This is a genomic window from Enterobacter cloacae complex sp. XAL002 (assembly GCF_049236805.1).
GTDB classification, from domain to species: domain Bacteria; phylum Pseudomonadota; class Gammaproteobacteria; order Enterobacterales; family Enterobacteriaceae; genus Enterobacter; species Enterobacter intestinihominis.
Map to the genome: position 1 here is coordinate 1 of NZ_JBMKJN010000012.1, position 115,343 is coordinate 115,343.

Consider the following 115,343-nt stretch of genomic DNA (forward strand, 5'->3'; position numbering starts at 1 on the left):
TTGGGGAGAGGGCCAGGGTGAGGGGTAGGTTTTGTATTACGCCAGCAGCAGCGCATTCACACGTTTAATGAACAGGTTAGGATCTTCCAGGGTGCCGCGCTCGGCCAGCAGGGACTGATCCAGCAGCAGTTCAACCCACTCCGCAAAGCGGGCGTCGTCCTGGGTATCCGCCGCGCGTTTCACCAGCGGATGATCCGGATTAAGCTCAAAGATATATTTCACTTCCGGCACGGCCTGGCCCGCCGCAGCGAACAGTTTCGCCATCTGGGTGCTCATTTCGTCCGCATCGGTGGTGACAATGGCTGGCGTATCGGTCAGACGGTGCGTGAAGCGCACCTCTTTCACGCGATCGCCCAGCAGGGTTTTCACGCGCTCAACGAACGGCTCCAGCGCCTTCTCGGCTTCCTTCGCGCTGTCGTCCACTTCATCCGCCAGCTTATCGATAGACTCGTCGGCTTTAGCAACGGACTGGAAGGATTTACCGTCGAACTCGGTCAGGTAGTTCATCATCCACTCGTCGATGCGGTCAGACAGCAGCAGCACTTCGATGCCTTTCTTACGCAGCAGCTCCAGATGCGGGCTGCTCTTCGCTGCCGCATAGCTGTCGGCGGTGATGTAGTAGATCTTCTCCTGCCCTTCTTTCATTCGGGAGACGTACTCTTCCAGCGATACGGTCTGGGCGGAGGAGTCGTTGTGCGTAGAGGCGAAGCGCAGCAGTTTAGCGATAGCTTCCACGTTCGCGGTGTCTTCCGCCGGGCCTTCTTTCAGCACCAGGCCGAACTGTTTCCAGAAGGTCTGGTATTTTTCCGCATCGTCTTTCGCCAGTTTTTCCAGCATCTGCAACGCTCGCTTGGTCAGGGCGTTACGCAGGTTACGGGTGACGGTGCTGTCCTGGAGAATTTCACGGGAGACGTTCAGCGGCAGATCGTTGGAATCTATCAGGCCACGCACAAAGCGCAGGTAGTTCGGCATGAACTGCTCGGCGTCGTCCATGATGAAGACGCGCTGCACGTACAGCTTCAGGCCGTGCTTGTGATCGCGGTTCCACATGTCCCACGGCGCCTGCGCCGGAATGTACAGCAGGCTGGTGTACTCCTGCTTCCCTTCCACACGGTTGTGGCTCCAGGTCAGCGGGTCGGTAAAGTCGTGGGCGATGTGCTTGTAAAACTCGTTGTACTCGTCGTCTTTAATTTCAGCTTTGTTGCGCGTCCACAGCGCCTGCGCCTTGTTGATTTTCTCCCAGGAAACCACGGTTTCGCCGTCTTTCTCTTCCTGTTTTTCAATCTCAACCGGCAGCGCGATGTGGTCAGAATATTTGCTGATGATGGAGCGTACGCGCCAGTCGTTCAGGAAATCGTCTTCGCCTTCGCGCAGGTGCAGAGTGATTTCGGTGCCGCGATCCGCTTTGGTGATATCATCAACGGTGTATTCGCCTTCCCCTTTGGATTCCCACAGCACGCCGTTTTCGGCGCTGTCGCCCGCGGCGCGGGTGCGCACGGTGACTTTATCCGCCACGATGAATGCCGAGTAGAAGCCTACGCCGAACTGACCGATCAGCTGGCTGTCTTTCGCCTGGTCAGAGCCCATGGACTCGAGGAACGCTTTGGTGCCGGATTTAGCGATGGTGCCAAGGTGGTCGATCACCTCGTCGCGGTTCATCCCGATGCCATTATCGGCAATCGTCAGGGTGCGGTTCTCTTTATTAAAAGAGACGCGCACGCGCAGTTCGCCATCGCCTTCGTACAGATCCGGGTTGGACAGCGCGCGGAAGCGCAACTTGTCCGCCGCATCGGAGGCGTTGGAAATCAGCTCACGCAGGAAGATTTCTTTGTTGGAATACAGGGAATGGATCATCAGGTGCAGAAGCTGTTTTACTTCTGACTGGAAACCACGGGTTTCTTGTCCTTTCATCTAAGTCGACCTCAACAATGCCATTTAATGGGGTTGTAAAACGTTGAGTGAGAGATGGGGATAAGGGGGGGAATTTTCAAGCGGAGGCCGCGCACGCAGCCTCCGTTTGGTCAGAAAATAATCTTGTGTCGTCCGGCCAGCGAGTGCGACAGCGTGGTGCCGTCGACCATCTCCAGCTCACCGCCGACCGGCACGCCGTGGGCGATGCGGCTGGCGTCAACGCCGTACTGCGCGCACAGCTCGGCGATGTAGTTGGCGGTTGCCTCCCCTTCCACCGTCGGGTTGGTGGCGAGGATCACCTCTTTGATCGTCTCGGACTCAAGACGCTGTTCAAGACGATCGAGACCGATATCATCCGGGCCGATGCCGTCCAGCGGGGAGAGATGCCCCATCAGCACGAAATAGCGGCCGGAAAACTGCCCGGTTTGTTCGATGGCGTAGATGTCCGCCGGACTCTCCACCACGCAAATCTGACCGTTTTCCTGACGACGCGGGTTCGTGCAGATGTTACAGACGTCCTGCTCGGTAAAGGTCCGGCAATCCGCACAGTGACCAATTTCTGACATGGCGCGGGTCAGAGCCTGCGCCAGGCGCATCCCGCCGCTGCGGTCGCGCTGCAATAGCGTAAACGCCATACGCTGCGCCGACTTCGGGCCAACGCCCGGCAGGCAGCGCAGTGCTTCCATTAACTGCGTGAGCAGCGGACTGGTTTGCATCAGAATGGCATCTTAAAGCCCGGCGGCAGTTGCATACCGCTGGAAACAGAGGCCATTTTCTCTTTCTGGGTTTCGTCGATACGGCGAGCGGCATCGTTAAACGCGGCTGCAACCAGATCTTCCAGCATCTCTTTGTCGTCTTCGAGCAGGCTCGGGTCGATTTCAACGCGACGGCAGTTGTGCGCACCGTTGATGGTCACCTTGACCAGACCGGCACCGGATTCACCCGTGACTTCCAGCTGAGCGATCTCTTCCTGCATCTTCTGCATTTTTTCCTGCATCTGCTGAGCCTGCTTCATCAGGCCACCCAGACCGCCTTTTCCACCAAACATAGGCTTCTCTCTTCTTTCACGTTAAGGATTACAACCGTAAGTCAGACTCACGATCAAAGGGGGCGAATACTCTCTTCATCCAGATCGGCGTCGAAGAACCGGCGCAGGGTCTGGATGTTGTTATCCGCGATAATCGACTCGCGCGCCTGCGCGAGCTTCTCTTCATAAATCGCCTGTCGCCACTCGAGCGGCGTTTTCACCGCCGGATTATCATCTTCAATGATAGTCAATTCAACCGGCACACCCTGTAAGGCGGTAAGCGCCTCGGCCAGCGCCTTTTGCGCGCCTGGGGAGTTGAGGTGCCGCTGGCCAGGGCGCAGGTGCAGACGCACCTGATTGCCTTCCTGCTCTTTCCAGGCATTCAGCGCGACCTGCTCCACCAGCTTCGGCAGCTGAAGTTTGCTGACCTCAGCGGCCCAGGCGTCGCGCTCGATGGACTCTTCCGCGAGCTTCGCGGACAGCTCCGGCGTTTTTTCATGCTCAAGCGCCTTTTTCAGCGCTTTTGGCGTGGCGACCACTTCCTTGACCGTTTCAACAACGGTAGTCGCCTTCCAGCGGTATGCCTCTTCTTTCGCCGGGGCTTTTTGCTCGAGCGCGGACGGTGCCGGACGCGACTGCACGCGCTCCGTTACCGAGGCCAGTCGTTCAAGCGCGGCGTTGTTCACCGGCCGCGCTCTTGCAGGCGCTGCCGGTTCACTCTTTTTTGGTTTGGTTGCTCCCTGCGCACGTTGCAACTGGCTTCGCGCGGCAAGCACCGAACTGGTGGCATCCGACAGCGGCACGTTCTGCGGCGGCGGCGATGCCGGTTGCGGTGGCACCTGCTGCGGTGACATTACCGCGGTCGGCGCAACCGGCGCAAAGGACTGCCGGGGCGTTTCCGGCTCCGGCAATGGCTTGCGCGGATGGAAGGCCAGCGCGCGCAGCAGCGTCATTTCAACGCCCATCCGGCGATCCGGTGCAAACGGCAGCTCTTTGCGGCCAATCAGCAGCGTCTGATAATAAAGCTGAACATCAGCCGGCGGCACGGTGCGCGCAAGTTCACGCATCCGCTGTTCAATGGTCGCCATGTCCGCGCCAATGGCCGACGGAGATAATTGCAGCATCGCCACGCGATGCAGCAGGCTGAGCATCTCGACCAGCAGCGCTTCCCATTCAATACCACGGGCGGCGGCATCGTTGACGAGGGTCATTACCCGCTCACCGTTGGCGGCAATCATCGCTTCGATAAGCGACAGCGCCTGATCGTCATCCAGCGTGCCGAGCATGGTGCTGACCGCGTCAGTGGAAAGCTTACCGTCACCGCTGGCAATTGCCTGGTCAGTCAGGCTCAGCGCATCACGCAGGCTGCCGTCCGCCGCGCGGGCCAGCAGCTGCAGGGCGCGCGGCTCGTGAACGATCTTCTCTTCATCAAGAATGTGTTCAAGCTGTGCGCGGATCTGCTCAACGTCCAGCGCCTTCAGATGGAATTGCAGGCAGCGCGACAGGATCGTGACCGGCAGCTTTTGCGGATCGGTGGTCGCCAGCAGGAATTTGACATGCGCAGGCGGCTCTTCCAGCGTTTTCAGCAGGGCGTTGAAGCTGTGGCGCGACAGCATGTGCACTTCATCGATCAGATAGACCTTGAAGCGGCCGCGCGCCGGGGCGTACTGCACGTTGTCGAGCAGATCGCGGGTGTCTTCCACCTTGGTGCGCGAGGCGGCGTCGATCTCGATCAGATCGACAAAACGCCCCTGCTCGATCTCCCGGCAGTTGTCACATACGCCGCACGGGGTGGCGGTGATCCCGGTTTCGCAGTTCAGACCTTTTGCCAGCAGACGGGCAATAGAGGTTTTACCGACGCCGCGGGTGCCGGAGAAAAGATAGGCGTGATGGATGCGACCTAGCGACAAGCCGTTCGCCAGGGCCGTCAGCACATGTTCCTGACCGACAACGTCAGCAAAGGTTTGTGGTCGCCATTTACGGGCTAACACCTGATAACTCATGGGCAGGCTCTGCAACGCTGGAAGGTGAATTAATGGAGGGGAATGCTATCACAACCTCACCCATTGAGCGAGGTTGTGAGATACGGGATTAATGTCCCGGGAAAGGCACCAGGCTGTAGCTGGTAATACCCTGTTTTTCCAGGCGCTGCTCGCCGCCGAGATCGAACAGGTTGATGATGAAGGCCGCGTCGGTCACTTCCCCGCCCAGACGACGGATCAGCTTCACGGTCGCTTCGATGGTGCCGCCGGTTGCCAGCAGATCGTCCACCACCAGCACTTTGTCGCCTGGCTTGATGGCATCAACGTGAATTTCCAGCTGATCGGTGCCGTATTCCAGCTCATAGCTCTCAGCAATGGTTTCACGCGGCAGTTTGCGCGGCTTACGCACCGGCACAAAACCCACGCCCATCGCCAGCGCAACCGGTGCGCCGAACAGGAAGCCACGGGCTTCGGTACCTACTACTTTGGTGATCCCGGCGTTTTTATAACGCTCAACCAGCAGTTCAATGCTGAGGGCGTACGCTTTCGGGTCTTCCAGCAAGCTGGTGACATCACGGAAAAGAATGCCAGGCTTTGGATAATCCTGGATACTTTTGATGCTATTTTTCAGATATTCAAGCTGCTGTGCAGTTGCGGTCATCGGTTTGTGCCTAAATGAAACAGTGTTACTCACGGCGCGCGACGAGTCGGTCAAAGTAACAGTTGTTTAACCTTTGACCAGGCGCACCTGTGCTCGAAAACGGTCGAATTTACTGGCTGTGCGCCATAATTGCAACCGCCATGATGAGGCTTCAGTGCTTTTGTTGCTTTTCATCAACCACGGGGATCCGCCACATGAAGATCAGCAGGCAGGCCAGGATCGCCAGCAGCAGAATGCGCACCCACATCATTTTCACCAGCCATAACGAGACGGCGAAGGTGATCAGGATGAAGGCAATGGCGCGCGGCTTGGCCCCGGGCGGCATGGCCCGGTGTTTTTGCCAGTGCCGCAGGTAGCCACCAAACCACGAACGGTACAGTAGCCAGTGGTGAAAACGCGGCGACGAGCGGGCGAAGCACCAGGCGGCCAACAGGATGAACGGGGTGGTCGGCAGCAAGGGCAATACGATGCCCAGCGTACCCAGCACTACCGCGAGCCAGCCAATGATGATTAAAATAGTACGCTGCATAATGCGAATCGTTATCAAACTGAACGGCTACTTTACCACTGGAGAGCGCATTGAAAACAGCACTGCTTCTTGAGAGGCTGCAAAATCAGCTGATCGCGCTGCGGGCGCAGGCCACACCGCTGATGGGACATGCTACGCTGAAACCGCGCTTTGACCGGCAGCTCTTCCGCACCCGCAGTACCGTCATTCAGGATTACCTTGCTGAGATGCAGACCAAACTCGACGATCTTCGCCACGCGGTTGAGAGTGAACAGCAGGAACAGGTGGTGTGGCTTGCGGAGCATCTTACCGAGCAGATCACCGCCCTGCACCGCGAAATCGCCGCCTGGCCGCTACGGGCGTGGGACAGCGCCTCGCCTGGGCTCGGAAAATGGCAGCGCAAGCGGCTGGAGAACCAGGAGTTTGAGCGGCGTCTGTTTGAGATGAAGTGTGAGCGCGAAGCCCGCCTGACCACCAGCGAAACGCTGCAACAGCAGCAGTTAGTAATGCGTGAAATCAGCGCGCTGGAAGGCCGCATCGTCCGCTGCCGTCAGGCGCTGGATGAGATTGAACGCGTCATTGAACGCCTGACCCGTTAACAGGAGCCACTAATGTCACTGGAAAATGCCCCCGACGAGGTCAAGCTGGCCGTCGATTTAATTATGCTGCTGGAGAATCACGAGATCCCGGCGGAGACGGTGCTGAAAGCGCTGGAGATTGTGCGGCGGGATTTTGAGGGAAAGGTGAAGGCCGGTTGCCCTCACCCTCACCCTAGCCCTCTCCCTGGAGGGAGAGGGGACCGTTAGGTGCGGTTTGAAAGATCTGCACTGATTCGCTTTTTACCCTCTCCCCTCTGGGGAGAGGGCAGGGTGAGGGGCGGAGTTTTCGTCCCCCTTAATCTCACGCTTCACTTCCGTATGTTCGTCACCTTTCTCGTTACGCAGGTGAACTTCAAGCTGGTTGAAGGCGATATTAATGTTGTTTTCACGGCACAGACGGTCAATGGTGCGGTTCAGCTCATCGACGGTGTAGCTGCGATCGCGTAGTTCGCGTACGTACAGGCGCAGCTCATGATCCAGCGTGCTTGGCCCGAAGGTGGTGAAGAACACGTCAGGCGCAGGATCGTGCATCACTTTAGGATGTGATTTCGCGGCTTCCAGCAGGACCTCTTTCACTTTATCCAGATCTGAACCATAGGCCACCCCGAGTCGGACCACCACGCGCGTCGTAGTATCCGAAAGCGACCAGTTGATCAGTCGCTCGGTCACGAAGGCTTTGTTCGGGATGATCACCTCTTTACGATCGAAGTCAGTGATGGTGGTCGCACGAATACGGATCTTGCTGACGGTCCCGGAGAAGGTGCCGATGGTGACGGTATCGCCGATACGCACCGGACGTTCGAACAGGATTATCAGGCCAGAAACAAAGTTACCGAAGATCTCCTGCAAGCCGAAGCCCAGACCTACCGACAGCGCCGCCGCCAGCCACTGGAGTTTATCCCACGAGACGCCCAGCGAGCCGAATACCGTCATCGCCCCGACAATAATAATGACGTAGTTCAGGATGGTGGTAATGGCATACGACGCCCCCTGACGCAGGTTCAGCCTTGAGAGCACCAGCACTTCCAGCAGACCAGGCAGGTTGCGGATCAACGCCCAGGCCACCACCGACGACACCAGCGCAAAGAGCAGGCTGCCCATGGTGACGCTTTTCATTACCGCAGCGCCCGCTTCGGTACCGTTGTATTGCCAGAGGGTGATACTGTCGAGGTAGGCGAAGACGGTAATTAAATCAGACCAGATGGCCCAGAACATCACCGCAAACAGCGCAATCATCACCAGCATGGTAATACGCATCGTTTGCTGGTTTACCTGCTCCAGGGCAATGGTCGGCTCTTCCTGCGGCTCAGCCCCTTCAGCCCCCTCTTTAACCTGATGCTGTCGACGGGCAACAGCGCGACGATACGCAATGCGGCGCGCCGCCACGCTCAAACCGCGCAGCACGGTCTGGAACAGCAGGTTCCACAGGATCACCAGATACACGGTTTCAATCCAGCGGCCTGACAGACGAAGCGTGGTATAGAAGTAACCCGTTGCCGTCAGCACCATCAGCGCCAGCGGAATGATCGCCAGCACCGTTACGGTAACCAGACGAAGATTGTGGGACTCTTTATCACGCCAGCTGTCGCGGCACATCGGCCACATCAGGACGGCTATCAGCAGCAGGTTCAGCATAATTACCAGCTGTCCCAGCACGTCATCCATCAGATGCAGCGGCGAAAGCTCGGCCACAACGGACCAGAAGTGCAGCGGCAACAGCGCGAGGCTGATACGTACAATCTGGCGACGCCAGTGGCTGGTGAGTTTCTCCGGCATGTTGAAGTGTCGGACCGCGACGCCATCTTTTTCCAGCACTTTCCAGCACAGGCCAAACACCAGCCAGAACAGCGCCAGCTTTTTGCTGAACGCCCACAGCAGGTCGCTGATATTGAGCTGCATGGTCAACAGGATCAGGCCGACGGCGAGGATCAGCAGGCAGACCGGCAGAGCACGGATCAGATCGATCAGGATCGCTTTCGGGGTGTGCAGCTGGCTGTCGTTACGCAGTTGCCCCACTTCCGAGGCCAGCTTCGCCTGGTACTGCTTCAGCCATTTCAAACGCCAGCGTATTACTCCGGCGATAAGCAGCAAAGGCAGACCCGCAAGGAAGGCAATCATCACCGCAGGCCAGGCTTTCTCCCAGTTCACGGTAATTTTCATGCTTTTGATCTGGGATTTCAGCGTTTCAGGGAAAGATTTAAACCAGTCCCAGTCCATGGGTTTGTTGCTGTTCACCCAGAAAATCTGCTGGGTCAGGATCTCCTGGAGGCTTTTAGACACGCTCACCAGCTGCTGCTGGTTGATTTGCAGGTTAATCGCCATCATCAGCTGGTTGCCCAGCTGCTTATTAAGCTGATCGAGCAGCTCGCGGCGCATATCCACAACCTGCAACAGCGCGTCGTGAACTTCACCGTTTACTTCACTTGAATGGCCTTCTTCCACTTTGGCAACAAACGTATCGCTCTGGAACAGGGCATCGCGCTGCTGGTTAACGTCAAACTGTTCAAGACGCAAATCCGCAATGCGGTTGGTCATGTCTTCCAACTCGTCGGCGGACGGCAGCGTCTGCTGCTGCTGGTAAAGAATGCGCGACAGCAGCAGGCTTCCCTTCAGGACGGCAATCTGCTCTTTGACATTGCGCTCAGCCTGCAAAGCGCGATCCAGCCAGTTTTTGACTTTAATATTCTGCTGCACCAGCGCGCTGCCGCTTTCAGTCGCCTGAATCAGGCGCTCGCTCAGCTGATGGTTAATTTCCAGCTCCTGCTTCACCAGCGGATTGGCCTGGATACGCGCCGTTTCGTCTGGCGAGACCGCTTCCTGCGCCGTTTTTTCGGTCAGCGTCAGGCGCTTGCTGTTCACCGCCTCCTGCAACAGCTGAAGCTGATGCTCGAGCCGGTTGATATTCGCGTTCACGTAGTCACGCTGTTTTTGCAGCGCATCCTGCAACACCGTGTTGCCTTCCAGACTCTTACGCTGCTGTTCAATCTCCGCGTTCAGCAGCGTCTGCTGGATGTTCAGCAGCGTTTGCTGGGTCGGTCGAAGCGCCCCTTCCCCCACGGTAATGCCATTCAGACGGTTACGTATCTGCTGTAGCTGTTGCGATGCAGAATACATGGCGTTCTGCACGCGCTCAGGCTGGGTTTGCAGCGAAACCAGCTGGCTGTTATAGGTCGAGAGATCGGACTGCGCCGTTTGCAGATCGTCCAGCAGCTGCGCCACGCGCGACTCGAGCTGGCGCAACGAAAGCGTGGCAAGCGTTTTTCGGGTTTCATCGTCGTTATCAACGTCGCTAAGCGCGTTCAGGGCCTCCGTTGCTTTACGCATGTTCTCCGGCGCCTGAGCGACCTTCTGCCGCAGCTGGGCCGTTTCGGCTTTGATGCGATCGATCTTATCCAGCGTATCCAGGGTTTCCGTCAGGTCCTGCTGAACGAGCTTTTCCTGGGCGGAGAGATCTTTTTGTTTATTCAGGGTGTCGAGTTGCGACTGAACCTCGGCACGCGTCGGGACGTCACTGCCGTTGTCTGCACGGGCCCAGGAATGCGGTGCGGCTGCAAAGAAAAACAGCAGGATCAAAAAAACGGCCAGAACAGAATGTGTCGAGCGATAGGTGTGCAGCATAGTCGTGAATGTGATCTGAGAAATGACCGAAAATAGTCGGGCGTGAAGAATATCACGCCCGGCTAAAGCAGAATAGCGGGAAGGTAATCCTCTAAGACATTTCCTGGAAAGATTCAGGCAGTAAGCGGCGCTCCCTCGCTGTGGAGGGTCGGGCAAAGCTGGCACATCTCCAGGAAAATCGCGACGTAGCTGCGCGCCTCTGATTTCAGATCGAACGATTGCGGGGCGAAAAGCCAGTTTTCCATCAGGCCGGAAATATAGCTGCGCATCAGGATCGCCGCCCGGCGCGTTAACAGCGTAGCGGGAAGCATGTCGGCCTGCATACATTCCTTAAGAACTTGCTCGATGCGATCGTAGCTTTCCAGACACAGGTCGCGCTGCGCCTGCTGAACCACCGCCATTTCGCCAACAAACTCACATTTATGGAAGATGATTTCCATCATCAGACGTCGGCGTTCTTCCACAACAGTCGCTTCAAGGATATATACTAATATTTCTCTTAATACTGAGAGTGGATCGTGAGGGAATTTTGCCCGATACTCACTCTCAAGATCGCTGATGCTGGACTCTGAAAGCTCCCAGATTTCACCAAACAGATCTGACTTGTCTTTAAAATGCCAGTAAATCGCTCCCCGCGTGACGCCCGCGGCCTGAGCAATCTGCGCCAGCGAGGTTGCCGAAACACCCTGCTGTGAGAACAAACGCATTGCCACATCCAGAATGTGTTGTCGGGTTTCCAGCGCTTGTTGTTTGGTTTTTCGTGCCATACGTTGATGAATTTACAGGAGTCAGATTTACATACATTTATGAATGTATGTACCATAGCATGACGATAATATAAACGCAGCAATGGGTTTTTAGACTCAGGACCCTTGATCAATTTGAAATCGGACACTCGAGGTTTACATATGAACAAAAACAGAGGGTTAACGCCTCTGGCGGTCGTTCTGATGCTCTCAGGCAGCTTAGCGCTTACAGGATGTGACGACAAAGAGGCTCAACAAGGAGCTCAGCAGGTGCCAGAAGTTGGCGTCGTGACGCTCAAATCCGAACCTCTCCAGATGACAACAGAACTACCGGGCCGCACCAGCGCCTATCGCATTGCAGAAGTACGTCCGCAGGTGAGCGGTATCATCCTGAAACGTAACTTCACCGAAGGCGGTGATGTGAAAGCAGGTGAGTCTCTTTATCAGATTGATCCAGCAACCTATCAGGCGTCTTATGAGAGCGCTAAAGGCGATCTGGCGAAAGCAGAAGCGGCAGCCAAAATTTCGCAACTGACGTTGAATCGTTACAAGAAACTGCTCGGCACGCAGTACATCAGCCAACAGGATTACGATTCTGCCCTGGCCGATGCACAGCAAGCCAATGCAGCCGTTGTGGCGGCGAAAGCGGCGGTAGAAACCGCGCGTATTAACCTCGCCTACACCAAAGTGACCTCCCCTATCAGCGGTCGCATTGGTAAATCAGCCGTCACCGAAGGTGCGCTGGTGCAGAACGGTCAAACCAACGCGCTGGCCACCGTGCAGCAGCTTGACCCGATCTACGTTGACGTTACACAGTCCAGCAACGATTTCCTGCGTCTCAAACAGGAGCTTGCCAGCGGACAACTGAAACAGGAAAACGGTAAAGCCAAAGTTGAACTGGTTACCAACGACGGTATCAAGTTCTCACAGACAGGCACACTGGAATTTTCTGATGTGACCGTCGATCAGACCACCGGCTCTATCACCATCCGGGCTATTTTCCCGAATCCGGATAAAACCCTGCTGCCGGGTATGTTCGTACGCGCCCGTCTTGAAGAAGGGACTAACCCAAGCGCCATTCTGGTTCCGCAGCAAGGTGTGACCCGTACGCCACGCGGCGATGCGAGCGCGCTGGTTGTGGGTGCCGATAACAAAGTCGAAACACGCAATATCACTGCAACGCAGGCGATTGGCGACAAGTGGCTGGTAACGGAAGGTCTGAAAGATGGCGATCGCGTGATTATTACTGGTTTGCAAAAAGTTCGTCCTGGCGCGCAGGTCAAAGCTCAGGAAGTGAAATCTGACGACAAACAACAAGCATCGGCCGCTGGCCAGTCAGAACAAACCAAGTCTTAACTTAAACAGGAGCCGTTAAGACATGCCTAATTTCTTTATCGATCGCCCCATATTTGCGTGGGTGATCGCCATTATCATCATGCTGGCCGGGGGACTTGCGATCCTGAAGCTGCCTGTTGCGCAATATCCAACGATTGCGCCGCCGGCAGTGACGATCTCCGCAACCTACCCGGGCGCTGATGCCAAAACGGTGCAGGACACCGTTACGCAGGTTATCGAACAGAACATGAACGGTATCGATAACCTGATGTACATGTCCTCAAACAGTGACTCAACCGGTACAGTTCAGATTACCCTGACCTTTGAATCCGGTACGGATGCGGACATTGCGCAGGTTCAGGTGCAGAACAAACTGCAGCTGGCGATGCCCCTGCTGCCGCAGGAAGTGCAACAACAGGGTGTGAGCGTCGAGAAATCGTCCAGTAGCTTCCTGATGGTTGTCGGCGTGATTAACACCGATGGCACCATGACGCAGGAAGATATTTCCGACTACGTGGGCGCCAACATGAAGGACGCCATCAGCCGTACGTCTGGTGTGGGTGACGTTCAGCTGTTCGGTTCACAGTACGCGATGCGTATCTGGATGGATCCGAATAAGCTGAACAACTTCCAGCTGACCCCGGTTGACGTGATCAGCGCAATTAAAGCGCAAAACGCCCAGGTTGCAGCCGGTCAGTTAGGCGGCACGCCGCCGGTGAAAGGTCAGCAGCTTAATGCGTCTATCATCGCGCAAACGCGTCTGACCTCGGCGGATGAGTTCAGTAAAATTCTGCTGAAGGTGAATCAGGACGGTTCGCAGGTTCGCCTGCGTGACGTGGCGAAAGTGGAGCTGGGTGGCGAGAACTACGACGTTATTGCGAAGTTCAACGGTAAACCGGCTTCCGGTTTAGGTATCAAACTGGCGACTGGGGCGAACGCCCTGGACACCGCGACGGCTATCCGTGCAGAACTGAAGAAGATGGAACCTTTCTTCCCGTCAGGTCTGAAAATTGTTTACCCGTATGACACCACGCCGTTCGTTAAAATTTCGATTCACGAAGTGGTAAAAACCCTGGTTGAGGCGATCATCCTCGTCTTCCTGGTAATGTACCTGTTCCTGCAAAACTTCCGCGCAACGCTGATCCCAACCATCGCCGTGCCGGTTGTACTGCTCGGCACCTTCGCGGTTCTGGCGATATTTGGCTATTCGATAAACACCCTGACGATGTTCGGGATGGTGCTCGCCATCGGCCTGCTGGTGGATGACGCCATCGTAGTGGTCGAAAACGTTGAGCGTGTGATGGCGGAAGAAGGCCTGCCGCCGAAGGAAGCAACCCGTAAATCAATGGGCCAGATCCAGGGCGCGCTGGTCGGTATCGCGATGGTTCTGTCTGCGGTATTTATCCCGATGGCCTTCTTCGGGGGTTCAACCGGTGCGATTTACCGTCAGTTCTCTATTACCATCGTTTCCGCGATGGCGCTGTCGGTGCTGGTAGCCCTGATCCTGACGCCAGCCCTGTGTGCGACCATGCTGAAGCCGATTAAGAAAGGTGGCCACGGCGAGCACAAAGGGTTCTTCGGCTGGTTTAACCGCATGTTTGATAAGAGTACGCATCACTACACCGACAGCGTGGGGAACATCCTGCGCAGCACCGGTCGTTATCTGCTGCTCTATATCATCATCGTGGTGGGCATGGCTTTCCTGTTTGTTCGTCTGCCAAGCTCGTTCCTGCCAGATGAAGACCAGGGCGTGTTCCTGAGCATGGCTCAGCTTCCGGCGGGTGCGACGCAAGAACGTACGCAAAAAGTGCTGGATGAGATGACCGACTACTTCCTGACCAAAGAGAAAGACAACGTCGAATCCGTGTTTGCGGTTAACGGCTTTGGCTTCGCGGGTCGTGGTCAGAACACCGGTATTGCCTTCGTTTCTCTGAAAGACTGGTCCGAACGCCCGGGTGATGAGAACAAAGTTGAAGCCATTACCAACCGGGCCATGGGTACCTTCTCACAGATTAAAGATGCGATGGTCTTCGCCTTTAACCTGCCAGCGATTGTTGAACTGGGTACGGCGACCGGCTTCGACTTCCAGCTGATTGACCAGGGCGGTCTGGGCCACGAAAAACTGACTCAGGCGCGTAACCAGCTATTTGGCGAGGTGGCTAAACACCCTGACCTGCTGGTGGGCGTGCGTCCTAACGGTCTGGAAGATACGCCGCAGTACAAGATCGATATCGACCAGGAAAAAGCACAGGCGCTGGGTGTGTCCATCAGTGACATCAATACCACGCTGGGTGCAGCCTGGGGTGGCAGCTACGTCAACGACTTCATCGACCGTGGTCGCGTGAAGAAAGTGTACGTCATGTCCGAAGCGCAATACCGTATGCTGCCGAACGATATCAACAACTGGTACGTTCGCGGCAGCGATGGCCAGATGGTGCCGTTCTCCGCCTTCTCAACTTCGCGCTGGGAATACGGTTCGCCGCGTCTGGAGCGTTATAACGGCTTGCCATCGATGGAGATCCTCGGTCAGGCGGCGCCGGGCCGAAGCACCGGTGAAGCCATGAACCTGATGGAAGAGTTGGCCAGCAAACTGCCTGCGGGTATTGGCTACGACTGGACCGGTATGTCCTATCAGGAACGTCTGTCCGGTAACCAGGCCCCTGCCCTGTACGCCATTTCACTGATTGTGGTGTTCCTGTGTCTGGCGGCATTGTATGAGAGCTGGTCGATTCCGTTCTCCGTTATGCTCGTGGTTCCGCTGGGGGTTATCGGTGCGCTGCTTGCCGCAACCTTCCGTGGGCTGACTAACGACGTTTACTTCCAGGTGGGCCTGCTGACAACCATTGGCTTGTCGGCGAAGAACGCGATACTTATCGTCGAATTCGCCAAAGATCTGATGGAGAAAGAAGGTAAAGGCCTGATTGAAGCAACGCTTGAAGCCGTTCGTATGCGTCTGCGTCCAATCCTGATGACGTCCCTGGCGTTTATCCTCGGCGTTATGCCGCTGGTTATCAGCTCAGGCGCAGGCTCCGGCGCACAGAACGCGGTAGGTACCGGTGTAATGGGTGGTATGGTCACTGCGACCGTTCTCGCCATCTTCTTTGTACCGGTGTTCTTCGTGGTGGTACGTCGCCGCTTTAGCCGCAAAAATGAAGATGTGGAGCACAATCATTCGGTAGAACATCACTGATACCGGTTTCACATGATAAAAAGGCCGCATTTGCGGCCTTTTTCATTTTCAGAAAAATTCATAAAATAGTCTTATTGTCGTTTTATTTATTTTCACCCGTCCTGATAAGACTTATCATAATAATCCGATAAGCTAATCGTAGAATTCAGCATTCTTTTAATATCAATACATCGCCTAAAATATTCGGACAAATCCTAAATCATCGTAAATGCCGAAGACATCTGAATCCGGACTTCAAATGAAACATTGCGCTAACTCAATGAATCTTAAGGAACGGATTAAAAAAAGGGTTTCTCTCGATAAAAGTGTTCGCGTCTGAGGTCACATTTGCGTAAGCGCTCGCAAGGAAACGTTTTAATTGTAATTTTTCGTAATAGCGCGGTGAAATCCTGATCAGAGTGGCTTATAGTTAGTGTTATCAGGAACACAGCTCCCGTGTGGCTAAGCAAGTTGTATCCATCCCGACATGATGTTCGGTGAGTAAAAAATCACTCAGAAGGGGATGCGCTATGGACGAGTACTCGCCAAAAAGGCATGATATCGCGCAGTTGAAATTTCTCTGCGAATCCTTGTACCATGACTGCCTTGCCAATCTTGAAGAAAGTAACCATGGCTGGGTGAACGATCCAACGTCTGCTATCAATTTACAGCTTAATGAGCTGATCGAGCATATCGCAACCTTCGCACTTAATTATAAAATTAAGTACAATGAAGATAATAAGTTGATAGAGCAAATTGATGAATACCTGGACGACACCTTTATGTTGTTCAGCAGCTACGGCATTAACGCACAGGATTTGCAGAAATGGCGTAAATCAGGAAACCGTCTATTTCGCTGCTTCACGAATGTCAGCAGAGCTAATCCGGTTAGTCTTTCCTGTTAAAATTATTACAAATACTAAGGTGAATTTTATGTCTGATAAACCATTAACTAAAGTCGATTATTTGATGCGCCTGCGACGCTGTCAGTCAATTGACACGCTCGAACGTGTTATTGAGAAAAATAAATACGAGCTGTCTGATAATGAACTGGCGGTATTTTATTCAGCTGCCGACCATCGTCTTGCTGAACTGACCATGAATAAACTCTATGACAAGATCCCCTCTTCGGTATGGAAATTTGTTCGTTAGTCGTTGAAGAGAGACTTAAAGGCACTACGCCCGTTGTTAAGCTGAATTTACCTTTCGTATTACGCTTCAAGTGCAAACGCCAGGTCCCCGTATAAAACGTATTTATACGCAAGAATGTTGTGACTCCTGTCACAGTCACTTTTAGGGAACGTTCCCTTTCTGGCTAATCCTCTTTACGCTACGTAAAACGATTCCAGAGAGGTTCCCATGAGTGAAGAAAAACAGAAGATGATTGCCGGTGAATATTATCGCCCCGGCGATGACACGCTGAGGGCTGACCGTTTACGCGCTCGTCATATTGTTCACCGCTATAACCATACCGCACCCGATGAGAAGGCCGAACGTCGCGCCTTATTAGCTGACCTGCTGGGTCAAAGCGAAGGCGCTTATATTGAGCCGAGCTTCCGCTGCGACTACGGCTATAACATCTATCTGGGCAACAATTTTTACGCCAACTTCGACTGCGTCATGCTGGACGTCTGCCCTATCCGCATTGGCGATAACTGTATGCTCGCACCGGGGGTGCACATTTATACAGCCACGCATCCTCTGGACGCGACCGAACGTAACAGCGGGCTGTAGTACGGTAAATCGGTCACCATAGGCCATAACGTCTGGATCGGCGGACGCGCGGTGATTAATCCGGGCGTGACCATTGGCGATAATGCGGTTATCGCTTCCGGCGCGGTAGTGACCAAAGACGTGCCGGCCAATGCGGTAGTGGGCGGGAATCCGGCGAAAATCATTAAAATGATCTAAGCGCATCCTGAGTAACTGTTATGCTTTTTCCTGGCATAACTGTTACTTTCATCGCATAAACCCCTCTCATAAAATAGGCAGATCACCTGTATTTTTAACAATCATAAAGGCAAAAAATGACAGAGATACAGCGCCTGCTTACCGCCACCATCGACGAGCTCAATACCCGCGAAAAGCGCGACAATCGTCCGCGCTTTAGCATCAGCTTTATTCGCAAACATCCCGGATTGTTCGTCGCCATGTACGCCGCCTGGCTGGCAACGCTTATCGTCATGCTGAAGTCTGAAACGCTGGTCGATTCCGTCTGGCTGCTGGTTGTGCTGTTCGTGGTGTTTAACGCGTTTTTCTTTTTCGACGTCAATCCGCGTTACCGGTATGAAGATATCGACGTACTCGATTTCCGCGTCTGCTACAACGGGGAGTGGTACAACACGCGTTACGTGCCGAAGGAGCTGATCGACAGCATCCTGCACTCGCCGGCTGTCGAAGCCGGGCAAAAAGAGAAGTTGCAGAAAATGGTCATCACCAAGGGCCAGCTCTCTTTTTATGATGTCTTTACCCTTTCCCGCCCCGCTGCTGTGTAATGAGCGCCTGAAGACGTCGAATACCCGGCGCAAACTGCGAAGCAGAGGTATTGCCGTAACCTAAAACCAGACCGGTTTGCCCCTGCGTCGTCTCAAGGTAGTACCCGCTCAGTGCAGCGGGTGCCAGCTGAAACGCTCTTGCCTGCTCCACCAGCCGCTGGTCGTCGATACCGTCAATCGCCAGCGCCAGGTGCATCCCTCCTTCTCCGGCAAGAACACGGTGCGGCGTATGAAGCTCTGCGCTTAGCACCTCCCGCAGCTGGCGGTATCGCTTACGATAAAGTCGGCGCATGGCGGCAAGATGTCGCGCATAGTGGCCTTCCTCAATAAATAGCGCCAGGGTGCGCTGTTCAGCGCGATGCCCGCCGCGCAGCAGCGAGCCGATGGCCGGACGCGCCGCCTTCGCCAGCGCTGGCGGTAATACCATGAACCCCATTCTGAGCGACGGAAACAGCGTTTTACTGAACGTCCCCAGATACACAACGGGCGCATTGTTGACCATTCCCAGCATCGCCGGTACGGGCTCACCGGCATAACGGAATTCGCTGTCGTAATCGTCCTCAATGATCCACGCGCTGTGCTGCCGGGCCAGTTCCAGCAGCGCCAGACGCCGCCGCGCGCTGAGCACGCTTCCGTAAGGGAACTGATGCGATGGCGAGGTAAAAATCAGCGTGGGTGAAGGCGCGCACAACCCTTCCCAGCACATCCCCTCGTCATCAACCGGTATGCCGCTCATCGCCAGGCCGGTTTTGACGAAAGCGCTTTTAGCGCCGCTATAGCCGGGATTTTCAACCCAGGCGACATCCCCCGGCTCGCTTAACAGCATCGTGCACAGATTGACGCCCTCCAGTGCCCCTTCGGTTATCACAATCTGGCTGGCATCGCAGTCAATGCCGCGGGAGAGCGCAAGATGGCGGGCAATGGCGGCCCGTAGCGTCGGCTCGCCGGCCGGGTCACCATACCCTAACAGGGCGCTCCCCTCCTCGCGCAGGACGCGATCGTATAACCGCCGCCACAGCGGCAAGGGGAAATAGTTGATGGCAGGCGTTCCTGGCGTAAATGCCATCACCGGAGTGTCGCGCGGCACAGGCGCGGGCAGCAGGGCAACACGTTTTGTCAGCCTGACGTCCGGGTCCGGTAATGTCCGGGCAATCGTACGATGAGCGAATTGCCCCACCCGCGTACCCTGGCGGCTACGCAGCAAATAACCTTCGAGCGTGAGCTGGTCCAGCGCCGCATTAACGGTGTTTCGGGACACCGAGATCTGCTGCGCCAGCGTTCGCGAGCCGGGCAAATGACTGCCGGACCGAAGCCTTCCGCACAGTATGGCCTCCCGCAAAGCAAGGTAGAGCGCGCGCTGGAGCGTTTCTTCCCCACGTTTTTTCAGCGCAGCATGGAGCAGGGTGTATAGCTCATCACCCGGTATATTCATCTTTACCTCCTCGTGGTACCAGCAAAACATAGCCTGGTGGTTCTTTTTAAGGAACCAGTAATTCACTAATCTGGAGATCTTTTCAACATCGTGGAAATAAAGATGAGTATATTCAATGAGTTTGGACAACCTGTAGGGGAAAGCCTTACCGACTGGCAGCCTCGCCCGCACCCGTCCCGGGTGGTACTTCAGGGTCGCTATTGTCGGCTTGAGCCGCTGCGCGTGGAGCATGCCCACGCGTTGTTCTCTGCGTATTCCCTGGCCGGAGATACCCGAAGCTGGACGTGGCTGCTGCGTGAACCCGATGCCACCGCAGAGGAGTTTGCCGAATGGGTGGCGAGCGTGAGCAAATTATCCGATCCCATCCACTTTAGCGTTATCGATAACCAGACCCAATCTCCTGTCGGGACGCTGTCCCTTATGCGGATCGATCCTAAAAACGGCGTTGTAGAAGTGGGACATGTTCACTTCTCGTCACTGTTAAGCCGCACGCCCATGTCGACAGAAGCGCAGTATCTGCTGATGCGGTACGTGTTCGATACCCTGGGCTACCGACGTTATGAATGGAAGTGCAACAGCCTGAACGAACCCTCCCGCAAAGCGGCCCTGCGTCTTGGGTTTCAGTTTGAAGGGCGTTTTCGCCAGGCGCTGGTCATTAAAGGCCGAAACCGGGACACCGACTGGTTTTCAGTTCTCGACAAAGAGTGGTCAGCGCTGGCGAGCGCGTTTGAAAGCTGGCTTGCCACCGACAATTTTACCGTCGATGGCAAACAGAAAAGATCCCTGGAAAGCTGGCGAGAAACGCGCCTCTAGCGTCTTTTTTTACGCCCCTGCACCGCCTTAAAGCGCGGGTTAGATTTGCAAATCACGTATAAGCGTCCCTTGCGTTTGACTATCTGGCAATCCGGGTGACGCTGTTTTGCACTGCGCAATGAGTTAAGCACCTGCATGATTAGCCTCGCTTCGCATCAAGAAAGCCACCAAAACGCTTGCGGAAGCGTGCCGCGCTGCCATCCGTCGAGAAGGTCTTCTGCTTCCCGGTATAAAACGGATGTGATTTAGAGGAGACATCAAGAGTAACGTAGGGATACGTTTTCCCCTCAAGCTCAATTTCACGGTCTGTCTTAATCGTTGAGCCAACTTTAAAATATTCATTAGCCGTGGTGTCGTGAAACACAACGGTGCGATAGGTTGGATGGATATTCGGTTTCATCTCTGGCCTTCATGTATTGTTATAACATAACAAAATACTATCTGAGCTTTGCTGCAAAAACAACCCCTGTGATGCACAGCCTGTTTTTGAAAGGTTTTCAAATACTGCCAGAGACTGTTACATGCTATAACTATATCATTTAGCGATAAAAAATTTTTCATCTGGCGCGCAAACTCCATGCCCTGGTCGGGCATATGGAAAGGATACAGCAGCATGCGAACCCGACATCTGGTCAGCCTGGTGACAGGCGTACTGATCTTCTCTGTGCTGGTCCCTGTGTGCCTCAGTATCTGGCTGGCGCATCGTCAGGCAGAGGCGAAATTTGTGGATGCACTGGACAGATATGCCTCGCGCGTCCTGATCCGTACCGACAGAGTCGTTGCGCAGGCAAAACAGGCGCTCACGCACCTACAGTTGTTCAACGCCCCGCCCTGCACTCCTCCGCACTTACGCGAAATGCGTCGTGTCGCGTTCTCATGGCGCTATATTCAGGAAGTGATGTATATCGATAACCTGAAGCCGCTCTGCTCCTCTCTGGAACAATCCAGTAATACGGCGATATTACCGCTCCCGATGCGGATCACCGCAGACGGATATAGCGCGTGGCTCACCTCGCAAAACGACCTCGGCATTCACCGTTATATGGCCGTTCTGGGGAAAGGACATTATCTGGTAATGGTCGATCCGGCGTCGCTTGTGGATGTTGTCCCGTTCGGTGACATTTCGATGGATGCCGCCCTGGTGGGCAGCGAAACCCATCGGATATTTGCCAGAAGCAATATTCTCGACCCGTATATTCTTTCTGTCGTTAAGGAGCAGCAGGACGTTAAGCGCGTGCAATACAACGGCTCGATGTACGTGTTGAAACCGGTGCCAGAACTGGGGCTTACGGTTATTGCCTGGGCATCGTTAAAACCGCTCGCGGCATCCTGGCATCAGCAGCTGATCATCTGGCTACCGGCAGGCATACTGATAAGCCTGGTTGCAGCCCTTATTGTGCTTCGCATCCTCCGCCGTTTGCTTTCCCCGCGTAACCGGCTGATCGACGCGATCAACAACCGGGAGATCGAGGTTTACTATCAGCCCATTGTGGCGCTATGCAGTGGAAAACTGGTGGGTGCAGAAGCGCTGATGCGCTGGCCGCAGCCAGATGGCAGTGACCTGTCGCCTAATCTCTTTGTTCCCCTGGCGGAGCAGACGGGGCTTATTTCAACGCTGACACAGCTGGTGGTGAATAAGGTGTTTGAGGATTTAGGTGCCTGGCTGCATCATCACCCGGAACTGCACATTTCTGTCAACCTTGCACCATCCGATTTAACGTCCCCCGAGCTGCCTCGCCTGCTGAGTCAATTGCTCAACAAATGGGGCGTCCACCCGCGCCAGATCGCCCTTGAATTGACCGAGCGCGGCTTTGCCGATCCTGCCGTCAGCGCCCCTGCCATCGCTGCGTTTCGGCGCTCCGGGCATGCCATCTACATTGATGATTTTGGTACGGGTTACTCCAGCCTGAGCTATTTGCAGGATCTTGATGTCGATACCCTGAAGATTGATAAATCCTTTGTGGACGCGCTGGAGTATAAGAACGTGACTCCCCACATCATCGAAATGGCCAAATCGCTTAAGCTGGCGATGGTCGCAGAAGGCATTGAAACTGAAGGGCAGCTCGAATGGTTGCATCGCCACGGCGTGCAGTACGGACAGGGCTGGTATTTCAGCAAGGCGCTGCCTAAAGAAGATTTCATTCGCTGGGCCGAGCACAACCTCAGGAAATAAACCCATTACGCGGTGTTACGTGCGGCCACGGCAGTGGCCGCACGTATCGGCTCAGCCGTTCTGCTGCCAGCAAAACGTGTAGCGCAGCCGACGGTTTTGCAGAATGAAGGCGGGAGCTACGCTCGGGCTCCATGAGTCGTCCCCCCCCACGCCCATGTGGAAGGCATCAAGATTCAACCAGCAGCCAGCCTCTTCCCGCAGCAAGTGCTGATGCGTTGTCGTATGCAGTTGCTGCTGGCTGTAACGGCTCAGGGAGAAATGGAACTGTCCCTGGAATTGATGTGAGCCAAACGTCAGCTCACGGGTGTCGCAGCGTAAACCGTTCTCCGTCGGGAAGATATACGGCGTCTGCATGGCGTCCAGCGGTAACGCCCAGCGCCCCTGCTGCGCCGCCAGTTTTCTGTCCGGATAATTCTCCAGCGGGCCCAGCCCCAGCCAGCGCACCGTTTGCGGGATATCCGCCAGCATAACGCTCAGGCCCACGCGAGCGGGTTCAGGAATGTCAGACGCCACCGTCACCTGCACATCACCGTGCAGTAACCCGTGGTCATCAATCCGCCAGACCTTGTAGCTGATAAACAGCGCTTTACCCTGATGCTCCCAGACGTGCTGCGTGGTCACCACCACCTCACGGGTATGCTGTTCCGCTTCACACTGGATAAGGCGCGAGGATATCTCATACATCCCTGCCGCTTTCCAGCGTTCCACCCACGCGTTCGGATCGATGCGGGTCGCCTCGCTGATGCCAATGTCATTATCCAGCGGCGCGCGGGTAAAGTTATCCGTTAGCGGGGAACGGAGCGTTTCAGCGCCCGCGTTCCACCACTGGGTCAGGTTGCCGGTGAGACGGCTAAACTGCCAGCGCTGCTGCTGATGAGTGATGTCCAGCACCTCTTCCTGCACCGTTAACTGTGGTGGGGTTCCGTCTGCTTTCGGTGGCGTAAGGTACAGCGGAGCCGGGAGCGGCCACTGATCCCAGGCACAACGGTGGCCGGACGGCGACCACGGCGTGGCCTGCGGCTGAACGATCTCCACGTTGAGCCAGACCTCGCCCGGTTCAGCGCCGAATTCAGTCTGCGGGATCTCAACGCGCTGTGTCCCCTGGGGCGCAACAGAAAGGGTTATTTCGCCGGAAGACAATACCGCACCGTCACGCGCCACCGACCATCGCAGACTCTCGTTGTCAGTATGACGGAACAGATAATCGCTCTGGATATCAACGAGCAGCGGAGCGGTGCTCACCAGCGTAAAGGTAAAGAACTGCTGGGCACGCTGTGCCTCGTAAAGGGCGGGATGCGGGGTGCGATCGGGAAACACCAGCCCGTTGAGGCAGAACTGACGATCGTTGGGCTTATCGCCAAAATCGCCGCCGTAGGCCCAGAATGCCGTGCCGTCTTCCGCTTTTTTCGTCAGCGCCTGATCGACCCAGTCCCAGACAAAGCCGCCCTGCAACCGGGGATGGCTGCGGAATGCCTGCCAGTAGCTGGCAAAGCCGCCAAAGCTGTTACCCATCGCGTGGGCATACTCGCACAGGATCAGCGGACGGGTTTCGTCCGGCATACCAATCCACTTTTTAATCGACCACTTTGGCACCGCCGGGAACGGCTGATCCTGATCGACGCGGGCATACATCGGGCAAATAATATCAGTTGCCGCCGTACTGGCCCCCCCGCCTTCGTACTGCACCGGCCGCGTGGGATCGGTGGTTTTCAGCCAGCGGTACAGCGCATCGTGATTCGCCCCATGCCCGGACTCATTCCCCAGGGACCAGATGATGATGGACGGATGATTCCGGTCCCGCTGCACCATACGCGTTACGCGTTCGCTCATGGCAGGCAGCCAGCGCGGATCGTCCGCCAGGCGGCTCATCGGCACCATGCCATGGGTTTCAATATTCGCCTCATCGACCACGTACAGGCCGTAGCGATCGCAAAGCGTGTACCACAGAGGGTGATTCGGATAATGCGAGCAGCGCACGGCATTGAAGTTATGCTGCTTCATCAGTTCGATGTCGCGGCGCATGGTCGCCTCATCCATCACCTGCCCCTTCTCAGGATGATGTTCATGACGGTTCACGCCGCGGATCAGCAGCGGTTTGCCGTTAAGCTTCAGCAGGCCGTTGCTGATTTCGACGCGTCTGAAACCGACATCGCAGGCTTCAGTCTCCAGCATGTTGCCCTGCACATCCCGAAGCGACATGGTCAAACGATAGCGTTCCGGTGTTTCAGCGCTCCACAGCGCGGGATTGTTCACGGGTATCGCCACCGTGAGCCGCTCCGCCCAACTGCCGCGTTCGTCCACGATGGCCGATCCGGGCTGTTGCGTGATTTGCGCGCAGGCTTCGCCGTTACGCCACAGGGTAAACGCCACCTCGCATTCGGCATAGCGTAAGCCTTCCAGCGCAACGTCAACCCGGAGCAGCGCCCGATCGCATTCGGCATTCAGATCGGTCACGATCTGATAATCGGCAATCTGCGTTTCCGGCTTGTGCAGCAGCGAGACGTCACGGAAAATGCCGCTCATCCGCCACATGTCCTGATCTTCCAGGTAGCTTCCGTCGCACCAGCGTAACACCATCACCGCCAGGCGGTTCTGCCCCGGTCGCAGCACCGCGCTGAGGTCGAACTCCGCAGGCAGACGGCTGTCCTGGGAATAGCCCATCCACTGGCCGTTACACCACAGATGAAAAGCTGAATTCACCCCATCAAAGATAATGCGGGTTTGCCCGCTGAGCAGCCAGGCATCATCCATCTCAAATGTGAGCGAGTAACAACCGGTTGGGTTTTCAGCCGGTACATAGGGCGGGTTCACATTTATCGGATAGGTGACGTTGGTGTAGATGGGGGTATCGAATCCCTCCATCTGCCAGTTCGACGGCACGGGCATCTCAACGGCATCAGACAGATCGTCCGTTACCCATGCCTCGGGCACTTGCTCTGGTGCCGGGAAAAAGCTGAATCGCCAGATGCCGTTAAGCAGACGCTCGCTCAGCGAAGGCTTATCCTCCCGGGCGAGGGTTTCATCGCGCCAGCTATGAAAAGGCGCGTGTGCGGCCAGACGATTCCACTGCATCACGCCCGGGTTTTCCCAGTCACGACGAGCCAGAATTGCGCTGAGGGTCAGCGGCAATGTGGAAGACATATCAACCTCTTTACGAAGCGCTCACAATTTTAGTCAACATGCCCTGGTAAACGGTGGCGGTAAAGACTTTGATCGTCACCAGGCGAGCACGATCACAAAAGTGCTAGCTGCGCGCCAGTTTCTCCGCCAGCAGCGCCAGCGTTCTTAGCTGTTGCGCCAGCTCTTCACGATCGGCCTGTTGTACGGCGCGCGGCGCGGTGGAATGACGAACGATCAACGTAACAGGAAGTTGTTGTTGCCAGGGTTCGGCGTGACGGGCAGTTGCCAGGAGCCACTCCACGCTGCGTTCACCGGCCTCGCGGAACGCCTGCCGAACGGTGGTCAGCGGAGGGGAAAACCACGCGCTGTCAGCCGTATCATCAAACCCAGCAACCGAGATCTGCCCCGGTACCGCAACGCCTTTTTCCGCACAGGCGCGTAAAACGCCAAGCGCCATCTGATCGTTCGCCACAAGGATCGCCTCCGGCAGCTGCGCGCCCGCCAGGAGCTGATGCCCTTTCTCGTAGCCTGAAGCCGCGCTCCAGTCGCCCTGCGCCACCGCAAACGCCTCCACGCCAGCCTGAGCCAGCGTAGTTTTCCATCCCGCCAGGCGAGCCCGGGCAGAGACAGAACTTTCCGGCCCGGCGAGCAGCGCAATTCGCCGGTGCCCCAGCGAAAGCAGATGCTCCGCCCCCAGGCCAGCGCCCTGTTCAGCATTGAAAACGAGGCTGTTAACCCGAGCTGTGGGGGAAACATCAAGAAAAAGAACCGGGGTCGGCGAGGCCATTTCCTGAAGCATTTCTGCCTGAGCATCTTCCAGCGGAACGTTCACCAGCAGCGCCTCCACGCGCTGCGCCAGTAACTCCTGCAAAGCAGCCTGACACTGCGCGGGCTGCTCCACCATAGAGATGAGCACGCCAGCCCCCTGCTCCACTGCCCGGGATTTTACAGCTGAGGCGATTTGCGACGGCGCATGCAGCGCCAGATCGCTGGTCATCAGCCCCAGCGTGCGGGTGCGTTTTCCGGCCAGCTGCTGCGCGCCACGGTTAGGTACATAGTGTAGCGCCGCCATGGCCTGTCGGACCTTTTCCCGCGTACTGGCAGAAACGTGTTCCGCGTCGTTAATCACCCGGGAAACGGTCTGATAAGAAACGCCCGCTACGCGGGCAACGTCATAAAGAGTGATCGCTTTCATAGATTCTGGCGTCGTAAAAGGTAGTCACTATTCTGACACAGTTACGCCATTATAGCCTGTGAGCGCTTCGCAAAATTAAGCAATCCGCTCCGGCTGCGCGGCTTTCTGCATGCGCGGTCTCTGGCGAAACCACGGCAAACAAAGCTGGATCAGCGGGCCGATGGTTAACGCATATAGCACGGTTCCGACGCCAAACGCTCCCCCGAGGAGATAGCCGACGATCAACACGGTCACCTCGATTGCGGTACGCACGCTGCGGATCGACCAGCCCAGCCGGGCGTGTATGCCGGTCATCAGACCGTCGCGCGGGCCTGCGCCAAAACCCGCGCCGATATACATTCCGGTGGCAAGGGCGTTAACCACAATGCCGGAAACCAGCAGGGTGATGCGCACGGGCAGCGAGGTGAGTTCCGGGATCAATGCCATTGACGCATCTGCCGCCAGGCCAATACAAATCACGTTACTGACCGTACCCAGCCCCGGAAGCTGACGCAGCGGGATCCATAGCAGCAGCACCGCAGCCCCGGTTAAAATCATCACCGTGCCGATGCTCATTCCGGCCTGGATGGCGACGCCAAGGTGAAAAACATTCCAGGGATCAACACCCAGATCCGAACGAATAAACATCGCGGTTGAAAGTCCGTAAAGGGCTAAACCGACATAAAGTTGTACCAGACGACGCACCATTTTCTCTTCTCCGAAGAACCAGCTTCCATCTTCGCTGAAAATGGCACTATGATTAATGTCCAGTTTTCAAATAGTGGACTGCACATGTCATCACGTCGTTTTGGAAGCCAGTCTCTGGTTCGCCTGTTAGGGCACTGGCAACAAACCTCTTCCCGCACCCCGCGGTGGCGCCAGCTGGCTGACGCGTTACGCCTGTTAATTCTGGATGGCAGGCTGGCGCTAAACACGCGCCTGCCCGGAGAGCGGGAACTGGCCGCCGCACTGGACGTCAGCCGCACCACCATCAGCAGCGCGCTGGCGCATCTGCGTGAAGAGGGTTTTCTGGAGAGCCGTCACGGCAGCGGTTCCCGGGCGATCCTGCCAGACAGCCGGGCCGTGCCCACGCTTTCCACTGCCAGCGCGGCGCTGGATCTCTCAACCGCCGCGCTCAACGCAGGGCCAGAGATCCATCAGGCCTACACCCACGCGCTGACGACCATTACGCCGAATCTGGCGCTGACCGGGTACGATCAGCTTGGGCTTCCAGCGCTGCGTGAAGCTATCGCCGCCCGCTACACCGCACGCGGTCTGCCCACCCGGGCAGACGAAGTGATGGTGGTGAACGGTGCCGTCAGCGGCTTCGCCCTGATCTTAAGAATGATGACCGGGCCCGGGGATCGCGTGGTGGTGGATCATCCCACCTACCCGCTGGCGATAGCCGCGATTCAGGGGGCGCAATGTCGGCCCGTGGGCGTCTCGCTGCCAGAAACGGGCTGGGATACCGATGGTTTTGCCGCAACGCTTGCCCAGACAGCCCCGCGTCTGGCCTATCTAATGCCGGATTTTCATAATCCGACCGGGCGCTGCATGGATGCCGCGACGCGTCAGACCATAACCGACATCGCCGCGCAAACCCGCACCACGCTGGTGGTGGATGAAACCATGGTCGATCTCTGGTTCGATGCTCCCCCGCCGCCGCCGCTGGCCGCCTTTAACCCGGAGGCCGCGGTGATTACGCTGGGTTCCGCAGGCAAAAGCTTCTGGGGTGGGCTTCGTCTCGGCTGGATCCGCGCCTCGTCCCGCACTATCGCCACGCTCGCACAGACGCGCGATACGCTGGATCTGGGCTCTCCGGTGCTGGAACAGCTGGCCACGCTGTGGCTTATCGAAAACAGTGAAACCTTCCTGCCTGCCCGGCGGCAAATGCTGGCAGAACGGCGTGACCGCTGCGGCCAGATGTTACGGGAGCATTTCCCCGAATGGCGGTTTCAGGAAGCGGAGGGAGGACTTTCATACTGGATTGAACTACCCGGCATGCTGGCGACTCAACTGGCGGCACGTGCGGAAACGACAGGCATCATTATGGGCACCGGCACGCGCTTTGGGCTTTCAGGCGCGTTTGACCGCTACCTGCGTATGCCCTTCTCACTCAATTCGCCAGAACTTGAAGAGGCATTACTGCGTATCAAACCGCTGTGGCTTGCCTTAAATAAAAGTACACCGCCAGTAAAACGGAGCCTGGTGTAAATTATTCGCCAGAAACAATAAAAACTGCTGACTGTAACGCATGCAGTCAGCAGTTTTCATGAAGAACAACTTAATGTTGAGGAGGAATCGGGAAGCCTTTCAGCGAAATAATGAAATTTTCACCTTCTTTCTTTATTTTTGCACCGGTATCACACCAGTCAGACGCAATTCGAAAGAACTCATCACTTCCTACATTCCAGCCAAGACGAACATGTTTCACATAGCCCGAACGTAACAGATTGCAGGCCTCGTTGTAATCGCTGGCAGTCGATAGTTGTTGTTTCATTTTCTCTTCTTCAGAAGTTTACGTAGTGCTTTGATTTCTTTAGGAGTAAATGGATTTACGCTCTCTTCTTCCGTATGCTGATTATCAACATCCTCTTCCGATACTCCCGCCTCTTCTACTGCTTCAAATGCCAGCAGCAGCAGTTTCTCTGTGGTCACGCTTAAATTCTCATTATTGTCTTCCGCATAGTGGCGGAGTCTTTCTTTTAGCGCTTCATCAATTTTAACGTTTAAAACCGCAGTTACCATGATTGTCACATCCTTTCGGAACACGTGTTTAATTTAATACACGAAGATAAGTTTGTTATCCAGATATATATTTTTTTACTTATGACAACAAAAAGACGCCCGATAATAAAATGACAGTCTATTATTACAGGTTTATGACATTATTATTTCAGTTCAATGAAGGATATATTGCACGAACAAAATAGGCACATAATTGAGAAGGTTTATATAGGGGGGAAACTTCAGAGAAGAACACAAATGGGTGGGGGCCCTGCCAGCTACATCCCGGCACCCACGTCGTCTGCCCTGGCTGCTTCCTTCCGGACCTGACCTGGTGAACAGAGTAGCGTTGCGGGAGAACCAACAGAGCCCCCATTGAGAGCGTTGATAACCAACGCGCTGGCGCATTATCCCTGTGGAGCACCTCAATTGCAAGCCGCTGGCAACTGGATGCTGGATTATTGCGCAAACTGACCCGACAATCTTCTTTATCTTCGTATAACATTACCCTTCGCTGATTTCCCGCTGGAGAAACAATGGACGAACATGACACTTTCCCACAGCGAGTGTGGCAAATCGTGGCCTCGATTCCGGAAGGCTGTGTCACGACCTATGGGGATGTCGCCCGACTGGCGGGCTCACCGCGCGCAGCGCGTCAGGTTGGCGGCGTGCTAAGAAGGCTTCCGGAGGGAAGTACGTTACCATGGCACCGGGTCGTTAATCGCCATGGTGCCATTTCCCTCACCGGGCCAGACTTGCAGCGCCAGCGTCAGGCATTACTCTCAGAAGGGGTGCAGGTGTCCGGGACGGGACAGATAGATATGCAGAAGTATCGCTGGGAATACTGACGCCCTCTCCCGTCAAGATGAAGAGGGCGAAAGAAAGTTACAACTGTGTTGGCGGTGTAGGCAAGGTCGGCTGATTGGTCTGCGTTGCCACAGGCACTTCAGTCTGCTGCACCGGGACCAGGGTCAGGTCGATTTTGGTGCCCCCTTTGTTGACCGCTTCCTGCACGGTATCGGTGATAAAGACCAGCTTATCGTTGATCGTTACCGCCGCGCTCAGGAGGATACGCGCGTTAGGCTGAACGTCAGACGGGTTGTACGGCAGCACGAAGCTGAACGGCGCCTGTTTACCCTCTGTACGAACTGCACGCTGTGCAAGGACTTTAGACGGTGCATCCGCCAGAGACGCATCGGATAACGTGACCGTTAAAACCGCGTCCGGCGGCAGAGCGACTTTCTGTTTGATCCAGATGGTACCGGACACGTTAGGCTGTCGAATAGCTTGCTGTGAAAGGGTGTTAATCCCGTTTGGGGTCGCCGTTGGTACCGCTACATCGGCACTCTTATCCGCACAGGCGGACAACGCCACCGCCATTGCAACACCGCTTAACATAGGCACGAGTTTCATTGAAGTCTCCTTATCATCAATGCACCGGCGGGATCGATCCCATCCGATGTCGTTTTATTCACATAACGTAAACAAGTGTGGCACAAATCACGGATTTATGCCTAATTTTGCCCAGGTATTAAGATAATTCTACCCATCGGACCACTATCGTTTCTGCGTTATACTCAGCGTATCTTTCGCCACGGCGTTTATTGAGGACCACTATGAGTCAGGCACTGAACAATTTGCTGACATTGCTGAACCTGGAAAAAATAGAAGAAGGGCTTTTTCGCGGACAGAGCGAAGATTTAGGCTTACGCCAGGTTTTTGGGGGCCAGGTCGTGGGGCAAGCGCTATATGCCGCTAAGGAAACCGTTCCGGCAGACCGTCTGGTGCACTCATTCCACAGCTACTTTTTACGCCCCGGTGACAGCGCTAAACCGATTGTGTACGACGTGGAAGTTCTGCGTGACGGCCAAAGCTTCAGCGCTCGCCGTGTGGCGGCCATCCAGCATGGGAAACCCATCTTCTACATGACCGCCTCCTTTCAGGCGCCAGAGCCGGGCTATGAGCATCAAAAACAGATGCCGTCTGCCCCATCGCCGGACGATCTGAAATCGGAAACCGAAATTGCCCGTACACTCGCACATCTGCTGCCGCCGCAGGTAAAAGAGAAGTTTCTGTGCGATAAACCGCTGGAGATCCGCCCGGTCGAATTTCATAACCCAATGAAGGGGCATACTGCTGAGCCCACCCGCCAGGTGTGGATCCGCGCCAACGGCAGCGTACCGGCAGACTTGCGCGTGCATCAGTATCTGCTGGGTTATGCGTCGGATTTCAACTTCCTGCCGGTTGCGCTACAGCCGCACGGCGTGGGATTCCTGGAAAAAGGGATGCAGGTCGCCACGATTGACCATTCCATGTGGTTCCATCGTCCTTTCGATATGAACGAGTGGCTGCTTTACAGCGTAGAAAGTACCTCTGCGTCCAGCGCACGCGGTTTTGTTCGCGGGGAGTTTTACACCCAGGATGGTGTGCTGGTGGCTTCTACCGTGCAGGAAGGTGTGATGCGTAATCGCGGGTGAGGTAAAAAGCCCGGTCGCTACGCTTACCGGGCCTGCAAATTTCACTTTTTCAGGCCGGGTAAGGCGAAGCCACCACCCGGCAAGGCACTCAAATTATGCGTTGTACGCATTCTCGCCGTGGCTGTTGACGTCCAGACCTTCGCGCTCCTGCTCTTCCGGTACGCGCAGCCCCACGGTCATATCGGCCAGCTTGTAGCCGATAAAGGCCACAACGCCCGACCAGACAACCGTAATCGCGATACTTTCAAGCTGGACCAGCACCTGATGCATCATGGTCACGCCTTCAGCATAACCCACGCCGCCCAAAGATTGTGCAGCAAAGATACCGGTCATGATACAGCCGATAATGCCGCACACACCGTGTACGCCGAATACATCACACGGATCGTCAACGCGCAGAATACGTTTCAGTGCGGTAACGCCCCACAGCCCCGCCAGACCCGCGACGATACCGATCAGCAATGCGCCGCCCACGCCCACGTAACCGCATGCTGGCGTAATACCTACCAGACCGGCAATCGCCCCAGAACAGGCACCCAGCAGGGATGGCTTGCCGCGAACGGCCCACTCGCCAAATACCCATGAGAGGATGGCCCCGGCAGTTGCCACCACGGTATTCACGAAGGCCAGCGCGGCGATTTCGTTAGCGGCGCTGGCTGAACCTGCGTTGAAGCCGAACCAGCCAAAGTAGAGGATGGCGGTGCCGGTAAAGACCATCGGCAGGTTGTGCGGCTTAAATGCTTCTTTCCCAAAGCCCACGCGCTTGCCAATCAGGTATGCGCCTACCAGGCCGGCTACGGCGGCGTTGATGTGAACAACGGTGCCGCCCGCAAAGTCCAGAGCGCCATGGGAAGCCAACAGACCACCGCCCCAGACCATATGCGCAATCGGGACATAGGAGAGCGTCAGCCAGACCACCACGAAAATCAGTACCGCAGAGAAGCGGATACGCTCAGCCAGCGCGCCCACAATCAGCCCCACGGTGATGCAGGCGAATGAGCCCTGAAACGCGACATGAATATACTGATAGAAGCTGCCCATTACCGCGGTCAGTTCGATATTTTTCAGCATCGCCCAGTTAACGTTGCCGAAGAAGGCGTTGCCCTCCCCGAAGGCCAGCGAGTAACCGTAAACCACCCACAGCACGCACACCAGCGCAAACGTGACGGCAACCTGCGTCAGCATGGAGAGTACGTTCTTGCCGCGGATCAGGCCGCCGTAAAACAGCGCGATCCCCGGAATCGTCATGAACAGCACTAGCGCGGTGCAAATCATCATAAAGGCGTTATCGGCTTTGTCTGCCACAGCAGGTGCGGCCATTGCCAGGCCCGGCAGCAGTGCCAGCGAACCCAGACCTGTTTTCATTGTTGCTTTCTTCATTTTCTCGATCCCTATCACTGTGTGCCAGGAGTTACTTACAACGCCGCTTCGTCAGATTCGCCGGTACGGATGCGAATGACGCGCTGTAGTTCAGCAACGAAAATTTTGCCGTCGCCAATTTTTCCGGTGTAGGCCGCTTTGCTGACGACATCAATCACCTCATCAAGCTGATCGTCGGCAATCGCCACATCAATCTTCACTTTTGGCAGGAAGTTAACGCTGTATTCCGCCCCGCGATAAAGCTCGGCATGACCTTTCTGACGCCCAAAGCCTTTCACTTCGGTGACAGTCAGTCCCTGAATACCCATGGAAGACAGCGCTTCACGCACGTCTTCGAGTTTGAATGGTTTGATTACCACCGTAACCAGCTTCATATATCCCCTCCAGTCAGAATTCGGTAATGGCCGCAGCTAACACGACAGTGATATTGCAAAGGGTGTGCCAGAAGTGAAAGGTGAGGAGGAAAGCGCCGCGGCGCGCATGCGCCGGGAAAAAGTGAAAAAAAAACGCACCATGGCAGTGCAGGGTGCGTTTCAGTTTTGCACCAACGGTTAAGTCTGTTAGCGCATTGCCTTGTTATGGTGCATCAGGCGCTGAGTGACTCTTCCTCGCGCACGCTGGCGGCCAGTTCGTCGCCTGCCAGCTGCAACTGATACATCTGCCAGTAGCGTCCTTTTGCCTCAAGCAGCGCTCTGTGCGTACCCCGTTCAACGGCCTGGCCACGGTGCAGCACCAGAATGGTATCGGCATCGACGATCGTTGACAGGCGGTGGGCGATCACCACCAGCGTAGTGTGATCCCGCACGGCAGCCAGCGCCTGCTGGATCGCCTGCTCGGTACCGGAGTCAATGCTTGCTGTCGCTTCATCCAGAATTAACACCTGCGGCGTCTCAATCAGCACGCGCGCCAGCGCCAGAAGTTGCTTTTGCCCGACGGAGAGGTTGTTGCCCTGCTCACCCAGCCGGGTATTGATCCCCTCGCTTAACCCGCGCGCCAGATCCGCCAGCTGCACCGTTTCCAGCACCTCCCATACCTGCTCAGAGGTGAAAGGACGTCCCAGCGTCACGTTGGCATAAAAGGTATCCGCCAGCACCACCGGATCCTGCTGCACCATCGCGACGCCCTTACGCAACGCGTTGTGGCTAAGCGAGGCAAGCGGCCGTCCGTCCAGACGGATCTCCCCCTGCGTCAACGGATAGTAGCCCATCAGCAAACTGGCGAGCGTGCTTTTGCCGCTGCCGGTATGCCCAACCAGGGCGACAAAACCACGCGACGGTACCTCGAGGTTGATATCCTGCAAGACAAGCTGGTCGTCGCGGTAGGCAAACGAGACATGATCAAACGCTATGGATCCACTTTCCAGCGGGCGTTCGTCATCGCCATAGGTCTGACGCGGCCTGTCCATTAGCTCGAATACACGTTCGCCCGCGACCACTGCCTGTTGCAGCATCGACTGCTGCGTGGTGAGTTCAATCAGCGGTTCGTTAAGACGGCCAAGGTAACTGATAAACGCGTACAGCACTCCCACCTCAATGGTTCCGCGCGTCGTCAGGCCAAACAGCATCAACAGTCCGCACAGCACCAGCGCCGAGAAGAGGCTCAGCAGCGGACGTAACAGGAAACCGTCCAGGCGTAACGTCTGCATCCGCGCCATATAATGCGAGCGGCTGGCTTCCCCCATTCGCTCACCAAAACGCGCCTGCTGGCGAAACTGCTGAATAACGCTCATGCCGTTGATCACTTCGTTGAAGCCATCATTGATATCTGCAAGGTAAGCGCGCACGCGGCGCACGATCGGCGTGCTGTAGCGCTGGTAAATCACCATCACGATCAGCACCGCCGGGAAAATGGTGATTGCCACCAGCGCCATCCGCCAGTCCAGGCTGAACATCGCCACCAGCATCGCGCCAATTAGCGCGGCACTGCGCAGAACCGTTGCAACAACGGTTACATAGAGGTCGCGGATCACCTCGGTGTCATTGGTGACGCGCGAAATAACCTGCCCGACCGGCTGGGTATCAAACTCGCTCAGCGGCTGGCGCAGCGCGGCATCCATCACATCCGTGCGTAGCTGCTGGACCACGCCCACGGCGGCCCGGTTAAAGAGCAGTGACTGCGCGTAATGCAGCCCTGCCGCCGTCAGCTGTAGCCCGACGTACGCCACACCCAGCCCCGCCACCAGCCCCAGCGGCAGATAGCTTTTCGCCACCATGTTATCGATAAAATAGCTGATAAGCAGCGGACCGGTCACCTCCGCAATCGCGGCGATCCACAGCAACAGCACGGCGATGGAAAGCGGTTTGCGCCACGGTGAGCCATAGGCCAGCAGCCGTTTTAACGTCGGCCACATCTGTCCAAACTTACGCATCGGCCACCTCCTCATCCAGCGCGGCTTCAAGCTGTTGATAGCGGTACATATCCCGATACCAGCCGGTCTGCCCGGCGAGCTGCTCATGCTGACCACGCTGGGCAATATGTCCGTGCTGAAGCACCAGAATTTCACTGGCTTCGGTAAGCGCCGACAGACGGTGCGCGCTGATGATGACCGTGCGCCCCTCTCCCCACTGGCGAAGGTTATGCAGAATTTGATGCTCGGTACGCCCGTCAACCGCGGACAGCGCATCATCCAGAATCAGGATCTCAGCGTCCAGCAGTAGCGCGCGGGCAATAGAGATACGCTGTTTTTGTCCGCCGGAGAGCATAACGCCCCGCTCACCCACTTCCGTGTCGTAGCCCTGCGGCAGGCGCAGAATATCCTCGTGGACGCTGGCCAGACGCGCCACGTGCTCGATCTGGTCCTGTGTCGCGGTCGGACACCCGAGCGCGATATTGTTGGCTATGGTGTCTGAAAACAAAAACGGCGTCTGGCTGACGACCGCCAGGCGGCTGCGCCAGTCATCCAGCAGCAGACGTGGCAGGGGGACGTCATGGAAACGGATATCGCCTTCGCTCACGTCAAAATGGCGCTGAATCAGTGACAGAATGGTGCTTTTACCGGAGCCCGTCGGGCCGCAGATGCCCAGCATCTGACCAGGACGCAGCGTGAAACTGACGTTTTCAAGCACCGGATGTTCCGTTTGCGGGTAGATAAAGACGCGGATATCAGCCTTCAGAACACCCGGACCTTCCGGTACCGGCTCGCTGCCATCGTTCACTACCGGCACTTCCGCCAGCATGGCGCGGATACGGCTGTAGGCGGCGCTCCCACGTTCAACGATGTTAAACATCCAGGCCAGCGCCAGCATCGGCCAAATCATCAGCCCGAGGTACATCGCAAAGCTGGTTAACTGCCCGAGGGTCATGGTGCCTCGCACCACCATCCAGCTGCCGCCGCCCACCGCCAGCAGGTTCGCCATGCCAATCGCAATATAAATTGTCGGATCAAAGCGGGCGTCTATACGCGCCACGCGCATGTTTTTCGCACCGGTATCGGCGGCGTCGGCCGCAAACAGCGCGGACTGCCTGTCTTCCAGACCAAACGCTTTGATCATGCGGATGCTGGTCATGCTCTCCTGGGTGCGATCGTTTAACGACGAGAACGCCGCCTGCGCCAGCTTAAAGCGTTCATGGAGCTGCTCGCCGTAGCGGTTAATCGCCAGCGCCATCAGCGGCATCGGCAGCAGCGCCAGCAGCGTGAGCTCCCAGCTAATTTGCGTAGACATCACAATCAGTACCGCACAGCCCATCACCAGGGAATCCACCAGCGTTAACACCCCTTCACCGGCGGCAAACACCACACGGTCCACATCGTTAGTGGCGCGGGCGATGAGATCCCCGGTACGGTGACGCAGATAAAACTCAGGGTGCTGGCGGCTCAGCTGGCGGTAAAAGTCCTCGCGCAGCTCAACGGCAAGCTGATAGGACGCGCCGAACAGCAGCACGCGCCAGACATAACGCAGCAGGTAAACCACCACGGCCGTCAACACCAGCGTACCGACCCACATCATCACCCGTGCGGCGGTGTAATGTTGTTCCGTAACACCATCCACGACGTATCCCACCACTTTGGGCGGGATCAGTTGCAAAATGGCAATGATAATAAGCAGGGCCACCGCGCCGAGGTAGCGTTGCCACTCCCGACGAAAGTACCAGCTTAATTGGGCAAATAATCGCACGCGGTCTTTTCCTGAAGATATTTTATGAAGTTATTCAATGGGTAACGCTGTGGTGTATTTAATCTGTTCCATGGCGAAACTGGAGGTGACATCGGACAAGCCCGGTACGCTATTGACCAGCCGCTTGTAAAAATCATCGTAGCGCTTCATGTCTGCCACCTGAACACGCATCAGATAGTCGTATTCCCCCGCCATGCGCCAGAAGCCGAGCACCTCGGGCATGTCGGAAACCTGGGTGACGAAGCGGCTGTACCATTCGCTGCTGTGATGCTGCGTTTTTATCAGGACGAAGGCGGTCAGTCCAAGCCCCAGTTTTTCGGGGTCCAGCAGCGCCACACGTCCCAGCAGAATGCCATCGTCTTCCAGCTTCTTGAGGCGCTTCCAGCACGGTGTGGTGGTCAGATTAACGGCATCTGCCAGCGCCTGCAAAGAGAGGGTGCAGTCGCTTTGCAGCAAAGAAAGCAGCTTGCGGTCAATTTTATCTAGCATATCCACCTCCCAGAGAAAATTATTCTCCTTACATTCTATTTTAAAGGCCAGATAGCAACAATTTTTTCTGTGCTTTTCGCTATGCTGGGCACAAAATGACAAACGGATAACTACGATGAATAGCACCTGGGTTAAACATGCCATCAGCGAAATAAATGCCGACTATCAGCGCTCGGCAGACACCCATTTGATCCGCCTGCCTTTGCCTGGATTTCCCGGCATTCAGCTTTACCTGAAGGATGAAAGTACCCATCCTACCGGCAGCCTGAAGCATCGCCTGGCGCGTTCACTCTTTTTATACGGTTTATGTAACGGCTGGATTAAAGAAGGCACCACGATTATTGAATCGTCGTCCGGATCAACTGCCGTCTCAGAGGCCTACTTTGCCCGCCTGCTGGGCCTGCCGTTTATCGCTGTGATGCCCTCCTGCACGGCGAAACGTAAAGTTGAACAGATCGAATTTTACGGCGGACGCTGCCACTTTGTGGAAAGCGCCTGCGAAATCTATGCGGCCTCCGAAATGCTGGCCCGCGAACTAAATGGTCACTATATGGACCAGTTCACCTTCGCCGAGCGCGCCACCGACTGGCGCGGCAATAATAACATTGCGGACAGCATTTTCCGCCAGATGACCCACGAGCCACATCCCGTCCCCTCTTACATTGTCATGAGCGCGGGCACGGGCGGAACCTCCGCCACCATCGGACGTTATATCCGCTGTCAGGGTTATGATACGCAGCTGATGGTGGTTGACCCTCAGAACTCGGTGTTCCTTGATTACTGGCAATCTCGCGATGCCAGCCTGCGCAGCCCTGTGGGGAGCAAGATCGAAGGAATTGGTCGCCCGCGCGTCGAACCCTCGTTCATTCCGGACGTTGTGGATAAGATGCTCCGCGTGCCGGACGCCGCCAGCGTCGCGACGGCGCACTGGCTGGAGACACAGCTTGGCCGTAAGGTCGGAGCCTCTACCGGCACCAATATGTGGGGGGCGCTACAACTGGCCGCGAGAATGCGTGAAGAAGGCCTTAGCGGCTCTGTCGTCACGCTGCTGTGCGACAGCGGGGAACGCTACCTGGACACCTATTACAACGCAGAATGGGTACAGGCCAATATTGGCGATGTTGAACCGTGGAAAGCGCAGATTTCGCATCTGGTGAAATAAAAAAAAGCCAGGCTTTAGCCTGGCTTGCTGGAAGGATCTCGCTATTCGGGGGAATATGGGAGGTTATTTTTGTCCAGCCAATGCGTCAAAAAATGGGACACCGCTTCGTTACGACAGTGTCCGATAACCGGTAAATGCGGGAGCGCGGCGATAAGTTGCGGCATCGCGTTCCCCATAATCAGACCACGGCCTACGCTGCTCAGCATCTCGTGGTCGTTCATGGCGTCACCAAAGGCCATACAGTCCTGCATCGTCAGCCCCAGACGATCGCTCAGCACCGCCAGCGCAGATCCTTTGTTACAGCCCACCGGCAGCACTTCAAGACAGTCCACCGCCGAGAAGGTCAGGTGCGCCCGGTCGCCCAGCGCCTCGTTAAGCTGAATACGCAGGCGGCAGAGATCGTCGTGATCGCCGCAGAAGCAGATCTTGGTTACCTTGTGTGCCGGAATGCGGCGCAAATCGATGAGCTGATATTTAAAGCCACTGTAAACGTGAGCGTGCAGCAAGGCCGGGATCTCACGCCCGGTAAACCAGCCTTCATCGTTAAAAACATGCACGCTGGCCTGCGTATCCCAGGTGCTGTGCAGGACGATGTCCGCCACTTCCGGATCCAGATCCTGACGGTGCAGCACATCGCCCTCGACGGAGTGAATGCGCGTCCCGTTGCCGGTGATCAGGAACGCATCGAGGGCAAATGTTCCCAGCAGATGGCGCATCTCCAGCACATGACGACCAGTGGCAAACGTCAGGGTGACTTCACGCTCGCGCAGGCGCTTAAGTGTGTTCAGGGTTTTCTCCCCTAAACGGTGATCCGGCATTAACAGCGTGCCGTCCATATCAAATGCAGCGAGCCGAGCCATAATTACTCCCGAAATGTGATGCGGTTAACTTGTGCATCAGTATTACGTGAGATATACGGAAGTAATAGTGAATAGATGATAATTATTGTTCCGGGTTTTTCATGCGCCAGCTTAACCGTCTTAACCAGTATCAGCGTCTGTGGCACCCCTCCGCCGGCGCAACGCAGCAGGTGACCATCAGTGAACTTGCCAGCCGCTGCTTTTGCAGCGAGCGACATGTACGCACCCTGCTGCGCCAGGCGCAGGAGGCGGGCTGGCTAAGCTGGAACGCCCGCTCCGGACGAGGAAAGCGTGGGGAATTACGCTTTCACGTCACCCCGGATTCGTTGCGTAATACGATGATGGAAGAGGCCCTGAAAAGTGGACAGCAGCACAACGCGCTGGAGCTGGCCCAGCTCGCGCCTGAAGATTTGCGATCGCTGCTGCATCCGTTTATGGGCGGGCAATGGCAGAACGATACGCCGACGCTGCGTATTCCCTACTATCGCTCGCTGGAGCCGCTTCAGCCGGGGTTTCTCCCTGGCCGGGCGGAGCAGCATCTGGCGGGACAGGTATTCTCTGGTTTGATGCGTTTTAATGGTAACAGCAGTGAACCCACGGGCGATCTGGCGCATCACTGGGAAGTCTCTGCTGACGGCCTGCGTTGGCATTTCTACATACGCTCCACCCTGCACTGGCATAACGGCGATAAAATAGAGACGGCACAGCTCAGGCAAAGCCTGACGGCGCTGCTATCGCAGCCCGGCATGGACACGCTTTTCCGCAGCGTCTTACGTATCGAAACCACGCATCCGCAAAGCCTGACGTTTATTCTGCATCAACCTGACTATTGGCTGGCGCACAGGCTGGCAACCTACTGTAGCCGTCTGGCGCATCCTGATTACCCCGTGGTGGGCAGCGGTCCCTTTCGGCTGAGCGTTTTTGAGCCTGAACTGGTGCGTCTGGAAAGCCACGAGCAGTATCACCTTGGCCATCCGTTGCTTAAGGCTATCGAGTACTGGATCACGCCCCAGCTTTTTGACTACAGTCTGGGCACCAGCTGTCGCCACCCGGTGCAAATCGCCATTGGCGAGGCCGACGAGCTGACCAGCCTGCGGCTGGTGAGTAACAGCACCAGTCTGGGCTTCTGCTACCTCACGCTGAAACAAAGTCCGCGTCTGAGCGAACTTCAGGCAAAGCGGCTGATTAATATCATTCATCTCTCAACGCTGCTGCACACGCTTCCCCTGAACGAAGGGCTCATCACTCCTACCGAAGAACTGCTTCCCGGCTGGGCGATCCCCCAGTGGACTGATTTAACCGACGTTGTGCTGCCAGAGGCATTGACGCTTGTCTACCACCTGCCGGTTGAGCTTCACACCATGGCCAGCCAGTTAAAAGCATACCTTGCGCGGCAAGGTTGTGAACTGACCGTCATCTTTCACGACGCCAAGACGTGGGACGGTTGCCAGCAGCTTGCCGATGCAGACATCATGATGGGAGACAGACTGATTGGCGAAGCGCCAGCGTATACCCTTGAGCAGTGGCTCCGCTGCGATGCGCTCTGGCCGCATCTGCTGAGCGCACCGGCATACGCCCATTTGCAGGCCACACTGGATGCGGTGCAGACGCAGGCCGACGAACGTGACCGACACGCAGGACTTCAGGCTATCTTCAGCCGATTAATGGAGACAGCCGTCCTGACACCGCTCTTTAACTACCAGTATCAAATCAGCGCGCCTCCGGGGGTCAACGGCATACGCCTTAACACTCGCGGCTGGTTTGACTTCACCGAAGCCTGGCTTCCTCCACCAAACGCGTGAAGAAGCTGGTCGCCGCTTTAGCCAGGCGTTAACATGACGCTTTTACCGTAACTGTCGAGATGATCTATGAAACGTGCCGTCGTCGTGTTCAGCGGAGGACAAGATTCCACAACCTGCCTGATTCAGGCACTTCACCAGTATGATGAAGTGCATTGCGTCACTTTTGATTATGGTCAGCGTCATCGCGCTGAAATCGATGTCGCTCGTGAACTGGCCCTCAAACTGGGCGCCCGCGCTCATAAAGTGCTGGACGTGACGCTGTTAAATGAACTGGCCGTCAGCAGCCTCACCCGCGACAGCATTCCGGTTCCTGATTACGAACCGGATGCCAGCGGCATTCCGAATACCTTCGTACCTGGGCGTAATATTCTCTTCCTGACCCTGACGGCAATCTATGCCTACCAGGTGAAAGCCGAAGCGGTGATCACGGGCGTGTGTGAGACCGACTTCTCTGGCTACCCGGACTGTCGGGATGAATTCGTGAAAGCACTCAATCACGCCGTCGATCTGGGTATGGCAAAAGAGACCCGCTTCGAAACGCCGCTGATGTGGCTGGATAAAGCCGAAACCTGGGCGCTGGCCGACTACTGGGGCAAGCTGGATATCGTTCGCAACGAGACCCTGACCTGCTACAACGGCATTAAAGGGGACGGCTGCGGGCAGTGTGCCGCCTGTAACCTGCGCGCGAACGGTCTGAATCATTATCTTGCGGATAAAGCGGGCGTGATGGCCGCGATGCAGAAAAAGACCGGTCTGAAATAAGGGCGACCTGACCGTACTGTCGAACGGTAAGTGGCGACAGCACGGTTATCCCTGAACATTTTTTACGCGATCATCAGCTCCAGCTTTTCGCGCAACTCCCCTTCCAGCGGCAACGCTTTCTGGGTTTTGAGATCGATACAGACAAAGGTGATCAGCGCATCGGCCACCACCTGCCCTTCTGGCTCAAGCGTGACGACCTGGCTCAATACACCACTTTTGCCATTCAGTTGTTGGACCTCACTGGTCACGGTGAGCACATCCCCCAGCACAGCCGGGCGGCGGTAGTTAATGTTGATGTTGACGACCACAAACGCGATGTTGTGTGCGGTCAGCCACTGGAAGCTTTCGCTGTTCTCCAGGCCATCCCAGCGCGCCTCTTCAAGAAATTCAAGGTAGCGGGCGTTATTGACGTGCTGGTAAACATCGAGGTGATAACCACGGACTTTGATTTGTGTCTGCATAGCGCAATAGCCTTTCGTTGTTATAGGTTCAGAGGTCATAACTGGTATGACCTCTTTATCCTGGCAAATTTTTGCCGCAGTGCAAGTGATTACGCGATTACAGCGTCAGGTGTGCGAGATTGCGCTCAACCAGCGCGCTGCCCATACCCGGCACCTGCTTGAGATCGTCAAGGGTTTTAAAAGGACCGTACTCCTCGCGGTAGCTAACAATGGCCTGGGCTTTTTTAAGTCCCACACCGTTCATCACGCGCGCGAGCTCTTCTGCCGATGCCGAATTGATGCTGACTCGCGTACCGTCATCCTCTGCACTTTTACCGGCCTCAGTCGCTTTTGATTGCGTATGAGCCTGCGCAGCTGAGTCTGTTTTGGTCTGTGCAGCCTGCGCTTTAGCCGAGGGCGACGCCGCCAGCGCGCCCGCACTCATCCCGGAAGTGGCAATAGCCAGTGTAATTAACAGTGCTTTGATTCCACATTTCATGCTGTTTTCTCCTTGTTTGTTGACAGCCACGCCACGATAGCCGTACGAGAAAACAGGGACAAACAGCAGATTGCAGAAATGGAAAAGGCCGCGAAAGCGGCCTTTAGTTTTTGCAGAGCGTTACGAAAATCTGCGAGCAGGTACGTAATTATTGCTCCTGGGTCACCACATCACCCAGCTTGATTTTGGCTTCTTTACGCAGGTTGCTCATCATCGCTTCGAAAGCAATCTGGGCATTATTCTGGGTAATTCCCTGAACCATGGCCTTCTTCTGCGCGTCTGGCAGCGTGCCGGCTTTGACTTCATCCAGCGCCAGAATCACCACGTTACCCTGCATATCGGTCGTGGTGCCAAAGACAGGTTTGTCTTTCGCCGGCAGGCTCAGACCAAACGCCGCCTGGCTGACAGGATCCTGACCGGTACGGCTCAGCGTTTTGGCTTCGCCAAAGTTCAGGCCAGCCGCTTTCAGTGCATCGTTCTTACCGGCTTTCAGATCGGCCAGAATTTTCTCTGCATCCAGTTTTGCCTGCTGTGCCGCTTTGTTGTGTTTGACCAGCGCCACCACCTGATCTTTCACTTCCGCCAGGGGCTTCACTGCCTCGGCTTTGTGCTCGCTGACGCGCAGTACGAACGCACGGTCACCGTCAACGGTAATGATGTCTGAGTTGCTGCCCGGCGTACCGTTCTCACCTACCAGACCACCATTGAAAATGGCATCTGAAACCGGTTTGAAGTTCAGTTCTTCCGGCAGATTTTCATGGCTGAACCAGCCCGTCTCAACCGCTTTCACGCCAGCAGCCTGCTCAGCGCCCGCCAGTGATTCGTTGTCGTTGCTTGCGGCATCGCTCACTTTCTGTTGCAGAGCATAGAAGGCGTCCAGCGCTTTCTCCTGCTTCACTTTCGCAGCGATATCATCACGAACGTCAGCCAGCGGCTTGGTTTTCGCCGCCACGACATCGTCCAGACGCGCCACCAGGAAGCCAACGGAGGATTTGATTACACCAGACAGTTGGCCTTTCTCTTTAAGACCCGCATTTTTCAGCTCGTCCGGGGTAGTGGAATCTTCCAGCCAGCCCATATCACCGCCGTTTTTGGCAGAAATAATGTCGGTGGATTTTGCTTTCGCCACGGTCGCGAAATCAGCGCCTTTGTTCAGCTCGTCCAGCACGGCTTTTGCTTCTGCTTCCGTTTTGGTCTGGATCACGCTGTAACGGTTACGCTGCGGCTGAGTGAACTGATCCTGATGCTGGTCGTAATAAGACTGGATCTCGGCGTCAGTCGCGTTTTTCTGCATCGCGGCAGCATCCAGCTTGATATAGCTTACGCGGAACTGTTCAGGAGAGATGAAGTTGTTCTTGTTTTGCTCGTAGTAAGCGTTAACTTCAGCGTCGCTAACCTGCTGTTTCGCCGCCAGTGCATTGACATCAATCGTCGCTTCACGCACCACGCGTTGCTGCGCTACCAGTGCTGCCAGCGCTTCAGTTTCGCCTTTCAGCATGAAATCGGTGCCCACCACCGCGTTGATCAGCTGTTGCGTGGTCAACTGGTTACGCAGCGCCTGTGCGTACTGGTCAGCCGTCATCCCCATCTGGTTAACAATGCTGTTGTAACGCGCGTTGTCGAACTTCCCATTAGACTGGAAAGCCTGCGTCGAGAAGATGGCTTTTTTAACCTGCTCATCGCTGATGCCCAGACCGAGGCTTTTCGCGTACTGGTCCAGCAGCGCTTCGTCGATAAGGCGGTTCAGCGTCTGCTGACGCAGGTTTTTCATATAGCCTTCGTTGGCTGCAAGTTCAGAGTATTGGTCGCCCAGCTGTTGCTGCATGCGGTTACGTTCACCAGCAAAAGCGTTCTCGAACTGCCCACGGCTAATTTCCTGGCCATTCACTTTTGCGGCGTAGTTCGCGCCACCGCCGATGAGGTAACTACTCACACCGGTCAATATGAACGACACGATAATGATACCGAAAATAATCTTGAGCACGAGACTGTTAGCAGCCGTGCGTAAGCTGTCCATCATGGTGTAACAACACTCCGCTGTAGGTGACTGGTTACCTGACGCTGACGGAAAATCCTGACCGTCGCGCGTAAAGGCGTATTGTGACAAGAAAACAGGGCAATTGTCAGCCCACAACTCGCATAAACTCGCACAAATCAGGTCTGGACAAACAAAAAAGGCACATCAAACGATGCGCCCTTGTACTTTTCAGCTTCCCTGGAGCGGGAAAGCAATCAATTTACTGCGTCTTTCAGCGCCTTACCTGCACGGAAACCCGGCACTTTAGCGGCAGCAATGGTGATCTCTTTACCGGTCTGCGGGTTGCGGCCAGTACGGGCAGCACGCTCTTTAACCGCAAAAGTACCGAAGCCTACCAGTGCAACGTCGTCCCCAGCTTGCAGAGATTCAGTAACAGAAGCAATTAAAGCATCTAAAGCACGTCCAGCTGCAGCTTTAGAAATATCAGCACCCGCAGCAATTTTGTCAATCAGTTGAGATTTATTCACTGTTCTCTTCCTCTCTTTATAATTTATATCGCACCTGAATCCTTCACAGCGCGACCGCGCAGCAGTTATATCAGTCCTGCTATGACCTTACAACACCCGTTGTTGATGGCTAACCCAATCAGCAATCTAAATTAGCTATACAAAAAAAGGCTGGCAAGTACGAAATGACTTACCAGCCTTGTTTTTATTAGCGCTCTTTGCGCGAGGTCACTATTTTGCGGTTACAACCTGCATTCCGGACGGTTCATTTTGCAGTGCGAGAGTCAGAACTTCCTCAATGCGTTTCACCGGATGGATCTGCAAATCGGCAATAACGTTGTCCGGAATCTCTTCCAGATCGCGTTTATTCTCGTAAGGAATCAATACGGCTTTGATCCCACCACGGTGTGCCGCCAGCAGTTTTTCTTTTAACCCACCGATGGGCAGTACCTGACCACGCAGCGTAATTTCACCAGTCATGGCCACATCAGCACGGACCGGGTTCCCCGTCAGGCAGGAAACCAGCGCCGTACACATAGCAATACCCGCGCTTGGGCCATCTTTCGGCGTCGCCCCTTCCGGAACGTGAACGTGAATGTCGCGTTTTTCGTAGAAATCCGGGTTGATACCCAGTTTTTCCGCGCGCGCACGCACCACGGTCAACGCTGCCTGGATGGACTCCTGCATCACTTCACCGAGCGAGCCAGTGTAGGTCAGCTTGCCTTTACCCGGTACACAGGCGGTTTCAATGGTCAGCAGATCGCCACCCACTTCCGTCCACGCCAGTCCAGTCACCTGACCAACGCGGTTTTCGTTGTCCGCACGGCCATAGTCGAAGCGCTGAACGCCGAGGTAAGCATGCAGATTGTCGCCGTTAATCACGATGTGCTTCAGGCTCTTATCCAGCAGCAGCTGCTTAACCGCCTTACGGCACAGTTTAGAGATCTCACGCTCAAGGCTACGCACGCCCGCTTCACGGGTGTAGTAACGAATAATGCCGACAATAGCGCTGTCCTCAACGGTCAGCTCGTTAGCTTTCAGCGCGTTACGCTCAATCTGCTTCGGCAGCAGGTGCTGCTTAGCAATGTTCAGCTTCTCGTCTTCGGTATAACCGGACAGACGGATCACTTCCATACGGTCCAGCAGCGGTGCCGGAATGTTCATGGAATTCGACGTCGCCACGAACATCACATCGCTCAGGTCGTAATCGACTTCCAGGTAGTGATCGCTGAACGCCACGTTCTGCTCTGGATCAAGCACTTCCAGCAGCGCCGACGCCGGATCGCCACGCATGTCCGAAGACATTTTGTCGATCTCGTCGAGGAGGAACAGCGGGTTTTTGACGCCCACTTTCGCCATCTTCTGGATCAGCTTGCCCGGCATAGAACCGATATAGGTACGGCGGTGACCGCGGATTTCCGCTTCATCACGCACGCCGCCCAGCGCCATACGGATGTACTTACGTCCGGTCGCTTTGGCGATGGACTGGCCCAGAGAGGTTTTACCCACCCCTGGAGGCCCTACCAGGCACAAGATTGGACCTTTGATTTTGTTCACCCGGCTCTGTACCGCGAGGTACTCAAGAATGCGGTCTTTCACACGTTCCAGGCCATAGTGGTCGGTATCGAGGATTTCCTGTGCCTGACGCAGGTCTTTTTTGACCTTGCTGCGGGCATTCCATGGAACCTGAACCATCCACTCAATGTAGCCGCGTACAACGGTCGCTTCCGCCGACATCGGAGACATCATTTTCAGCTTCTGCAACTCAGCTTCGGCTTTCTCTTTCGCCTCTTTCGGCATCTTCGCCGCGTCGATCTTACGCTTCAGCGCTTCGTTTTCATCCGGCGCATCGTCCATCTCGCCGAGCTCTTTCTGAATGGCTTTCATTTGCTCGTTCAGATAGTACTCACGCTGCGATTTTTCCATCTGCTTTTTGACGCGGTTGCGAATGCGCTTCTCAACCTGGAGCAGATCGATCTCAGACTCCATCATCGCCATCAGGTATTCCAGACGTTCGTTAACGTCGGACATTTCCAGCACGGACTGTTTGTCAGCCAGCTTCAGCGGCATGTGCGCAGCGATGGTATCCGCCAGACGTGCAGGATCGTCGATGCTGTTCAGCGACGTCAGCACTTCAGGTGGGATTTTCTTGTTCAGCTTGATGTAGCCTTCAAACTGGCTGATCGCGGTGCGTACCAGCACTTCCTGCTCGCGCTCATCAAGTTCCGGTGAATCAAGGTACTCTGCCTTCGCAGAGAAGTGCTCGCCATCGTCTGACAGAGTGGTAATACGCGCGCGCTGTAAGCCTTCCACCAGCACCTTCACGGTGCCGTCTGGCAGCTTCAGCATCTGCAAAATAGAGGCCACGGTCCCGACGGTGAAAAGATCGTTTACACCCGGCTCATCCGTTGATGCTTCCTTCTGCGCAACCAACATGATTTTTTTATCATGATCCATGGCGGCTTCGAGGCAACGGATAGATTTTTCCCGCCCTACAAATAAGGGTATGACCATGTGCGGATAAACCACCACATCGCGCAACGGCAATACGGGGATTTCAATGCGTTCAGAACGCTCAGGATTCATAGAGCTCTCTCTTAGTTTAGTGTCCGCCAGGTAAACTGGTCATGTAACTGTGCTTCACACAACCATTAACATGTAATCCAGTATATGGGGATGTTTCCCATACATTCAACGCCATGAATACGGAAAAAGTAAAGGGGAGATAAAATCCCCCCTTTTTGATTAACTGATTGTATGAAATGGTGAATTATTCGCCAGATGCCTGCTGCGCTTCCGGTTTACCGTAAATCAGTAACGGCTTGGTCTGGCCACCAATGACGGACTCGTCGATCACGACTTTTTCGACATCTTCCATAGAAGGAAGATCGTACATCGTGTCGAGCAATGCTGCTTCCACGATAGAACGCAGGCCACGGGCACCGGTTTTACGCGCCATCGCTTTCTTGGCAATCGCGTCCAGTGCTTCGTCACGGAATTCCAGCTCAACGCCTTCCAGATTAAACAGCGCCTGATACTGCTTGGTCAGCGCGTTTTTCGGCTCTTTCAGGATCTGAATCAGCGCGTCTTCGCTCAGTTCGTTCAGGGTCGCCACAACCGGCAGACGGCCGATAAATTCCGGAATCAAACCAAATTTGATCAGATCCTCCGGTTCAACCTGCGCCAGCAGCTGGCCTTCGTTTGGTTTTTCAGACGTAGCTTTCACCGTTGCGCCAAAACCAATGCCGGAGCCGGTTTCCACACGGTGAGAGATCACTTTATCCAGGCCTGCAAACGCACCACCACAGATAAACAGGATCTTGGAGGTATCAACCTGCAAGAATTCCTGCTGCGGATGTTTACGCCCACCCTGCGGTGGAACAGCCGCAACCGTACCTTCAATCAGCTTCAGGAGCGCCTGCTGCACGCCTTCGCCCGAGACGTCACGGGTGATGGATGGGTTGTCTGATTTACGGGAGATTTTGTCAATCTCATCGATATAGACGATCCCGCGCTGGGCTTTCTGTACGTCGTAATCGCACTTCTGGAGCAGCTTCTGGATAATATTTTCAACGTCTTCACCCACATAACCGGCTTCGGTCAGGGTGGTGGCATCCGCCATGGTGAACGGAACATCCAGCAGGCGCGCCAGCGTTTCCGCCAGCAACGTTTTACCGGAACCCGTAGGCCCGATCAGCAGAATGTTACTTTTGCCCAGTTCCACGCCATTGCTGGTATCGCCGTTACGCAGACGCTTGTAGTGGTTGTATACCGCCACCGCCAGCACTTTTTTCGCCTGCTCCTGACCAATGACATAGTCGTCCAGGTGGTGGCGAATCTCGTGTGGCGTTGGTAACGCGCTGCGCTCACGGTGCGGCGCGACTTCTTTAATCTCTTCGCGAATGATGTCGTTACATAAATCGACGCATTCGTCGCAGATATACACGGACGGCCCGGCAATCAGTTTACGCACTTCATGCTGGCTTTTGCCGCAAAAAGAGCAGTACAGCAGTTTGCCCGAACCATCTTTGCGTTTATCTGTCATGAGTCCAAACCTCTTTTTAAGTTCTATGTGCCGCACATGACGACGCAAATGCCATACTCAGACGCAAGCTGCTTACAGGCAACGTGCCGCCCTAAATTAGTATAGCGGCACACTCGCGTCGCGGGCATCAATTACGATGGGTCAAAATGGAGTCGACTAAGCCGTACTCAACTGCCTCTGGTGCAGACAGGAAGCGATCGCGCTCGGTATCGCGCTCGATCTGCTCGAGTGGTTGACCCGTATGCTGCGCCATAAGTTCATTCATGCGCGCTTTTACTTTCAGAATTTCTCGGGCGTGGATTTCAATATCCGTCGCCTGGCCCTGGTAACCACCCAGCGGCTGGTGAATCATCACGCGGGAGTTAGGCAGGCAGAAACGCTTACCTTTCGCCCCTGCGGTTAACAGGAAAGCCCCCATGGACGCTGCCTGTCCCATACAGATGGTGCTGACATCCGGCTTGATGAATTGCATGGTGTCATAAATAGACATGCCCGCCGTAATCACACCGCCCGGCGAGTTGATGTACAGGTAAATGTCTTTTTCCGGGTTTTCCGCTTCCAGGAACAGCATCTGCGCCACGATCAGGTTAGCCATATGGTCTTCCACCTGGCCGGTCAGAAAGATAACGCGTTCCTTGAGCAGACGGGAATAGATATCGAAAGATCGCTCACCGCGTGAGGTCTGTTCAATAACCATTGGCACCAGCGCCATATGGGGTGCAAAGTTATCTCGTTCGCCACTGTATGACATTTCCGTCTCCTGGTTCAAAATTGAAAACACCTGCTGTACTGATTGTAACCTTATGGACGGATTATCAGCCAGTCTCAATCATCGTGATTACATACTAATGGGGGTCGCCATGCCCTATTTCAAGCATAACAACGTTTTGTTGTAACGCTAACACTGAAAGGGCGTTTTAGCACCCTTCCAGGACTAAAGCTGTGATAAAAAAAACCCGTCGCCGGAGGGCAACGGGTTTTTTGTTCAAACTTTAAACCGTTGGGGCGAAATTACGCCTGCTGGTTCATCAGTTCGGTGAAAGAGGTCTCTTTTTCGGTTACTTTCGCTTTCGCCAGTACCGCTTCAACAGCCTGCTCTTCCAGTGCAACGTTGCGCATGTTGTCCATCAGCTCTTTGTTCTTACCGTAGAACTCGATCACTTCTGATGGATCTTCGTATGCAGAAGCCATCTCTTCGATCAGGCCTTTCACACGCTCTTCGTCAGCTTTCAGCTCGTGGGTACGAATCACTTCGCCCAGCAGCAGGCCAACAACAACGCGACGTTTCGCTTGCTCTTCGAACAGCTCGCGTGGCAGTTCCATCGCTTGCTGCTGGTTGCCACCGAAGCGCTGTGCAGCCTGACGGCGCAGAACGTCGATTTCGCTGTCGATCAGGGCAGCAGGAACGTCGATGTCGTTCGCTTTCACCAGACCTTCAATCGCCTGAGACTTCACGCGGTTACGTACAGCGCCGTTCAGCTCGCGCTCCATGTTTTTACGCACTTCAGCACGCAGACCCGCAACAGAACCATCTTCCACGCCGAAACGCTTGATGAATTCTTCAGTCAGTTCTGGCAGTTCGCGCTCTTCAACTTTCTTCAGGTTGATGACGAACTTCGCTGCTTTACCTTTCAGGTTTTCAGCGTGGTATTCTTCAGGGAAGGTCACGTCGATGGTGAACTCTTCGCCTGCTTTGTGGCCTTTGATACCGTCTTCGAAGCCTGGGATCATACGACCCTGGCCCATCGCCAGTACGAAATCAGACGCTTTACCGCCTTCGAACTCTTCGCCGTCTACTGAACCGGTGAAGTCGATGGTTACGCGGTCTTCCGCGTCAACAGCGCCTTCTTTCTCTTTCCAGTTCGCCTGCTGCTTACGCAGGGTATCCAGCATGCCGTCAACGTCTTCGTCAGTCACGGAAACGATCGGTTTTTCAACTTCGATTGATTCCAGACCTTTCAGCTCAACTTCCGGGTACACTTCGAACTCTACGGAATAGGTGAAGTCTTCGCCCTGCTTGTATTCACCTGGAACGTAGTTTGGCGCGCCGGCTGGATTGATTTTTTCTTTGATGATCGCGTCGATAAAGTTGCGGCTCATCAGTTCACCCAGCACATCCTGACGCACGGAAGCGCCATAACGCTGAGCAACAACATTCATTGGTACTTTGCCCTTGCGGAAGCCGTCAATACGTACTTTTTTTGCTACGTTGACCAGCTCGCTTTTCACAGCAGTTTCGATGCTGTCAGCAGCGATAGTAATCGTTACACGGCGGCCAAGGCCTTGAGTGGTTTCAACTGAAACTTGCATCTTGTTACCTCAAAAAAATCACAGTGCTCGGTCAACTCTGAATCTGTCTGTTATACCGGGATGCTCTCTTATGTGCAGATTCACATTCCCTGTCGCCAGAATCATCCCGAAGACATTCAATAAGACGCGGCATTATAGCGGCATCACTTAGGTGAGTCGAGAACGGTTGGAGCATGTTGCTGCGGCTTTTTTCACACTTTAAGGCTATTTTTAGCCTTAAAAACGCGCCATCCGCTCAAAACTCAGACAAAACAAAACGGCCCGAAGGCCGTTTTGACGAAATCTGTAAGCAACATACTGGAAAAACTCCGGCGGTTGCAAATCCGATTTATCAGGCGATTGTGCCTGCACCCCGACAAGGCGGTGATGCGAATACCGTATCCTGCAGCCCTTCCCATTCCTTAATGGTGTAGGTATGCAGCGCCAGCGCATGTACGGTTGTGGAGAGTTCTTCCGTCAAGGTGCTGTAGATCAAGCGGTGTCGGTTCAGGAAACGTTCTCCCGTGAAGCGATCGCTGACCAGAACCACTTTGAAGTGGCTTTCAGAACCTGCCGGCACGTTATGACGATAGCTTTCGTCGACAACTTCGAGAAACACAGGGTTGAACGCTGCCCTTAATTTTTCTTCTATCTGTTCACGTATCATCATGAAATCACTCCTCCGACAACGCTAAGATGTCACCCATCCCTTTAAATATTAGCCGCTTTTACCGGTTCCATTACACCGTGACAACAAATATTTAGCTTTCGTCTGATTTTCTCATCCAAACGGATGAAGTTCACTATGAGGTTCATACGTTTTGTCATTTACAGGTAGAGAAAAGCGGAAAGGTGGTCAGTTTTCGGACAAGGCGATGAATTTACATGCGTTGACCACTTCCCCTGGCCGTTGGCGATGTTATGATGGCGGCAATTTTTCTCTCTTTGCTTACGATTCGTTGAGAACCCGAAAATGTTAAAAAAAATCTTCTTTCCGTTGGTAGCACTCTTTATGCTCGCCGGTTGCGCAACCCCGCCGACGACCATTGACGTTTCACCAAAAATTACCCTGCCTCAGCAGGATCCAAGCCTGATGGGCGTGACGGTCAGCATTAATGGCGCCGATCAGCGTCAGGACCAGGCGCTGGCGAAAGTGACTCGCGACAACCAGCAGGTTACGCTGACCGCTTCCCGCGACCTGCGCTTCCTGTTGCAGGAAGTACTGGAAAAACAGATGACCTCCCGTGGCTACATGATTGGCCCAAGCGGCGCGGTTGATCTGCAAATCATCGTGAACAACCTGTACGCTGACGTCTCTCAGGGTAACGTTCGCTACAACATTGCGACCAAAGCCGATATCTCCATCATCGCTACCGCGAAGAACGGCAACAAGATGAACAAAAACTACCGTGCAAGCTATTCCGTTGAAGGCGCATTCCAGGCCTCCAACAAAAATATCGCTAACGCGGTTAACAGCGTGCTGACTGACACCATTGCCGACATGGCACAGGACACCAGCATTCACGACTTCATCAAGCAGAACGCACGTTAATCCTGCTGACTGACCCGGTGCTTCACCGGGTCAGTTCATAAGAACATGTCCAGTCACTACTTACGCATTTTCCAGCAACCGAAATCAGCTATTCTGCTGATCCTGGGTTTCGCCTCCGGTTTACCCCTTGCGCTCACCTCCGGCACGTTACAGGCGTGGATGACGGTTGAGAACATCGATCTTAAAACCATTGGTTTCTTCTCGCTCGTCGGCCAGGCTTACGTCTTTAAGTTCCTGTGGTCGCCAGTGATGGATCGCTATACCCCACCGTTCCTCGGGCGCCGTCGCGGCTGGTTAGTAATGACGCAGGTGCTGCTGTTGCTCGCCATTGCCGCAATGGGTTTCCTTGAACCGTCAACGCAGCTGCGCTGGATGGCCGCGCTTGCGGTGGTCATCGCCTTCTGCTCCGCCTCGCAGGACATTGTTTTTGACGCCTGGAAAACGGACGTCCTGCCAGCGGAAGAGCGTGGCGCCGGTGCGGCAATCAGCGTGCTCGGCTACCGCCTGGGTATGCTGGTTTCCGGCGGACTCGCACTGTGGCTTGCTGACCGCTATCTCGGCTGGCAGGGCATGTACTGGCTGATGGCCGCACTGCTGATCCCCTGCATTATTGCCACTCTGTTCGCGCCTGAACCGAGCGATGTGATCCCGGTTCCACGCTCGCTGGAGCAGGCCGTCGCCGCACCGCTGCGCGACTTCTTTGGTCGCAATAATGCCTGGCTGATCCTGCTGCTTATTGTCCTTTATAAGCTTGGCGACGCTTTCGCCATGAGTCTGACCACTACCTTCCTGATCCGCGGCGTCGGGTTTGATGCGGGCGAGGTCGGCGTGGTGAACAAAACCCTGGGTCTGTTTGCCACGATTGTCGGCGCGCTGTACGGCGGCGTATTGATGCAGCGCCTGACGCTGTTCCGCGCTCTGCTGATATTTGGCATACTTCAGGGCGCATCGAATGCCGGTTACTGGCTGCTGTCGATCACCGACAAGAATATGATCAGTATGGGGACGGCGGTATTCTTTGAGAACCTGTGCGGCGGTATGGGCACTGCGGCATTTGTCGCCCTGCTGATGACGCTGTGCAATAAGTCATTTTCCGCTACCCAGTTTGCGCTGCTCTCTGCCCTTTCCGCCGTCGGGCGCGTATACGTTGGCCCCGTCGCGGGCTGGTTTGTTGAAGCCTACGGTTGGCCGACCTTTTATCTCTTCTCGGTGGTGGCGGCCGTGCCGGGGATTTTATTGCTGCTGGTCTGTCGCCAGACGCTGGAATATACCCAGCGGACGGAACACTTCATGCCGCGCACGGAATATCACGCTGCCTATCGGTTTGCCCTGCGTCTGCTAATGGCAGGTTGTCTTGCCCTGGTAGGGTGGCTCACGGTGCTCATCATGAATGCGACTACCGACTTGTCACTTCCTTTTGAAACCCTTCTGCTTGATGCAGGTGTGTTTCTCGCCCTGGCGGGGATCCTGACGGGTGGGATGCTGGATTTCATGTCATTACGAAAGACGCAGATGACATGAAGTAAAAAGCGAAAGGTTATTTCCCGTTGTAATAACAGCCCGAAATTATAACGGTGAAATAACCGCCATCGACAAAAAAAATATTTGTTGTTTTGTGCGGGATAGCATTCGGAAATTATTGGAGCTTATTTCGCTACGCTATTTTTCATTAAACGATTCAGCATTCGAAACATTGAATTTTCGTTTTTTAGTTGTCTTTTTATTGATAATTAATTGTTAACTAATTGTGTGTTTTTCGCAATGGTTATACCAATTGTCCCTTTTGCGATATGCTGGGGCACCCTTTCGTTATAACGCCCACTCCGTGCGGCTTCCGTCTGGAAACGCGACATAATTTGCAACACTTGTGACATGTGCGGCAGAACCCAGTAACACCTTCCTGACACAGGGCTAATGATGTTTACAGTAATGTAACCTTCCCGTAAAATGCCCCCACACTTTAAACGCCACCAGACTCCCGTGGAATTGAGGTCGTTAAATGAGACTCAGGAAATACAATAAAAGTTTGGGATGGTTGTCATTATTCGCAGGCACTGTATTACTCAGTGGCTGCGATTCTGCACTACTAGACCCCAAAGGACAGATTGGACTGGAACAACGTTCATTGATACTGACGGCTTTTGGCCTGATGTTGATTGTGGTTATTCCTGCCATCTTGATGGCTGTTGGTTTCGCCTGGAAGTATCGTGCGAGCAATAAAGATGCGAAGTATAGCCCTAACTGGTCACACTCCAATAAAGTGGAAGCTGTGGTCTGGACGGTACCTATTCTGATCATCCTGTTCCTTGCTGTACTGACCTGGAAAACCACTCACGCACTTGAGCCGAGCAAACCGCTGGTTCACGATGAAAAACCCATTACCATTGAAGTGGTCTCCATGGACTGGAAATGGTTCTTCATCTATCCAGAACAGGGCATTGCTACCGTGAATGAAATCGCCTTCCCGGCGAACACTCCGGTTCAGTTCAAAGTGACCTCCAACTCCGTAATGAACTCCTTCTTCATCCCACGTCTGGGCAGCCAGATTTACGCGATGGCCGGTATGCAGACTAACCTGCATCTGATTGCGAATGAAGCAGGCACCTACGACGGTATCTCCGCCAGCTATAGTGGCCCGGGCTTCTCGGGTATGAAGTTCAAAGCTATCGCTACGCCAGACCGCGCGACTTTCGACCAGTGGGTTGCAAAAGCGAAGCAGTCTCCAAACACCATGTCTGACATGGCGGCGTTCGAAAAAGTGGCTGCACCTAGCGAATACAACAAGGTGGAGTACTTCTCTAACGTGAAACCGAATCTGTTCAAAGATGTTATTGGCAAATTTATGGATCACGGCATGAGCATGGACATGACCCAGCCTGAAGGCGAGCACAACACGCACCAGGGTATGGAAGGCATGGACATGAGCCACGCGGAAACCGCTCACTAAGGGGCCGAGGAAGAAAATGTTCGGAAAATTGACATTGGATGCGGTGCCGTACCATGAACCCATTATCATGGTTACGATTGCTGCAATTATCATTGGTGGCGCGGCCTTAGTTGGCCTGATCACTTACTTCGGTAAGTGGAGCTACCTGTGGAACGAGTGGCTGACTTCGGTTGACCACAAAAAACTCGGCATCATGTACTGCATCGTCGGTATCGTCATGTTAATTCGTGGCTTTGCGGATGCAATCATGATGCGTAGCCAGCAGGCGCTTGCGTCTGCGGGCGAAGCCGGATTCCTGCCACCGCACCACTACGATCAGATCTTTACCGCTCACGGCGTTATCATGATCTTCTTCGTGGCGATGCCGCTGGTAATCGGTCTGATGAACGTTGTCGTTCCGCTGCAAATCGGCGCGCGCGACGTTGCGTTCCCGTTCCTGAACAACCTGAGCTTCTGGTTCACCGTTGTCGGCGTTATCCTGGTTAACCTGTCACTGGGTGTGGGCGAATTTGCTCAGACCGGCTGGCTGGCCTACCCGCCACTTTCGGGAATTGAGTACAGTCCGGGCGTGGGCGTTGACTACTGGATTTGGGCGCTTCAGCTCTCCGGTGTCGGTACCACCCTGACCGGTATTAACTTCTTCGTGACCATCCTGAAGATGCGTGCACCAGGTATGACGATGTTCAAGATGCCAGTATTTACCTGGGCATCTCTGTGCGCCAACGTCCTGATTATCGCGTCGTTCCCAATTCTGACCGTCACCATCGCGCTGCTGACCCTGGATCGCTATCTGGGTACCCATTTCTTCACGAATGATATGGGTGGCAACATGATGATGTACATCAACCTGATTTGGGCCTGGGGTCACCCGGAAGTGTACATCCTGGTTCTGCCGGTGTTCGGTGTGTTCTCCGAAATCGCGGCAACCTTCTCGCGTAAACGTCTGTTTGGTTACACCTCTCTGGTGTGGGCAACCGTGTGTATTACCGTCCTGTCGTTCATCGTCTGGCTGCACCACTTCTTCACCATGGGTGCGGGCGCCAACGTAAACGCCTTCTTCGGTATTACCACTATGATTATCGCGATCCCGACCGGGGTTAAGATCTTCAACTGGCTGTTCACCATGTACCAGGGCCGTATCCAGTTCCACTCAGCGATGCTGTGGACCATCGGCTTCATCGTGACCTTCTCCGTAGGTGGGATGACCGGCGTACTGCTGGCGGTTCCGGGCGCTGACTTTGTCCTGCACAACAGTCTGTTCCTGATTGCGCACTTCCATAACGTTATCATCGGCGGCGTCGTCTTCGGCTGCTTCGCAGGTGTGACCTACTGGTGGCCAAAAGCGTTCGGTTTCACCCTGAACGAAAAATGGGGCAAACGCGCGTTCTGGTTCTGGATCATCGGCTTCTTCGTGGCGTTTATGCCGCTTTACGTGCTGGGCTTCATGGGGATGACCCGTCGTCTGAGCCAGCAGATCGATCCGCAGTTCCATCCAATGCTGATGATTGCAGCGGGCGGCGCCGCGCTGATTGCCTGCGGTATCCTGTGCCAGCTGATTCAGTACTACGTGTCTATCCGTGACCGTAACCTGAACCGCGACCTGACCGGTGACCCGTGGGGTGGCCGTACGCTGGAGTGGTCTACCTCTTCTCCACCTCCGTTCTATAACTTTGCCGTAGTGCCGCACATTCATGAGCGTGACGCATTCTGGGAAATGAAAGAAAAAGGTGAAGCGTACAAGCAACCTGAACATTACGAAGAGATCCATATGCCGAAAAACAGCGGTGCGGGCATCGTGATTGCCGCCTTCGCAACGGTATTTGGTTTCGCAATGATCTGGCACATCTGGTGGATGGCGATTGTTGGCTTCGCTGGCATCGTAATCAGCTGGATTGTGAAGAGCTTTGACGAGGACGTGGACTACTACGTACCAGTCCGTGAAGTTGAAAAGCTGGAAAACCAGCATTTTGACGAGATTTCTAAAGCGGGGCTGAAAAATGGCAACTGATACTCTGGCGCACTCGACTGCCCACGCGCATGAACATGCGCACCATGATACAGGACCGACGAAAGTCTTCGGTTTCTGGATCTACCTGATGAGCGACTGCATCCTGTTCTGCTGTCTGTTCGCAACCTATGCCGTTCTGGTGAACGGCACAGCGGGCGGCCCGACCGGTAAGGACATCTTTGAACTGCCGTTCGTTCTGGTTGAAACCGCACTGCTGTTATTCAGCTCCATCACCTACGGCATGGCGGCTATCGCCATGTACAAAAACAACAAAAGCCAGGTTGTTTCCTGGCTGGCGTTGACCTGGTTGTTTGGTGCTGGCTTTATCGGGATGGAAATCTATGAATTCCATCACCTGATTGCGGAAGGCTTTGGTCCGGATCGCAGTGGCTTCCTGTCAGCGTTCTTCGCGCTGGTCGGCACCCACGGTCTGCACGTGACCTCGGGTCTGATCTGGATGGCAGTGCTGATGTTCCAGATCTCCCGTCGCGGCCTGACCAGTACTAACCGTACCCGTATCATGTGCCTGAGCCTGTTCTGGCACTTCCTGGACGTGGTATGGATCTGTGTGTTCTCTGTTGTCTATCTGATGGGGGCGATGTAATGAGTCATTCTAACGATCATGGCGCTTCCCACGGCAGCGTAAAAACCTACATGACAGGTTTCATCCTGTCGATCATCCTGACGGTGATCCCGTTCTGGATGGTGATGAACGGTTCTGCATCTAAGCCGGTTATCCTGGGCGCAATCCTTGTGACCGCGGTGATTCAGATTCTGGTGCATCTGGTTTGCTTCCTGCACATGAACACCAAGTCCGATGAAGGCTGGAACATGACGGCCTTTATCTTTACCGTGATTATCATCGCTATCCTGGTAGTCGGTTCCATCTGGATTATGTGGAACCTTAACTACAACATGATGGTTCACTAAGAGCGGCGAGTATGTTTAAGCAATACCTGCAAGTCACGAAACCAGGCATCATCTTTGGCAACCTGATCTCCGTAATCGGAGGGTTCCTGCTGGCCTCTAAAGGCAGCATTGATTACACCCTCTTTATTTACACGCTGGTCGGTGTGTCACTGGTGGTTGCGTCCGGTTGTGTATTTAACAACTACATCGACATGGATATCGACAAGAAGATGGAAAGGACCAAAAATCGGGTGCTGGTTAAAGGCCTGATTGCTCCTTCTGTCTCGCTGGTGTACGCCACCTTGCTGGGTATTGCTGGCTTTATGCTGCTGTGGTTTGGTGCTAACCCGCTGGCCTGCTGGCTGGGGGTGATGGGGTTCGTGGTGTATGTAGGCGTCTACAGCCTGTATATGAAACGCCACTCCGTCTACGGCACGCTGATTGGTTCTCTCTCCGGCGCTGCGCCGCCGGTGATTGGCTACTGCGCCGTCACGAACGAGTTCGACAGCGGTGCGCTGATCCTGCTGGCTATCTTTAGCCTGTGGCAGATGCCGCACTCCTACGCCATCGCGATTTTCCGCTTTAAGGATTATCAGGCAGCGAACATTCCGGTTCTGCCGGTCGTGAAAGGCATCTCAGTTGCCAAAAACCACATCACGCTGTACATCATCGCTTTTGCCGTGGCAACGCTGATGCTCTCTCTGGGCGGTTACGCCGGATATAAATATCTGGTGGTAGCAGCTGCGGTGAGCGTCTGGTGGCTCGGCATGGCTCTGCGCGGTTACAAAGTGGAAGATGACAAGGTCTGGGCACGCAAGCTGTTTGTGTTCTCGATTGTCGCCATCACCTCCCTGTCCGTGATGATGTCCGTAGACTTCATGGTGCCAGATTCACAAAGCCTGCTGACGTACGTCTGGTAAGAAGACTGAAGTAAAAACGCCGGGTTAAACCCGGCGTTTTTTATTGGTACGGCGTAACCCCTTTCTTTAACAGTATATTGCCGTATTTCGCTGTCTCGCCTGTCACCACAATGGCGTACGCTTTCTGTGCCCGCGCATAAAACGCATAACGGTCAATACGCGTAATCCCCTCCCCTTCCGCCTCACCAAAGAGTGCGTTGCGATAGCGTGCTTCTACCTGTATATCGAGCGTATCCCCGTCGACAGGGGCCATCATCACCAGCGGTGGCGCATAGCTGTCGAGTTCAAACAGCGGTATCACCGCGGCCAGCAAATCGCTGATGAGCAGGCCATCTGCGCGGATCGTCTTTGGCCCCAGGCTGTGCGCGGGAAAGTGAGCGTCTGCAAAAATAATCTCGTCACCATGGCCCATCTCTGCCAGCGTTTTCAGCAGCTCGGGTGAAATCAGTGGGGATATCGTTTTAAGCACGGCTTTGCTCCTCAGGATAGAAATAACGGTAACGATAGTGGACCCGATCGCGAGCAGCCTCAGCGCTGGCCGTTTCTCCGACGCCCCACCATCCGTACAAAGATGCTCCCAGCACGGTCGTATCTGCATCTTCAAGAACCTTCACCGGGATCCCAAGCGCATTGGACTTGAGCTGATTCCACAGCATATTGCGGCTACCTCCCCCCACCAGCAGGAGTTCACGCGCCTTAAATTGCGCGATCGCCTCCAGCGCCTGGAGTTTTTCTTGCAGATGCACCGTGAGTCCTTCCAGGGCTGCGCGGTAAAAATGGGCTGGCGTGGTGGTGAGCGTAACGCCCTGCCAGCCGGCGAGCGGAGAATCGAGCAACTGGGTATTCATCGTGACGCCATCCGCCCCGTACGGAATTGCCGCCGCCTGATCCAGAATAGTGTCCCAGTTGACATCAGGCGACCAGAACAGCGCGCGGATCCACTCCAGTACGCCAGACGCCAGATATTGCATTCCCGGATTATAGAGCCCCGTCCGGCTATCCAGTTCGCAGGTCGCGCCCGGGTATTGCCCCAGTAAAGCGGTATCAACCTGCGAGGTGCGCGCCATTAAAATCTCCCAGGTTCCCGAAGAGAGAACCGGCTCATTAATTCCCGCACCGGCGCCAAAAAGGGCAAACTGCGTATCGTGCCCGGCGGAGATCACCGGCACACCGCAAGGCAATCCGAGTCTGGATGCAGCGTCGGGCTGCAGTTCACCCATCATCTCTCCGGGGGAAACCAGCGGCGGGAAAAGGGAATGAGGCACGCCGATCTTGCTTAAGATCGTTTCGCTGAAGCACCGCTGATGCAGATCGAACATCTGACTGGTACCGGCCATCGTGAGATCGGTCGTCATTTTTCCGGTCAGGCGATGGTTGATTAGCGAGGAGATAAAAAGCCAGGCGTGAGCACGCTGTAACAGATCGGGATGGTTGTCCTGAAGCCAGCCTAGCTTATACAACGTGTTGAAACTAAACTGCCCAACGCCGGTGATCTGCTGTAGTTCAGCCGGGGAGCATAAACGGGCAACCGCTTCCATCACCGGCACGGTTCGTGGACATTTCCAGCTGATGATCGGGTAAAGCAGTTCTCCGCGCTCATCTACCAGCGCGCCATCCACGCCAAAGGTCGTCACAATCATTCCGCACAGTTGATGCTTGCTCAGCACTGCGCTGATTTTCTGACAACAGACGGCAAAACGTTGCATGATGGCGTCGAGCGACCACTGGTGCCAGGCCGGATTTTCAGCGGCACTTTCGCTTTCGTTCGCCACCGAGGCTCGCGCCACAATATTCCCTTCAGGATCCAGCGCAATGGCGCGCACGTTCGTCGCGCCACAATCGAGAACCAGAAAACATTTTTTCATTGCGGTCCCCACAGGCTGCCAGTCCGCCGGAGCAGGCTGGCAAACCGGCTTATTGTTTGTATAACGGTCCGTAATTTTCACAGGCGCGGTAATCCTGCCCTTCCGGATCCATACCGTGAGCGCCCCAGGCCGTCGGCCGATAAATCAGCGCCTCCGGTACGTTATGCATGCACACGGGAATGCGCAGCATGGACGCCAGGGTGATGAAATCAGCACCGACGTGCCCGACGGTTAATACTCCGTGGTTAGCGCCCCAGTTCGCCATCACTGAATAGACGTCGCTGAACGGGCCTTTACCGGTCAGACGTGGGGCAAACCAGGTGGTGGGCCAGGTTGAATCGGTGCGCTTATTCAGAATGTCATGTACTTGTTCCGGCAGCTCAACACTCCAGCCTTCCGCTATCTGTAATACCGGGCCCACCCCCTTGATGAGGTTTACGCGGGTCATGGTAAATGGCACGCCACCTCGGGTGAGGAAGTTTGATGAGAAACCGCCCCCGCGAAAGTATTCATGCACCGCCGGACACCAGTGGGTTGCGGCCAGGCACGCGTTGGCTTCCTGCTCAGTAATGTCCCAGTGTGGTTTCAGGGTCGGTTTCCCCTCGGCGTCTTTCTGCTCCGCTGTACCGTCCAGTGCCGCCGAGCCGGAGTTGATCAGATGAATAATGCCCTGCTCAGCCCGTCCAGTGAGTTTCTGGCCGGTAACACGCTCAACCGACTCTGGCGACCAGTAGGTGCGCACGTCGGCAAAGATTTGCGCTGTACCGGTCATCAGATGTCCAAACAGCATTGCTACCCCGTTCAGGCTGTCATTTTCCGTCGCCACCACCAACGGCTGGCGAATACCGTTCCAGTCAAAGGAGCTGTTCAGCAGCGCCTCTGCGGTATCTCCATTTGGATACTGATCCGTCCAGTGGCGCTGTCCCTGGAACCCGGACGCGATGGCGTTATAGCCCAGAGATTCCTCCACGCGGCCCATCGCAGCGAGTTTTGGGTTACCCTGCATCATGTCGCGGATGCACATCGCCATCAGCAGACTCTCCCGGAGGATCGCGGCATTCTCCTGTTCATTGCGACGATACTGATCCGCGTTTTTATCCTCGCCGAAACGGAAATGTGCTTGCGCCCAGTCCAGGGCCAGCTCAAGTTCTTGCTCGTCGTAAATCTTATGATCGATGCGGCGACGCAGTTCGGTCATATCCACCGCCTGCACCTTCATCCCCAGCCAGGATTCAAAGAAGTTGTGATCGACAATCGAGCCCGCAATCCCCATCGAGACGCCGCCCACCGACAGATAACTTTTCCCCTTCATGCTGGCGACCGCCAGGCCCGCGCGGGCGAAGCGCAACAATTTTTCCTCAACGTCTGCCGGGATGGTCTCGTCGCCCGCATCCTGTACATCGTGGCCATATATGGAAAACGCCGGGATCCCTTTCTGGTTATGCGCCGCCAGTGCCGCCGCGAGATATACTGCCCCCGGACGCTCGGTGCCGTTAAAGCCCCAGATCGCTTTCGGACGCAGCGGATCCATATCAATGGTTTCACTCCCGTAACACCAGCAGGGGGTGACGGTGATCGTCAGACCAACGTGGCACGTGCTGAACTTCTCTTCGCAAGCAGCGGCCTCCCCCATTCCGGCAATGCAGCTATCGGCAATTACGCACTCAACGGGCGTACCGCAGGGGTGGCGTAATTTTTCACTGAGTAGCGCCGCCGTGGCTTTCGCCATGTTCATGGTCTGCTCTTCCAGAGACTCGCGTACGCCCATTCGGCGGCCATCAATAACAGGTCGAATGCCAATACGGGGTAACGCTTTTATCGTTTTCATAGCCCTTCCTCACGTTGGTTAACCTATCCGTCTCAGGGGCATAGCCGTGAAAAAGCGCCCAGGCAGCGCCGTGAACGGAAAGTGGTGAAATTTGCTAACTCGAATTAGCTTAGGGTTCACACTAAAAATGAGACAAGATAAATGTGCAGGATCTGTGAGCAGTTTCACGATGAGAGGTCAAAATTCGATCAGCGTCAGGTATTACGATTCAGCAAAAACTAAACATATCGTTTAAATTCAATCAAATAACAAAATACCTTTGCACGACGTCACAATTTGAATACAAATGATTTGGCTAAATTATAACCCTAAAATAGCTTTTAAGGACGAAAGCTAAGTCGAGTTAGCTTATTAACTAAATCACTGTGGCTTGTGATTCATTGCCTTTCCAACACAGGAATTTTGCAATGTCAGAGACTCTTATTCAGATGACGTGCATTACCAAACGCTTTCCCGGCGTGCTGGCGCTGAATCAGGTTGATTTCGATTTACGCTGCGGCGAAGTTCATGCCCTCTTAGGTGAAAACGGTGCCGGCAAATCGACGCTGATGAAAATTTTATCCGGTGTTTACCAACCTGATGCCGGTGAAATTCGCTTTGAAGGGCAATCCGTATCATTCAGCGATCCGCTAAGTGCTCAGCATGCAGGTATTACGATTATCCATCAGGAATTTAATCTCTTCCCCGATTTAACCGTGGAAGAGAATATCTTTATTGGCCGTGAATTCTGCAAAAATAGTCGCTGGCAGTTAGATAAACGCGCCCAGCGACAGGCGGTGGAGAAAATACTGCACACGCTGAATTTAAAAATCGCCCCGGACGCCCGCGTCAGTGAATTAACCGTAGCCCAGCAGCAGATGGTGGAAATTGCCAAAGCGATTTCGGTCAATGCCAAAGTGCTAATCATGGATGAACCCACCGCCGCGCTGACCGAAAGTGAAATCGAGAGTTTGTTTGACGTCACGCGGATGCTCAAGGCTCAGGGCACGGGGATTGTCTACATCTCGCACCGTCTGGAAGAGCTGGCGCTGATCGCCGATCGCGCGACCGTCATGCGCGACGGACAATACATCGCCACCGTAGATTATGAAACGGTTCAGATCGGCGAGCTTATCGCCATGATGGTTGGCCGCAATCTCGATAACATCTACCCAAAACGCCCGCCGCATCAGCGCAGAGAAAAAGTGCTGGAGGTGAACGGCCTGACGCGTAATGGTGTACTGCATGACATCAACTTTACCCTCTGGCGCGGTGAGATCCTCGGTCTCGCTGGCTTAATGGGCGCAGGCCGAACTGAACTGGGCCGGGCCCTGTTTGGCGCCGATGCGATCGATGCTGGCACCCTGACGCTGAACGGCACCCCCACACGTATTAAAGACGTGGCTGACGCCATTGAAAAAGGCATCAGCTATTTAACAGAAGACCGCAAAAAAGAGGGACTCGCCCTCGGCCTTTCTGTTGAGATGAACATTATGCTCGGCAATTACCCGGACTACGCTGGCGCCGCAGGTAATGTTGATGAAAAACGCTGCCGGGAGTCCAGCCAGAAACTGGTGGATACGCTGCGAATAAAAACGCCACATCTGGAACAGGCGGCACTGAATTTAAGCGGCGGTAATCAACAGAAGATTATTATTGCCCGCTGGGTCTGCAAAGACACCGATATTTTAATTTTTGATGAGCCAACCCGGGGAATTGACGTTGGCGCCAAGCTGGAAATCTACGAATTAATGAATCGCCTTGTCGCTAAAGGTAAATCGATCATCATGATTTCATCCGAACTGCCGGAAGTATTAGGAATGTGCGACCGCATACTCGTGATGCGCAGCGGCCGCATTGCCGGCGAAATAGCGGCTGAGCACGCCACCCAGGAAAAAATCATGCAATACGCCACGCTGGAGGATTAATCATGTCCGTTACCGTTCCATCGCCGCAAAGCGGAAGTCATACGATGAAAATAAATAAAGCGCTCCTGATGCGTCTGGCGCCTCTTTTTAGCCTGGTATTGCTGGTTCTGTTTTTCAGCTTCAGCTCACCGTTCTTCTTTAATACTGAAAATATCATGACTATCGCCCTGCAAACGGCGGTGATTGGCATCATGGCCATTGGCGTAACCTTTGTGATTATTACCGCCGGGATCGACCTGTCGCTCGGATCGGTGGTGGCGTTCTCAGGGGTTGCGGTGGGCATCGCCGCCGGGTTTGGTATGCCGTTGCCGGTCTGTATTCTGGCAGGCGTGCTCGCAGGCGGACTTTGCGGCTATGTGAACGCGTTTCTGGTCACCAAAATGACCATACCACCGTTTATTGCCACCCTCGGCTTAATGATGTCGGTACGCGGCATCAATATGGTGATGACCGATGGCCGCGCGATTTATTTTTCTGACTACCCGCAGTTCAAGCTGCTAGCACAGGGTCGCCTGTTCGACGTTCTGCCTTATCCGGTGTTCTACCTGGTCATCGTGGCACTGATCGCCATGTGGATCCTGAAGAAAACGGTGATGGGCCGCTATATCTACGCTGTCGGCAGCAATGAAACGGCGGCACACCTTTCCGGGATCAAAGTCCAGCGAGTGAAAATTTTCGTTTACGCCTTCTGCGGCCTGTTAACCGGCGTGGCCGGGGTGATCCTCGCCTCTCGTCTCAACTCAGGCCAGCCAACCGTGGGCGTGGGTTATGAGCTGGAAGCCATTGCGGCGGTAGTGATCGGCGGTACCAGTCTGATGGGCGGCGTGGGCACGATTGGCGGCACCATCATAGGCGCGTTCATTATGAGCGTGCTGAAAAACGGCCTCAATCTCATGGGCGTGTCCCAGTTCTGGCAGATGGTGGCGATGGGCGTGGTCGTCGTTGCCGCCGTCTACCTGGACACGTTACGTAAAAGAATGCGTTAGGTTCTCGATACAACAAGCCCTGCCAACCCTACAACGGAGCAAAATAATGAAAACCAGCCATATCCTGAGCGCCCTGTCGCTCGTTGCCATCCTGTCCAGCAGCGCGCTGGCAAAAGATTTAAACCTGCCGGTGGTCAGTAAAGGTTACCAGCACGAATTCTGGCAGACAGTCAAAATGGGGACGGAAGCTGCCGCAAAAGAGTTGGGTGACAAAACCAGCTACGTTGGCCCTGCCGATGAAACGCAAATCGCCGAACAGATCCAGTTAGTCGAAAACACCATGGCACAAAAGCCAAACGGCCTGTTGCTGGCCGCACTTGATGCAAACGCCCTTGCCCCGCTGGTCGAAACCGCCAACAGCCGGGGGATCAAAGTGGTGACCTTCGACTCGGGCGTGAACTCGGATATCCCGGCCAGCTTTGTCGCCACCAATAACCGTAAGGCGGGCGCACAGGCTGCGGATGCGCTGGCGGAGCAGGTAGGCCAGAAGGGGAAAGTGGGTATTATCGCCCACGTAGCCGGGACGACGTCCGCCATTGAGCGCTCTGAAGGGTTCAGCGAGCGGATGAAAGAGAAGTACCCGAATATTCAGGTACTGCCGGTGCAATACAGCGATGGCGACCCGCAAAAAGCGATGGATAAAACCATTGATATGGTTCAGGCCAACCCGGATATCGCCGGTATTTATGCCACCAACGAAGGCTCAACCCTGGGCGTTGCGAACGCTATCGACAGCCAGAATCTGAAGGGCAAAGTAAAAGTCATCGGTTTTGACAGCACCGAAGCCATCATTAACTTCCTTAAAAACGGTGTGATTCAGGGCTTCGTGGTGCAGGACGCCTATCAGATTGGTTATCAGGGCATAAAAGCGCTGAACGCGGTGATTTCCGGACAGACGGTGGCCAAAGAAATTGATATTCCAGTGAAATATGTCAATGCGCAGAATATCAACACGCCTGAAATTGATAAACTGCTGCATCCGTTTGGTAAAAAATAAGGAAGTTCATGATGAGTGACGGCTATTTCCTCGGGGTAGATGTAGGTTCAGCCAGCGTTCGTGCAGGGCTTTACTCTGCGCAAGGCGAGCGTTTGAGCTTCGCGACCCGTCCGATTTCGCAGTTTCACGCCAGCAATGCGCGCGTGGAACAATCCTCTGTGGAAATCTGGCAGCAGGTTTGTGCGGTGGTGCGGGAAGCCGTCGACTCCTCTGGGATTTCACCTGACGCCATTCATTCGATTGGCTTCGACGCCACGTGCTCGCTGGTCGCGCTGGATGCTGACGGTAACGGCCTGAGCGTCTCCCCGGACAGTCCGGCATCGCAGGACATCATTATGTGGATGGATCATCGTGCTCACGAAGAAACCGTTCACATCAATGCCACACGCGATCCGGCCCTGTGCTACGTGGGCGGCGAGGTCAGCATCGAGATGGAGTTGCCAAAACTGCTGTGGTTGCAGCGGCATCATCCTGAAACCTGGAATCAGGCCTGGCGCTTTTACGACCTTGCCGATTTTCTGGTCTGGAAAGCGACGGGCCAGGACGTCGCCAGCCTGTGCACCCTCACCTGCAAATGGAACTACCTTGCGCATGAGGCGCAGTTCAGCGAATCGCTGCTCAGAGCGGTGGGGCTGGAAAACTTACTGACAAAAATTCCCGGCACTATTCTGGACGTCGCTGAATGCGTCGGGAAACTTAGCCCGCAGGCAGCGCAAGCTCTGGGTTTGTCCGAAGAAGTGGTTGTGGCAAGCGGCATGATCGATGCCCACGCGGGTGGCGTGGCGCTGACAGGCTCACACCCGGAAGGCACGCTGGCGCTCATCAGCGGAACCTCGAACTGCCATATGCTTGCCAGTCAGACGGAGATCCATACGCCCGGCGTCTGGGGACCTTACTGGAGCGCCATGCTGCCGGGCTACTGGCTGACGGAAGGCGGGCAAAGTGCTGCCGGGGCGCTGGTCGACTGGACGTTGCGCGAGCACGGAGTCAGCGCAGAGCTGTTTGCAAAAGCAGAAGCGGCGCAATGCCATCCGGTGGCATTACTCAACGACTGGGTAGCCGCACTTGAACAGGAAGAAAAATATCCCACCCGCAACCTGCACATTCTGGCCGATCACCACGGCAACCGCTCGCCGCGTTCGCGTCCTGATGCCCGGGGCAGCGTTGTCGGTCTGACATTAGAGACCGGTGAGCGCGCGCTGGCGAGGCTCTATCTGGCTACGCTACAGGCCATTGCCTACGGCACACGACACATTATGGATACTCTGAAACATCATGGGCACACCTTGTCGCGCATTGTCATTTGTGGTGGAGCTACTCATAACCGGCTCTGGCTGCGGGAGTATGCCGATGCCACAGGCTGCGATATTCACCTTTTAGCCGAAGAAGATGCGGTCACTCTCGGCGCGGCCATTTGCGGCGCTGTGGCGAGCGGTGCATGGGCAACGCTTACCGACGCCACCCGGGAAATGGTCAAAGCCGGCGATATCATCACCTGTCGGCCGGAAACCGCGGCCTTCCACCGGCAAAAATATGAGGCGTACCTGATGCTGTGGACCCAGCAACAGGCGCTTAATCTCCTGATGCAGCAGGAAATGTAATGGCAGGATGCGTATGCTTTATCAGCAGTTTTTACGTACATTAAGGATTGAGGCGTAGCGATGGCCAAAACAGTTGAACAGATAGCGAAGGATCTGAATTTATCCGTCACCACCGTGCGGCTGGTACTGAGCGGGAAAGCCGAACAGTATCGGATCAGTGTGAAAACACAGTCCCGAATTAATGAACACGTCGAGCGCTTCGGCTATACCCTCAACCATTCGGCGCGCAGTCTGAAGTTAAACAAAACCGAGACGCTGGGGCTCATCGTGCCCAACATCTCAAACGTGTTCTTTGCAACGCTCGCCGAGAAACTCGAACTGCGCTGCCGCCGTTCGGGCTACCAGCTGATGATCAGCTGTACTTACAACGATGTGGATTACGAAAACAAGCTGGTAAAAGCTCTGATGGCGCGCAACGTGGACGGCTTATTTATCGTTCCCTCAACGCTGGAGAATCAGCAGCATCATTTGCGGCAGATCCAAAAGCCACTGGTGCTCCTCGACCGGGATTTTGGCTTTACTGACAACGCGCTGGTAGAGAGTCATAACGAGGCTGGGGGGGATGAACTGGCCCGCAATATGCTGGAAGAGTGCAAAACGCCGCTCTGGTTCCTTGTGGGCGATACCGCACTGCCCAGCATTACGGACCGTCTGAACGGCTATTTGCAGGCCCTGAAAACAGCCGGTATTCACCATCGCGAGTGGGTCATCGAAGGGCCGGACAATACGCCGGAGGGGGGATATGCCCTGATGGATTCGCTTATCGACAGCCAGGGTGTTCCGCAGGCGTTTATCGCCTCATCGTTACCCGTCCTGGAAGGGGCAATCGAAGCCCTGCGGACGCGTACCGGTACCGTGCCTCAACACATCAATATTGGCACCTTCGATGAGCACCCCATGCTGGGGTTCCTGCCTAACAGCGTCTGGTCCATGCAGCAGGATGAAGATACCTGGGCGGAAAAAGCGTTTGAACTGATGCAGCGAGCCATCGACGGCGAAGCGGTCAACGAGACGGCGAAAGTCGATATGAAGCTGGTCAAACGTTCCCGCCAGTAAAAATAAAACTGTACCCGGAGAATAAAAAATGGAACGAGCCCGATTAGCCAGAGACATTATCGACACCTGCCTTGAGATGACCCGCATGGGATTAAATCAGGGCACCGCCGGGAATATCAGCGTTCGCTATCGCGACGGTATGCTGATTACGCCGACCGGAATTCCCTACGAGCATCTGACCGAAGAGAGTATCGTCTATGTCGATGCACAGGGGCGACACGAAGAGGATAAACTGCCCTCCAGCGAATGGCGTTTTCATCAGGTTGTGTATCAGACCCGCCCGAATGCTAACGCCGTCGTCCATAACCATGCGGTTAACTGTACCGCCGTCTCGATACTCAACCGCCCCATTCCTGCTATTCACTATATGATTGCCGCCGCCGGGGGAAACTCCATTCCCTGCGCGCCTTACGCGACCTTCGGGACGCGCGCGCTGTCAGAGCATGTCGCGGTCGCGTTACGCGATCGCAAAGCGACGCTATTACAGCACCACGGCCTGATCACCTGCGAAGAAAATCTTGAGAAGGCACTGTGGCTGGCGCAGGAGGTAGAGGTGCTGGCAAAACTCTACCTGGCCACGCTGGCGATCGTGGATCCCGTTCCGGTACTCAGTGACGATGAAATTGCCATTGTTCTTGAGAAATTTAAAAGCTACGGGTTGCGCGTCGAGGCGTAATTTTTTATCCGGGGGTGCTTTTATCACACCCTCGTAATATCTCTTAAACAAACACCTATTTACCGCACTTATCACCCCGCCTAAACTATGGCCTGCTTTTTGGTAGAGGTGGTAATGAACGATTATAAAATGACGCCAGGCGAACTGCGTGCGACCTGGGGTTTAGGGACTGTTTTCTCGCTGCGGATGCTTGGCATGTTTATGGTCCTGCCCGTTCTGACCACATATGGCATGGCGTTACAGGGTGCCAGCGAAGCGCTGATTGGTCTGGCTATCGGTATCTACGGCCTGGCGCAGGCGATATTCCAGATCCCCTTTGGCCTGCTCTCCGACCGCGTGGGTCGCAAACCGCTGATTGTCGGCGGGCTGCTGGTGTTTGTACTTGGCAGCATCATCGCTGCCCTCTCCCACTCCATCTGGGGAATTATTCTTGGCCGCGCCCTGCAAGGTTCCGGGGCGATTGCCGCCGCCGTGATGGCGCTGCTGTCAGATTTAACCCGCGAGCAAAACCGCACCAAAGCCATGGCGTTTATTGGCGTCAGCTTCGGCGTCACGTTTGCCATTGCCATGGTGCTGGGGCCGATTATTACCCATTCACTCGGCCTGCACGCCCTGTTCTGGATGATAGCCGTGCTGGCAACCATCGGGATCGCACTCACGCTGTGGGTTGTGCCGGACAGTAAAAACCATGTCCTGAACCGTGAATCCGGGATGGTCAAAGGCTGCTTCAGCAAAGTCATCGCCGAGCCGCGCCTGCTTAAGCTGAACTTCGGCATTATGTGCCTGCACATTCTGCTGATGTCCACCTTTGTCGCCCTGCCCGGTCAACTTGCCGCAGCAGGTTTCCCGGCGGCAGAGCACTGGAAAATTTATCTGGTCACAATGCTGATCTCGTTTGTCTCCGTTGTGCCCTTCATTATTTACGCCGAAGTGAAGCGCAAAATGAAACGCGTCTTCGTGGGCTGCGTGGCGTTACTGTTGATTGCCGAGATTGTGCTGTGGGGCGCCGGCCCACATTTCTGGGAGCTGATCGCAGGCGTACAGCTGTTCTTCCTGGCGTTTAATCTGATGGAAGCCCTGCTGCCGTCGCTTATCAGCAAAGAGTCTCCGGCAGGATACAAAGGCACCGCGATGGGCATTTACTCCACCAGCCAGTTTCTCGGCGTGGCGATCGGCGGGTCCCTCGGCGGCTGGGTGGACGGTCTTTTTGATTCTCAGACCGTGTTCCTCGCCGGTGCGCTGCTGGCGATGCTCTGGCTGTTTGTTGCCAGCACCATGAAAGAGCCGCGCTATGTGAGTAGCCTGCGGGTAGAAATTCCCGATGACGTGGCAATCGGTGACGCGTTACAACAGCGTCTGGAAGCGACAGAGGGCGTGAGCGAAGTGCTGATTGTCCCGGAAGAGCGCAGTGCGTATGTCAAAATTGACAGCAAAGTGACTAACCGCTTTGAGGTAGAGCAGGCGCTGAAGGCGTGAAAAAATGCCCGGTTTAGCCGGGCATAATTGTCTTAATCGCGGAAGTTTTTAAACTGGAATGGCTGACCGAGATCGCCGCCACGCACCAGCGCCATCACGGATTGCAGGTCATCACGGGATTTTCCGGTCACGCGGATCTCTTCCCCCTGGATCTGCGCCTGCACTTTCAGCTTACTGTCTTTGATAAGCTTAACGATTTTTTTCTGTACCGCGCTTTCAATCCCCTGCTTCAGCTTCGCTTCCACAAACCAGGTTTTTCCGCTGTGAACAAAATCTTCCGGTACATCAAGTGAGGTCCCTTCAATGCCGCGCTTGAGCAGCTTGGCGCGCAGGATATCCAGCAGTTGGTTGACCTGGAAATCAGACTCACTCAGGACTTTGATTGTCTTGTTCGCGTCGTTCAGTTCAATGGTCGCCTCAACGCCACGAAAATCGAAACGTGACTCCACTTCACGAATAGCATTATCTACGCCGTTACGCGCTTCCTGCAGATCAACTTCAGAAACAATATCGAAAGATGGCATCTTTTCTTCTCCCTTCATTTTTGTTGCGTTGCATAATACCTGCAACGAGGCATAACGAGAAGCTTAGCTGATGGCGCTATACTTAGCGCCTTAGCACCTGGCGCAGTTGCAGGTGAGGAGGAACAATGAAAGTAACAGTGCTTGGATGCGGCGCCCTTGGTCAACTCTGGCTTAGCGCGCTATGCAAACAGGGACACGACGTTCAGGGCTGGCTGCGAATTCCCCAACCCTATTGCAGTGTGAATGTGATGGGTACAGACGGTTCAATTTTTAACGAGTCTTTGACGGCAAACGATCCGGAATTTCTCGCGAGCAGCGATCTACTGCTGGTCACGCTGAAGGCCTGGCAGGTCTCCGATGCGGTGAAAAGCCTGGCCGCCCAATTACCTGAAAGCACGCCAGTCCTGCTGATTCACAACGGTATGGGTACCATTGAAGAGCTAAAGTCTGTCCGGCAACCGCTGCTGATGGGAACAACCACCCACGCGGCACGCCGCGACGGTAACGTCATTATTCATGTTGCCAGTGGCATCACCCATATCGGCCCGGCGCGTGAACAGCCCAGCGATTACAGCTATCTTGCGGATACCCTGCAAAGCACGCTGCCTGACGTCGCCTGGCACAATAACATTCGCGCAGAACTGTGGCGCAAACTGGCGGTCAACTGCGCGATCAATCCGCTGACTGCCCTGCTGGATTGCCCTAACGGTGATCTGCGCCAGCATCCCGATCGGTTAGCGCTGATTTGCCGGGAAGTTGCCGCCGTCATTGAACGCGAAGGCTACCACACCTCAGAGTCTGATTTACGTTATTATGTCGACCAGGTCATTGAGAGTACGGCAGAAAATATCTCCTCAATGCTGCAGGATATCCGGGCTATGCGGCATACCGAAATTGATTACATTACCGGTTATCTGTTAAAACGCGCCCGGGCACACGGCATTACCGTTGCGGAAAACAGCCGTCTGTTTGAGTTAGTTAAACGAAAGGAGAGTGAGTATGAGCGCATCGGCACTGGTATGCCTCGCCCCTGGTAGCGAAGAGACAGAAGCGGTCACCACCATTGATTTGATGGTACGTGGTGGTATTAAGGTTACCACCGCCAGCGTCGCCAGCGACGGAAGTCTGGCGATTACCTGCTCGCGTGGGGTCAAGATCCTGGCAGATGCACCGCTTGTACAGGTGGCGGACGGTGATTACGACATTATCGTGCTGCCGGGCGGTCTGAAGGGCGCGGAGTGTTTCCGCGACAGCCCGCTGCTGGTTGAAACCGTTCGTCAGTTTCATCTTTCCGGGCGTATCGTCGCGGCAATCTGTGCGGCCGCAGGTACGGTACTGGTTCCGCACGACATTTTCCCCATCGGCAATATGACCGGCTTCCCAGGCCTGAAGGATACGATTCCGGATGACCAGTGGGTGGATAAACGCGTGGTCTGGGATCCGCGCGTTAACCTGCTCACCAGCCAGGGGCCGGGTACCGCCATTGATTTTGGCCTGAAGATTATTGACCTGCTGGTCGGGCGCGAAAAAGCGTACGAAGTGGCGTCATCGCTGGTGATGGCGGCAGGGATTTATAACTACTACGAGTAAAAAAAGCCGGGTGGCGGCTACGCCTTACCCGGCCTACAAGTGTACGGTACCGTAGGCCCGGTAAGCGAAGCGCCACCGGGCAATAGGCTACGGGCGATACACCTTCACGTTCGCGAAGCCCTGCTCGCGCAGGTACAGCGCCTGTAAACGGCTCATGACCCCACGTTCGCACCACAGCAGATACGTTTTGCTCTGGTCGAGATCGCCAAACTGGGTGCTCAGCTTGTAGAACGGCAGCGAAACCACCTCGACGCCTTCCACCTGCAACGGCTTGTCATCCTGCTCATCAACAGAACGAATATCCAGAATCGTATCGTTAGCACCGAAGCCGCTGACCGTCTCCACCTCAACTACGTCCTGCTCGGTCTGCTGGGCGATCTCACGGATATCGATGTTGGACGCTTCCGCCACCACTTTTTCCAGGATGCTGAAATCGAAGTTCTCTTCTTCCGCTTCGATCTTCGCCTTCACCGCTTTAATGGTTGGACTTTTTGAGATCACGCCGCAATATTCCGGCATGGTGCGGGCAAAATCTTCAGTACCGATTTTACGCGCCAGATCGATGATGTGCTCTTTATCGTGAGAGATCAGCGGACGCAGGATCAGCGTATCAGACACGTTGTCGATAAGACGCAGGTTGGTCAGCGTCTGGCTGGAGACCTGCCCCAGTGCTTCACCGGTGACCAGCGCCTGCACGCCGTAGCGCTCAGCCACTTTGGACGCCGCACGCACCATCATACGTTTCAGGACCACGCCCATCTGGCCGTCATCCACTTTCTCAAGAATTTCGCCGACCACCGGCTCAAAGTTGATCGCCACGAAACGCACGCGGTGAGAGCTGCCGAAGCGGTTCCACAGGTAATGCGCCACCTGACGTACGCCGATTTCATGCGCCGCGCCGCCCAGGTTAAAGAAGCAGTAGTGCACGCGGCAGCCGCGACGCATCAGCATATAGCTGGAAACGCCGGAATCGAACCCGCCGGAGATCAGCGACAGCACATCTTCTTGCGTGCCGATCGGGAAGCCGCCAATACCTTCATAACGGCCCTTAACCAGCAGCAGGCGATCGTTTTCGATCTCAAGATTAACGGTAACGTCCGGATTAGTCAGGCGCACGCGCGCCGTCTCAACGTGCTGGTTCAGACCGCCGCCGACATAGCGCTCAACGTCAATGGAGCTAAACTCATGCTTACCACGGCGCTTCACGCGTACGCAGAACGTTTTCCCTTCGATCTGATCGCGGTACTGTACCAGCGCCTTTTCGAAGATATCGTGCATATCGGTGAAGGGAACGTCTTCCACTTCCAGAATATGGTGAATACCCGGGATACGGGTCAGCGCGTCGCGAATATCAAGACGTTTGTTTTCGTCTTTCGCGCGGACTTCAACGTGGTCCCAGTGACGCACCACGGCGAGCATTTCGTCGTAGTGTTTTAATACGTTACGAATGTTCCCGGTGAGAATTTTAATAAAGCGCAAACGCACGGATTGGCTTTTGATGGTGATTTCAGGGAACAATTTAATGATAAACTTCATGGCGGCAATGTTTCTTAGGCAAGCTTATAAAGGCTTGTAGTGGAAAATGATACAGCAGCCCACACCCGTGGCTGCATCCAGGCGCGCAAGTATACCACCATCGCGCCACTCGCGTTATTTGATAATTGCCCTGAGTCCGTTACCATGTCAGGGCGAAAAATTTAAGAGTCAATTCACTATGCCGAAGAAAAACGACGCACCGGCCAGTTTCGAAACTGCGCTGAGTGAACTGGAGCAGATCGTTACCCGTCTTGAGAGCGGCGATCTCCCGCTGGAAGACGCGCTCAACGAATTTGAACGCGGCGTGCAGCTCGCGCGCCAGGGGCAGGTAAAACTCCAGCAGGCCGAGCAGCGTGTGCAGATCCTGCTTTCCGACAGCGAAGACGCTAAAACCACGCCATTCACACCGGACGCCGAGTAAATGGATTTTTCCAACGCGCTTCAGGCGCGCGTCATCCGCGCCAACGACGCGCTGCGCCGTTTCATTGAGCCGCAGCCTTTTCAGAACACTCCTCTGGTTGAAGCCATGCACTATGGCGCACTCTTGGGGGGTAAACGCCTGCGTCCGTTCCTGGTGTATGCCACGGGCAATATGTTCGGTATCAGCGATAACTCGCTGGACGCCCCGGCAGCCGCTGTGGAGTGTATCCACGCCTATTCGCTGATCCACGATGATTTGCCGGCCATGGACGATGACGATCTGCGTCGCGGTCAGCCGACCTGCCACATTAAGTTCGGCGAAGCGAATGCCATTCTGGCGGGTGATGCGCTGCAAACCCTGGCGTTCTCTATTCTGAGCGATGCGCCGATGGTTGAAGTGAGCGATCGCGATCGTCTGGCAATGGTGTCCGAACTGGCAATGGCCAGCGGCGTCGCCGGGATGTGCGGCGGCCAGGCGCTGGATTTAGAGGCTGAAGGTCGTCAGGTAACTCTGGAACAGCTGGAGCGCATCCACCGTCACAAAACGGGCGCCCTGATTCGGGCAGCCGTTCGTCTGGGCGCGTTGAGCGCGGGTGAACGCGGGCGTAAAGCCCTGCCGGTTCTGGACAGATACGCAGAAAGTATCGGTCTGGCTTTCCAGGTTCAGGATGACATTCTGGATGTGGTGGGCGATACTGCAACATTGGGAAAACGCCAGGGTGCGGATCAGCAGCTTGGCAAAAGTACCTACCCCGCCCTGTTGGGCCTTGAGCATGCCCAACGTAAAGCCCGGGATCTGATAGACGATGCCCGCCGGTCACTGAATGAGCTGGCCGCGCAATCGCTGGATACCTCGGCACTGGAAGCGCTAGCGGACTACATAATCCAGCGTAATAAATAAACTATATATCTCGATGAGCCTTTGATGAGTTTTGATATTGCCAAATACCCGACACTGGCGTTAGTTGACTCCACTCAGGAGTTACGTCTGTTGCCGAAAGAGAGTCTGCCGAAGCTGTGTGACGAGCTGCGTCGCTACCTGCTCGACAGCGTTAGCCGCTCCAGCGGCCACTTCGCCTCCGGACTTGGCACGGTTGAGCTGACCGTGGCGTTGCATTACGTCTATAACACGCCGTTCGATCAGCTGATCTGGGATGTTGGCCACCAGGCCTATCCGCACAAAATTCTGACCGGACGTCGCGATAAGATTGGCACCATTCGCCAGAAAGGCGGCCTGCATCCGTTCCCGTGGCGCGGCGAGAGCGAGTTTGACGTGTTAAGCGTCGGCCACTCTTCCACCTCCATTTCTGCGGGCATTGGTATTGCCGTTGCCGCCGAAAAAGAGAATAAGCAACGCCGTACCGTCTGCGTGATTGGTGACGGGGCGATCACCGCCGGGATGGCTTTTGAGGCCATGAACCACGCGGGCGATATCAAACCGGACATGCTGGTGATCCTCAACGATAACGAAATGTCGATCTCCGAGAACGTCGGCGCGCTGAATAACCATCTGGCGCAGCTGCTGTCCGGTAAGCTTTACTCCTCACTGCGCGAAGGCGGGAAAAAAGTCTTCTCCGGCGTACCGCCGATCAAAGAGCTGCTTAAGCGTACCGAAGAACATATCAAAGGCATGGTCGTGCCGGGTACGCTGTTTGAAGAGCTGGGCTTTAACTATATTGGCCCGGTGGACGGCCACGATGTGTTAGGTCTGGTGACGACGCTTAAAAACATGCGCGACCTGAAAGGCCCGCAGTTCCTGCATATCATGACCAAAAAAGGGCGTGGTTACGAACCGGCGGAAAAAGATCCGATCACCTTCCACGCGGTGCCCAAGTTCGACCATACCAGCGGTTGTCTGCCGAAAAGCAGCGGCGGAATGCCGAGCTACTCAAAAATCTTTGGCGACTGGCTGTGCGAAACGGCGGCGAAAGACAACACGCTGATGGCGGTGACGCCTGCCATGCGTGAAGGCTCCGGCATGGTCGAGTTTTCCAAAAAATACCCGGACCAGTATTTCGACGTCGCCATTGCCGAGCAGCACGCGGTAACCTTCGCAGCGGGCCTGGCGATTGGCGGCTACAAGCCGGTGGTAGCGATTTACTCTACCTTCCTGCAACGCGCCTACGATCAGGTGATCCATGACGTTGCCATCCAGAAGCTGCCGGTGCTGTTTGCTATCGACCGTGCGGGCATCGTGGGGGCTGACGGCCAGACGCACCAGGGCGCATTTGACCTCTCCTTCCTGCGCTGCATCCCGGACATGGTGATCATGACGCCAAGCGACGAAAACGAGTGTCGTCAGATGCTGTATACCGGTTACCACTATCAGGACGGTCCCTGTGCGGTACGTTATCCACGCGGCAATGCCCTTGGCGTTGAATTACGGCCGCTGGAAAAACTGGATATCGGTAAAGGTCTGGTGAAACGTCGCGGTGAAAAAGTGGCGATCCTGAACTTTGGTACGCTGATGCCGGAAGCGGCAAAAGTCGCTGAAACCCTGAATGCGACGCTCGTCGATATGCGATTTGTGAAGCCGCTCGATGAATCTCTGATTCTGAGCATGGCGGAAAGCCATGAGGTGCTGGTCACGCTGGAAGAGAACGCCATCATGGGTGGCGCGGGTAGCGGCGTGAACGAAGTGCTGATGGCGAACCGTAAAGTCGTTCCGGTGCTTAATCTCGGCCTGCCGGACCACTTCATCCCGCAAGGCACTCAGGACGAGGCGCGCGCCGACATTGGCCTGGACGCCGTCGGTATCGAAGCTAAAATCCGCACCTGGCTGGCCTGATCCCTCCCCTTTTCTGCTCCTGCTATGCTTAAACGTATTGTTTAAACAGCAGGAGCGGAACCATGCAATACACGACATTAGGAAAAACAGACCTCAAGGTGTCCCGGCTTTGCCTGGGCTGCATGACGTTTGGCGAGCCTGACCGGGGAAATCACGCCTGGACGCTGCCGGAAGAGAGCAGCCGCCCTATCATTAAGCGCGCCATTGACGGCGGCATCAACTTCTTCGATACCGCCAACAGCTACTCCGACGGCAGCAGCGAAGAGATTGTGGGCCGCGCCCTGCGAGATTTTGCCCGTCGGGATGAGATTGTGGTCGCCACCAAGGTGTATTACCCGTCAGGCGATCTGGCGGAAGGCCTTTCTCGCGCGCAGATCCTGCGCTCCATTGATGACAGCCTCAGACGCCTGAACATGGATTACGTCGACCTGCTGCAAATTCACCGCTGGGATTACAACACGCCGATCGAAGAGACGCTTGAAGCGTTGAACGACGTCGTGAAAGCCGGTAAAGCGCGCTACATCGGCGCATCGTCCATGCATGCCTCACAGTTTGCTCAGGCGCTCGATCTCCAGGCGCAGAACGGCTGGGCGCGCTTTGTCACTATGCAGGATCACTACAACCTGATCTACCGGGAAGAAGAACGTGAGATGCTGCCGCTCTGCTACCAGGAAGGCGTGGCGGTGATTCCGTGGAGCCCGCTGGCGCGCGGAAGGTTAACCCGTCCGTGGGGTGAAACTACCGCCCGGCTGGTATCGGATGAAGTAGGTAAAAATCTGTATGACGATACAGAAGCCAGCGATGCGTTAATTGCCGAACGATTAGCCAGGATCGCCGACGATATCGGTGCAACGCGCGCACAGGTAGCGCTTGCGTGGCTGCTGAGCAAGCGCGGTGTCGCCGCGCCGATTGTGGGCACATCGCGGGAAGAACAGCTGGACGAGTTGTTGAGTGCGGTGGACTTATCGTTGACGCCGGAGCAGATTGCCGAGCTGGAGACGCCGTATCAGCAACATCCGGTGGTAGGGTTTAAATAAACAATTCAGGGAACAAAATCCGTAGGCCGGGTAAGCGCAGCGCCACCCGGCAATACAGAGCGCACAAAATTACGCGAAGTGATCGTACCCTTTCCAGTCAAGCGTAACCGGGGCGCCGTCGCGGACAAACAGCAGCCCTTCACTTTCCGGCATCACCTGCCCGATGCAGGTAAATTTCGCCCCCAGATGCGCTAACGCCACATCCAGCGTCCCGCGATTCAGCTCGGGAACGGTAAAGCACAGCTCATAATCTTCCCCACCGGATAGTGCCCAGCGCAGCGCCTGTTCAGGATCGGCATGGCGACGCAACGGCTCTGACAGTGGGAACAGATCCAGATCGATCCGTGCGCCCACGCCACTGGCCTTCAGGATATGGCCGAGATCGGAGATCAGCCCGTCAGAGAGATCGATAGCAGAACTGGCCCGCTCGCGCAGCGCCTGACCGTGCAAAATACGCGGTGTGGGCCGCAGGTGGCGCTTCACCAGGTACGCCGCATCGTCAGCATCTTCAACTGCTAAACGGTTCTGAAGGATCGCCAGCCCGGCCGCGCTATCCCCCGGCGTACCGGTCACGTAGATCCAGTCGCCCGGTTTTGCGCCCGAACGCTTCAGCGCGCGCCCCGCTGGCACATAGCCGTGGATTGCCAGGGTCATCGACAGCGGCCCGGCGGTGGTATCACCACCAATCAGCTGCATATCGTAATAATTAAGCTGTTCAAACAGGGCATCGCTGAAGGCTTCAAGCCAGGCTTCATCCACCTCCGGCAGGGTCAGAGCCAGCGTCAGCCAGGCCGGGTCGGCGCCCATTGCCGCCAGATCGCTAACGTTTACCGCCAGCGCCTTATACGCCAGGTCGGCAGGATCGATATCGGGCAGGAAGTGACGCCCACATACTAAGGTGTCGGTGCTGATTGCCAGCGTCTGTTTTTCGGGAATATTGAGAAGTGCGCAGTCATCGCCAATGCCGGTTTCAACATCAAGACGAGAGGTTCTGACACGGTCGAAATAACGGGCAATCAGGGAGAATTCGCCGCATGCCATACGTTATGCCTCAGCAAATAAAAGAAAAAACCGGAGCCGCACTGCCAAAAAGGCAATGCAAGACTCCGGTTTGCGGATCACTTTTTGTGGGGACGGATCGCAGGTGCGGCTTTATCCAGCACTCCGTTTACAAACTTGTGGCTGTCTTCAGCGCCGAAGGTTTTTGCCAGTTCGATCGCTTCGTTGATGGCCACTTTGTACGGCACATCATCACGTTTAGACAGCTCAAACAGCGCGATACGCAACACTGCTTTTTCGACCTGGCCCAGCTCTTCGAGCAGACGGGACAGGTATGGCTTCATCAGACCATCGAGATACGCGCTATTAGTCGCCACTCCCGACAGCAGTTCACGGAAGTACAGAACGTCAACGTCTTTCACGTCCTGTTCTGACAGGAACTGGTATTCAACATCAGCGATGTCGTTCTGGGACAACTGCCAGGAGTAAAGTGCCTGGACGGCACATTCACGGGCGCGGCGACGAGCAGCAGGTTTCACGGAATTCCCCTTACAAAAAAATCAGGCCTTGATGGCTTTCAATACATTGATCATTTCAAGCGCGGTCAGTGCAGCTTCTGCACCTTTGTTACCGGCTTTGGTGCCAGCACGTTCGATGGCTTGTTCAATACTTTCGGTAGTCAGTACGCCGAACGCGACAGGAATTTCAGCATCCTGTGCAACGTGCGCCAGACCATTGCTTGCACCGCCCGCAACGTATTCGAAGTGCGCAGTGCCGCCACGAATAACAGTACCCAGTGCAATCACCGCGTCGTATTTACCGGTTTTCGCCAGCGCGCCCGCTGCCAGTGGCAGTTCGTAAGCACCTGGTACCCAAACGACGGTAATGTTGTCATCTTTAACCTGGCCGATACGTTTCAGGGCGTCAACCGCACCTTCCAGCAGGCTGTCGTTGATGAAGTTGTTGAAACGCGCAATGGTGATGGCGACGCGAGCGTCCGGGGTAGCTACAGCAGCTTCAATAATGTTCATACTCTTCCTTTACGGGTTCATTTGGCCCCGCAGGGGGGCGGATTTTATCATAATACTTTGCGCACTGCTTCCCTATTTCAGGAGCAATTACGCTGTCGTTAAATGGAGGCAGACATCCGGGCCTACCGGACGAATCTCGCTGAATGAGAGTTGCGGCGCATCGGCCAGTTTTTCAAGGCCGGGCAGCACAAACAGGCCGCGCGCGTAGTTACCTAACAGTTTAGGCGCAACGTAGACCAGAAGCTCATCCACCAGCCCTGCCTGGAGCAGCGCGCCGGCGAGCGTCGGACCGGCTTCAACCCAGATGCTGTTGACCTGCTGTTTACCCAGCAGCATCATCAGCACCACCAGATCGAGATGCCCGTTGTGCTCCGGTACCATAATGCAGCGCACGCCTTGCGGCCATTCGCGCGTATCTTCTTTGGTGCGGGCAATCCAGGTTTCCCCCGGCTGCTGCACGATACGGTGTTCCGGCGTCACGCGGTTCTGGCTATCAATAATAATGCGCAGCGGCTGACGCAGGTTCTCCTGCGGATAGAGCGCCTGGGTATCGGCATTCAGCTCATCCCAGCGCACGGTAAGGGCCGGATCGTCAGCCAGCACCGTTTCACTGCTGGTGAGAATAGCATGGCTTTGTGCGCGCAGACGTTGCACATCGCGCCTTGCCTGTGGCGAGGTGATCCACTGGCTCTCGCCGTTCGCCATCGCCGTGCGGCCATCCAGTGACGCGCCAAGCTTAAGCTGGATAAACGGGAAACCGGTGCGCATACGCTTCAGGAAGCCTTTGTTGATGGCTTCGGCATCCTGCATCATCAGGCCGTGACTGACGTCGATCCCTTCCTGTTGCAGACGATACAGCCCGCGGCCCGCCACCTGCGGGTTAGGATCCTGCATGGCGGCGACAACGCGCGAGACTCCCGCCGCAATCAGTGCTTCGCAGCACGGAGGCGTGCGCCCGTGATGACTGCATGGCTCCAGCGTCACGTAAGCCGTCGCGCCACGCGCCCTCTCCCCCGCCATGCGCAGGGCATGCACTTCAGCGTGCGGCTCGCCTGCGCGGTAGTGAAAACCTTCACCCACGATCTCGCCATCTTTAACAATGACGCAGCCGACATTAGGGTTAGGGTGAGTGGTAAACCGACCGCGCTGCGCCAGCTTCATGGCTCTCGCCATGTACATCTCGTCCTGCATAGGCTTAATCCTGTAAGCGGGCGATCTCTTCGCCAAACTCTTTAATGTCTTCGAAGCTGCGGTAAACGGAGGCGAAGCGAATATAGGCGACTTTATCGAGCTTTTTCAGCTGTTCCATCACCAGGTTACCGATCATTTTGCTCGGCACTTCGCGCTCACCTAGCCCCCGCAGATAAGATTTAATATGATTTAACGCCATTTCGACGTCATCGGAGCTGACGGGCCGTTTTTCCAGCGCCTTGAGCATCCCGCTACGCAGTTTTTCTTCATTGAACGGTTCGCGCACATCGTTACTTTTTACCACGCGCGGCATTACCAGCTCTGCCACTTCGAAGGTGGTAAAACGCTCGTTGCACACCAGACACTGCCGACGACGACGCACGGAAGACCCTTCGCCTACAAGACGTGAGTCGATGACTTTGGTATCCACAGCGGAGCAAAATGGGCAATGCATACGATGTCCCTGTTATCTGGTTAACTGATTTCTATTTTACCCTGAACTGGCCCGACAACAAAGGAAGAGCTTTTTGAGACAAAGGATCTATGCCTGACGCCACTATCCTGTCTACCATTGCAGCAATGTGTGATTTCAAGGAATTAAACGCAATGACAAGACGTTACCTAAAAATAGTGCTGGTTGGGAGCCTGTTCACGCTCAGCGCCTGCGCACAGCAAAGTGAAGTTCGCGAGATGAAACAAAGCGTGAATACGCTCAATGTGGCGATGGACAAACTTAATAAAGAAACCGTGAAGATCACCCAGCAGAACGCGCTGAATGCCAAATCCAGCAATGGCGTTTATTTATTGCCGGGTGCAAACACGCCCGCGCGTCTGAACAGCCAGATTGGCACGCTAAAGATGTCTCTGGTGAATGTTGCAGCGAATGCCGATGGTACGCGCGCAACATTACGCATTCAGGGTGAATCCAACGATCCGCTTCCCGCCTTCAGCGGCACCGTAGAGTGGGGCCAGATTCAGGGCACCACGGAGAGCTATCAGGAGGTGAATGTGAAGAATCAGCTCTTCACCGCCCCCGCCAGCACGCTGGCACCGAGCGATGTTGATATCCCGCTCCAGCTGAGCGGACTGACGCCAAAACAGTTGGGCTTTATCCGCATTCACGACATTCAACCTGCCGCGCAATAACCCGCCCTTTTAGCGGAGTGAAATGTCACTCCGCTAACATTTACATTTCGTATGGATTGGCAACATAAATGATTGCCGCTACAATCCCGGCCGTTTAAAGTACGCAAACGTGAACGCAATCGATTACGTATGTGAGAGATATGTGAAACAACACATATTTTTGTGAGCAAGGATTCCTATAATAGGCTCCGCAGAAACACGAAATATTTAGAAACGCAATTCGCGCATTTTTCACTCCCGGAAGGGAATTTCAATCAGTGGCATGATTATGAAAAAAACATTACTCGCAGCTGGCGCCGTGCTGGCACTGTCCTCCTCTTTCACTGTTAACGCAGCGGAAAACGACAAACCACAATATCTCTCCGACTGGTGGCACCAGAGCGTTAACGTGGTAGGCAGCTACCACACCCGTTTCGGGCCGCAGATCCGCAACGATACCTACCTGGAATACGAAGCGTTTGCCAAGAAAGACTGGTTTGATTTCTACGGCTACGTCGATCTGCCGGTATTCTTCGGCGGTAACTCCGATGCGAAAGGTATCTGGAACAATGGCTCCCCGCTGTTCATGGAAATCGAACCGCGTTTCTCTATCGACAAACTGACCGGCACCAGCCTGGCGTTTGGTCCGTTCAAAGAGTGGTACTTCGCGAACAACTACATCTATGACATGGGTCGCAACGATTCTCAGGAACAGAGCACCTGGTATATGGGTCTGGGTACTGACATCGAAACCGGCCTGCCAATGAGCCTGTCACTGAACGTGTATGCGAAATACCAGTGGCAGAACTATGGCGCATCAAATGAGAACGAGTGGGATGGCTACCGTTTCAAAGTGAAATACTTTGTGCCAATCACTCAGCTGTGGGGCGGTAACCTGAGCTATATCGGCTTCACCAACTTTGACTGGGGTTCAGACCTGGGCGACGATAACTTCTATGACAACAACGGGAAGCATGCTCGTACCAGTAACTCCATCGCCTCCAGCCACATTCTGGCGCTGAACTACGATCACTGGCACTACTCTGTTGTTGCGCGTTACTGGCACAACGGCGGTCAGTGGAACGACGACGCCAGCCTGAACTTCGGCAACGGCGACTTCAGCGTTCGCTCTACCGGTTGGGGTGGTTACCTGGTCGTGGGTTACAACTTCTAACCTGTGCGGACTTCGCCGGGTGGCGCTGCGCTTGCCGGGCCTACGATCCGAATGTAGGCCGGGTAAGGCGTAGACGCCACCCGGCTTTTTACTGCTTCACCTTCCGCAAAAAATCTGCCAGAGCTCTGTCCGCACTTTCGCTAAAGCGTCTCTCCGTCTGCACAATATTGAGGCACCGGTCGAGCCGGAAGCAGCGATATGCATACTGTCAGGAGTAGACAAAAAAAATCCCGGCCAGCAGGCCGGGATTTCGATACCGCATAAGACTCTTACGGCAGAATGGACGGCTGATCCGCCCCTTCTTTCTCGACTTTCTGCTGGATCAGATGCTCGCGCTTCATGCCCAGCTTCAGCGCCAGCGCGGACGCGACGTAGATAGACGAGGCCGTACCGATAGACACACCGATCAGCATGGTCAGCGAGAAGCCTTCCAGCACCGGGCCACCGAACAGGAACAGCATCAGGATCACCATCAGGGTGGTGCCGGAGGTGATCAACGTACGGTGCAGCGTCTGGGTCAACGACACGTTAAAGATTTCGTACGGCGTGCCGCGACGGATCTTACGGAAGTTTTCACGAATACGGTCAGATACCACGATACTGTCGTTCAGTGAGTAACCGATAACGGACATCAGGGATGCCACAATCGTCAGGTCAATCTCAATGTGGAAGAGAGACAGTATGCCCATGGTGATCACCACGTCGTGCGCCAGAGCGATAACCACGCCTGCCGCCAGTCGCCACTCAAAGCGGAAACCGACGTAAATCAGAATCGAGATCAGCGCCACCAGCAGCGCCATCGCACCGGTCTGTGCCAGGTCAGCACCAACGCTCGGGCCGACAAACTCAATACGCTTAACCGTTGCATCCTGGCTGGTCGTTTCGTTAATAACCTGAACGACCTTGCTGCCCAGCTCCTGGCTGCCGTTGGCATCGTGTACCGGCGGCATACGCACCATGATGTCGCGGCTGCTGCCGAAGTTCTGTAGCAGCGGCTCTTCAAAGCCCGCTTTTTGCAGAGACTCACGCATCTGGTCCATATCGACCGGTTTTTCCAGGGTAATTTCGATCACCGTACCACCGGTGAAATCCAGACCCCAGTTAAAGCCTTTCACGCCCATAATGACGATGGACAAGATCAGCAGAAAACCTGAAATGCCGAAGGCCCAGTAGTCCCAGCGCATAAAGTCCCAGACTTTACGGCCGTGGTTCAATTGTTCAACAGTATATTCCTGTGCCACAACGCACTCCTCAGATAGACAGCTTTTTGACGCGCTTGCCGCCGTACAGCAGGTTCACGATGGCACGGGTGCCGACAATAGCGGTAAACATCGACGTTGCGACACCGATACCGGTAGTAATCGCAAAGCCTTTGATCGCGCCAGTACCCACTGCATACAGGATAAGAACCTTAATCAGTGTTGTTACGTTCGCATCGAAGATGGAGCTGAACGCCCCTTTGTAGCCTTCTTCAATCGCCTGCTGTACAGAACGACCGTTGCTCAGCTCTTCTTTAATACGTTCGTTTATCAGTACGTTGGCGTCGACCGCCACCGCAAGGGTTAGAACGATACCCGCGATACCCGGCATGGTTAGCGTCGCCCCCGGCAGCAGGGACATGATACCGATGATCAGCACCAGGTTGGCAATCAGCGCGGAGGTCGCAATCAGGCCGAACTTCTTATAGAAGAAGATCATGAAGATGATGGACACCGCCAGACCGGCCAGACACGCTTCCAGACCCTGCTTGATGTTCTGCATACCCAGGGTTGGACCGATGGTACGCTCTTCAACAATCTGAATTGGCGCAATCAGCGCACCGGCACGCAGCAGCAGAGAGAGCTGACGCGCTTCGTTCGGGTTGCTGATACCGGTAATACGGAAGCTGTTACCCAGACGAGACTGGATGTTGGCGATGTTAATCACCTCTTCCTCTTTCACCAGCACGGCACGGCCATTGGCGTCTTTCTTACCGCTGTCTTTGTACTCCACGAACAGGGTCGCCATCGGCTTGCCGATGTTGTCCTTGGTGAAGTTAGACATGATGTTGCCACCTGCGCTGTCCAGCGAGATGTTAACCTGCGGCTGGTTGTACTCATCCTGGCTTGAAGTGGAGTCGGTGATATGGTCACCGGTCAGGATCACGCGTTTGTACAGCACAACCGGCTGGCCTTCGCGGGTCTGTTTCACTTCGGAATCGCCCGGCACACGGCCTGAAGCCGCAGCAGCCTGGTCAACGTTGGCGTTAACCAGACGGAACTCCAGAGTCGCCGTCGCGCCCAGAATCTCTTTCGCCCGGGCGGTATCCTGGATACCTGGCAGTTCGACCACGATACGGTCAGCACCCTGACGCTGTACAAGTGGTTCAGCCACGCCCAGCTGGTTTACACGGTTACGCAGAATGTTAATGTTCTGCTGAACGGCGTACTCACGTGCTTCACTCAGACGCGCGTCGGTCATTACCGCACGCAGCTGGTTGCTGCCCTGAGAGGTGATCACCAGATCGCGGTGACGCTGAGACAGATAGGTCACAGCCTGATCGCGTGCCGCGCTGTCGCGGAACGTGATGCTCATGCCGTAGTTATCTTCTTTACGTACGGTGGTGTACGGAATGCCTTTATCGCGCAGATCGCTGCGCAGGCTGTCGATATTCTGTTCCTGTAGCTTGCCGAGCGCGGTATCCATATCCACTTCCATCAGGAAGTGAACGCCGCCACGCAGGTCAAGACCCAGTTTCATTGGCTCTGCGTTCAGCGCAGCCAGCCAGCGTGGGGTTGCAGGAGCAAGGTTAAGCGCCACGACATACTTATCACCCAGCACGCCCATCAGCGCTTCACGTGCGCGGAGCTGCGTGTCGGTGGTGTCGAAGCGAGCAAGAATTGCGCCCTCTTCCAGTGCCACAGACTTAGCGGTAATTTTTTCTTCTTGTAACGTTTTCTGGACCTGGATCAGCGTTTGCTCACTGGCGGCGACACCGCGCGCGCCAGTGATTTGAACGGCCGGATCCTCACCATACAGGTTGGGAAGCGCGTACAGCAGGCCGACGATAATCACGACGACCAGCATGATGTACTTCCACAAAGGATAACGGTTTAACACGGCAGTTCCCTTTGGGAAAAGTTGGGATTACAGCGCCTTCATGGTGCCTTTCGGCAGAACGGCAGCTACGAAGTCACGTTTGATAACCACTTCAGTGGTGTCGTTCAGGGCGATAGCAATGTAGCCGTTTTCCGCTACTTTGGTTACGCGACCCACCAGGCCACCATTGGTCAGGACTTCATCGCCCTTCGCGATGGAGTTCATCAGGTTTTTGTGCTCTTTAGTACGCTTCTGCTGTGGACGCAGGATCATGAAGTAGAAGATCAGACCGAACACAACCAGCATCAGAATCAGAGACATCGGGCTGCCCTGCGCTGGTGCACCCGTTGCTGCTACCGCATCAGAAATAAAAAAGCTCATTCAAATTCCCTCATTATTAAAATTAATCAACGTTCAACGGTGGAACATCCCGCCCCTGACGTTGGTAGAAATCGGTCACGAAGCTCTCTAATTTACCCTCTTCGATAGCCTTACGTAAACCAGCCATTAAGCGCTGATAATAACGAAGATTATGAATGGTATTGAGACGCGCCCCCAAAATCTCGTTGCAACGATCGAGATGATGCAGATACGCGCGAGAATAATTGCGACAGGTATAGCAATCGCACTCGGAATCGAGCGGGCTGGTGTCACTCTTATGCTTCGCGTTACGGATTTTCACCACGCCATCGGTAACGAACAGATGACCGTTACGTGCGTTTCGGGTTGGCATAACGCAGTCGAACATATCAATGCCGCGACGTACGCCTTCCACCAGATCTTCTGGTTTACCCACACCCATCAGGTATCGTGGTTTATCCGCCGGGATTTGCGGGCAGACATGCTCCAGAATACGGTGCATATCTTCCTTCGGCTCACCCACAGCCAAACCGCCGACAGCGTAGCCATCAAAGCCTATCTCTACCAGACCTTTAACCGAGATATCGCGTAAATCTTCGTAAACGCTGCCCTGGATAATGCCGAACAGCGCATTTTTGTTTTGCAGGGAGTCAAAACGGTCGCGGCTACGCTTCGCCCAACGCAGGGACATCTCCATGGAACGTTTGGCATAGTCCCAGTCCGCCGGGTATGGCGTACATTCGTCGAAGATCATCACGATATCGGAGCCGAGATCGTACTGAATCTCCATAGACTTTTCCGGATCGAGGAAGATTGGATCGCCGTTGATCGGGTTACGGAAGTGTACGCCCTGCTCGGTGATCTTACGGATATCGCCCAGGCTGAAGACCTGGAAACCGCCGGAGTCGGTGAGGATGGGGCCTTTCCACTGCATGAAGTCGTGCAGGTCGCCGTGGAGCTTCATGATCTCCTGGCCTGGACGCAGCCACAGGTGGAAGGTGTTGCCGAGAATAATCTGTGCGCCAGTGGCTTCAACTTCTTCCGGCGTCATTCCTTTTACGGTGCCGTACGTGCCCACAGGCATAAACGCGGGGGTTTCTACCACGCCGCGATCAAACACCAGGCGACCGCGACGCGCGCGGCCATCGGTGGTATCGAGTTCAAATTTCATTTTTTCTCCGACGTCAGAAAAACAGTCCAACGTTGTAACACGGTGCCGCGGACTTATTCCCCGACACGCTCATTCAAAGCCTGCGGATTGTACGTGATAAACATCGCGTCACCGTAGCTAAAAAAGCGATATTTTTGTTCTACCGCAGACTTGTAGGCGTTCATCGTATGCTGATACCCCGCAAACGCGGAGACCAGCATAATCAGCGTCGATTCAGGCAGATGGAAGTTGGTCACCAGCGCATCAATGACTTTGTACTGATAGCCCGGGTAGATAAAGATCTGCGTATCGCCAAAGAAGGGCTCAATCAGCTCTTTTTTCGCGGCCTGCGCAGCGCTCTCAAGGGAACGTACCGACGTTGTACCGACGGCCACGACGCGGCTACCGCGCGCTTTCGCCGCCAGCACCGCATCAACCACCTCCTGCGGCACTTCGGCATACTCAGAGTGCATGATGTGGTCTTCGATGCTGTCCACGCGCACCGGCTGGAACGTCCCCGCGCCGACGTGCAGCGTCACGAAGGCCATCTCAATGCCCTTGGCGCGCAACTTTTCCAGCAGCGGTTCATCAAAGTGCAGGCCCGCCGTTGGCGCCGCCACTGCGCCAGGCTTCTGGCTGTAGACGGTCTGATACAGCTCGCGGTCGGCTTCTTCATCCGGGCGTTCAATGTACGGCGGCAGCGGCATGTGGCCGATGGCGTTGAGGATATCCAGCACCGTGCGCTCGTCGTTAAACTCCACCTCGAACAGCGCGTCGTGACGCGCGGTCATGGTCGCTTTGATGCTCTCGTCATCACCCAGCAGCAGTTCAGCGCCCGGCTTCGGCGCTTTGGATGCGCGAATATGTGCCAGAATACGTTTATCATCGAGCATACGTTCGACCAGCACCTCAATCTTGCCGCCGCTGGCTTTACGGCCAAACAGACGCGCTGGGATCACGCGGGTATTGTTAAAGACCAGCAGATCGCCAGGGTTGAGCTTGTCGAGCAGATCGGTGAAAGTACCGTGCGTCAGCGCGCCCGTTGGCCCGTCCAGTGACAGCAAGCGACAGCTGCTACGCTCAGGCATGGGGTAGTGAGCAATCAGGGATTCAGGTAGTTCAAAGGAGAAATCGGCGACGCGCATGACGTATACTCGTGACTTAAAAACAGGCGGCATAGTCTAGTGCTCACACCCTTTTGCTGCAACAACTAGCCGCCACCGGACGAATAAAACGCATGAATTTTCTCGCTCACCTGCATCTCGCTCACCTCGCGGACAGCTCCCTCTCAGGCAATTTGCTGGCCGATTTCGTACGCGGCAACCCCGCGGAAGATTATTCCCCCGAGGTTATTGACGGGATTTTTATGCACCGCCGCATCGACGTGCTGACCGATAACCTGCCGGAAGTGACGGAAGCCAAAGCCTGGTTCCGCCCCGAAACGCGACGCGTGGCGCCGATCACGCTCGACGTCATGTGGGATCATTTCCTGTCGCGCCACTGGTCCCAGCTGTCGCCTGATATGTCGCTGCCTGAGTTTGTGCACTACGCCCACGCGCAGGTGTCGATCATTTTGCCGGACTCCCCACCGCGCTTTGTGAATCTGAATAACTATCTGTGGTCTGAACGCTGGCTGGAGCGTTACCGCGAGATGGATTTCATTCAGAACGTGCTCAACGGCATGGCCAGCCGTCGACCGCGTCTGGACGCGCTGCGCGACTCCTGGCACGACCTGGACAAACATTATGACGCGCTGGAAACGCGCTTCTGGCAGTTCTACCCGCGCATGATGGCGCAGGCGAAAAATAAAGAACTGTGATGCCGGTTCGATTGATAGGTAAAAGCTGGTGGAACGATTGTTACCACCTCTTTGTCTTATTCCCGCGCTGCCTCTATACTGGCCCGCGTTGCGTTCCAAATAACCTTAGTATCTACAGGAGAATCATATGGTTCTGGTAACTCGTCCGGCTCCGGATTTTACAGCTGCCGCCGTTCTGGGCAACGGTGAAATCGTTGAAAACTTCAACTTCAAACAGCACACCAACGGTAAAGCGACCGTTCTGTTCTTCTGGCCAATGGACTTCACTTTCGTTTGCCCGTCTGAGCTGATCGCGTTCGACAAACGTTACGAAGAATTCCAGAAGCGTGGCGTGGAAGTGGTTGGCGTCTCCTTCGACTCTGAATTTGTACACAACGCATGGCGTAACACCCCTGTCGAAAACGGCGGCATCGGTGCGGTGAAATACGCGATGGTTGCGGACATCAAACGCGAAATCCAGCAGGCTTACGGTATCGAACATCCGGACGCTGGCGTTGCGCTGCGTGGTTCTTTCCTGATCGACGCGAACGGCATCGTTCGTCACCAGGTTGTGAACGATCTGCCGCTGGGTCGTAACATCGACGAAATGCTGCGCATGGTTGACGCGCTCCAGTTCCACGAAGAGCACGGTGAAGTGTGCCCGGCTCAGTGGGAAAAAGGTAAAGAAGGTATGGCGGCTTCCCCAGACGGCGTAGCTAAATACCTGTCTGAGAACGTATCCAGCCTGTAATCGGCACGGTTTACGAAAAAACCCGCGACTACGCGGGTTTTTTTATGGCTTATGCTGCGCCGTCTTTTTTTACCTCGCGCCAGATGCGCCATGCCATACCCGCAAGCACCATCACCCCGACGATCAGTACGCCCCAGACCATCAGCGTTTTCATTCTGCTTTCCTGCTCAGCCGCAGACGTCGCGGTTAAACGCGCCTCGCCGCCCAGCGGGACAGGTTCCAGCGTATCCGCCATCGGCAGGGCTGCCAGATCGTAGGTTTTACGCAGTTCGGTCGGGATCAGCATATCCGTCTCCACGCTTGCCGGTTTCGCAGCCCCGTTCCCCCATGCAAGCAGATACGGCCCCTTCCCCTGCGCGTTGAACACCAGATCATAGCGCACGCGTTGCCCGATCACGCCCGGCAGGTTCTCTGGCAAACGCGCATTGAAGGTCTTGATTTTTACCGCCTCAACCAGCCCGCCCGGGAGCGGAACAGGTTCAGACGTTTTGCCGCCGAGCTGGTAGATCACCTCTTTTTTCAGCGTATGCCACCGATCCTTGTCCGCCCCCCGCCAGGCTATTTCTGCCGGGAGAACGCCGTCGCCATTCAGCATGAAGCCGATCGCACTCAGAGGCTGCGGATGTTTCCAGCGCCACACGGCTTCGCTATCGGATAGCCGCTCCCCCTCTCCCGCCAGGCTAATGTGCTCTGATTCCGGCTGCGCAGGAGCGTTAATCGCGTTGACGCCGGTTAACGTCAGGGCTGAACGCCCCGTGTTCAGCACCAGCAGCAGATAGCGATTCGCCTCAGGAGATAACACCAGATCGGTATCGATGCGGTCGAGCTTCAGGCGATCCTGTCCACTCATCACGTCCAGCAGGGGCATCTCTTCGCGCAGGGTATACCAGTTTTTCAGATCCTCGCTGTAATAGACCGATGCCGTCCCCTGCCACGAGCCCTGCGGCGTGTCCCAGAAAAGCTGGAGCTGAGAGAGCGGAACCTGCGTCGCGTTTTCCGGCAGGGTCAGCAGATAGTGCTGTCCGGCAGCCGCCCCGTGTTGCCCTTCCAGCACAATCTCCACGCCGTTTCTGGCACGTAACATAATTTTATCACCGCTACCCTCTTCCCCACCCGGCGAGGCGTTAAGCGCAAAGAGGCGCAGCGCCGTGGTGGTCGGTGCCGGCTGCGGACGCGTCGTGGTAACCAGGCTGAACGGTACCGGCTCACCCGACTGATTAAACACGCGCACGTCGCGCAGATCGGGCGATGTGCTCTGCTGATAAACCGCCAGCGGCAGCATGACCCGATACCACGGCGAAGAGGCAGAGGTATCAAGGGACAGGCCATAGGCATAATCCCGCGGGGATTCCACCGGCGCGCCCTCGCTGAATACCGGACCGGCCACGGCCAGCAGTGCCGCACAAACAACCGCATTCATCCATTTCATTTTTCTTCTCCTGCTTTAGGCGGTAGCGGCGAGAAATAGCCCACAATCAGGACCAGGATCGCCACGCCAATAAACGCGACAGCACGCGCCAGGCCGCCACCGCCCGCGCTGTCCACCAGCATCAGTTTGAGCATGACCACTCCCAGCAGCACCGCACCGGCAAGCCACTGCTGACGGGAGGCCTGACGGGTGGCGCGGATCATGACCACCAGCGCGCAGAACATCCAGAACAGGGCAAAGGTGGTCTGGATAAGCCGCGAATGCCACAGCGACTCCATATTCCAGGCCACCTCGCCGTACCACGCCAGCGCGCGCAGCAGCGCGCCGTTTAGCCACCAGAAGCCAAGCGCCATCAGCACAACGGCGGGCCACGGTCGGGACTGAGCAAGCGATGCCGGATAGTGGCGATCCACTGCCCGATAAAACACCACCAGCCCCAGCAGCGCGAACGCCGCCCCTTCCTCAAGCGGGTTCACCAGCGGCAGCCAGGTCTGTCGATAGACCACCCCGTCCTGGAAATTAGTCACGACCAGCAATACCACCAGCGCCACAACCACAGGGATCATGGCAAGGCAGGCGTAGAGCGCAGGCCATACCCGGAACGGCCACCCGCGACGCCGTACGGCCGCGGAGAGCGCCATAATCACCCCACCGCCGACAGCCATCGCAATGCCGCTTCCCCAGGCCGCCATGCCCCATGGCAGGGAGCGGGCAAACCAGTAAAGCTCAGCGGCCATGGCGAGTAAAATCATCCACAACAGCGACAGATGCAGCCCCATTGCGATGCGCGGAAGAAGTTTATCTTCGTCGCGCCGCAGCATCATCAGGGCGGCAGGCAGCGCAATAGCCCAGGCCAGATTTGCCCAGCCGGCTGCCAGGATCTGCTGTTGCCAGACCTGATAAAGCACCATCAGCAGCATCACCGGCCACAGCAGCCATTTGCTGGCATCCAGCTCCCGCCATGCCAGACGAGCGGCAGCCTGCCGCCATCCCCAGGCCGACACCGCCGTCAGCGCCAGCACGCCCGCCAGAACCGATAATTCTGTCTTGAGGATCAGTTGCGACGCACCCAGTTGCGCCACTAACCAGAACAGCAGCCCACCGACCAACAGCGCCCAACTGCCCGACAGCACGATTTTCTGCCACAGCCAGGCCGCAGCCAGCCAGCAAAGACTGAGCACTGCGAAAATAAGCAGCAGGCTCAGGGAGGTGACGCCGTCCATCTGCGCCCATATCGCGCTGCCGAGCGCCAGCACCAGCAGCGCCGTCCCGCTATAGCTCATACGCCGCTGCTGCTGTTGCACGCCCAGCCAGAGGATACCCAGCCCCTCCAGCGCCCAGGCCATCGCCGTCCAGCGCGCCGAAAGCGCCAGCGGAATGGCAAGCGTGGCAAACCCGCCGCCAATCGCCAGCGCCGCCATAATCAGTGGTCGCCCAATGGAGGGGTAACGTCGCAGCGCGAGGAACGCCAGTGAGAGATAAAACGCACCATAACCCAGCGCGCTGAGTGCCGGGCCGTACGTCCAGTGCGACGTCATGCCGTACTGCATCCCAAAACCAATCAGCGGCGGGGCAAACAGCAGTACGCCGTCAATTATCTGTTTGCCTTTTTCCTGCGCCCGCAGCGACAGCGCTACGCTAAACACGCCAAAAATAAGCGTATTGGCAATCAGGAACAGCTGACAGATAACATAGTTTTCAGGCTGGTAGTCGCTCAGCCCCCACACTCCGCCAACGCCAAACGTGAAGAGCAGCCCGAGAAGGTTGAGCTCGCGCCAGTGCTGCCAGATGCTGATGACGAGAATGCCGATGGAGAGCAGAAGATAGAAGGAGAACAGCGCCACAAAGCTACCGCCCCCGGTAGACAGGAGCAGCGGCGCAAGATATCCGCCGAGGCTCGCCAGCATGGCAAGGCTCAGCGCCTTTTGCAGCACGGCCAGCCCGACGCTCGCCGCGCAAATCACCACCAGCAGCGCAAACGCCAGCGTCATCGGCAGCATCTGCCACAGCCGGAATGCGCCAAAGACGGTCAGGTAAAGCACGCCGGTCGCCCCGCCCTGGAGGATCAGCGCGTAGATCCGCTGCCTGTGCCGCAGCCGCCATCCAACGGCCAGCAGAACCATGGCAAACAGCGCCGTGGCGGCAAGACGCAGCTCAAGCGGAAACAGTGAATGTTCAACGGTATAGCGCAGCAGGAAAGAGAGGCCGAGGAAGAGCAGTACAATCCCCAGTTTTGCCAGCGGATTGCCCTGCATAAACCAGCGCGTCAGCGAGGACAGGATGCCGCCAAAGGCGGAAGGCCGTTTTGCCGCCGGTCCAGGCGCAGGTTCTGCTTCAGTGACGTGCGGTTCGGGACGCCAGGGATCGACAGGTGCGTTAACGGCCTCTGGCACCGGCGCTGGTGTCTCCACTGGCGCGGCGGTCTGCACCGGCTCCGGCGCTTTCTCAGCTACACCGTGCTGCTCAAGCGCCTCAATGCGCTGGCGAAGCCGGGCGATCTCCTGCCGCGCCGCCGTGCTTCGATTAAAGCCTATCACCGCAAGCACGGGGGCCACGACCAGCGCAAAAACCAGGAACAAACAGCCAAGGATGTAAAGCTCGTCCATGTTTCCACCTTCACCGTAAAAGATCCGTTAAGATTGACACAAATAGTTGCATTTGCGCCATCTAAAAGGTGAAAACCATGCTGCCTGCGCTTAGCTGCCGAACCAGACCGTAGCGGAGATCGCCGGCAGCGTGAGCACGCTCTCCTGTAACGTCGCTTTCCCCTCTTTGCTCTTCCACGTTTTACCGGCCAGCAGCGGTGAATCTTCCAGCACCACTTCACACGCCTCGCCCCGGTTGATCGCCACCAGCACACGCTGCTGGTTGTAGACGCGGACAAATACCACCACATTATCTTGGGCGTACATCACCTGACAGCCCCCGTAGCGCAGGGCCTGGCTCTGCTTGCGTAGTGTCGCCATACGCTGGTACAGGCTGAACAGATCCTGATCCTGCTTTTCAGGCTCCCATGGGAAGGTTTTGCGGCAGAACGGATCGTTGTTACCGTCCAGCCCCACTTCATCTCCGTAATAGATGCACGGCACGCCCGGCCAGGTGAAAAGCCAGGTCACCGCCAGCGGCAGACGCGCCACATCTTTACCCAGCAGCGATTTAAAGCGCGCGGTATCGTGGCTGTCGAGCTGGTTAAACATCCGAAGCTGCTGCTGATGAGACAGGCCAGCGCGATAGTTCTCCATCCACGCCATGCAGGTTTCGGCGTCAATATGCTGCGGATCGTAAGAGATATCGGTGTTAGCGAGGAAGCCCCACAGCGGGAAGGTGAAGCCGCGATAATTCATCGACGCGTCTTCTGCATCTGCCTGCAACCACTGACGCGCGTCGCCAAAGTGCTCCCCGAAGACGAATGCTTCCGACCGGGCCGCTTTTGCCGACCGGGTAATGGCGGCGACATGCTGAAGGTTATTCCGCGCCCCGCCTGCTTCACCCAGCATATGCACCACGTCCAGCCGCCAGCCGTCCATATTCCACGGCGCTTTCAGCCAGTGGCGCACGATGCTGTCTTCGCCGCCGTAGATTTCATTCACAAGCGTTGACGACTGGAAATCGAGCTTCGGCAGACTCGGGTAGCCCAGCCAGTCCAGGGCGCGGCCATTCTCGTCAAAACTGTACCAGTCACGCTGGGGGGAATCCGGATTATGGCATGCGCCGCCCATCGACTGATTGTGGCGGTCGAACCACGCATGAGAATCACCGCTGTGATTGAACACGCCATCAAGGATCAGGCGCATACCTTCTTTTTGCGTGTTGTGGCGCAGCCGCAGCAGCGCCTCGTCACCGCCAAACTGCTCGTCAACGTGGCGGTAGTCCTGCGTATCGTATTTGTGAACGCTTGGCGCTTTAAACACCGGGTTCAGGTACAGCGCCGTCACGCCGAGCTTTTTCAGGTACGGCAGTTTTTCGCTGATACCGTCGAGATCGCCGCCGTAAAAGGTCGATCCCCCCGCCTGGGCGGTCAGCGGCTCGTCCCATTTTTTCAGAATGATGTCGTGACCGACCGCATGATGGTAATAAACCTTGTCCTGGTCGGCGGTGCGCTTTTCACTGCGCGCAAAGCGGTCCGGGAAAATCTGGTAAAAGACCTGATCGTTAACCCACTGCGGGCCGTTATCCGGGTGATCCACGGCAAACTGCTCCAGCCTGGCCGGAGGGAAACGGCTGAAGCCCTGCGGGGTAAACCACAGCTGGCGGTTGTTCCACAGCAGCTTGAAGCCGTAGCGGCGACGCGGCTGTCCGCTGCGCAAATCGATATTCGCCCGCCACGCCGTAATACCAGGCTGAGGCTGGCTGCGCACCTTGTGCATTTTCAGCGATGTCTCTTCGTTATCCACTTCGGCGCGCAGGGTCACACGTTCAGGCTGATTTTCCCCTGCCAGCCAGAGCGTAATCACAAGGTTGTCTTTGTTTTGCTTAACAAATGGGGCAACCGGAAGGTGCCAGGCGTTTAACATCACGAATCCCCTTTGATGAAATTGACGTCACCTTGCCACAGGGTGATTAAAGATAGCTCATCGTGTTCGGGATTATTGGGGGAGGAGAACGGAGGAGGAGATTTTTCCAGGGCAAAAGGGAGTGTAGGCCGGGTAAGCGCAGCGCCACCCGGCATTTTTACCTTACTGTGCTTCCGCCAGCTGACGATCGCGGCGACATTTAAACATCCAGCCCACCAGCAGCAGAACGATCCACGCACAGCCCACATAAAGGGAAATGCGGGTATCCGGGTGGTAGCCAATCAGACCGATGATAAACACCAGGAAGATGAGGCCAACGACGGTCGTCGCAACACCGCCCGGCACTTTAAACTTCAGCGCTTTGGCCTCTTCTGGCGACAGGCGGCGACGGAACGCAATCTGCGACAGCAGGATCATGATCCACACCCACACCGTCGCAAAGGTCGCCAGCGACGCAATCACCAGGAAGACGTTCTCTGGCATAATGTAGTTCAGGTAGACCGAGAACAGCAGCGCCACGGTCATGACCAGCACCGTTACCCACGGGGTACCGCGACGCGACGTTTTGGCAAACACCTTCGGCGCACTGCCCTGCTCCGCCATGCCGTGCAGCATACGGCCCACGCCGAACACGTCACTGTTGATGGCCGACAGCGAGGCGGTCAGCACCACAAAGTTGAGAATGCTGGCGGCAAACGCAATGCCCATATGCTGGAAAGTCAGGACAAACGGGCTGCCGTTGGTGCCCACCTGGTTCCACGGGTAGATGGACATAATCACAAACAGCGTGCCCACGTAGAACACCAGGATGCGCATCGGCACCGAGTTGATGGCGCGCGGAATAGACTTCTCCGGATCTTTCGCTTCCCCGGCGGTGATGCCGATAATCTCGATTCCGCCATAGGCGAACATGACCATCTGCAGCGACATGACCATCCCGAGCCAGCCGTTGCTAAAGAAGCCGCCGTTGCTCCACAGGTTGTGAATGCCGGTTGGCTGTCCACCGTTGCCGATACCCCAGATGATAATGCCGAAACCGGCGAGGATCATGATGATAATGGTCGCGACCTTGAAGAAGGAGAACCAGAACTCCAGCTCGCCAAACACCTTCACGCTCATCAGGTTAACGGCGCAGATAATCAGCACCACGCTCAGCACCCAGATCCAGTGCGGCACGGCGGGGAACCAGACCCCCATATAGATACCAAACGCCGTCACATCGGCAATGGCAACAATCAGGATTTCGAAGCAGTAGGTCCAGCCGGTGATAAACCCGGCCAGCGGGCCTAAATTTTCCTGCGCGTAGCGGGAGAAGGAACTGGCAGAGGGGTTGTGAACCGACATTTCGCCAAGGGCGCGCATGATGATATACGCCGCCACGCCGCCGATGATGTAGGCCAGCAGAACGCTTGGACCGGCCATTTTGATGGCATCTGCCGAGCCATAAAAAAGACCGGTACCGATAGCCGAGCCCAGCGCCATAAAGCGGATGTGGCGGGTGCTCAATCCACGTTTAAGTTTGTTAGTGCTTTCCATTAAAATCTTGCCATTCAACACGAAAAAAACAAAAAACCACGGGGCCTTAAGCCCCGTGGTTAAACAATTTGTTGCCGTTGATTAATGGGCGTTGGATGTCACCTGACGCCCTGCCGCACGGTCCCAGATAATCGCCAGAACCAGCGCTACAACGGAAGGCATCAGCCAGGCCAGGCCCTGCTCGGACAGCGGCAGACGCTGTGTCCAGGCAGGCAGGATTTCTGCAAATGCTGATGCTTTGATCCCGTCAAGGATACCAAAAATCAGGCTGATAAACATGGCTGGCGCAATAATTCGCGTGGAGTTATGCCACCACGGACGGGTGAAGCTCAGCACTACCAGCACGATACATGGCGGATAGATCGCCGTCAGCACCGGAATTGAGACCTGAATCAGGTGGCTCAGACCGAGGTTTGACACCGCCATGGAGAAGATGCCGAGGATAAACACCAGCGTGCGGTAAGAAAGCGGCAGATACTGAGCGAAGAACTCCGCGCAGGCGCAGGTCAGACCCACCGCCGTCACCAGACAGGCCAGGAAAATCAGCGCCGCCAGCAGCATGCTGCCTGCACCACCAAAGGTGTGCTGCACGTAAGCATGCAGGATCGCCGCGCCGTTTGCGCTCTGATCGACCAGCGTTGCGCTATCTGAACCCAGGCGGAACAGCGCCAGATACAGCAGCGTCAGGCCGACACCGGCCATCAGGCCAGCCCAGATGGTGTAGCGAGTCAGCAGACGCGCTTCGGTCACCCCGCGGGAACGCGCGGCGTTAACGATAACGATACCAAACACCATCGCGCCAAGCGTATCCATCGTCAGATAGCCGTTCACGAAACCGTTTGAGAACGCCGCGTTCTGGTAAGCGTCCATCGCGGAGCTGATGGGCCCCGCAGGCCAGACGATGGCTGCAACCGCCAGCACAATCAGCGCCACAATTTTCAGCGGTGCCAGGAAGTTACCCACAGTATCCAGCAGTTTGCCGGGATAGAGAGAAACCAGAATAACGATGGCGAAGTAAATGAGGCTGTAAATAAACAGCGGCATCGCGCCGTCACCGGTCAGCGGGGCAATACCCACTTCAAAGGAGACGGTCGCCGTACGCGGGGTTGCGAACAGCGGGCCAACAGCCAGATAGCAGACGGTTGCCAGCAGAACGCCAGCCACTTTGCCAATCGGGGTGCTGAGGCTGTCCACACCGCCACCGACTTTCGCCAGCGCGATAACGGTCAGTACCGGCAGGCCCACGGCAGTAAGCAGGAAGCCAAACGCAGCCGTCCAGACGTGTTCACCCGCCTGTAAGCCAACCATTGGAGGAAAAATGATGTTACCTGCGCCAACGAACAGCGCAAATGTCATAAAGCCCAGCGCGATAATGTCACGCGATTTCAAGTGATGGGTCATAAAACCTTACTGCCTGTGGATGTGGTGTTGAATACGTTGAGATTTTCGCCATCCCTGACGGGACGATACAGCGGAAAATTTGCTCAATTTCAGCGGGATATGCTCCCGTCCAGGCGTGGCGAAGAATAGTTTTTCGATTTACCACGCAAATACAGTCGGTCTGACAGTATATGGGGGGCAATTTAAACGCTTATAACGTTTAAAGGCAAGAAGGGATCGTAAAACCAGAACAATATGCCAGCATGAAAATTCAGACCAAAATAATATGCCATGTATAAGAAAAACTCATGGCTAATCATGCGAACAAAAAAGCACCAGCCGTATAATATTCACTCGCGTTTCGCTTGACTGCAAAGCAAACGGGCCAGCAATCGCTGGCCCGTGGAAAGGTAGCCTGACACACACGCTGTCAGGCACTTTTTTTGGCAATTAATCGTTCCGGGATCACGAAGCTAAAGCGCGTGCCCTTACCCAGGGTGCTTTCGATATTGAGCCGGCTTTCGTGGTGGCTGACGGCATGCTTCACAATTGCCAGCCCCAGTCCGCTCCCGCCGGTCTGCCGCGAGCGCGCCTTATCCACCCGGTAGAACCGTTCGGTGAGACGCGGGAGGTGTTCAGGCCCAATCCCCGGCCCGTTGTCCTCGACGCTAAACTCAGCCCCTGCCGGAGTATGCTGCCACCGCACCGCGATATGCGTCCCTGTCGGGGTATGATTCACGGCGTTATAGACCAGGTTTGAGATAGCGCTTCGCAGCTCATCTTCACTGCCGAGCACTTTCAGCGTGTTATCAACATCAAAACTCAGGGTGTGTTGATTATGGCTCAGCGTTTGGGCTTCGCGCTCCACCACTCGCAGCATCATCGGCACATCAATGATGTCGTTTAGCGCCAGCGACGGGGCAGCCTCAATTTTTGAAAGCGTTAGTAGCTGTTTGACCAGCCCTTCCATGCGGAACGTCTGTTCCCGCATGGTATGCAGCGCTTTCTCACGCGGCGCCCCCTCAAGCGTTTGCTCCTGCATCATCTCCAGATAGCCCTGAAGCACCGTCAACGGCGTACGCAGCTCGTGGCTGACGTTGGCAAAGAAGTTACGTCTTGCGCCCTCAAGCTGATGCATCTGGGTGACATCCCGCGCCACCATCAGCCACTGCCGATCGCTGTAGGGCATCACGCGAATTTCAAGATGGCGACCGTTATTGAGCTTCAGATTGTGCGGACGACTAAAATCACGCGTTTTCAGATACAGCGTGAACTCGGGATAGCGCAGAAGGTTGAGGATGTTCTGACCGTTATCATCCGGCCAGCGCAGGCCCAACAGCTGCTGTGCGAGGCCATTGCACCAGAAGATGGTCCCTTCTTCCGTCGTCAGGATCACTGCGTCCGGCAGCGACTCCGCGCCGCTGCGAAAGCGTTTTATCAGGCTTCCCAGCTCACGACGGCGCTTTTTATTACGCATCTGCATCTGGTGCAGGCCGTAGAGTAGCGGTTCCCAGCTCCCGCTTCCCGGCGGGGGTGTCATACTTCTGTCGACCCACAGCCACCAGGAAAGACGCAGTAAATTCCAGAAATGCCAGACGAGCAACCCCGTCACGGCCACCAGTAAAAACCACGGCAGATAGCCAAAAATAGCCCCCAGAATGAGGGCCGGAATACAGCATAAGATCAGTTCAAAGACGAGCCTTTTCCATGACAGACGTTCCAGCACGCGTCACACTCCTGTCATTGTTCAGAAACGGGTCGAGAAGCGATAACCCGTGCCGCGGACCGTCTGTACCATGCGATCGTGGCCGCTCAGTTCCAGTGCTTTACGCAGGCGGCGAATATGGACGTCAACCGTTCGGTCTTCGACATAGACGTTAGTTCCCCAGACGTTATTCAGCAACTGTTCGCGGCTGTAAACGCGCTCCGGGTGTGTCATAAAGAAGTGCAGGAGTTTAAATTCGGTGGGGCCCATATCGAGGGGATTTTCACCGGTCATGACCCGGTGTGAGGTAGGATCCAGGCTCAGACCCTGCATCTCAATCACCTCTTCCACCGCCATCGGTGAAATACGGCGCATCACGGCTTTGATACGCGCCACCAGCTCTTTTGGAGAGAATGGCTTGGTGATGTAATCGTCCGCGCCGGTTTCCAGACCGCGCACGCGATCCTCTTCCTCACCGCGCGCCGTCAGCATCACCACCGGGATATCGCGGGTCATCGCCTCGCGTTTGATATGCTTGATAAACTGCAATCCGGAACCGCCAGGCAGCATCCAGTCCAGCAGGATCAGATCGGGCCAGGGTTCATTCAGCTGGTTCACCGCGCTGTCATAATCTTCCGCTTCAACCGGCTGGAAGCCATTTTGTTCAAGCACGAAGCACACCATTTCACGGATCGGAGCTTCATCTTCTACGACCAGAATACGTCTCGCCATACTTTGCCCTGTCTTATCGTATTTAAGTTACAAGTCTGTAATGCGGCGTCATTATGCGTCAGATTTATGACAGATTTATGAAAAACATTACCACGATAAATAGCAAACTGTTGTTTTATTACAGCGGTTATTTTCCGTTCCCCGAACGTTTATAATCCTGCTTTCTTATTATTGCCACGGATCTCTTATGCGCATACTTCACACCTCAGACTGGCACCTGGGTCAAAATTTTTACAGCAAAAGCCGCGCCGCGGAACATGAAGCGTTCCTGAACTGGCTGCTGGAGACGGCTCAGGCTCACGAGGTGGACGCAATTATTGTGGCGGGCGACATTTTTGATACCGGATCGCCGCCGAGCTATGCGCGTGAGCTGTACAACCGTTTTGTGGTCAACCTCCAGCAAACCGGTTGTCACCTGGTGATTGTCGCCGGAAACCATGACTCGGTGGCGACGCTGAATGAATCCCGCGATATTCTGGCGTTCCTCAATACCACCGTGGTGGCCAGCGCCGGACACGCGCCGCAGATCCTGAAAAAACGTGATGGCACGCCGGGCGCGGTGCTATGCCCAATTCCGTTTTTACGCCCGCGCGATATCGTGCAAAGCCAGGCAGGCCTGTCCGGGAGCGAAAAACAGCAGCATCTGTTGCAGGCCATCACCCGCTATTATCACCAGCAGCATACGGAAGCCTGCGCCCTGCGCGGCGAACAGGCCATTCCTATCGTTGCCACCGGGCACCTCACCACCGTCGGGGCCAGTAAGAGTGATGCGGTGCGCGAGATTTATATCGGTACGCTGGACGCGTTTCCAGCGCAAAACTTTCCTCCCGCCGACTACATTGCCCTCGGGCATATTCACCGGGCCCAGATCGTCGGCGGCTGCGAGCATATTCGCTACTGCGGCTCGCCCATTTCCCTCAGTTTTGACGAAACGGGCAAAGCCAAATCCGTGCATCTGGTGAGCTTCACCGAAGGCAAACTTAGCGCCGTTGAGACGCTTGAGGTGCCGGTCACCCAGCCGCTGGCGGTGCTGAAAGGCGATCTGGCCGCCATTACCGCTCAGCTTGAGCAGTGGCGCGGCGCAGCGCTTAATCCCCCCGTCTGGCTCGATATCGAAATCACCACCGATGACTACCTGTACGATATGCAGCGTAAAATTCAGACGCTGACGGAAGACCTTCCTGTGGAGGTGCTGCTGGTACGTCGCAGCCGCGAGCAGCGCGAGAAAATTCTGCTGAACGCCCAGCGTGAAACGCTTAGCGAACTTCGGGTTGAAGAGGTGTTCGCGCGGCGGCTTGCGCATGAAGAAGTGGACGAGGCCAGGCGCACCAGGCTTAACGAGCTGTTTGCCCATACCTTGCATTCCCTCAATGACGAGGACGAAAACGCATGAAAATTCTGAGCCTGCGTCTGAAAAATCTGAATTCGCTAAAGGGTGAGTGGAAAATCGATTTCACCGCGGAGCCTTTCGCCAGCAATGGGCTGTTTGCCATCACCGGCGCAACCGGCGCGGGTAAAACCACGCTGCTGGATGCCATCTGCCTGGCGCTTTACCACGAAACACCGCGTCTTAATAAGGTCTCTCAGGCACAAAACGACCTGATGACGCGCGATACCGCCGAATGCCTGGCTGAAGTGGAATTTGAGGTCAAAGGCGTTGCTTATCGCGCTTTCTGGAGCCAGAACCGCGCCCGCAACCAGCCAGACGGGAACTTACAGGCACCGCGCGTTGAGCTGGCCCGCTGCGAAGACGGCAAAATTCTGGCCGATAAAGTCACGGATAAGCTGGAACAAACCGCCGCACTCACCGGGCTGGACTATGGTCGCTTTACCCGCTCGATGTTGCTCTCTCAGGGGCAGTTTGCCGCCTTCCTGAACGCTAAACCGAGCGATCGGGCAGAGCTGCTGGAGGAACTGACCGGCACGGAAATTTACGGCCACATTTCCGCCATGGTTTTTGAAAAACACAAAGCGGCACGCAACGCGCTGGAGATGTGCGAAGCGCAGGCCGCAGGCGTTGTGCTGCTGAGCGAGGAACAGCAGCAGCACTTGCAGCAAAGTTTGCAGGCACTTACTGACGAAGAAAAAATCCTGCTGGCACAGCAGCAGAGCCAACAGAAAGATTTTCAGTGGCTTACGCGTAACGACGAGCTGATACGTGAGCAGCAACGCGCAGCCGCTTCGCAGCAGCAGGCGCAACAGGCTCTGACGGACGCAGCGCCGCAACTGGCGAAGCTCCAGCTGGCACAGCCCGCCGCCCAGCTACGTCCGCTGTGGGAGTATCAGCAGGAGCAGACCACCCGCCTGGCGCAGACAACAGCGCGAATTGTTGAAGTAAACACTCGCTTACTCGACAGAGCGGCGCAGCGCTCGCGTATTCGCAACGGTGCGCTGCGCAACCGTGAACAGTTGCAGACAGAGCACAAGGTACTGACGCAGTGGCTGACCGAACACGATCGTTTCCGTCAGTGGGGGCAGGAAATTGCCGGCTGGCGGGCGCATTTTACGCAACTGAGTCGCGATAAAAATCAGCTTGTGGCCCAGTCAGCGCGCATAGCTGAGCTTCGTCAGAAGCTGGCTGAGATGCCGGAGAGTACGTTGACGCTGACGGCTGAGGATCTCGCGAAGGCAATGGAGCAACAGGTACAATCGCGGACGCTCCGCCAGCGTCTGACTGCGCTTCACGCTCGCTATCAGCCGCTGCAAAAACGGCTGCGCCATAATGCGGAAAGCGTGCAGAAAGCGCAGGCTGAGCAGGGTAAGCTCAATGAAACGCTGATCCTGCGGCGTCAGCAGTTCAAAGAGAAAAATCAGCACTATGCCGACCTGAAAGCGCTCTGTGAGCGTGAGGCGACAATCAAGGATCTTGAGAACTATCGTGCACAGCTCGAAGCGGGTAAACCTTGCCCGCTCTGCGGTTCAAGCGAACATCCGGCAGTTGTGCAGTATCAGGCGCTTGAACTGACCGACAATCAGCGCCGCCGCGACGCGCTGGAGAAAGAGGTTGCCGCGCTAAAAGAGGAAGGATTGCTGGTGCTCGGGCAGGTGAATGCGCTCACCCAACAGATCCAGCGCGAGACAGAGGAAGTACAGGCCCTCTCTCAGGAAGAGCAAGTACTTACTAAAGAGTGGCTGGAGGTCTGCACCTCCCTGAACATAGTGTTGGATATTCAGGATGATATTGCCCCCTGGATGAGTGAACAGGAGCAGTATGAACGCCAGCTGTATCAGCTTAGCCAGCGTCTGACGCTGCAAAACCAGCTCAATGAACAGGAAGATCAGGCGCGCCAGTACCAGCAGCAGCTGACGGCGACGCGTCAGGCGCTGGCGGCCTCGCTAGAGTCGCTGTCGCTTAGCGTGCCCGATGAAGGGGCCGAAAGCGCCTGGCTGAGCGCACGCGAAGCTGAATATACCCGCTGGCAGGAAAAACAGGCCCAGCACGGTACGATTCAGGAACGTATTAACGTCCTGATGCCCATCCTGGAGACGCTGCCGGATTCTGATGACGCAGAAGCCGACGCGGTTATCCCTGAGAACTGGCGCGGCATCCATGACGAATGCGTGTCGCTACAAAGCCAGCTCGCCACCCTACAGCAGCAGGAGACGCTTGAGCGTGAACGGCTTCAGCAGTCGCAGGCTCAGTTCAGCGCCGCGCTGACCGCGAGCTGCTTTGCCAGTCAGGAGGCATTTCTCTCCGCCCTGCTGGATGAAGCGTCGATCCGCCAGCTTGAACAACAAAAGCAGACGCTGGAGAACCAGCTCCAGCAGGCCACGGCGCTCTCCGTACAGGCAAACCAGCAGCTTCAGGCGCATCAGGCACAGCGCCCCGAGGGGCTGGAAACCGACGCCGCAACCCTTCAGGCGCAGTTACACCAGCTGGCGCAACTGCTTCGTGAAAACACCACGCATCAGGGGGAGATCCGCCAGCAGCTCAAGCAGGACGGTGATAACCGTCTGCACCAGCAGGCGCTTATGCAGCAGATTGAGGAGGCGGCGCGTCAGGCTGACGACTGGGGCTATCTCAATGCGCTGATAGGCTCCAGCACCGGCGATAAATTCCGTAAATTCGCCCAGGGGCTGACGCTGGATAATCTGGTGTGGCTTGCCAACCAGCAGCTCAACCGTCTGCATGGCCGCTATCTGCTTCAGCGTAAAGCCAGCGACGCGCTGGAGCTGGAGGTGGTTGATACCTGGCAGGCCGATGCGGTACGCGATACCCGTACCTTGTCCGGCGGGGAAAGTTTCCTCGTCAGTCTGGCGCTGGCTTTAGCGCTTTCCGATCTGGTCAGTCACAAAACGCGCATTGACTCGCTTTTCCTGGATGAAGGGTTCGGCACACTCGACAGCGAAACGCTGGACACCGCGCTGGATGCGCTCGACGCGCTGAACGCCACCGGGAAAACCATCGGCGTGATCAGCCACGTAGAGGCAATGAAAGAACGTATTCCGGTGCAGATCAAGGTGAAGAAGATCAACGGGCTGGGGTATAGCAGGCTGGACAGGGAGTTTGCGGTGCAGTAAATGGGGGATGTTGCCCTCACCCTGGCCCTCTCTCTGTGGGAGAGGGTACAAACATCAAAAACGGCAACGCAAGTTGCCGTTTTGCGTTTATTCCGGCCAGAGCCACGCCGCGCCGCGCACACCGCTGGAATCTCCATGGACGGCTTTGCGGATCGGCGTTTCGCATTCGCCCCCAAATACCCACTGTTTCACCAGCGTTGGCACCGTCGCGTACAGCCGGTCAACGTTGCTCATGCCGCCGCCCAGCACAATCACGTCCGGATCGAGGATATTGATCACATGCGCCAGTGATTTAGCCAACCGCATTTCGTAGCGGCTGAGCGCCAGTTCAGCCACCGGATCCTGCTCCTCAACCAGACGCATAATCTCGTTACCTTTCAGCGGCTGGCCGCTCAGACGATGATAATCGGTGGCAAACCCCGTGCCGGAAATAAAGGTCTCAATACAGCCCTGCTTGCCACAGTAGCACGGTACCTCGGCACGGTATTTGAGTTCATCTTCGTCCATCCACGGTAACGGGTTGTGCCCCCACTCACCCGCGGTGCCGTTGCCGCCAATATGCGAGCGCCCACCGAAGGCCACGCCCGCCCCGCAGCCGGTACCGATAATGACCGCAAATACGGTCTGCGCGCCAGCCGCTGCGCCATCTACGGCCTCAGAGACCGCCAGGCAGTTAGCGTCATTTGCCAGACGCACTTCCCGGTTCAGACGCTGGCTTAAGTCTTTATCAAACGGCTGACCGTTGAGCCAGGTGGAGTTGGCATTTTTCACCACGCCGGTATACGGCGAAATGGAGCCGGGGATCCCCATCCCGACCGTGCCCGTCTCGCCCGTTGCCTGCTCTGCCATATCGACCAGACGGGCAATCGTCTCTATGGTCTGGTGATAATCATCGCGCGGCGTAGGCAGACGGTGGCGAAACAGTTGCTCCCCCTGCTCGCTCAACGCAATAACTTCTGTTTTGGTGCCGCCCAAATCAATCCCAATACGCACAAGACACTCCTCATTATTTTGATTATCAACAGAGTAGAAGCCCACTTCCCGATTAGCAATGCAAGCGATGCGACAATTCGTTATCATGCCCGCTGATTTAACGACAAGGCCGTGGAAATTATCATGCTGTGGTTCAAAAATTTGATGGTTTACCGTCTCAGCCGCGACGTTTCGCTGCGTGCAGAAGAGATGGAAAAACAGTTAGCCGCTTACTCCTTTACCCCTTGCGGTAGCCAGGATATGGCAAAAACCGGCTGGGTTCCGCCAATGGGTTCTCAAAGCGATGCGCTGACCCACGCCAGCAGCACGGGGCAAATCATCGTTTGCGCCCGCAAAGAAGAGAAGATCCTGCCGACGCCTGTGGTGAAGCAGGCGCTCGAAGCGAAGATCTTCAAGCTGGAAGCTGAACAGGGCCGTAAGCTTAAAAAAACCGAAAAAGATTCACTGAAGGATGAAGTGCTGCACTCGCTGCTGCCGCGCGCCTTTAGCCGCTTTAGCCAGACCATGATGTGGATCGACACCGTGAACGGGCTGATCATGGTCGACTGCGCCAGCGCCAAAAAAGCGGAAGATACGCTGGCGCTGCTGCGTAAGAGCCTTGGCTCATTACCGGTGGTACCGCTGGCACTGGAGACGCCGATTGAGCTGACCCTGACTGAGTGGGTGCGCAGCGGGACTGCCGCGCAGGGCTTCCAGATCCTTGATGAAGCAGAGCTGAAAGCGCTGCTGGAAGATGGCGGCGTGATCCGCGCGAAGAAACAGGATCTGGTGAGCGACGAGATCGCCGTGCACATTGAAGCGGGCAAAGTGGTGACTAAACTGGCACTCGACTGGCAGCAGCGCATTCAGTTTGTGATGTGTGATGACGGCTCCGTGAAGCGCCTTAAATTCTGCGATGAACTGCGCGATCAGAACGAAGATATCGACCGCGAAGATTATGCTCAGCGCTTTGACGCAGACTTTATCCTGATGACCGGCGAGCTGGCGGCGCTGATCCAGAACCTGGTGGAAGGTCTCGGCGGCGAAGCGCAGCGTTGACAGGCAAAACGTAGGCCGGGTAAGCGAATGCGCCACCCGGCATGCTTTTATTTCAGATAGCGGCACAGATAAGAGGTTGGCTCTGCAACCTGCAAATGGAACTCGCTGTGGCCCGGCACGTTGAAGACCTGCCCGGCACTATAGACTTTCCACTCCGTTTCACCCGGCAGCAGGACGTTCAGCGCGCCGCTGACCACCGTCATCTCTTCCGCTTCTGCGGTGCCAAAGGTGTATTCCCCTTCCGCCATGACGCCGACACTGGCGCGGCCAGTGCTGCTGCTGGTAAAACCAATGGATTTCACTTTACCGGAAAAGTATTCGTTACTTTGAAGCATGAACTGGCCCTTATATTTATTGAGAAAAATCCACTATAGGGGCCATGCTCATGACCTGTCACGCAAAATCATTACACCAGTAATTCTGACGCCAGGCGCGCCATCAGGACGTTAGAGAGCAGCACCGGAACATCCAGCGCCTTTTGCAGTAAATCACGATGCCGCTGATGGAAGCCCAGGCAGTCGAGCATCAGGACATCCGCCCCTCTGTCGATCAACTCCTGCCCGGCCGCAATCAGCTTCGCTTCGCTGTCCCAGAACGGGTTTGCCAGCGCGTACAACGGGGTGTGCTCCAGCGCGGCCCACTTCACCGTCTGGTTATCCAGCAGTTCTTCTACGGGAACGATCACGCCCACCTGATGACCATCAACAATTGACGCCACCAGCGGGGGGATAATCCGCATCGGTTCGAGCAGAATGGCATTACGCGCGCTGAGTCCTTTAACGGGTGCTGAGCTCATCAGCAAAATGACGTCATAGTCCTGATTGTCGAGCACTTCGATCACACCCTGTAGCGCGCGCTCAATTTTCTGGCGTGACACGTGCGCCAGTTTACCGTCACTGAGTAACGTTGCCAGGGGATCTTCCCCCTCCCCGACTGCGTAGTCTTCCATGACCTCTTCCCGACTCAGCTTCCCTAACAGACTGAGATGCGTAATTTGTTGTTCAGAGACATGCTCGGTTAAGAGCGTTAATACTTCGCTTACAGGGACCACACCAATCGTGAGGATCGCCAACGTCGCCTTCATTTTGATCGCCTTCCGTTACTACCACTACTGCCACACAGGTACAGGCTCACTACGCTGCACTGTTCATTTATTCAACAAAACAGCACCAAGCGTAGCAGGGGATCTCTACACCGTAATGTAAAGATCGACTGGCCTTTCCAAATCTACCTGTAATAACTAAATATTAACTGCTGCTTAACATCAGCGATAAGTTAAAAATGTGATTCAGGCACGGTTGTAACGAATTCGGATTCTTGTCAGGACTTCTCGGGATCCTCATAGCGCCGTTTCGCATCCAGCGCTTCCTGTTCGGTTTCATGTTCGCTGATCAGCGAATCAGGTTTAGGGTGATCGGCACGCAGCTGGTACCATGTTACGGTCTGATCGCTATTACCTTTTTCAACGGTAACGATGCGGGCTTCACGTGGATAGGGAGGTCTGGTTGGCATAGCTCATCCTTTTTTTATGTCTGAGCTATGAGTATAGACGGCTGTCAGCTGGCGCAAGCCAAACGCAGGGCGGTAATAATCTGAATCGCAACTTTCTCGGGTGACGCTGACGCATCCACAACGTGGTGTGCCGCCTCGCGGTACAGTGCATCGCGTTCGGCGAGGACCTCGCTGACCTCTTCACTCAGCGGTTTCGCGGTCAGCGCCGGGCGCTGCCCCTCTTCCGGAAACGCCTCCAGCCGCCCCACCAGCGTAGAAACCGGGGCACAAAGGTAGATTACGACACCCTTTTCGCGCATAAACTGGCGGTTATACGGCGCCAGAATAATGCCTCCACCGGTCGCAATCACGGTTGACGGCGCGGTCACCGCTTCCAGCGTGGCCGTTTCGCGCGCACGAAAGCTCTCCCACCCCTCATTTTCCACGATATCGGCGATGGTCTTACCGGCATTCTCCTGGAGCCAGTGGTCAGTATCGACAAACTGACTCTGGCACAGACGCGCCAGCTCCAGACCAACGGTGGTTTTCCCACAGCCGCGAGGGCCAACTAAAAAGATGGGTGGGTTCATAACCAGGTGTTCCCCTTGCTGCCGGATAACTGAAGGCTGTAAAGAAATGATTGCAGAAGATGTTGCGCTAACTTTACTGCAAAGCGGTACGGAATGACAAGCCTGTGGAAGCCACACTGTACCACAAAACAGCCCGGAGGTGGGCTACGCCGGGCGGCGCTTCACTTCCAGCAGCCATTTATCCAGCTCGGCGGCAAACTGCTGGCGATCGCGCTGCGACAGGCTGTCCGGCCCACCGGTTTGCACGCCGCTGGAACGCAGGGTATCCATAAAATCACGCATGGTGAGCTTCTCCCGGATCGTTGCCGGAGAGTAGCGCTCGCCGCGCGGGTTAAGCGCCGCGGCCCCCTTCGCCAGCACGTCGGCAGCCAGCGGGATATCCGCCGTGATCACCAGATCTCCTGCGTCACACAGGCGTACTATCTCGTTATCTGCCACGTCGAACCCGGCTGGCACGCGCAGAGAACGAATGAACCTGGAGGGCGGCACGCGGATATTCTGGTTCGCCACCAGCGTCATCGGCATCTGCACCCGCTCGGCGGCGCGGAATAAAATCTCTTTAATCACATTCGGACACGCGTCCGCATCAACCCAAATCGCCATAGTGTCTCCCCATTATGATTCTGGCGACTATTGTCGCCTGCATTTCGTTGTTAAGCTATCAATGAGAGATAACAACGCATAATAACGGAGAGACGTGATGGATAAGAAAATCGGGTTTATCGGCTGCGGAAACATGGGTAAAGCTATCCTCGGTGGACTGATAGCCAGCGGCCAGGTGCTGCCGGGGCAGATTTGGGTCTTCACCCCATCCCCGGATAAAGTCGCGGCGCTGCGTGATGAGTATGGTATCAACGCCGCCGAAAGCGCGCAGGAAGTGGCTCAGGTGGCGGACATTGTCTTTGGCGCCGTTAAGCCGAATATCATGATTAAAGTCCTGAGCGAGATCACCTCCAGCCTGAACAAAGAGAGCCTGGTGGTGTCGATTGCCGCAGGCGTGACCCTCGACCAGCTCGCCCGCGCGCTGGGGCACGACCGTAAGATTGTTCGCGCCATGCCAAACACCCCGTCGCTGGTAAATGCCGGTATGACCTCCGTTACCCCGAACGCGCTGGTTACTTCTGAAGAGGTGGCGGATATATTGAACATTTTCCGCTGCTTCGGCGAAGCGGAAGTGATTGCCGAACCGATGATCCACCCGGTTGTCGGCGTGAGCGGTTCTGCCCCGGCGTATGTCTTTATGTTTATCGAAGCCATGGCCGATGCCGCCGTACTTGGCGGTATGCCGCGCGCGCAGGCCTACAAATTTGCGGCGCAGGCGGTGATGGGCTCGGCCAAAATGGTGCTGGAAACGGGTAAACATCCGGGCGAACTGAAAGATATGGTGTGCTCGCCGGGTGGCACAACCATTGAAGCCGTGCGCGTGCTGGAAGAGCGCGGGTTCCGCTCCGCCGTGATCGAGGCGATGGAAAAATGCATGGAAAAATCAGAGAAGCTGAGTAAGTCCTGATGCGTAACGCCGGGCGTCAGGCGGCCACTTCGGTGCGACCCCGTCCGGCATTTTTGGCTTTATAGAGGGCCACGTCCGCGGCCTTTAGCCATTCACGATAGTGCGTGAACTGCGCCCCCCAGGGGGCAACCCCAACGCTGATACACAACCTCGCCATAGGTGCTCCGTGCAGCGGCATGTTGACCAGCCTTTCATGGACGCGCGCCATCGCCGCAATCGCGTTGTCGGCAGGCGTGCCGGACATGATCACCGCAAATTCATCTCCCCCGAAGCGGCCAATATAATCGCCTGCGCGCAGGGTCAGCTGAAGCTGGCGCGTGATGGCAACAA

General features: G+C 55.7%; 104 protein-coding genes, 1 other RNA gene, 2 pseudogenes and 1 other annotated feature (1 of these 108 running past the window's edge). Of the genes and pseudogenes, 44 read left to right on the forward strand and 63 right to left on the reverse strand.

All coding sequences use genetic code 11. From position 1 onward, the window contains the following. Positions 1-36: 36 nt before the first annotated feature. From htpG to ACOT0L_RS13155, 6 genes are all read right to left on the reverse strand, one after another. Entirely contained in the window at positions 37-1,911 is a 1,875-nt protein-coding gene (htpG, locus tag ACOT0L_RS13130) for a molecular chaperone HtpG (RefSeq protein WP_015571245.1), read from the reverse strand. A gap of 110 nt (positions 1,912-2,021) precedes the next feature. After that, positions 2,022-2,627: a recombination mediator RecR gene (recR, locus tag ACOT0L_RS13135; protein WP_006809843.1), complete on the reverse strand. Its 606-nt coding sequence runs from the start codon at positions 2,625-2,627 to the stop codon at positions 2,022-2,024. Continuing rightward, positions 2,627-2,959, reverse strand: a complete 333-nt coding sequence (locus ACOT0L_RS13140; protein ID WP_003858972.1) for a YbaB/EbfC family nucleoid-associated protein — start codon at positions 2,957-2,959, stop codon at positions 2,627-2,629. Before ACOT0L_RS13140 ends, recR begins: the two co-directional genes overlap by 1 nt. Positions 2,960-3,012: 53 nt before the next feature. Further along, complete coding sequence (gene dnaX / locus ACOT0L_RS13145; protein WP_023299467.1) at positions 3,013-4,941, reverse strand: DNA polymerase III subunit gamma/tau; 1,929 nt, start codon at positions 4,939-4,941, stop codon at positions 3,013-3,015. After that, positions 3,619-3,683 (reverse strand) — a sequence feature (DnaX frameshifting element). (Overlaps the previous gene by 65 nt.) 88 nt (positions 4,942-5,029) lie before the next feature. Then, positions 5,030-5,581, reverse strand: a complete 552-nt coding sequence (gene apt, locus ACOT0L_RS13150) for an adenine phosphoribosyltransferase (RefSeq protein ID WP_000127359.1) — start codon at positions 5,579-5,581, stop codon at positions 5,030-5,032. Positions 5,582-5,732: 151 nt separating this feature from the next. Further along, positions 5,733-6,110, reverse strand: coding sequence for a DUF454 family protein (locus ACOT0L_RS13155; RefSeq protein ID WP_001189855.1), 378 nt, complete (start codon positions 6,108-6,110; stop codon positions 5,733-5,735). Positions 6,111-6,160: 50 nt separating this feature from the next. Here ACOT0L_RS13155 and priC point away from each other — a divergent pair, with 50 nt between their 5' ends. Further along, entirely contained in the window at positions 6,161-6,688 is a 528-nt protein-coding gene (gene priC / locus ACOT0L_RS13160; protein WP_126503069.1) for a primosomal replication protein N'', read from the forward strand. 12 nt (positions 6,689-6,700) lie between these two features. Further along, positions 6,701-6,895, forward strand: a complete 195-nt coding sequence (rsmS, locus tag ACOT0L_RS13165) for a pleiotropic regulatory protein RsmS (RefSeq protein ID WP_022647275.1) — start codon at positions 6,701-6,703, stop codon at positions 6,893-6,895. Between the two features lie 33 nt (positions 6,896-6,928). Here rsmS and mscK read toward each other — a convergent pair whose 3' ends face one another. Both mscK and acrR read right to left on the reverse strand, forming a co-directional pair. Beyond that, positions 6,929-10,306: a mechanosensitive channel MscK gene (gene mscK, locus ACOT0L_RS13170; protein WP_023305598.1), complete on the reverse strand. Its 3,378-nt coding sequence runs from the start codon at positions 10,304-10,306 to the stop codon at positions 6,929-6,931. A 113-nt stretch (positions 10,307-10,419) separates the two neighbouring features. After that, on the reverse strand, positions 10,420-11,073 hold the full coding sequence (gene acrR, locus ACOT0L_RS13175) for a multidrug efflux transporter transcriptional repressor AcrR (protein WP_126503071.1): 654 nt from the start codon (positions 11,071-11,073) through the stop codon (positions 10,420-10,422). Between the two features lie 141 nt (positions 11,074-11,214). Here acrR and acrA point away from each other — a divergent pair, with 141 nt between their 5' ends. The 6 genes and pseudogenes from acrA to ACOT0L_RS13205 all read left to right on the forward strand — a co-directional run bounded on the left by acrA (position 11,215) and on the right by ACOT0L_RS13205 (position 18,051). Continuing rightward, on the forward strand, positions 11,215-12,408 hold the full coding sequence (gene acrA / locus ACOT0L_RS13180) for a multidrug efflux RND transporter periplasmic adaptor subunit AcrA (RefSeq protein ID WP_022647272.1): 1,194 nt from the start codon (positions 11,215-11,217) through the stop codon (positions 12,406-12,408). Positions 12,409-12,430: 22 nt separating this feature from the next. Next, complete coding sequence (gene acrB, locus ACOT0L_RS13185) at positions 12,431-15,577, forward strand: multidrug efflux RND transporter permease subunit AcrB (protein ID WP_023299464.1); 3,147 nt, start codon at positions 12,431-12,433, stop codon at positions 15,575-15,577. Between the two features lie 509 nt (positions 15,578-16,086). Continuing rightward, positions 16,087-16,461, forward strand: a complete 375-nt coding sequence (gene tomB / locus ACOT0L_RS13190) for an Hha toxicity modulator TomB (protein ID WP_006809850.1) — start codon at positions 16,087-16,089, stop codon at positions 16,459-16,461. Positions 16,462-16,489: 28 nt separating this feature from the next. After that, the gene (locus ACOT0L_RS13195; protein WP_015571250.1) at positions 16,490-16,708 is read left to right on the forward strand and encodes an HHA domain-containing protein; all 219 of its coding nucleotides are present in this window, start codon (positions 16,490-16,492) and stop codon (positions 16,706-16,708) included. A 207-nt stretch (positions 16,709-16,915) separates the two neighbouring features. Continuing rightward, positions 16,916-17,467, forward strand: a pseudogene (gene maa, locus ACOT0L_RS13200) (maltose O-acetyltransferase). A 116-nt stretch (positions 17,468-17,583) separates the two neighbouring features. Further along, the gene (locus ACOT0L_RS13205; protein WP_022647269.1) at positions 17,584-18,051 is read left to right on the forward strand and encodes a YlaC family protein; all 468 of its coding nucleotides are present in this window, start codon (positions 17,584-17,586) and stop codon (positions 18,049-18,051) included. Here ACOT0L_RS13205 and ACOT0L_RS13210 read toward each other — a convergent pair. Then, positions 18,023-19,483: a PLP-dependent aminotransferase family protein gene (locus ACOT0L_RS13210; RefSeq protein WP_023299463.1), complete on the reverse strand. Its 1,461-nt coding sequence runs from the start codon at positions 19,481-19,483 to the stop codon at positions 18,023-18,025. The genes ACOT0L_RS13205 and ACOT0L_RS13210 overlap by 29 nt on opposite strands. A 102-nt stretch (positions 19,484-19,585) precedes the next feature. Between ACOT0L_RS13210 and ACOT0L_RS13215 the strand changes: the two genes are divergently transcribed. Continuing rightward, positions 19,586-20,296 carry a GNAT family N-acetyltransferase gene (locus ACOT0L_RS13215; RefSeq protein ID WP_038415530.1) on the forward strand — a complete coding sequence of 237 codons (711 nt, stop codon included), beginning with the start codon at positions 19,586-19,588 and terminating at the stop codon, positions 20,294-20,296. On the opposite strand, the gene ykgO is transcribed toward ACOT0L_RS13215, so the two are convergent. Together ykgO and ACOT0L_RS13225 are read right to left on the reverse strand one after the other, a co-directional pair. Then, on the reverse strand, positions 20,293-20,433 hold the full coding sequence (gene ykgO / locus ACOT0L_RS13220; RefSeq protein ID WP_003859006.1) for a type B 50S ribosomal protein L36: 141 nt from the start codon (positions 20,431-20,433) through the stop codon (positions 20,293-20,295). The two genes, ACOT0L_RS13215 and ykgO, sit on opposite strands and share 4 nt — an antisense overlap. A gap of 2 nt (positions 20,434-20,435) precedes the next feature. Then, positions 20,436-20,696 carry a type B 50S ribosomal protein L31 gene (locus tag ACOT0L_RS13225; RefSeq protein ID WP_015571255.1) on the reverse strand — a complete coding sequence of 87 codons (261 nt, stop codon included), beginning with the start codon at positions 20,694-20,696 and terminating at the stop codon, positions 20,436-20,438. 213 nt (positions 20,697-20,909) lie between these two features. Here ACOT0L_RS13225 and ACOT0L_RS13230 point away from each other — a divergent pair, with 213 nt between their 5' ends. Continuing rightward, entirely contained in the window at positions 20,910-22,469 is a 1,560-nt protein-coding gene (locus ACOT0L_RS13230; RefSeq protein WP_126503073.1) for an EAL domain-containing protein, read from the forward strand. A 51-nt stretch (positions 22,470-22,520) separates the two neighbouring features. On the opposite strand, the gene ACOT0L_RS13235 is transcribed toward ACOT0L_RS13230, so the two are convergent. From ACOT0L_RS13235 to ACOT0L_RS13245, 3 genes are all read right to left on the reverse strand, one after another. Beyond that, a complete protein-coding gene (locus ACOT0L_RS13235) occupies positions 22,521-25,610 on the reverse strand; it encodes a beta-galactosidase (protein WP_126503075.1) in 3,090 nt (1,029 codons plus the stop codon). A gap of 103 nt (positions 25,611-25,713) precedes the next feature. Beyond that, positions 25,714-26,784, reverse strand: a complete 1,071-nt coding sequence (locus ACOT0L_RS13240) for a LacI family DNA-binding transcriptional regulator (protein ID WP_126503077.1) — start codon at positions 26,782-26,784, stop codon at positions 25,714-25,716. A 75-nt stretch (positions 26,785-26,859) separates the two neighbouring features. Continuing rightward, positions 26,860-27,471: a YczE/YyaS/YitT family protein gene (locus ACOT0L_RS13245; RefSeq protein WP_022647263.1), complete on the reverse strand. Its 612-nt coding sequence runs from the start codon at positions 27,469-27,471 to the stop codon at positions 26,860-26,862. An 84-nt stretch (positions 27,472-27,555) separates the two neighbouring features. Here ACOT0L_RS13245 and ACOT0L_RS13250 point away from each other — a divergent pair, with 84 nt between their 5' ends. Further along, positions 27,556-28,977, forward strand: coding sequence for a PLP-dependent aminotransferase family protein (locus ACOT0L_RS13250; protein WP_023305590.1), 1,422 nt, complete (start codon positions 27,556-27,558; stop codon positions 28,975-28,977). A gap of 70 nt (positions 28,978-29,047) precedes the next feature. Here ACOT0L_RS13250 and ACOT0L_RS13255 read toward each other — a convergent pair whose 3' ends face one another. From ACOT0L_RS13255 to ffs, 3 genes are all read right to left on the reverse strand, one after another. Then, positions 29,048-29,263 carry a hypothetical protein gene (locus ACOT0L_RS13255; protein ID WP_006809861.1) on the reverse strand — a complete coding sequence of 72 codons (216 nt, stop codon included), beginning with the start codon at positions 29,261-29,263 and terminating at the stop codon, positions 29,048-29,050. Beyond that, positions 29,260-29,511, reverse strand: a complete 252-nt coding sequence (locus tag ACOT0L_RS13260) for a hypothetical protein (RefSeq protein ID WP_022647261.1) — start codon at positions 29,509-29,511, stop codon at positions 29,260-29,262. The genes ACOT0L_RS13255 and ACOT0L_RS13260 overlap by 4 nt, the downstream gene beginning before the upstream one ends. 248 nt (positions 29,512-29,759) lie before the next feature. Further along, an RNA gene (gene ffs / locus ACOT0L_RS13265) (signal recognition particle sRNA small type) lies at positions 29,760-29,856 on the reverse strand. Positions 29,857-30,026: 170 nt separating this feature from the next. Here ffs and ACOT0L_RS13270 point away from each other — a divergent pair. Further along, positions 30,027-30,338, forward strand: a complete 312-nt coding sequence (locus ACOT0L_RS13270; RefSeq protein ID WP_045307884.1) for an MGMT family protein — start codon at positions 30,027-30,029, stop codon at positions 30,336-30,338. 37 nt (positions 30,339-30,375) lie between these two features. Here ACOT0L_RS13270 and ACOT0L_RS13275 read toward each other — a convergent pair whose 3' ends face one another. Next, positions 30,376-30,903, reverse strand: a complete 528-nt coding sequence (locus ACOT0L_RS13275) for a YbaY family lipoprotein (RefSeq protein ID WP_022647259.1) — start codon at positions 30,901-30,903, stop codon at positions 30,376-30,378. Positions 30,904-31,106: 203 nt separating this feature from the next. On the opposite strand from ACOT0L_RS13275, the gene tesB reads away from it, so the two are divergent. After that, positions 31,107-31,967, forward strand: a complete 861-nt coding sequence (gene tesB, locus ACOT0L_RS13280) for an acyl-CoA thioesterase II (RefSeq protein WP_045307883.1) — start codon at positions 31,107-31,109, stop codon at positions 31,965-31,967. Between the two features lie 93 nt (positions 31,968-32,060). Here tesB and amtB read toward each other — a convergent pair whose 3' ends face one another. The 5 genes from amtB to ACOT0L_RS13305 form a co-directional block, all read right to left on the reverse strand. Next, positions 32,061-33,347: an ammonium transporter AmtB gene (amtB, locus tag ACOT0L_RS13285; protein WP_126503079.1), complete on the reverse strand. Its 1,287-nt coding sequence runs from the start codon at positions 33,345-33,347 to the stop codon at positions 32,061-32,063. Between the two features lie 35 nt (positions 33,348-33,382). After that, entirely contained in the window at positions 33,383-33,721 is a 339-nt protein-coding gene (glnK, locus tag ACOT0L_RS13290; RefSeq protein ID WP_006809867.1) for a P-II family nitrogen regulator, read from the reverse strand. Between the two features lie 212 nt (positions 33,722-33,933). After that, positions 33,934-35,715, reverse strand: coding sequence for a SmdB family multidrug efflux ABC transporter permease/ATP-binding protein (locus ACOT0L_RS13295; RefSeq protein WP_126503081.1), 1,782 nt, complete (start codon positions 35,713-35,715; stop codon positions 33,934-33,936). Then, entirely contained in the window at positions 35,708-37,462 is a 1,755-nt protein-coding gene (locus ACOT0L_RS13300) for a SmdA family multidrug ABC transporter permease/ATP-binding protein (RefSeq protein ID WP_126503083.1), read from the reverse strand. Before ACOT0L_RS13300 ends, ACOT0L_RS13295 begins: the two co-directional genes overlap by 8 nt. Before the next feature lie 30 nt (positions 37,463-37,492). Beyond that, on the reverse strand, positions 37,493-37,951 hold the full coding sequence (locus tag ACOT0L_RS13305) for an Lrp/AsnC family transcriptional regulator (RefSeq protein WP_022647254.1): 459 nt from the start codon (positions 37,949-37,951) through the stop codon (positions 37,493-37,495). A gap of 115 nt (positions 37,952-38,066) precedes the next feature. Here ACOT0L_RS13305 and ACOT0L_RS13310 point away from each other — a divergent pair, with 115 nt between their 5' ends. Continuing rightward, positions 38,067-39,113 carry a PLP-dependent cysteine synthase family protein gene (locus tag ACOT0L_RS13310; protein ID WP_126503085.1) on the forward strand — a complete coding sequence of 349 codons (1,047 nt, stop codon included), beginning with the start codon at positions 38,067-38,069 and terminating at the stop codon, positions 39,111-39,113. A gap of 41 nt (positions 39,114-39,154) precedes the next feature. Here the strand turns inward: ACOT0L_RS13310 and cof are convergent, their stop codons facing one another. Continuing rightward, on the reverse strand, positions 39,155-39,973 hold the full coding sequence (cof, locus tag ACOT0L_RS13315; protein WP_023299454.1) for an HMP-PP phosphatase: 819 nt from the start codon (positions 39,971-39,973) through the stop codon (positions 39,155-39,157). 101 nt (positions 39,974-40,074) lie between these two features. Between cof and ACOT0L_RS13320 the strand changes: the two genes are divergently transcribed. Continuing rightward, positions 40,075-41,775: an SgrR family transcriptional regulator gene (locus ACOT0L_RS13320; RefSeq protein ID WP_126503087.1), complete on the forward strand. Its 1,701-nt coding sequence runs from the start codon at positions 40,075-40,077 to the stop codon at positions 41,773-41,775. A 66-nt stretch (positions 41,776-41,841) separates the two neighbouring features. Beyond that, the gene (queC, locus tag ACOT0L_RS13325) at positions 41,842-42,537 is read left to right on the forward strand and encodes a 7-cyano-7-deazaguanine synthase QueC (protein ID WP_022647250.1); all 696 of its coding nucleotides are present in this window, start codon (positions 41,842-41,844) and stop codon (positions 42,535-42,537) included. Between the two features lie 62 nt (positions 42,538-42,599). On the opposite strand, the gene ACOT0L_RS13330 is transcribed toward queC, so the two are convergent. The 9 genes from ACOT0L_RS13330 to bolA all read right to left on the reverse strand — a co-directional run bounded on the left by ACOT0L_RS13330 (position 42,600) and on the right by bolA (position 52,964). Further along, on the reverse strand, positions 42,600-42,998 hold the full coding sequence (locus ACOT0L_RS13330; RefSeq protein WP_017694410.1) for a YbgC/FadM family acyl-CoA thioesterase: 399 nt from the start codon (positions 42,996-42,998) through the stop codon (positions 42,600-42,602). Positions 42,999-43,095: 97 nt separating this feature from the next. Beyond that, a complete protein-coding gene (locus tag ACOT0L_RS13335) occupies positions 43,096-43,476 on the reverse strand; it encodes a helix-hairpin-helix domain-containing protein (protein WP_022647249.1) in 381 nt (126 codons plus the stop codon). 148 nt (positions 43,477-43,624) lie between these two features. Next, positions 43,625-45,496, reverse strand: coding sequence for a peptidylprolyl isomerase (gene ppiD, locus ACOT0L_RS13340; RefSeq protein WP_023299452.1), 1,872 nt, complete (start codon positions 45,494-45,496; stop codon positions 43,625-43,627). Between the two features lie 212 nt (positions 45,497-45,708). Further along, complete coding sequence (gene hupB / locus ACOT0L_RS13345; protein ID WP_002444653.1) at positions 45,709-45,981, reverse strand: nucleoid-associated protein HU-beta; 273 nt, start codon at positions 45,979-45,981, stop codon at positions 45,709-45,711. 210 nt (positions 45,982-46,191) lie between these two features. Further along, positions 46,192-48,546 carry an endopeptidase La gene (gene lon, locus ACOT0L_RS13350; protein WP_126503089.1) on the reverse strand — a complete coding sequence of 785 codons (2,355 nt, stop codon included), beginning with the start codon at positions 48,544-48,546 and terminating at the stop codon, positions 46,192-46,194. A gap of 184 nt (positions 48,547-48,730) precedes the next feature. Next, positions 48,731-50,005 carry an ATP-dependent protease ATP-binding subunit ClpX gene (gene clpX / locus ACOT0L_RS13355; protein WP_006809879.1) on the reverse strand — a complete coding sequence of 425 codons (1,275 nt, stop codon included), beginning with the start codon at positions 50,003-50,005 and terminating at the stop codon, positions 48,731-48,733. A gap of 127 nt (positions 50,006-50,132) precedes the next feature. Then, positions 50,133-50,756, reverse strand: a complete 624-nt coding sequence (gene clpP / locus ACOT0L_RS13360) for an ATP-dependent Clp endopeptidase proteolytic subunit ClpP (RefSeq protein ID WP_006809880.1) — start codon at positions 50,754-50,756, stop codon at positions 50,133-50,135. Between the two features lie 260 nt (positions 50,757-51,016). Next, positions 51,017-52,315 (reverse strand): trigger factor, encoded by a 1,299-nt coding sequence (gene tig, locus ACOT0L_RS13365; protein ID WP_006809881.1) that lies wholly within the window; start codon positions 52,313-52,315, stop codon positions 51,017-51,019. Between the two features lie 331 nt (positions 52,316-52,646). Continuing rightward, the gene (gene bolA / locus ACOT0L_RS13370; protein WP_003859051.1) at positions 52,647-52,964 is read right to left on the reverse strand and encodes a transcriptional regulator BolA; all 318 of its coding nucleotides are present in this window, start codon (positions 52,962-52,964) and stop codon (positions 52,647-52,649) included. A 303-nt stretch (positions 52,965-53,267) separates the two neighbouring features. Here bolA and ACOT0L_RS13375 point away from each other — a divergent pair, with 303 nt between their 5' ends. From ACOT0L_RS13375 to cyoE, 7 genes are all read left to right on the forward strand, one after another. Continuing rightward, on the forward strand, positions 53,268-53,846 hold the full coding sequence (locus ACOT0L_RS13375; protein ID WP_022647246.1) for a lipoprotein: 579 nt from the start codon (positions 53,268-53,270) through the stop codon (positions 53,844-53,846). Between the two features lie 45 nt (positions 53,847-53,891). Beyond that, complete coding sequence (gene ampG / locus ACOT0L_RS13380) at positions 53,892-55,367, forward strand: muropeptide MFS transporter AmpG (RefSeq protein WP_022647245.1); 1,476 nt, start codon at positions 53,892-53,894, stop codon at positions 55,365-55,367. Positions 55,368-55,845: 478 nt separating this feature from the next. Continuing rightward, positions 55,846-56,793 (forward strand): cytochrome o ubiquinol oxidase subunit II, encoded by a 948-nt coding sequence (gene cyoA, locus ACOT0L_RS13385; RefSeq protein WP_006809886.1) that lies wholly within the window; start codon positions 55,846-55,848, stop codon positions 56,791-56,793. A gap of 16 nt (positions 56,794-56,809) precedes the next feature. Beyond that, positions 56,810-58,801 carry a cytochrome o ubiquinol oxidase subunit I gene (gene cyoB / locus ACOT0L_RS13390; protein WP_006809887.1) on the forward strand — a complete coding sequence of 664 codons (1,992 nt, stop codon included), beginning with the start codon at positions 56,810-56,812 and terminating at the stop codon, positions 58,799-58,801. Then, the gene (locus ACOT0L_RS13395; protein WP_022647243.1) at positions 58,791-59,405 is read left to right on the forward strand and encodes a cytochrome o ubiquinol oxidase subunit III; all 615 of its coding nucleotides are present in this window, start codon (positions 58,791-58,793) and stop codon (positions 59,403-59,405) included. Before cyoB ends, ACOT0L_RS13395 begins: the two co-directional genes overlap by 11 nt. After that, complete coding sequence (locus ACOT0L_RS13400) at positions 59,405-59,731, forward strand: cytochrome o ubiquinol oxidase subunit IV (protein WP_006809888.1); 327 nt, start codon at positions 59,405-59,407, stop codon at positions 59,729-59,731. The genes ACOT0L_RS13395 and ACOT0L_RS13400 overlap by 1 nt, the downstream gene beginning before the upstream one ends. A gap of 11 nt (positions 59,732-59,742) precedes the next feature. Next, positions 59,743-60,630: a heme o synthase gene (gene cyoE / locus ACOT0L_RS13405; protein ID WP_022647242.1), complete on the forward strand. Its 888-nt coding sequence runs from the start codon at positions 59,743-59,745 to the stop codon at positions 60,628-60,630. Between the two features lie 40 nt (positions 60,631-60,670). Here cyoE and fucU read toward each other — a convergent pair whose 3' ends face one another. The 3 genes from fucU to fucI are packed head-to-tail and all read right to left on the reverse strand — an operon-like array spanning position 60,671 to position 64,323. Then, positions 60,671-61,099 carry an L-fucose mutarotase gene (gene fucU / locus ACOT0L_RS13410; RefSeq protein ID WP_022647241.1) on the reverse strand — a complete coding sequence of 143 codons (429 nt, stop codon included), beginning with the start codon at positions 61,097-61,099 and terminating at the stop codon, positions 60,671-60,673. Further along, positions 61,092-62,495: an L-fuculokinase gene (gene fucK / locus ACOT0L_RS13415; protein WP_185817706.1), complete on the reverse strand. Its 1,404-nt coding sequence runs from the start codon at positions 62,493-62,495 to the stop codon at positions 61,092-61,094. Before fucK ends, fucU begins: the two co-directional genes overlap by 8 nt. Positions 62,496-62,544: 49 nt before the next feature. Further along, on the reverse strand, positions 62,545-64,323 hold the full coding sequence (gene fucI, locus ACOT0L_RS13420; RefSeq protein WP_126503093.1) for an L-fucose isomerase: 1,779 nt from the start codon (positions 64,321-64,323) through the stop codon (positions 62,545-62,547). Positions 64,324-64,730: 407 nt separating this feature from the next. Here fucI and ACOT0L_RS13425 point away from each other — a divergent pair, with 407 nt between their 5' ends. From ACOT0L_RS13425 to ACOT0L_RS13455, 7 genes are all read left to right on the forward strand, one after another. Further along, entirely contained in the window at positions 64,731-66,230 is a 1,500-nt protein-coding gene (locus tag ACOT0L_RS13425) for a sugar ABC transporter ATP-binding protein (RefSeq protein WP_023299446.1), read from the forward strand. Between the two features lie 2 nt (positions 66,231-66,232). Continuing rightward, on the forward strand, positions 66,233-67,216 hold the full coding sequence (locus ACOT0L_RS13430; RefSeq protein WP_022647237.1) for an ABC transporter permease: 984 nt from the start codon (positions 66,233-66,235) through the stop codon (positions 67,214-67,216). A gap of 46 nt (positions 67,217-67,262) precedes the next feature. After that, positions 67,263-68,213 (forward strand): ABC transporter substrate-binding protein, encoded by a 951-nt coding sequence (locus ACOT0L_RS13435; RefSeq protein ID WP_000858088.1) that lies wholly within the window; start codon positions 67,263-67,265, stop codon positions 68,211-68,213. Positions 68,214-68,224: 11 nt separating this feature from the next. Beyond that, the gene (locus ACOT0L_RS13440; protein WP_126503095.1) at positions 68,225-69,814 is read left to right on the forward strand and encodes an FGGY-family carbohydrate kinase; all 1,590 of its coding nucleotides are present in this window, start codon (positions 68,225-68,227) and stop codon (positions 69,812-69,814) included. Between the two features lie 60 nt (positions 69,815-69,874). Further along, entirely contained in the window at positions 69,875-70,870 is a 996-nt protein-coding gene (locus tag ACOT0L_RS13445) for a LacI family DNA-binding transcriptional regulator (protein ID WP_023299444.1), read from the forward strand. Between the two features lie 28 nt (positions 70,871-70,898). Next, a complete protein-coding gene (gene fucA / locus ACOT0L_RS13450) occupies positions 70,899-71,546 on the forward strand; it encodes an L-fuculose-phosphate aldolase (protein WP_126503097.1) in 648 nt (215 codons plus the stop codon). A 114-nt stretch (positions 71,547-71,660) separates the two neighbouring features. Further along, positions 71,661-73,022, forward strand: coding sequence for an MFS transporter (locus ACOT0L_RS13455; protein WP_022647234.1), 1,362 nt, complete (start codon positions 71,661-71,663; stop codon positions 73,020-73,022). 32 nt (positions 73,023-73,054) lie between these two features. Here the strand turns inward: ACOT0L_RS13455 and ACOT0L_RS13460 are convergent, their stop codons facing one another. After that, positions 73,055-73,546 carry a YajQ family cyclic di-GMP-binding protein gene (locus ACOT0L_RS13460; protein ID WP_022647233.1) on the reverse strand — a complete coding sequence of 164 codons (492 nt, stop codon included), beginning with the start codon at positions 73,544-73,546 and terminating at the stop codon, positions 73,055-73,057. 125 nt (positions 73,547-73,671) lie between these two features. Between ACOT0L_RS13460 and panE the strand changes: the two genes are divergently transcribed. Both panE and yajL read left to right on the forward strand, forming a co-directional pair. After that, positions 73,672-74,583 (forward strand): 2-dehydropantoate 2-reductase, encoded by a 912-nt coding sequence (panE, locus tag ACOT0L_RS13465; RefSeq protein WP_126503099.1) that lies wholly within the window; start codon positions 73,672-73,674, stop codon positions 74,581-74,583. Next, positions 74,546-75,136: a protein deglycase YajL gene (yajL, locus tag ACOT0L_RS13470; protein WP_038415487.1), complete on the forward strand. Its 591-nt coding sequence runs from the start codon at positions 74,546-74,548 to the stop codon at positions 75,134-75,136. Before panE ends, yajL begins: the two co-directional genes overlap by 38 nt. A gap of 87 nt (positions 75,137-75,223) precedes the next feature. On the opposite strand, the gene thiI is transcribed toward yajL, so the two are convergent. Continuing rightward, a complete protein-coding gene (gene thiI / locus ACOT0L_RS13475) occupies positions 75,224-76,672 on the reverse strand; it encodes a tRNA uracil 4-sulfurtransferase ThiI (RefSeq protein WP_126503101.1) in 1,449 nt (482 codons plus the stop codon). 178 nt (positions 76,673-76,850) lie between these two features. Between thiI and xseB the strand changes: the two genes are divergently transcribed. The 4 genes from xseB to ACOT0L_RS13495 all read left to right on the forward strand — a co-directional run bounded on the left by xseB (position 76,851) and on the right by ACOT0L_RS13495 (position 80,917). Beyond that, positions 76,851-77,093 (forward strand): exodeoxyribonuclease VII small subunit, encoded by a 243-nt coding sequence (gene xseB, locus ACOT0L_RS13480; protein ID WP_003859094.1) that lies wholly within the window; start codon positions 76,851-76,853, stop codon positions 77,091-77,093. Continuing rightward, the gene (gene ispA / locus ACOT0L_RS13485; protein ID WP_126503103.1) at positions 77,094-77,993 is read left to right on the forward strand and encodes a (2E,6E)-farnesyl diphosphate synthase; all 900 of its coding nucleotides are present in this window, start codon (positions 77,094-77,096) and stop codon (positions 77,991-77,993) included. A 24-nt stretch (positions 77,994-78,017) separates the two neighbouring features. Continuing rightward, complete coding sequence (dxs, locus tag ACOT0L_RS13490; protein WP_022647228.1) at positions 78,018-79,880, forward strand: 1-deoxy-D-xylulose-5-phosphate synthase; 1,863 nt, start codon at positions 78,018-78,020, stop codon at positions 79,878-79,880. A 62-nt stretch (positions 79,881-79,942) separates the two neighbouring features. After that, entirely contained in the window at positions 79,943-80,917 is a 975-nt protein-coding gene (locus ACOT0L_RS13495; RefSeq protein ID WP_126503106.1) for an aldo/keto reductase, read from the forward strand. A 69-nt stretch (positions 80,918-80,986) separates the two neighbouring features. On the opposite strand, the gene thiL is transcribed toward ACOT0L_RS13495, so the two are convergent. From thiL to nrdR, 5 genes are all read right to left on the reverse strand, one after another. Continuing rightward, positions 80,987-81,958 carry a thiamine-phosphate kinase gene (gene thiL / locus ACOT0L_RS13500; protein WP_022647226.1) on the reverse strand — a complete coding sequence of 324 codons (972 nt, stop codon included), beginning with the start codon at positions 81,956-81,958 and terminating at the stop codon, positions 80,987-80,989. A 77-nt stretch (positions 81,959-82,035) separates the two neighbouring features. Continuing rightward, positions 82,036-82,455, reverse strand: coding sequence for a transcription antitermination factor NusB (gene nusB, locus ACOT0L_RS13505; protein WP_006809908.1), 420 nt, complete (start codon positions 82,453-82,455; stop codon positions 82,036-82,038). A 21-nt stretch (positions 82,456-82,476) separates the two neighbouring features. Next, a complete protein-coding gene (ribE, locus tag ACOT0L_RS13510) occupies positions 82,477-82,947 on the reverse strand; it encodes a 6,7-dimethyl-8-ribityllumazine synthase (protein ID WP_003859098.1) in 471 nt (156 codons plus the stop codon). An 87-nt stretch (positions 82,948-83,034) separates the two neighbouring features. Further along, the gene (gene ribD / locus ACOT0L_RS13515; RefSeq protein WP_126503108.1) at positions 83,035-84,138 is read right to left on the reverse strand and encodes a bifunctional diaminohydroxyphosphoribosylaminopyrimidine deaminase/5-amino-6-(5-phosphoribosylamino)uracil reductase RibD; all 1,104 of its coding nucleotides are present in this window, start codon (positions 84,136-84,138) and stop codon (positions 83,035-83,037) included. A 4-nt stretch (positions 84,139-84,142) separates the two neighbouring features. After that, entirely contained in the window at positions 84,143-84,592 is a 450-nt protein-coding gene (gene nrdR / locus ACOT0L_RS13520; protein ID WP_003859099.1) for a transcriptional regulator NrdR, read from the reverse strand. Between the two features lie 152 nt (positions 84,593-84,744). Between nrdR and ACOT0L_RS13525 the strand changes: the two genes are divergently transcribed. After that, the gene (locus ACOT0L_RS13525; protein WP_126503110.1) at positions 84,745-85,284 is read left to right on the forward strand and encodes a DUF3251 domain-containing protein; all 540 of its coding nucleotides are present in this window, start codon (positions 84,745-84,747) and stop codon (positions 85,282-85,284) included. A gap of 268 nt (positions 85,285-85,552) precedes the next feature. Further along, positions 85,553-86,437 carry a nucleoside-specific channel-forming protein Tsx gene (locus tag ACOT0L_RS13530; RefSeq protein WP_032621817.1) on the forward strand — a complete coding sequence of 295 codons (885 nt, stop codon included), beginning with the start codon at positions 85,553-85,555 and terminating at the stop codon, positions 86,435-86,437. A gap of 88 nt (positions 86,438-86,525) precedes the next feature. Here ACOT0L_RS13530 and ACOT0L_RS13535 read toward each other — a convergent pair. From ACOT0L_RS13535 to queA, 6 genes and pseudogenes are all read right to left on the reverse strand, one after another. Next, positions 86,526-86,636 (reverse strand): annotated as a pseudogene (locus ACOT0L_RS13535) (DNA-binding transcriptional regulator); the annotation flags it as partial. Between the two features lie 70 nt (positions 86,637-86,706). Further along, positions 86,707-87,678 carry a protein translocase subunit SecF gene (gene secF / locus ACOT0L_RS13540; protein ID WP_003859105.1) on the reverse strand — a complete coding sequence of 324 codons (972 nt, stop codon included), beginning with the start codon at positions 87,676-87,678 and terminating at the stop codon, positions 86,707-86,709. Positions 87,679-87,688: 10 nt separating this feature from the next. Continuing rightward, entirely contained in the window at positions 87,689-89,536 is a 1,848-nt protein-coding gene (gene secD, locus ACOT0L_RS13545; RefSeq protein WP_032621613.1) for a protein translocase subunit SecD, read from the reverse strand. 27 nt (positions 89,537-89,563) lie between these two features. Next, a complete protein-coding gene (gene yajC, locus ACOT0L_RS13550) occupies positions 89,564-89,896 on the reverse strand; it encodes a preprotein translocase subunit YajC (protein WP_003859109.1) in 333 nt (110 codons plus the stop codon). Between the two features lie 22 nt (positions 89,897-89,918). Continuing rightward, entirely contained in the window at positions 89,919-91,046 is a 1,128-nt protein-coding gene (gene tgt / locus ACOT0L_RS13555; protein WP_003859110.1) for a tRNA guanosine(34) transglycosylase Tgt, read from the reverse strand. A gap of 53 nt (positions 91,047-91,099) precedes the next feature. Continuing rightward, entirely contained in the window at positions 91,100-92,170 is a 1,071-nt protein-coding gene (queA, locus tag ACOT0L_RS13560) for a tRNA preQ1(34) S-adenosylmethionine ribosyltransferase-isomerase QueA (RefSeq protein WP_022647221.1), read from the reverse strand. Positions 92,171-92,262: 92 nt separating this feature from the next. Between queA and acpH the strand changes: the two genes are divergently transcribed. Together acpH and ACOT0L_RS13570 are read left to right on the forward strand one after the other, a co-directional pair. Beyond that, on the forward strand, positions 92,263-92,844 hold the full coding sequence (gene acpH, locus ACOT0L_RS13565; protein ID WP_126503112.1) for an ACP phosphodiesterase: 582 nt from the start codon (positions 92,263-92,265) through the stop codon (positions 92,842-92,844). A gap of 127 nt (positions 92,845-92,971) precedes the next feature. Then, positions 92,972-93,574, forward strand: a complete 603-nt coding sequence (locus ACOT0L_RS13570) for a peroxiredoxin C (RefSeq protein ID WP_003859113.1) — start codon at positions 92,972-92,974, stop codon at positions 93,572-93,574. A 49-nt stretch (positions 93,575-93,623) separates the two neighbouring features. Here ACOT0L_RS13570 and ACOT0L_RS13575 read toward each other — a convergent pair whose 3' ends face one another. From ACOT0L_RS13575 to phoB, 7 genes are all read right to left on the reverse strand, one after another. Continuing rightward, on the reverse strand, positions 93,624-95,003 hold the full coding sequence (locus tag ACOT0L_RS13575) for a DUF3999 domain-containing protein (RefSeq protein WP_126503114.1): 1,380 nt from the start codon (positions 95,001-95,003) through the stop codon (positions 93,624-93,626). Further along, positions 95,000-97,609: a DUF2339 domain-containing protein gene (locus tag ACOT0L_RS13580; RefSeq protein ID WP_126503116.1), complete on the reverse strand. Its 2,610-nt coding sequence runs from the start codon at positions 97,607-97,609 to the stop codon at positions 95,000-95,002. The genes ACOT0L_RS13575 and ACOT0L_RS13580 overlap by 4 nt, the downstream gene beginning before the upstream one ends. A gap of 90 nt (positions 97,610-97,699) precedes the next feature. Further along, the gene (gene malZ / locus ACOT0L_RS13585; RefSeq protein WP_063137854.1) at positions 97,700-99,517 is read right to left on the reverse strand and encodes a maltodextrin glucosidase; all 1,818 of its coding nucleotides are present in this window, start codon (positions 99,515-99,517) and stop codon (positions 97,700-97,702) included. Positions 99,518-99,679: 162 nt separating this feature from the next. Beyond that, the gene (gene proY, locus ACOT0L_RS13590; RefSeq protein WP_126503118.1) at positions 99,680-101,053 is read right to left on the reverse strand and encodes a proline-specific permease ProY; all 1,374 of its coding nucleotides are present in this window, start codon (positions 101,051-101,053) and stop codon (positions 99,680-99,682) included. An 81-nt stretch (positions 101,054-101,134) separates the two neighbouring features. Next, positions 101,135-102,454, reverse strand: a complete 1,320-nt coding sequence (gene brnQ, locus ACOT0L_RS13595) for a branched-chain amino acid transporter carrier protein BrnQ (RefSeq protein WP_003859118.1) — start codon at positions 102,452-102,454, stop codon at positions 101,135-101,137. A 409-nt stretch (positions 102,455-102,863) separates the two neighbouring features. Continuing rightward, complete coding sequence (phoR, locus tag ACOT0L_RS13600) at positions 102,864-104,159, reverse strand: phosphate regulon sensor histidine kinase PhoR (protein ID WP_023299433.1); 1,296 nt, start codon at positions 104,157-104,159, stop codon at positions 102,864-102,866. Between the two features lie 21 nt (positions 104,160-104,180). Beyond that, positions 104,181-104,870: a phosphate response regulator transcription factor PhoB gene (gene phoB / locus ACOT0L_RS13605; RefSeq protein WP_003859122.1), complete on the reverse strand. Its 690-nt coding sequence runs from the start codon at positions 104,868-104,870 to the stop codon at positions 104,181-104,183. 187 nt (positions 104,871-105,057) lie between these two features. Here phoB and sbcD point away from each other — a divergent pair, with 187 nt between their 5' ends. After that, positions 105,058-106,263: an exonuclease subunit SbcD gene (gene sbcD / locus ACOT0L_RS13610; RefSeq protein ID WP_022647215.1), complete on the forward strand. Its 1,206-nt coding sequence runs from the start codon at positions 105,058-105,060 to the stop codon at positions 106,261-106,263. Further along, positions 106,260-109,391: an exonuclease subunit SbcC gene (gene sbcC / locus ACOT0L_RS13615; RefSeq protein WP_126503120.1), complete on the forward strand. Its 3,132-nt coding sequence runs from the start codon at positions 106,260-106,262 to the stop codon at positions 109,389-109,391. Before sbcD ends, sbcC begins: the two co-directional genes overlap by 4 nt. A gap of 87 nt (positions 109,392-109,478) precedes the next feature. On the opposite strand, the gene mak is transcribed toward sbcC, so the two are convergent. Further along, entirely contained in the window at positions 109,479-110,384 is a 906-nt protein-coding gene (mak, locus tag ACOT0L_RS13620) for a fructokinase (RefSeq protein ID WP_003859127.1), read from the reverse strand. Positions 110,385-110,507: 123 nt separating this feature from the next. On the opposite strand from mak, the gene rdgC reads away from it, so the two are divergent. Continuing rightward, entirely contained in the window at positions 110,508-111,422 is a 915-nt protein-coding gene (rdgC, locus tag ACOT0L_RS13625) for a recombination-associated protein RdgC (protein ID WP_006809928.1), read from the forward strand. 47 nt (positions 111,423-111,469) lie between these two features. Here the strand turns inward: rdgC and ppnP are convergent, their stop codons facing one another. The 5 genes from ppnP to ACOT0L_RS13650 form a co-directional block, all read right to left on the reverse strand. Beyond that, on the reverse strand, positions 111,470-111,757 hold the full coding sequence (gene ppnP, locus ACOT0L_RS13630; RefSeq protein WP_003859131.1) for a pyrimidine/purine nucleoside phosphorylase: 288 nt from the start codon (positions 111,755-111,757) through the stop codon (positions 111,470-111,472). Between the two features lie 71 nt (positions 111,758-111,828). Next, positions 111,829-112,506, reverse strand: a complete 678-nt coding sequence (locus ACOT0L_RS13635) for an AroM family protein (protein ID WP_126503122.1) — start codon at positions 112,504-112,506, stop codon at positions 111,829-111,831. A gap of 236 nt (positions 112,507-112,742) precedes the next feature. After that, positions 112,743-112,934, reverse strand: a complete 192-nt coding sequence (gene yaiA / locus ACOT0L_RS13640) for a protein YaiA (RefSeq protein WP_023305565.1) — start codon at positions 112,932-112,934, stop codon at positions 112,743-112,745. A 44-nt stretch (positions 112,935-112,978) separates the two neighbouring features. Next, complete coding sequence (aroL, locus tag ACOT0L_RS13645; protein ID WP_023305564.1) at positions 112,979-113,503, reverse strand: shikimate kinase AroL; 525 nt, start codon at positions 113,501-113,503, stop codon at positions 112,979-112,981. A gap of 144 nt (positions 113,504-113,647) precedes the next feature. Further along, the gene (locus tag ACOT0L_RS13650; protein WP_022647211.1) at positions 113,648-114,106 is read right to left on the reverse strand and encodes a YaiI/YqxD family protein; all 459 of its coding nucleotides are present in this window, start codon (positions 114,104-114,106) and stop codon (positions 113,648-113,650) included. Between the two features lie 97 nt (positions 114,107-114,203). Here ACOT0L_RS13650 and proC point away from each other — a divergent pair, with 97 nt between their 5' ends. Next, positions 114,204-115,013 carry a pyrroline-5-carboxylate reductase gene (gene proC, locus ACOT0L_RS13655; RefSeq protein ID WP_126503124.1) on the forward strand — a complete coding sequence of 270 codons (810 nt, stop codon included), beginning with the start codon at positions 114,204-114,206 and terminating at the stop codon, positions 115,011-115,013. Positions 115,014-115,029: 16 nt separating this feature from the next. Here proC and adrA read toward each other — a convergent pair whose 3' ends face one another. Next, positions 115,030-115,343: the 3' portion of a diguanylate cyclase AdrA gene (gene adrA, locus ACOT0L_RS13660; protein ID WP_126503126.1), read on the reverse strand. It continues 790 nt past the right edge of the window; the window shows 314 of its 1,104 coding nt (coding positions 791-1,104); its start codon lies beyond the right edge, outside the window; it ends in the stop codon at positions 115,030-115,032.

What these genes read in the sequence shown, in the direction of transcription:
- htpG (WP_015571245.1), bottom strand. Translation starts at nt 1,911, where the DNA reads ATGAAAGGACAAGAAACCCGTGGTTTCCAGTCAGAAGTAAAACAGCTT.
- recR (WP_006809843.1), bottom strand. Translation starts at nt 2,627, where the DNA reads ATGCAAACCAGTCCGCTGCTCACGCAGTTAATGGAAGCACTGCGCTGC.
- ACOT0L_RS13140 (WP_003858972.1), bottom strand. Translation starts at nt 2,959, where the DNA reads ATGTTTGGTGGAAAAGGCGGTCTGGGTGGCCTGATGAAGCAGGCTCAG.
- dnaX (WP_023299467.1), bottom strand. Translation starts at nt 4,941, where the DNA reads ATGAGTTATCAGGTGTTAGCCCGTAAATGGCGACCACAAACCTTTGCT.
- apt (WP_000127359.1), bottom strand. Translation starts at nt 5,581, where the DNA reads ATGACCGCAACTGCACAGCAGCTTGAATATCTGAAAAATAGCATCAAA.
- ACOT0L_RS13155 (WP_001189855.1), bottom strand. Translation starts at nt 6,110, where the DNA reads ATGCAGCGTACTATTTTAATCATCATTGGCTGGCTCGCGGTAGTGCTG.
- rsmS (WP_022647275.1), top strand. Translation starts at nt 6,701, where the DNA reads ATGTCACTGGAAAATGCCCCCGACGAGGTCAAGCTGGCCGTCGATTTA.
- mscK (WP_023305598.1), bottom strand. Translation starts at nt 10,306, where the DNA reads ATGCTGCACACCTATCGCTCGACACATTCTGTTCTGGCCGTTTTTTTG.
- acrR (WP_126503071.1), bottom strand. Translation starts at nt 11,073, where the DNA reads ATGGCACGAAAAACCAAACAACAAGCGCTGGAAACCCGACAACACATT.
- acrA (WP_022647272.1), top strand. Translation starts at nt 11,215, where the DNA reads ATGAACAAAAACAGAGGGTTAACGCCTCTGGCGGTCGTTCTGATGCTC.
- acrB (WP_023299464.1), top strand. Translation starts at nt 12,431, where the DNA reads ATGCCTAATTTCTTTATCGATCGCCCCATATTTGCGTGGGTGATCGCC.
- tomB (WP_006809850.1), top strand. Translation starts at nt 16,087, where the DNA reads ATGGACGAGTACTCGCCAAAAAGGCATGATATCGCGCAGTTGAAATTT.
- ACOT0L_RS13195 (WP_015571250.1), top strand. Translation starts at nt 16,490, where the DNA reads ATGTCTGATAAACCATTAACTAAAGTCGATTATTTGATGCGCCTGCGA.
- ACOT0L_RS13205 (WP_022647269.1), top strand. Translation starts at nt 17,584, where the DNA reads ATGACAGAGATACAGCGCCTGCTTACCGCCACCATCGACGAGCTCAAT.
- ACOT0L_RS13210 (WP_023299463.1), bottom strand. Translation starts at nt 19,483, where the DNA reads ATGAATATACCGGGTGATGAGCTATACACCCTGCTCCATGCTGCGCTG.
- ACOT0L_RS13215 (WP_038415530.1), top strand. Translation starts at nt 19,586, where the DNA reads ATGAGTATATTCAATGAGTTTGGACAACCTGTAGGGGAAAGCCTTACC.
- ykgO (WP_003859006.1), bottom strand. Translation starts at nt 20,433, where the DNA reads ATGCAGGTGCTTAACTCATTGCGCAGTGCAAAACAGCGTCACCCGGAT.
- ACOT0L_RS13225 (WP_015571255.1), bottom strand. Translation starts at nt 20,696, where the DNA reads ATGAAACCGAATATCCATCCAACCTATCGCACCGTTGTGTTTCACGAC.
- ACOT0L_RS13230 (WP_126503073.1), top strand. Translation starts at nt 20,910, where the DNA reads ATGCGAACCCGACATCTGGTCAGCCTGGTGACAGGCGTACTGATCTTC.
- ACOT0L_RS13235 (WP_126503075.1), bottom strand. Translation starts at nt 25,610, where the DNA reads ATGTCTTCCACATTGCCGCTGACCCTCAGCGCAATTCTGGCTCGTCGT.
- ACOT0L_RS13240 (WP_126503077.1), bottom strand. Translation starts at nt 26,784, where the DNA reads ATGAAAGCGATCACTCTTTATGACGTTGCCCGCGTAGCGGGCGTTTCT.
- ACOT0L_RS13245 (WP_022647263.1), bottom strand. Translation starts at nt 27,471, where the DNA reads ATGGTGCGTCGTCTGGTACAACTTTATGTCGGTTTAGCCCTTTACGGA.
- ACOT0L_RS13250 (WP_023305590.1), top strand. Translation starts at nt 27,556, where the DNA reads ATGTCATCACGTCGTTTTGGAAGCCAGTCTCTGGTTCGCCTGTTAGGG.
- ACOT0L_RS13255 (WP_006809861.1), bottom strand. Translation starts at nt 29,263, where the DNA reads ATGAAACAACAACTATCGACTGCCAGCGATTACAACGAGGCCTGCAAT.
- ACOT0L_RS13260 (WP_022647261.1), bottom strand. Translation starts at nt 29,511, where the DNA reads ATGGTAACTGCGGTTTTAAACGTTAAAATTGATGAAGCGCTAAAAGAA.
- ACOT0L_RS13270 (WP_045307884.1), top strand. Translation starts at nt 30,027, where the DNA reads ATGGACGAACATGACACTTTCCCACAGCGAGTGTGGCAAATCGTGGCC.
- ACOT0L_RS13275 (WP_022647259.1), bottom strand. Translation starts at nt 30,903, where the DNA reads ATGAAACTCGTGCCTATGTTAAGCGGTGTTGCAATGGCGGTGGCGTTG.
- tesB (WP_045307883.1), top strand. Translation starts at nt 31,107, where the DNA reads ATGAGTCAGGCACTGAACAATTTGCTGACATTGCTGAACCTGGAAAAA.
- amtB (WP_126503079.1), bottom strand. Translation starts at nt 33,347, where the DNA reads ATGAAGAAAGCAACAATGAAAACAGGTCTGGGTTCGCTGGCACTGCTG.
- glnK (WP_006809867.1), bottom strand. Translation starts at nt 33,721, where the DNA reads ATGAAGCTGGTTACGGTGGTAATCAAACCATTCAAACTCGAAGACGTG.
- ACOT0L_RS13295 (WP_126503081.1), bottom strand. Translation starts at nt 35,715, where the DNA reads ATGCGTAAGTTTGGACAGATGTGGCCGACGTTAAAACGGCTGCTGGCC.
- ACOT0L_RS13305 (WP_022647254.1), bottom strand. Translation starts at nt 37,951, where the DNA reads ATGCTAGATAAAATTGACCGCAAGCTGCTTTCTTTGCTGCAAAGCGAC.
- ACOT0L_RS13310 (WP_126503085.1), top strand. Translation starts at nt 38,067, where the DNA reads ATGAATAGCACCTGGGTTAAACATGCCATCAGCGAAATAAATGCCGAC.
- cof (WP_023299454.1), bottom strand. Translation starts at nt 39,973, where the DNA reads ATGGCTCGGCTCGCTGCATTTGATATGGACGGCACGCTGTTAATGCCG.
- ACOT0L_RS13320 (WP_126503087.1), top strand. Translation starts at nt 40,075, where the DNA reads ATGCGCCAGCTTAACCGTCTTAACCAGTATCAGCGTCTGTGGCACCCC.
- queC (WP_022647250.1), top strand. Translation starts at nt 41,842, where the DNA reads ATGAAACGTGCCGTCGTCGTGTTCAGCGGAGGACAAGATTCCACAACC.
- ACOT0L_RS13330 (WP_017694410.1), bottom strand. Translation starts at nt 42,998, where the DNA reads ATGCAGACACAAATCAAAGTCCGTGGTTATCACCTCGATGTTTACCAG.
- ACOT0L_RS13335 (WP_022647249.1), bottom strand. Translation starts at nt 43,476, where the DNA reads ATGAAATGTGGAATCAAAGCACTGTTAATTACACTGGCTATTGCCACT.
- ppiD (WP_023299452.1), bottom strand. Translation starts at nt 45,496, where the DNA reads ATGATGGACAGCTTACGCACGGCTGCTAACAGTCTCGTGCTCAAGATT.
- lon (WP_126503089.1), bottom strand. Translation starts at nt 48,546, where the DNA reads ATGAATCCTGAGCGTTCTGAACGCATTGAAATCCCCGTATTGCCGTTG.
- clpX (WP_006809879.1), bottom strand. Translation starts at nt 50,005, where the DNA reads ATGACAGATAAACGCAAAGATGGTTCGGGCAAACTGCTGTACTGCTCT.
- clpP (WP_006809880.1), bottom strand. Translation starts at nt 50,756, where the DNA reads ATGTCATACAGTGGCGAACGAGATAACTTTGCACCCCATATGGCGCTG.
- tig (WP_006809881.1), bottom strand. Translation starts at nt 52,315, where the DNA reads ATGCAAGTTTCAGTTGAAACCACTCAAGGCCTTGGCCGCCGTGTAACG.
- bolA (WP_003859051.1), bottom strand. Translation starts at nt 52,964, where the DNA reads ATGATGATACGTGAACAGATAGAAGAAAAATTAAGGGCAGCGTTCAAC.
- ACOT0L_RS13375 (WP_022647246.1), top strand. Translation starts at nt 53,268, where the DNA reads ATGTTAAAAAAAATCTTCTTTCCGTTGGTAGCACTCTTTATGCTCGCC.
- ampG (WP_022647245.1), top strand. Translation starts at nt 53,892, where the DNA reads ATGTCCAGTCACTACTTACGCATTTTCCAGCAACCGAAATCAGCTATT.
- cyoA (WP_006809886.1), top strand. Translation starts at nt 55,846, where the DNA reads ATGAGACTCAGGAAATACAATAAAAGTTTGGGATGGTTGTCATTATTC.
- cyoB (WP_006809887.1), top strand. Translation starts at nt 56,810, where the DNA reads ATGTTCGGAAAATTGACATTGGATGCGGTGCCGTACCATGAACCCATT.
- ACOT0L_RS13395 (WP_022647243.1), top strand. Translation starts at nt 58,791, where the DNA reads ATGGCAACTGATACTCTGGCGCACTCGACTGCCCACGCGCATGAACAT.
- ACOT0L_RS13400 (WP_006809888.1), top strand. Translation starts at nt 59,405, where the DNA reads ATGAGTCATTCTAACGATCATGGCGCTTCCCACGGCAGCGTAAAAACC.
- cyoE (WP_022647242.1), top strand. Translation starts at nt 59,743, where the DNA reads ATGTTTAAGCAATACCTGCAAGTCACGAAACCAGGCATCATCTTTGGC.
- fucK (WP_185817706.1), bottom strand. Translation starts at nt 62,495, where the DNA reads ATGAAAAAATGTTTTCTGGTTCTCGATTGTGGCGCGACGAACGTGCGC.
- fucI (WP_126503093.1), bottom strand. Translation starts at nt 64,323, where the DNA reads ATGAAAACGATAAAAGCGTTACCCCGTATTGGCATTCGACCTGTTATT.
- ACOT0L_RS13425 (WP_023299446.1), top strand. Translation starts at nt 64,731, where the DNA reads ATGTCAGAGACTCTTATTCAGATGACGTGCATTACCAAACGCTTTCCC.
- ACOT0L_RS13430 (WP_022647237.1), top strand. Translation starts at nt 66,233, where the DNA reads ATGTCCGTTACCGTTCCATCGCCGCAAAGCGGAAGTCATACGATGAAA.
- ACOT0L_RS13435 (WP_000858088.1), top strand. Translation starts at nt 67,263, where the DNA reads ATGAAAACCAGCCATATCCTGAGCGCCCTGTCGCTCGTTGCCATCCTG.
- ACOT0L_RS13440 (WP_126503095.1), top strand. Translation starts at nt 68,225, where the DNA reads ATGAGTGACGGCTATTTCCTCGGGGTAGATGTAGGTTCAGCCAGCGTT.
- ACOT0L_RS13445 (WP_023299444.1), top strand. Translation starts at nt 69,875, where the DNA reads ATGGCCAAAACAGTTGAACAGATAGCGAAGGATCTGAATTTATCCGTC.
- fucA (WP_126503097.1), top strand. Translation starts at nt 70,899, where the DNA reads ATGGAACGAGCCCGATTAGCCAGAGACATTATCGACACCTGCCTTGAG.
- ACOT0L_RS13455 (WP_022647234.1), top strand. Translation starts at nt 71,661, where the DNA reads ATGAACGATTATAAAATGACGCCAGGCGAACTGCGTGCGACCTGGGGT.
- ACOT0L_RS13460 (WP_022647233.1), bottom strand. Translation starts at nt 73,546, where the DNA reads ATGCCATCTTTCGATATTGTTTCTGAAGTTGATCTGCAGGAAGCGCGT.
- panE (WP_126503099.1), top strand. Translation starts at nt 73,672, where the DNA reads ATGAAAGTAACAGTGCTTGGATGCGGCGCCCTTGGTCAACTCTGGCTT.
- yajL (WP_038415487.1), top strand. Translation starts at nt 74,546, where the DNA reads ATGAGCGCATCGGCACTGGTATGCCTCGCCCCTGGTAGCGAAGAGACA.
- thiI (WP_126503101.1), bottom strand. Translation starts at nt 76,672, where the DNA reads ATGAAGTTTATCATTAAATTGTTCCCTGAAATCACCATCAAAAGCCAA.
- xseB (WP_003859094.1), top strand. Translation starts at nt 76,851, where the DNA reads ATGCCGAAGAAAAACGACGCACCGGCCAGTTTCGAAACTGCGCTGAGT.
- ispA (WP_126503103.1), top strand. Translation starts at nt 77,094, where the DNA reads ATGGATTTTTCCAACGCGCTTCAGGCGCGCGTCATCCGCGCCAACGAC.
- dxs (WP_022647228.1), top strand. Translation starts at nt 78,018, where the DNA reads ATGAGTTTTGATATTGCCAAATACCCGACACTGGCGTTAGTTGACTCC.
- ACOT0L_RS13495 (WP_126503106.1), top strand. Translation starts at nt 79,943, where the DNA reads ATGCAATACACGACATTAGGAAAAACAGACCTCAAGGTGTCCCGGCTT.
- thiL (WP_022647226.1), bottom strand. Translation starts at nt 81,958, where the DNA reads ATGGCATGCGGCGAATTCTCCCTGATTGCCCGTTATTTCGACCGTGTC.
- ribE (WP_003859098.1), bottom strand. Translation starts at nt 82,947, where the DNA reads ATGAACATTATTGAAGCTGCTGTAGCTACCCCGGACGCTCGCGTCGCC.
- ribD (WP_126503108.1), bottom strand. Translation starts at nt 84,138, where the DNA reads ATGCAGGACGAGATGTACATGGCGAGAGCCATGAAGCTGGCGCAGCGC.
- nrdR (WP_003859099.1), bottom strand. Translation starts at nt 84,592, where the DNA reads ATGCATTGCCCATTTTGCTCCGCTGTGGATACCAAAGTCATCGACTCA.
- ACOT0L_RS13525 (WP_126503110.1), top strand. Translation starts at nt 84,745, where the DNA reads ATGACAAGACGTTACCTAAAAATAGTGCTGGTTGGGAGCCTGTTCACG.
- ACOT0L_RS13530 (WP_032621817.1), top strand. Translation starts at nt 85,553, where the DNA reads ATGAAAAAAACATTACTCGCAGCTGGCGCCGTGCTGGCACTGTCCTCC.
- yajC (WP_003859109.1), bottom strand. Translation starts at nt 89,896, where the DNA reads ATGAGCTTTTTTATTTCTGATGCGGTAGCAGCAACGGGTGCACCAGCG.
- tgt (WP_003859110.1), bottom strand. Translation starts at nt 91,046, where the DNA reads ATGAAATTTGAACTCGATACCACCGATGGCCGCGCGCGTCGCGGTCGC.
- queA (WP_022647221.1), bottom strand. Translation starts at nt 92,170, where the DNA reads ATGCGCGTCGCCGATTTCTCCTTTGAACTACCTGAATCCCTGATTGCT.
- acpH (WP_126503112.1), top strand. Translation starts at nt 92,263, where the DNA reads ATGAATTTTCTCGCTCACCTGCATCTCGCTCACCTCGCGGACAGCTCC.
- ACOT0L_RS13570 (WP_003859113.1), top strand. Translation starts at nt 92,972, where the DNA reads ATGGTTCTGGTAACTCGTCCGGCTCCGGATTTTACAGCTGCCGCCGTT.
- ACOT0L_RS13575 (WP_126503114.1), bottom strand. Translation starts at nt 95,003, where the DNA reads ATGAAATGGATGAATGCGGTTGTTTGTGCGGCACTGCTGGCCGTGGCC.
- ACOT0L_RS13580 (WP_126503116.1), bottom strand. Translation starts at nt 97,609, where the DNA reads ATGGACGAGCTTTACATCCTTGGCTGTTTGTTCCTGGTTTTTGCGCTG.
- malZ (WP_063137854.1), bottom strand. Translation starts at nt 99,517, where the DNA reads ATGTTAAACGCCTGGCACCTTCCGGTTGCCCCATTTGTTAAGCAAAAC.
- proY (WP_126503118.1), bottom strand. Translation starts at nt 101,053, where the DNA reads ATGGAAAGCACTAACAAACTTAAACGTGGATTGAGCACCCGCCACATC.
- brnQ (WP_003859118.1), bottom strand. Translation starts at nt 102,454, where the DNA reads ATGACCCATCACTTGAAATCGCGTGACATTATCGCGCTGGGCTTTATG.
- phoB (WP_003859122.1), bottom strand. Translation starts at nt 104,870, where the DNA reads ATGGCGAGACGTATTCTGGTCGTAGAAGATGAAGCTCCGATCCGTGAA.
- sbcD (WP_022647215.1), top strand. Translation starts at nt 105,058, where the DNA reads ATGCGCATACTTCACACCTCAGACTGGCACCTGGGTCAAAATTTTTAC.
- sbcC (WP_126503120.1), top strand. Translation starts at nt 106,260, where the DNA reads ATGAAAATTCTGAGCCTGCGTCTGAAAAATCTGAATTCGCTAAAGGGT.
- rdgC (WP_006809928.1), top strand. Translation starts at nt 110,508, where the DNA reads ATGCTGTGGTTCAAAAATTTGATGGTTTACCGTCTCAGCCGCGACGTT.
- ppnP (WP_003859131.1), bottom strand. Translation starts at nt 111,757, where the DNA reads ATGCTTCAAAGTAACGAATACTTTTCCGGTAAAGTGAAATCCATTGGT.
- ACOT0L_RS13635 (WP_126503122.1), bottom strand. Translation starts at nt 112,506, where the DNA reads ATGAAGGCGACGTTGGCGATCCTCACGATTGGTGTGGTCCCTGTAAGC.
- yaiA (WP_023305565.1), bottom strand. Translation starts at nt 112,934, where the DNA reads ATGCCAACCAGACCTCCCTATCCACGTGAAGCCCGCATCGTTACCGTT.
- aroL (WP_023305564.1), bottom strand. Translation starts at nt 113,503, where the DNA reads ATGAACCCACCCATCTTTTTAGTTGGCCCTCGCGGCTGTGGGAAAACC.
- ACOT0L_RS13650 (WP_022647211.1), bottom strand. Translation starts at nt 114,106, where the DNA reads ATGGCGATTTGGGTTGATGCGGACGCGTGTCCGAATGTGATTAAAGAG.
- proC (WP_126503124.1), top strand. Translation starts at nt 114,204, where the DNA reads ATGGATAAGAAAATCGGGTTTATCGGCTGCGGAAACATGGGTAAAGCT.